This is a genomic window from Pseudomonas sp. MF08875, assembly GCF_059862525.1.
Genome location: NZ_JCBCUW010000009.1, coordinates 1 through 115343 on the forward strand (window position 1 = coordinate 1; position 115343 = coordinate 115343).

At 63.3% G+C, this 115343-nt stretch carries 98 protein-coding genes and 3 pseudogenes (1 of these 101 running past the window's edge); 49 read left to right on the forward strand and 52 right to left on the reverse strand.

Annotated features, from left to right (window positions below; translation table 11 throughout):
- The 4 genes from AC19YT_RS07010 to AC19YT_RS07025 all read right to left on the reverse strand — a co-directional run.
- On the reverse strand, positions 1-202 hold a 202-nt coding region (locus AC19YT_RS07010; RefSeq protein WP_500610004.1), incomplete at its 3' end, for a toxin VasX.
- Positions 203-639: 437 nt separating this feature from the next.
- Complete coding sequence (nadE, locus tag AC19YT_RS07015) at positions 640-1467, reverse strand: NAD(+) synthase (RefSeq protein ID WP_095109376.1); 828 nt, start codon at positions 1465-1467, stop codon at positions 640-642.
- Between the two features lie 24 nt (positions 1468-1491).
- Positions 1492-2694 (reverse strand): nicotinate phosphoribosyltransferase, encoded by a 1203-nt coding sequence (gene pncB / locus AC19YT_RS07020; protein WP_095109377.1) that lies wholly within the window; start codon positions 2692-2694, stop codon positions 1492-1494.
- Between the two features lie 103 nt (positions 2695-2797).
- Positions 2798-3703 (reverse strand): LysR family transcriptional regulator, encoded by a 906-nt coding sequence (locus AC19YT_RS07025; protein ID WP_500597665.1) that lies wholly within the window; start codon positions 3701-3703, stop codon positions 2798-2800.
- A 174-nt stretch (positions 3704-3877) separates the two neighbouring features.
- On the opposite strand from AC19YT_RS07025, the gene amaB reads away from it, so the two are divergent.
- From amaB to AC19YT_RS07070, 9 genes are all read left to right on the forward strand, one after another.
- Positions 3878-5368: an L-piperidine-6-carboxylate dehydrogenase gene (gene amaB, locus AC19YT_RS07030; protein WP_500597667.1), complete on the forward strand. Its 1491-nt coding sequence runs from the start codon at positions 3878-3880 to the stop codon at positions 5366-5368.
- 155 nt (positions 5369-5523) lie between these two features.
- A complete protein-coding gene (amaA, locus tag AC19YT_RS07035) occupies positions 5524-6807 on the forward strand; it encodes an L-pipecolate oxidase (RefSeq protein ID WP_095109380.1) in 1284 nt (427 codons plus the stop codon).
- 452 nt (positions 6808-7259) lie between these two features.
- Positions 7260-8396, forward strand: coding sequence for a branched-chain amino acid ABC transporter substrate-binding protein (locus tag AC19YT_RS07040; protein ID WP_500610005.1), 1137 nt, complete (start codon positions 7260-7262; stop codon positions 8394-8396).
- A gap of 202 nt (positions 8397-8598) precedes the next feature.
- Positions 8599-9513, forward strand: coding sequence for an ABC transporter permease subunit (locus tag AC19YT_RS07045; protein WP_095109382.1), 915 nt, complete (start codon positions 8599-8601; stop codon positions 9511-9513).
- A 2-nt stretch (positions 9514-9515) separates the two neighbouring features.
- Positions 9516-10814 (forward strand): high-affinity branched-chain amino acid ABC transporter permease LivM, encoded by a 1299-nt coding sequence (gene livM, locus AC19YT_RS07050; protein ID WP_095109383.1) that lies wholly within the window; start codon positions 9516-9518, stop codon positions 10812-10814.
- On the forward strand, positions 10811-11683 hold the full coding sequence (locus AC19YT_RS07055; RefSeq protein ID WP_095109384.1) for an ATP-binding cassette domain-containing protein: 873 nt from the start codon (positions 10811-10813) through the stop codon (positions 11681-11683). Before livM ends, AC19YT_RS07055 begins: the two co-directional genes overlap by 4 nt.
- On the forward strand, positions 11680-12396 hold the full coding sequence (locus AC19YT_RS07060) for an ABC transporter ATP-binding protein (RefSeq protein WP_095109385.1): 717 nt from the start codon (positions 11680-11682) through the stop codon (positions 12394-12396). Before AC19YT_RS07055 ends, AC19YT_RS07060 begins: the two co-directional genes overlap by 4 nt.
- 814 nt (positions 12397-13210) lie before the next feature.
- Positions 13211-13978 carry an SDR family oxidoreductase gene (locus AC19YT_RS07065; protein ID WP_095109387.1) on the forward strand — a complete coding sequence of 256 codons (768 nt, stop codon included), beginning with the start codon at positions 13211-13213 and terminating at the stop codon, positions 13976-13978.
- Between the two features lie 92 nt (positions 13979-14070).
- A complete protein-coding gene (locus AC19YT_RS07070; protein ID WP_500610006.1) occupies positions 14071-14976 on the forward strand; it encodes a cation diffusion facilitator family transporter in 906 nt (301 codons plus the stop codon).
- Positions 14977-15030: 54 nt separating this feature from the next.
- Here AC19YT_RS07070 and AC19YT_RS07075 read toward each other — a convergent pair whose 3' ends face one another.
- The 8 genes from AC19YT_RS07075 to AC19YT_RS07110 all read right to left on the reverse strand — a co-directional run bounded on the left by AC19YT_RS07075 (position 15031) and on the right by AC19YT_RS07110 (position 21420).
- Positions 15031-16164 carry an AGE family epimerase/isomerase gene (locus tag AC19YT_RS07075; protein WP_500610007.1) on the reverse strand — a complete coding sequence of 378 codons (1134 nt, stop codon included), beginning with the start codon at positions 16162-16164 and terminating at the stop codon, positions 15031-15033.
- Positions 16165-16332: 168 nt separating this feature from the next.
- A complete protein-coding gene (locus AC19YT_RS07080; protein ID WP_500597673.1) occupies positions 16333-16905 on the reverse strand; it encodes a HupE/UreJ family protein in 573 nt (190 codons plus the stop codon).
- A 32-nt stretch (positions 16906-16937) separates the two neighbouring features.
- On the reverse strand, positions 16938-17555 hold the full coding sequence (gene ureG / locus AC19YT_RS07085; protein WP_095109391.1) for an urease accessory protein UreG: 618 nt from the start codon (positions 17553-17555) through the stop codon (positions 16938-16940).
- A 9-nt stretch (positions 17556-17564) separates the two neighbouring features.
- On the reverse strand, positions 17565-18239 hold the full coding sequence (locus AC19YT_RS07090; protein ID WP_095109392.1) for an urease accessory protein UreF: 675 nt from the start codon (positions 18237-18239) through the stop codon (positions 17565-17567).
- Positions 18236-18736 carry an urease accessory protein UreE gene (gene ureE, locus AC19YT_RS07095; protein ID WP_500610008.1) on the reverse strand — a complete coding sequence of 167 codons (501 nt, stop codon included), beginning with the start codon at positions 18734-18736 and terminating at the stop codon, positions 18236-18238. Before ureE ends, AC19YT_RS07090 begins: the two co-directional genes overlap by 4 nt.
- 479 nt (positions 18737-19215) lie before the next feature.
- Positions 19216-19848 (reverse strand): TetR family transcriptional regulator, encoded by a 633-nt coding sequence (locus tag AC19YT_RS07100; protein WP_500610009.1) that lies wholly within the window; start codon positions 19846-19848, stop codon positions 19216-19218.
- 155 nt (positions 19849-20003) lie between these two features.
- On the reverse strand, positions 20004-20513 hold the full coding sequence (locus AC19YT_RS07105) for a hypothetical protein (protein ID WP_500610010.1): 510 nt from the start codon (positions 20511-20513) through the stop codon (positions 20004-20006).
- A gap of 454 nt (positions 20514-20967) precedes the next feature.
- Positions 20968-21420 (reverse strand): Lrp/AsnC family transcriptional regulator, encoded by a 453-nt coding sequence (locus tag AC19YT_RS07110; RefSeq protein WP_095109396.1) that lies wholly within the window; start codon positions 21418-21420, stop codon positions 20968-20970.
- Positions 21421-21581: 161 nt separating this feature from the next.
- Here AC19YT_RS07110 and yedA point away from each other — a divergent pair, with 161 nt between their 5' ends.
- Together yedA and rhlE1 are read left to right on the forward strand one after the other, a co-directional pair.
- Positions 21582-22472, forward strand: coding sequence for a drug/metabolite exporter YedA (yedA, locus tag AC19YT_RS07115; protein ID WP_095109397.1), 891 nt, complete (start codon positions 21582-21584; stop codon positions 22470-22472).
- A 59-nt stretch (positions 22473-22531) separates the two neighbouring features.
- Positions 22532-23866: an RNA helicase RhlE1 gene (gene rhlE1, locus AC19YT_RS07120; RefSeq protein WP_095109398.1), complete on the forward strand. Its 1335-nt coding sequence runs from the start codon at positions 22532-22534 to the stop codon at positions 23864-23866.
- Between the two features lie 128 nt (positions 23867-23994).
- On the opposite strand, the gene AC19YT_RS07125 is transcribed toward rhlE1, so the two are convergent.
- Both AC19YT_RS07125 and AC19YT_RS07130 read right to left on the reverse strand, forming a co-directional pair.
- On the reverse strand, positions 23995-25260 hold the full coding sequence (locus AC19YT_RS07125; protein ID WP_500610043.1) for a TIGR03862 family flavoprotein: 1266 nt from the start codon (positions 25258-25260) through the stop codon (positions 23995-23997).
- 212 nt (positions 25261-25472) lie between these two features.
- Positions 25473-26393 carry a histone deacetylase family protein gene (locus tag AC19YT_RS07130; protein ID WP_500610011.1) on the reverse strand — a complete coding sequence of 307 codons (921 nt, stop codon included), beginning with the start codon at positions 26391-26393 and terminating at the stop codon, positions 25473-25475.
- A gap of 76 nt (positions 26394-26469) precedes the next feature.
- On the opposite strand from AC19YT_RS07130, the gene AC19YT_RS07135 reads away from it, so the two are divergent.
- The 3 genes from AC19YT_RS07135 to AC19YT_RS07145 all read left to right on the forward strand — a co-directional run bounded on the left by AC19YT_RS07135 (position 26470) and on the right by AC19YT_RS07145 (position 28598).
- Positions 26470-27039: a GNAT family N-acetyltransferase gene (locus AC19YT_RS07135; RefSeq protein WP_095109401.1), complete on the forward strand. Its 570-nt coding sequence runs from the start codon at positions 26470-26472 to the stop codon at positions 27037-27039.
- Between the two features lie 105 nt (positions 27040-27144).
- The gene (gene tesB / locus AC19YT_RS07140; protein ID WP_500610012.1) at positions 27145-28014 is read left to right on the forward strand and encodes an acyl-CoA thioesterase II; all 870 of its coding nucleotides are present in this window, start codon (positions 27145-27147) and stop codon (positions 28012-28014) included.
- On the forward strand, positions 28011-28598 hold the full coding sequence (locus AC19YT_RS07145) for an HAD family hydrolase (RefSeq protein ID WP_095109403.1): 588 nt from the start codon (positions 28011-28013) through the stop codon (positions 28596-28598). Before tesB ends, AC19YT_RS07145 begins: the two co-directional genes overlap by 4 nt.
- Before the next feature lie 141 nt (positions 28599-28739).
- On the opposite strand, the gene ypfJ is transcribed toward AC19YT_RS07145, so the two are convergent.
- Complete coding sequence (ypfJ, locus tag AC19YT_RS07150) at positions 28740-29624, reverse strand: KPN_02809 family neutral zinc metallopeptidase (protein WP_095109404.1); 885 nt, start codon at positions 29622-29624, stop codon at positions 28740-28742.
- Positions 29625-29898: 274 nt separating this feature from the next.
- Here ypfJ and AC19YT_RS07155 point away from each other — a divergent pair, with 274 nt between their 5' ends.
- Positions 29899-30576: a TetR/AcrR family transcriptional regulator gene (locus tag AC19YT_RS07155; protein WP_095109405.1), complete on the forward strand. Its 678-nt coding sequence runs from the start codon at positions 29899-29901 to the stop codon at positions 30574-30576.
- Positions 30577-30896: 320 nt separating this feature from the next.
- Here AC19YT_RS07155 and trmA read toward each other — a convergent pair whose 3' ends face one another.
- The 4 genes from trmA to AC19YT_RS07175 form a co-directional block, all read right to left on the reverse strand.
- Entirely contained in the window at positions 30897-31976 is a 1080-nt protein-coding gene (gene trmA / locus AC19YT_RS07160) for a tRNA (uridine(54)-C5)-methyltransferase TrmA (RefSeq protein ID WP_500610013.1), read from the reverse strand.
- Positions 31973-33268 (reverse strand): NCS2 family permease, encoded by a 1296-nt coding sequence (locus AC19YT_RS07165; RefSeq protein WP_500610014.1) that lies wholly within the window; start codon positions 33266-33268, stop codon positions 31973-31975. The genes trmA and AC19YT_RS07165 overlap by 4 nt, the downstream gene beginning before the upstream one ends.
- 395 nt (positions 33269-33663) lie before the next feature.
- Positions 33664-33951, reverse strand: coding sequence for a hypothetical protein (locus tag AC19YT_RS07170; RefSeq protein ID WP_500610015.1), 288 nt, complete (start codon positions 33949-33951; stop codon positions 33664-33666).
- 68 nt (positions 33952-34019) lie between these two features.
- Positions 34020-34196 carry a hypothetical protein gene (locus tag AC19YT_RS07175; protein WP_500610016.1) on the reverse strand — a complete coding sequence of 59 codons (177 nt, stop codon included), beginning with the start codon at positions 34194-34196 and terminating at the stop codon, positions 34020-34022.
- 89 nt (positions 34197-34285) lie between these two features.
- Between AC19YT_RS07175 and AC19YT_RS07180 the strand changes: the two genes are divergently transcribed.
- Entirely contained in the window at positions 34286-34738 is a 453-nt protein-coding gene (locus AC19YT_RS07180; RefSeq protein ID WP_500597689.1) for a DUF4879 domain-containing protein, read from the forward strand.
- Here AC19YT_RS07180 and AC19YT_RS07185 read toward each other — a convergent pair.
- On the reverse strand, positions 34735-35967 hold the full coding sequence (locus AC19YT_RS07185) for an MFS transporter (RefSeq protein ID WP_095109410.1): 1233 nt from the start codon (positions 35965-35967) through the stop codon (positions 34735-34737). The genes AC19YT_RS07180 and AC19YT_RS07185 overlap by 4 nt on opposite strands.
- A gap of 353 nt (positions 35968-36320) precedes the next feature.
- Between AC19YT_RS07185 and AC19YT_RS07190 the strand changes: the two genes are divergently transcribed.
- The gene (locus tag AC19YT_RS07190; RefSeq protein ID WP_095109411.1) at positions 36321-37331 is read left to right on the forward strand and encodes an AI-2E family transporter; all 1011 of its coding nucleotides are present in this window, start codon (positions 36321-36323) and stop codon (positions 37329-37331) included.
- 87 nt (positions 37332-37418) lie between these two features.
- Here AC19YT_RS07190 and AC19YT_RS07195 read toward each other — a convergent pair whose 3' ends face one another.
- Positions 37419-38684: an Hsp70 family protein gene (locus AC19YT_RS07195; protein WP_500597691.1), complete on the reverse strand. Its 1266-nt coding sequence runs from the start codon at positions 38682-38684 to the stop codon at positions 37419-37421.
- A 272-nt stretch (positions 38685-38956) separates the two neighbouring features.
- Here AC19YT_RS07195 and AC19YT_RS07200 point away from each other — a divergent pair, with 272 nt between their 5' ends.
- Together AC19YT_RS07200 and AC19YT_RS07205 are read left to right on the forward strand one after the other, a co-directional pair.
- Positions 38957-39904, forward strand: a complete 948-nt coding sequence (locus tag AC19YT_RS07200) for a DnaJ C-terminal domain-containing protein (protein ID WP_095109518.1) — start codon at positions 38957-38959, stop codon at positions 39902-39904.
- 361 nt (positions 39905-40265) lie between these two features.
- Positions 40266-45326 carry a dermonecrotic toxin domain-containing protein gene (locus tag AC19YT_RS07205; RefSeq protein ID WP_500610017.1) on the forward strand — a complete coding sequence of 1687 codons (5061 nt, stop codon included), beginning with the start codon at positions 40266-40268 and terminating at the stop codon, positions 45324-45326.
- Positions 45327-45378: 52 nt separating this feature from the next.
- Here the strand turns inward: AC19YT_RS07205 and ureC are convergent, their stop codons facing one another.
- The 11 genes from ureC to urtA form a co-directional block, all read right to left on the reverse strand.
- Positions 45379-47079, reverse strand: a complete 1701-nt coding sequence (gene ureC, locus AC19YT_RS07210; protein WP_500610018.1) for an urease subunit alpha — start codon at positions 47077-47079, stop codon at positions 45379-45381.
- Between the two features lie 161 nt (positions 47080-47240).
- Positions 47241-47546 (reverse strand): urease subunit beta, encoded by a 306-nt coding sequence (locus AC19YT_RS07215; RefSeq protein WP_095109415.1) that lies wholly within the window; start codon positions 47544-47546, stop codon positions 47241-47243.
- On the reverse strand, positions 47543-48073 hold the full coding sequence (locus AC19YT_RS07220; protein WP_500610019.1) for a GNAT family N-acetyltransferase: 531 nt from the start codon (positions 48071-48073) through the stop codon (positions 47543-47545). The genes AC19YT_RS07215 and AC19YT_RS07220 overlap by 4 nt, the downstream gene beginning before the upstream one ends.
- On the reverse strand, positions 48070-48612 hold the full coding sequence (locus AC19YT_RS07225; RefSeq protein WP_500610020.1) for a GNAT family N-acetyltransferase: 543 nt from the start codon (positions 48610-48612) through the stop codon (positions 48070-48072). Before AC19YT_RS07225 ends, AC19YT_RS07220 begins: the two co-directional genes overlap by 4 nt.
- Before the next feature lie 8 nt (positions 48613-48620).
- Complete coding sequence (ureA, locus tag AC19YT_RS07230; RefSeq protein WP_095109418.1) at positions 48621-48923, reverse strand: urease subunit gamma; 303 nt, start codon at positions 48921-48923, stop codon at positions 48621-48623.
- An 86-nt stretch (positions 48924-49009) separates the two neighbouring features.
- Complete coding sequence (locus AC19YT_RS07235) at positions 49010-49849, reverse strand: urease accessory protein UreD (RefSeq protein WP_500597700.1); 840 nt, start codon at positions 49847-49849, stop codon at positions 49010-49012.
- A 29-nt stretch (positions 49850-49878) separates the two neighbouring features.
- Positions 49879-50577: an urea ABC transporter ATP-binding subunit UrtE gene (urtE, locus tag AC19YT_RS07240; protein ID WP_095109420.1), complete on the reverse strand. Its 699-nt coding sequence runs from the start codon at positions 50575-50577 to the stop codon at positions 49879-49881.
- Between the two features lie 78 nt (positions 50578-50655).
- Positions 50656-51516, reverse strand: coding sequence for an urea ABC transporter ATP-binding protein UrtD (urtD, locus tag AC19YT_RS07245; RefSeq protein WP_500610021.1), 861 nt, complete (start codon positions 51514-51516; stop codon positions 50656-50658).
- Positions 51513-52592, reverse strand: coding sequence for an urea ABC transporter permease subunit UrtC (gene urtC / locus AC19YT_RS07250; protein ID WP_095109422.1), 1080 nt, complete (start codon positions 52590-52592; stop codon positions 51513-51515). The genes urtD and urtC overlap by 4 nt, the downstream gene beginning before the upstream one ends.
- Positions 52592-54094 (reverse strand): urea ABC transporter permease subunit UrtB, encoded by a 1503-nt coding sequence (urtB, locus tag AC19YT_RS07255; RefSeq protein ID WP_500597704.1) that lies wholly within the window; start codon positions 54092-54094, stop codon positions 52592-52594. Before urtB ends, urtC begins: the two co-directional genes overlap by 1 nt.
- Before the next feature lie 136 nt (positions 54095-54230).
- Complete coding sequence (urtA, locus tag AC19YT_RS07260) at positions 54231-55496, reverse strand: urea ABC transporter substrate-binding protein (protein WP_095109424.1); 1266 nt, start codon at positions 55494-55496, stop codon at positions 54231-54233.
- 276 nt (positions 55497-55772) lie between these two features.
- Between urtA and AC19YT_RS07265 the strand changes: the two genes are divergently transcribed.
- Both AC19YT_RS07265 and AC19YT_RS07270 read left to right on the forward strand, forming a co-directional pair.
- Positions 55773-61682, forward strand: a complete 5910-nt coding sequence (locus tag AC19YT_RS07265; RefSeq protein WP_500610022.1) for a DUF4329 domain-containing protein — start codon at positions 55773-55775, stop codon at positions 61680-61682.
- Between the two features lie 139 nt (positions 61683-61821).
- Positions 61822-66441 carry a DUF4329 domain-containing protein gene (locus AC19YT_RS07270; RefSeq protein ID WP_500610023.1) on the forward strand — a complete coding sequence of 1540 codons (4620 nt, stop codon included), beginning with the start codon at positions 61822-61824 and terminating at the stop codon, positions 66439-66441.
- Positions 66442-66482: 41 nt separating this feature from the next.
- Here AC19YT_RS07270 and AC19YT_RS07275 read toward each other — a convergent pair whose 3' ends face one another.
- The 6 genes from AC19YT_RS07275 to AC19YT_RS07300 form a co-directional block, all read right to left on the reverse strand.
- The gene (locus AC19YT_RS07275; RefSeq protein WP_500597708.1) at positions 66483-67847 is read right to left on the reverse strand and encodes a PepSY-associated TM helix domain-containing protein; all 1365 of its coding nucleotides are present in this window, start codon (positions 67845-67847) and stop codon (positions 66483-66485) included.
- A gap of 123 nt (positions 67848-67970) precedes the next feature.
- Positions 67971-70082, reverse strand: coding sequence for a TonB-dependent copper receptor (locus tag AC19YT_RS07280; RefSeq protein WP_500610024.1), 2112 nt, complete (start codon positions 70080-70082; stop codon positions 67971-67973).
- 93 nt (positions 70083-70175) lie between these two features.
- Positions 70176-70622 (reverse strand): DUF2946 domain-containing protein, encoded by a 447-nt coding sequence (locus AC19YT_RS07285; RefSeq protein WP_500610025.1) that lies wholly within the window; start codon positions 70620-70622, stop codon positions 70176-70178.
- An 18-nt stretch (positions 70623-70640) separates the two neighbouring features.
- A complete protein-coding gene (locus AC19YT_RS07290) occupies positions 70641-71120 on the reverse strand; it encodes a copper chaperone PCu(A)C (RefSeq protein WP_095109429.1) in 480 nt (159 codons plus the stop codon).
- 48 nt (positions 71121-71168) lie between these two features.
- The gene (locus AC19YT_RS07295; RefSeq protein ID WP_095109430.1) at positions 71169-71570 is read right to left on the reverse strand and encodes a DUF2946 domain-containing protein; all 402 of its coding nucleotides are present in this window, start codon (positions 71568-71570) and stop codon (positions 71169-71171) included.
- A 97-nt stretch (positions 71571-71667) separates the two neighbouring features.
- A complete protein-coding gene (locus AC19YT_RS07300) occupies positions 71668-72039 on the reverse strand; it encodes a PilZ domain-containing protein (RefSeq protein WP_095109431.1) in 372 nt (123 codons plus the stop codon).
- A 161-nt stretch (positions 72040-72200) separates the two neighbouring features.
- On the opposite strand from AC19YT_RS07300, the gene AC19YT_RS07305 reads away from it, so the two are divergent.
- The 3 genes from AC19YT_RS07305 to yjiA all read left to right on the forward strand — a co-directional run bounded on the left by AC19YT_RS07305 (position 72201) and on the right by yjiA (position 75595).
- On the forward strand, positions 72201-74267 hold the full coding sequence (locus tag AC19YT_RS07305) for a carbon starvation CstA family protein (RefSeq protein ID WP_095109432.1): 2067 nt from the start codon (positions 72201-72203) through the stop codon (positions 74265-74267).
- A 14-nt stretch (positions 74268-74281) separates the two neighbouring features.
- A complete protein-coding gene (locus tag AC19YT_RS07310; RefSeq protein WP_003182142.1) occupies positions 74282-74479 on the forward strand; it encodes a YbdD/YjiX family protein in 198 nt (65 codons plus the stop codon).
- Between the two features lie 153 nt (positions 74480-74632).
- Positions 74633-75595: a GTPase gene (gene yjiA, locus AC19YT_RS07315; RefSeq protein ID WP_095109433.1), complete on the forward strand. Its 963-nt coding sequence runs from the start codon at positions 74633-74635 to the stop codon at positions 75593-75595.
- 38 nt (positions 75596-75633) lie between these two features.
- Here yjiA and AC19YT_RS07320 read toward each other — a convergent pair whose 3' ends face one another.
- The 3 genes and pseudogenes from AC19YT_RS07320 to AC19YT_RS07330 all read right to left on the reverse strand — a co-directional run.
- Positions 75634-76191 (reverse strand): hypothetical protein, encoded by a 558-nt coding sequence (locus AC19YT_RS07320; RefSeq protein ID WP_095109434.1) that lies wholly within the window; start codon positions 76189-76191, stop codon positions 75634-75636.
- 182 nt (positions 76192-76373) lie between these two features.
- A complete protein-coding gene (gene glyA, locus AC19YT_RS07325) occupies positions 76374-77627 on the reverse strand; it encodes a serine hydroxymethyltransferase (RefSeq protein ID WP_095109435.1) in 1254 nt (417 codons plus the stop codon).
- Between the two features lie 183 nt (positions 77628-77810).
- Positions 77811-80978: pseudogene (locus AC19YT_RS07330) on the reverse strand (sensor domain-containing protein); the annotation flags it as partial.
- Positions 80979-81945: 967 nt separating this feature from the next.
- On the opposite strand from AC19YT_RS07330, the gene ettA reads away from it, so the two are divergent.
- Entirely contained in the window at positions 81946-83610 is a 1665-nt protein-coding gene (gene ettA, locus AC19YT_RS07335) for an energy-dependent translational throttle protein EttA (RefSeq protein ID WP_095109437.1), read from the forward strand.
- A gap of 352 nt (positions 83611-83962) precedes the next feature.
- Positions 83963-85300, forward strand: a complete 1338-nt coding sequence (gdhA, locus tag AC19YT_RS07340) for an NADP-specific glutamate dehydrogenase (RefSeq protein ID WP_095109438.1) — start codon at positions 83963-83965, stop codon at positions 85298-85300.
- Here gdhA and AC19YT_RS07345 read toward each other — a convergent pair.
- From AC19YT_RS07345 to AC19YT_RS07355, 3 genes are all read right to left on the reverse strand, one after another.
- The gene (locus tag AC19YT_RS07345) at positions 85297-85794 is read right to left on the reverse strand and encodes a GreA/GreB family elongation factor (protein ID WP_500610026.1); all 498 of its coding nucleotides are present in this window, start codon (positions 85792-85794) and stop codon (positions 85297-85299) included. The two genes, gdhA and AC19YT_RS07345, sit on opposite strands and share 4 nt — an antisense overlap.
- A gap of 94 nt (positions 85795-85888) precedes the next feature.
- The gene (locus AC19YT_RS07350; RefSeq protein ID WP_500610027.1) at positions 85889-87742 is read right to left on the reverse strand and encodes a DUF7840 domain-containing protein; all 1854 of its coding nucleotides are present in this window, start codon (positions 87740-87742) and stop codon (positions 85889-85891) included.
- A 122-nt stretch (positions 87743-87864) separates the two neighbouring features.
- The gene (locus AC19YT_RS07355) at positions 87865-88353 is read right to left on the reverse strand and encodes a DUF3015 domain-containing protein (protein ID WP_095109441.1); all 489 of its coding nucleotides are present in this window, start codon (positions 88351-88353) and stop codon (positions 87865-87867) included.
- 439 nt (positions 88354-88792) lie between these two features.
- Here AC19YT_RS07355 and AC19YT_RS07360 point away from each other — a divergent pair, with 439 nt between their 5' ends.
- The 4 genes from AC19YT_RS07360 to bamJ all read left to right on the forward strand — a co-directional run bounded on the left by AC19YT_RS07360 (position 88793) and on the right by bamJ (position 93082).
- Positions 88793-91231 carry a Lon protease family protein gene (locus tag AC19YT_RS07360; RefSeq protein WP_500610028.1) on the forward strand — a complete coding sequence of 813 codons (2439 nt, stop codon included), beginning with the start codon at positions 88793-88795 and terminating at the stop codon, positions 91229-91231.
- Between the two features lie 201 nt (positions 91232-91432).
- A complete protein-coding gene (locus AC19YT_RS07365) occupies positions 91433-91753 on the forward strand; it encodes a PA4575 family protein (RefSeq protein WP_500597721.1) in 321 nt (106 codons plus the stop codon).
- Positions 91754-91828: 75 nt separating this feature from the next.
- Complete coding sequence (locus tag AC19YT_RS07370; RefSeq protein WP_095109444.1) at positions 91829-92317, forward strand: TIGR00645 family protein; 489 nt, start codon at positions 91829-91831, stop codon at positions 92315-92317.
- Positions 92318-92464: 147 nt separating this feature from the next.
- On the forward strand, positions 92465-93082 hold the full coding sequence (gene bamJ / locus AC19YT_RS07375; protein WP_095109445.1) for a BamJ family beta-barrel-assembly machinery protein: 618 nt from the start codon (positions 92465-92467) through the stop codon (positions 93080-93082).
- A gap of 129 nt (positions 93083-93211) precedes the next feature.
- Here the strand turns inward: bamJ and AC19YT_RS07380 are convergent, their stop codons facing one another.
- The 3 genes from AC19YT_RS07380 to AC19YT_RS07390 all read right to left on the reverse strand — a co-directional run bounded on the left by AC19YT_RS07380 (position 93212) and on the right by AC19YT_RS07390 (position 95076).
- Positions 93212-93469, reverse strand: coding sequence for a PA4570 family protein (locus AC19YT_RS07380; protein WP_095109446.1), 258 nt, complete (start codon positions 93467-93469; stop codon positions 93212-93214).
- A gap of 180 nt (positions 93470-93649) precedes the next feature.
- On the reverse strand, positions 93650-93991 hold the full coding sequence (locus AC19YT_RS07385; protein ID WP_500597723.1) for a zinc ribbon domain-containing protein YjdM: 342 nt from the start codon (positions 93989-93991) through the stop codon (positions 93650-93652).
- Positions 93992-94107: 116 nt separating this feature from the next.
- Positions 94108-95076, reverse strand: a complete 969-nt coding sequence (locus AC19YT_RS07390) for a polyprenyl synthetase family protein (RefSeq protein ID WP_095109448.1) — start codon at positions 95074-95076, stop codon at positions 94108-94110.
- Positions 95077-95317: 241 nt separating this feature from the next.
- Between AC19YT_RS07390 and rplU the strand changes: the two genes are divergently transcribed.
- The 5 genes from rplU to AC19YT_RS07415 all read left to right on the forward strand — a co-directional run bounded on the left by rplU (position 95318) and on the right by AC19YT_RS07415 (position 99081).
- The gene (gene rplU / locus AC19YT_RS07395; protein WP_003176051.1) at positions 95318-95632 is read left to right on the forward strand and encodes a 50S ribosomal protein L21; all 315 of its coding nucleotides are present in this window, start codon (positions 95318-95320) and stop codon (positions 95630-95632) included.
- 35 nt (positions 95633-95667) lie between these two features.
- Positions 95668-95943, forward strand: a complete 276-nt coding sequence (gene rpmA, locus AC19YT_RS07400) for a 50S ribosomal protein L27 (RefSeq protein ID WP_095109449.1) — start codon at positions 95668-95670, stop codon at positions 95941-95943.
- Positions 95944-96138: 195 nt separating this feature from the next.
- Positions 96139-97362 (forward strand): Obg family GTPase CgtA, encoded by a 1224-nt coding sequence (cgtA, locus tag AC19YT_RS07405; RefSeq protein WP_095109450.1) that lies wholly within the window; start codon positions 96139-96141, stop codon positions 97360-97362.
- 121 nt (positions 97363-97483) lie between these two features.
- Positions 97484-98602, forward strand: a complete 1119-nt coding sequence (gene proB / locus AC19YT_RS07410) for a glutamate 5-kinase (RefSeq protein WP_095109451.1) — start codon at positions 97484-97486, stop codon at positions 98600-98602.
- Positions 98603-98613: 11 nt separating this feature from the next.
- Positions 98614-99081, forward strand: coding sequence for a CreA family protein (locus AC19YT_RS07415; RefSeq protein ID WP_500597728.1), 468 nt, complete (start codon positions 98614-98616; stop codon positions 99079-99081).
- 115 nt (positions 99082-99196) lie between these two features.
- On the opposite strand, the gene rpsT is transcribed toward AC19YT_RS07415, so the two are convergent.
- Positions 99197-99475, reverse strand: coding sequence for a 30S ribosomal protein S20 (rpsT, locus tag AC19YT_RS07420; RefSeq protein WP_095109453.1), 279 nt, complete (start codon positions 99473-99475; stop codon positions 99197-99199).
- Positions 99476-99727: 252 nt separating this feature from the next.
- Between rpsT and murJ the strand changes: the two genes are divergently transcribed.
- From murJ to ispH, 6 genes are all read left to right on the forward strand, one after another.
- Positions 99728-101266 carry a murein biosynthesis integral membrane protein MurJ gene (gene murJ / locus AC19YT_RS07425; RefSeq protein ID WP_500610029.1) on the forward strand — a complete coding sequence of 513 codons (1539 nt, stop codon included), beginning with the start codon at positions 99728-99730 and terminating at the stop codon, positions 101264-101266.
- A 119-nt stretch (positions 101267-101385) separates the two neighbouring features.
- Entirely contained in the window at positions 101386-102324 is a 939-nt protein-coding gene (ribF, locus tag AC19YT_RS07430; protein ID WP_176465111.1) for a bifunctional riboflavin kinase/FAD synthetase, read from the forward strand.
- A gap of 14 nt (positions 102325-102338) precedes the next feature.
- Positions 102339-105170 carry an isoleucine--tRNA ligase gene (ileS, locus tag AC19YT_RS07435; RefSeq protein WP_095109456.1) on the forward strand — a complete coding sequence of 944 codons (2832 nt, stop codon included), beginning with the start codon at positions 102339-102341 and terminating at the stop codon, positions 105168-105170.
- Complete coding sequence (gene lspA / locus AC19YT_RS07440) at positions 105163-105675, forward strand: signal peptidase II (protein ID WP_095109457.1); 513 nt, start codon at positions 105163-105165, stop codon at positions 105673-105675. Before ileS ends, lspA begins: the two co-directional genes overlap by 8 nt.
- Positions 105668-106111 carry an FKBP-type peptidyl-prolyl cis-trans isomerase gene (gene fkpB, locus AC19YT_RS07445; protein WP_095109458.1) on the forward strand — a complete coding sequence of 148 codons (444 nt, stop codon included), beginning with the start codon at positions 105668-105670 and terminating at the stop codon, positions 106109-106111. Before lspA ends, fkpB begins: the two co-directional genes overlap by 8 nt.
- A 148-nt stretch (positions 106112-106259) precedes the next feature.
- Positions 106260-107207, forward strand: a complete 948-nt coding sequence (gene ispH, locus AC19YT_RS07450) for a 4-hydroxy-3-methylbut-2-enyl diphosphate reductase (protein WP_095109459.1) — start codon at positions 106260-106262, stop codon at positions 107205-107207.
- On the opposite strand, the pseudogene AC19YT_RS07455 reads toward ispH, so the two are convergent.
- A pseudogene (locus AC19YT_RS07455) lies at positions 107184-107716 on the reverse strand (GspH/FimT family pseudopilin). The gene ispH and the pseudogene AC19YT_RS07455 sit on opposite strands and share 24 nt — an antisense overlap.
- 224 nt (positions 107717-107940) lie before the next feature.
- On the opposite strand from AC19YT_RS07455, the gene pilV reads away from it, so the two are divergent.
- Genes pilV through thiO form a run of 6 tightly spaced genes read left to right on the forward strand, consistent with a single transcriptional unit; the run spans position 107941 to position 111463 of the window.
- Positions 107941-108387 (forward strand): type IV pilus modification protein PilV, encoded by a 447-nt coding sequence (pilV, locus tag AC19YT_RS07460; protein ID WP_095109461.1) that lies wholly within the window; start codon positions 107941-107943, stop codon positions 108385-108387.
- Positions 108384-109097 (forward strand): PilW family protein, encoded by a 714-nt coding sequence (locus tag AC19YT_RS07465; RefSeq protein WP_500597734.1) that lies wholly within the window; start codon positions 108384-108386, stop codon positions 109095-109097. Before pilV ends, AC19YT_RS07465 begins: the two co-directional genes overlap by 4 nt.
- Before the next feature lie 9 nt (positions 109098-109106).
- Positions 109107-109568 carry a pilus assembly PilX family protein gene (locus AC19YT_RS07470; RefSeq protein ID WP_500610030.1) on the forward strand — a complete coding sequence of 154 codons (462 nt, stop codon included), beginning with the start codon at positions 109107-109109 and terminating at the stop codon, positions 109566-109568.
- A complete protein-coding gene (locus AC19YT_RS07475) occupies positions 109555-109890 on the forward strand; it encodes a hypothetical protein (protein ID WP_500610031.1) in 336 nt (111 codons plus the stop codon). The genes AC19YT_RS07470 and AC19YT_RS07475 overlap by 14 nt, the downstream gene beginning before the upstream one ends.
- Before the next feature lie 15 nt (positions 109891-109905).
- Positions 109906-110307, forward strand: a complete 402-nt coding sequence (locus AC19YT_RS07480) for a type IV pilin protein (protein ID WP_095109465.1) — start codon at positions 109906-109908, stop codon at positions 110305-110307.
- Between the two features lie 55 nt (positions 110308-110362).
- Positions 110363-111463, forward strand: a complete 1101-nt coding sequence (gene thiO, locus AC19YT_RS07485; RefSeq protein ID WP_095109466.1) for a glycine oxidase ThiO — start codon at positions 110363-110365, stop codon at positions 111461-111463.
- Here thiO and AC19YT_RS07490 read toward each other — a convergent pair.
- The 3 genes and pseudogenes from AC19YT_RS07490 to AC19YT_RS07500 form a co-directional block, all read right to left on the reverse strand.
- Positions 111460-112398, reverse strand: a pseudogene (locus tag AC19YT_RS07490) (sigma-54 interaction domain-containing protein); the annotation flags it as partial. The gene thiO and the pseudogene AC19YT_RS07490 overlap by 4 nt on opposite strands.
- A 157-nt stretch (positions 112399-112555) precedes the next feature.
- The gene (locus AC19YT_RS07495) at positions 112556-112783 is read right to left on the reverse strand and encodes a PP0621 family protein (protein ID WP_500597737.1); all 228 of its coding nucleotides are present in this window, start codon (positions 112781-112783) and stop codon (positions 112556-112558) included.
- A 123-nt stretch (positions 112784-112906) separates the two neighbouring features.
- Entirely contained in the window at positions 112907-113929 is a 1023-nt protein-coding gene (locus AC19YT_RS07500; protein ID WP_095109469.1) for an outer membrane protein assembly factor BamD, read from the reverse strand.
- Between the two features lie 151 nt (positions 113930-114080).
- On the opposite strand from AC19YT_RS07500, the gene rluD reads away from it, so the two are divergent.
- Together rluD and pgeF are read left to right on the forward strand one after the other, a co-directional pair.
- Positions 114081-115043 (forward strand): 23S rRNA pseudouridine(1911/1915/1917) synthase RluD, encoded by a 963-nt coding sequence (rluD, locus tag AC19YT_RS07505; RefSeq protein WP_095109470.1) that lies wholly within the window; start codon positions 114081-114083, stop codon positions 115041-115043.
- Positions 115040-115343, forward strand: partial view of a peptidoglycan editing factor PgeF gene (gene pgeF / locus AC19YT_RS07510; RefSeq protein ID WP_500610032.1) — the beginning only. 422 nt of this gene lie beyond the right edge of the window; only the first 304 of its 726 coding nucleotides appear in the window; the start codon lies at positions 115040-115042; the stop codon falls past the right edge of the window. Before rluD ends, pgeF begins: the two co-directional genes overlap by 4 nt.

A 115343-nucleotide genomic window follows, 5' to 3' on the forward strand; every position in this document is an offset into this window, starting at 1 on the left:
GGTAACCGCCGCGTAGGTGGCGCAGGGTGTAGTGGGCGCTGTCGCCGGGCAACGGCACCTGCTCCAGGCCCTGACCGAAAGGCGCCTGCAAGGGCGGAGCACTGAGTTGGGCGGGACGGGCCACGGCGTAGCGCAGCGGCAAGAGCGCCAAGCCTTTTTGGTCACAGATGGAGCAGATTTTCGAGGGGGCGCATTGGCTCACAGGGCCTCCTTGGGCGCTGTGCTGGCCCAGTGCTCGTCAGCGCCGGGGTTGGCGCGCACGCGAGCGCAGAGGGTAAGGACTGGGCCTCCCGAGCCGATGTCGGACAAATCCTTTTTTCAGGACGGCTGCTTCTTGATTCTTGGGTGGGGTTGGGTGGGGCCTAAACCGGATAAGGGCAGGCTTTTGGGCGAATCAGCATAGGAATGAATGCTAAAAGCCCATTGGATTGACGGTTTCGTCGGAGCGAGACGAAAAAAAATCCGATGCCAGTGCAGGCATCGGATTTTTATTTTTTGCGGCCAACGGTCAAGCGGGAGGGCTTAACTGACGGGCATTACCCCGAGGGGCGTTTTTTTGTGGGCGGTGTTCTTGCGGATGGAGCCCTGTGGAGTGGGAGCAAGCTCGCTGCCACTCCACAGGTGCGGTTGCCGCTCAGTTCAAGGCGCGAACGGCATGACGCGTTTGTGGTGGGTCTTGCGGTAGGTGTCGCAGATGATCTTGAACGCCTCTTCGCGCACCGGTTGGCCATGCAGGAAGGCGTCGATTTCGCTGTAGGTCACGCCGTGGGAGGCTTCGTCCGGTTTGCCGGGGGAGAGGTCTTCAAGGTCGGCGGTGGGGATTTTTTCTACCAGTGACTCCGGCGCGCCGAACTGCCGGGCGATGGCCCGCACCTGGTTTTTCACCAGGCCGCTCAAGGGCGCGAGGTCGCACGCGCCGTCGCCGAACTTGGTGAAGAAGCCCATCACCGCCTCGGCCGCGTGGTCGGTGCCGATTACCAGGCCTTGGGCGGCGCCGGCGATGGTGTATTGGGCGACCATGCGCATACGGGCCTTGGTGTTGCCCAGCACGAAGTCCACCGACACCGCGTGCTTACCCTCGAAGGCGCTCACTTCTTTGGCCAGGGCCTTGACCGCCGGGCCGATGTTGACGGTGTGGCGCTCGTCGGGGGCGATGAAGTCCACCGCAGCCTGGGCGTCGTGTTCGTCGAACTGGGTTTCGTAGGGCAGGCGCACCGCGATGAAGCGGTAGTTCAGGTCGCCCGTCTGCTCGCGCAGTTGCTCGACTGCGCGCTGGGCCAGCAGGCCGGCGGTCAGCGAATCGACACCGCCGCTGATGCCCAGCACCAGGGTCTTGAGCCCGGCATTGGTCAGGCAGCTCTGGATAAAGGCGATGCGCCGCGCGATCTCCGCCTCCAGGGCGGCGTGGTCGGCAAACGGCGGCTGGACGTTGAGCTGTTCAGCAATGTCGCGCTGTACGGCTTGCATGATGGACTCCTTGCGAAGGGGTGCTTATTGGGCAGGTACTTTGAACACGTGGCGCAAGTAAGCGACGAAGTTGGGGTCGGTGCAATGGGTCTTGCCCGCTTCATCGGAGATCTTGGCGACGGGCTGGCCATTACAGGCGGTCATTTTAAGCACGATGCTCATCGGTTCGACACCCGGGATGTCACAGGTCAGGTGGGTGCCGATGCCGAAGCTGACGTTGATCCGCCCGTGCAACGCGCGAAAAATCTCCAGGGCCTTGGGCAGCGTCAGGCTGTCGGAGAACACCAGGGTTTTGCTCAGTGGGTCGATGCCCAGCGTGTGGTAGTGGGCGATGGCCTTTTCGCCCCAGCGCACCGGGTCGCCGGAGTCGTGGCGCAAACCGTCGAAGAGCTTGGCGAAGAACAGGTCGAAATCCCCCAGGAAGGCATCGGTGGTGATGCAGTCGGTCAGGGCGATACCCAGCAGGCCGCGGTACTCGCGCACCCAACAATCGAGGGCGGCGATCTGGCTGTCGATCAGCCGTGGGCCCAGTTGCTGGTGGGCCATGATCCATTCGTGGGCCATGGTACCCAAGGGCTTCATGTCCAGTTCGCGGGACAGGTGCACGTTGCTGGTGCCGACAAAACGCCCAGGGAAGTCGTGCTTGAGCACGTTCACCACTTCCTCTTGCACACGGTACGAAAAGCGCCGGCGCGTGCCGAAATCCGCCACCTGCAATTGCGCCAGCTCTTCGCTGGAGGCGTTGGCGGTGAGCCAGTCGAACTTGCGGTAGAGCTGCTCGCGCACCTGCTCCAGCTCGATGCCGGGGTAGCGATGGCGGTTGCGCACCTCGCTGACCATCGCCAGCAACGGCACCTCGAACAGAATCACATGCAGCCACGGGCCGCGCAGGCGGATGAACAACTCGCCGTTCTCGATGCCGGTGTGCACGTAGCGCAGGTTGAAGCGGAACAGGCCCAGAAAGCGCAGGAAATCCGGCTTGAGGAAGCGGATGTGCTCCAGAAACGACAGTTGATCGGCGCTCAGGCTCAGCTCGGCCAGGCGTTCGATCTGCACGCGGATCTCGGCCAGGTACGGGCGCAGGTCCTCGCTGTTGCGGCAGCGGAACTCCCACTCCACCTCGACATTGGGGTAGTTGTGCAGCACCGCCTGCATCATGGTCAGTTTGTAGAAGTCGGTGTCGAGCAGGTTCTGCACGATGCGATCGGCAAAGACACTCTCACCCATAACGTGGTTCTCCCTACACAGCGCGGTGGCTAAAAACGCTTAGTGGCGCACAGAGCCAGGGGCCTTTGCCAGCGTTATTTGGTCGTTGTAGCACGCGGGCTTGCTACAACAGCGGCAGCGCCGGGAGTTGTTCGTGCATCCATTGCACGAACTCGCGCACCTTGGGCACTTGCGCGGCGTGTTCCGGGTAGGCCAGGTAGTAGGCGTCGCGGCTGGGCATGGCGTGGGGCCAGGCGATTACCAGTTTGCCTTCGGCCAGCTCTTCTTCCACCAGGAACCGTGGCAGCAGGGCCACGCCGCACCCGACCTGGGCGGCGCGGATGCACATATAGAACGTCTCGAAACGCGGGCCGTGGTAGCTGTGCTCGGTGTGATGGCCCTGGCTGTCGAACCAGTCGTGCCAGGCCTGGGGCCGCGAGGCGTTTTGCAGCAGCACCAGTTCGCTCAGTTGGGTGGGGTCGGTGTAGGGCACGGCCGGCAGGCTGCCTGGGGCGCACACCGGCACCAGTTCTTCGCCGAACAGCTTCAGGCATTCGCTGCCGGGCCGCGAGCCCTGGCCAAAGTAGAACGCCAGGTCGCTGCGCCCTTGCAGCAGATCGTCGGCCTCCTGCTCGTTGCACAGGTCCAGGTGGATATGCGGGTGGCGCAGGCGCCAGCCCTTGAGGCGCGGCACCAGCCAGCGGGCGCCGAAGGTCGAGGGTGTGGACACCCGCAGCACCTCGGTTTCGCCGCCGTAGGAGCGCAGGTAATGGGTCGACATCTCGACCTGGGCGAGGATCTTGCGCACTTCCACCAGGTACAGGTCGCCTGCCGGGGTCATTTGCAGGCGCCGCCGCACCCGCAGAAACAGCAGGTGCTGCAACAGCTCTTCGAGTTGCGCCACCTGTTTGCTGACGGCGCTCTGGGTCAGGTTCAGCTCTTCGGCAGCGCGGGTGAAGCTCAGGTGGCGGGTCACGGCCTCGAAGCACTGCAACGCGGTGATCGAGGGCAGGTAGCGTTTGTTGAGCATGGCCGGGTCCTTGTTCTTGTTATCTGCCGCGAGCCAACCGCAGCATGAATAAACGGAATGATATCTCGCCTAAAGGTCGTTTGTTGGCAACTCTCGGGCCAGCTACAACTACAGGCCTGAGGCGCCGTTGCGTAAGGGCGCGAACCCATTGTCTTTTTGCTCGAGGAATACCCCATGGTTGCCGCATTGCTTGATCGTCTAGGTGTGGACCCGGCCCTGTACCGGCACGGCAAACAGGTGGTGCATTCGCCCATCGACGGCAGCGCCATCGGTGCCGTGGACTGGCAGGGCGCCGCGCAGGTCGAGCAGCAGGTCAGTCGCGCCGAGCATGCTTTCGAGTTGTGGCGCAACGTGCCGGCGCCCCGGCGCGGCGAATTGGTGCGCCAACTGGGCGACATCCTGCGTGAGTACAAGGCCGACCTCGGCGAGTTGGTGTCGTGGGAGGCGGGCAAGATCACCCAGGAAGGCCTGGGGGAAGTGCAGGAAATGATCGACATCTGCGACTTCGCCGTGGGCCTGTCGCGCCAGTTGTACGGTTTGACCATCGCCTCCGAACGCCCCGGCCACCACATGCGTGAAACCTGGCACCCGCTGGGGGTGATCGGGGTTATCAGCGCCTTTAACTTCCCGGTCGCGGTCTGGGCCTGGAACGCCACGCTGGCGCTGGTGTGCGGCAACCCGGTGATCTGGAAACCCTCGGAAAAAACCCCGCTTACCGCCCTGGCCTGCCAGGCGTTGTTCGAGCGGGTGTTGAAGAACTTCAGCGATGCGCCGCCGTACCTGAGCCAAGTGATTATCGGTAGCCGCGATGCCGGCCAAGCCCTGGTGGACGACCCGCGCGTGGCCCTGATTAGCGCCACCGGCAGCACCCGCATGGGCCGCGAAGTGGCGCCGAAAGTCGCCGCGCGTTTTGCCCGCAGCATCCTTGAACTGGGCGGCAACAACGCCATGATCCTGGCCCCCAGCGCCGACCTCGACATGGCCGTGCGCGCCATCTTGTTCAGCGCCGTGGGCACCGCCGGGCAGCGCTGTACCACATTGCGCCGCTTGATCGCCCACGAGTCGGTGAAGGCCGAGATCGTCAGCCGCCTCAAGGCCGCCTACGCCAAGGTGCGCATCGGCCACCCGCTGGAGGGCAACCTGGTGGGGCCGCTGATCGACAAGCACAGTTTCGACACCATGCAGGACGCCCTCGAACAGGCCTTGAGCGAAGGCGGCCGGGTGACCGGCGGCGAGCGCCAGTTGCAGGCGCAGTTCCCCGATGCCTATTACGTGTCGCCGGCCATCGTCGAGATGCCCGAGCAAAGCGACGTGGTGTGCAACGAGACCTTCGCGCCGATCCTCTATGTGGTCGGCTACAGCGAGTTTGCCGAGGCGCTGCGCCTGAACAACGCCGTGCCCCAGGGCCTGTCGTCGTGCATTTTCACCACCGATGTGCGCGAGGCCGAGCAGTTCATGTCGGCGGTGGGCAGCGACTGCGGCATCGCCAACGTCAACATCGGCCCCAGCGGCGCGGAAATCGGCGGCGCCTTTGGCGGCGAGAAGGAAACCGGCGGCGGCCGCGAATCGGGCTCCGACGCCTGGCGCGGCTACATGCGCCGCCAGACCAACACGGTGAACTACTCCCTGGAACTGCCGCTGGCGCAGGGGATTACCTTCGATTGAGTTGGGTCGGCACCTTTTCCCCTGTGGGAGCGAGCCTGCTCGCGATTGCGGTGATTGAGTCGCCCAATCCGTCAACGGGCAGGCAGCTATCGCGAGCAGGCTCGCTCCCACAGTGAAAGGGTGTGCGGGTTGGGTTTCATTTTCGGAGTCCGGCAATGCCTTTACGCGAAGAATGCCTGTGGGAAACCCTGACCCCGCAACGCCCCGACCGGGCGGCGCTGGCAGGTGAAGTGACGGTGGATGTCTGCGTGATCGGCGCAGGCTTTACCGGGTTGTCGGCGGCGGTGCACTTGCTGGAGCAGGGCAAGCGCGTCTGCGTGCTGGAGGCCCATCGCGCCGGGCATGGTGGCTCGGGGCGCAATGTGGGGCTGGTTAACGCCGGCATGTGGATTGCCCCGGACGAAATCGAGGCCGGGTTTGGCGAGGCGGTGGGCAGCCAACTCAACCGCATGCTCGGCGCTGCGCCGGCGCTGGTGTTCAGCCTGATCGACAAGTACGCCATCGACTGCCAGTTGCGCCGCGAAGGCACCCTGCACATGGCCCACAACGCCCGGGGCGAAGCCGACCTGCGCAGCCGCCAAGCCCAGTGGCAACGCCGCGGCGCCCCGGTGGAGTTGCTCACCGGCGCCGCGTGCGCCGAGGCCACCGGCACCGAGCGCATCGCCGCCGCGCTGCTCGACCGCCGCGCCGGCACCCTCAACCCCATGGCCTACACCAGTGGTTTGGCCCAGGCCGCGACCGACCTGGGCGGCCAGTTGTTCGACCATTCGCCGGTCATCGGCCTGGAGCGCCAGGGCCAGCGCTGGGCGGTGCAGACCGCCCACGGTGCGGTGCTGGCCGAGCAGGTGGTGATCGCGTCCAACGCCTACACCGAGGGCGACTGGACCGAACTGCGGCGCAATTTCTTCCCCGGTTACTACTACCAGGTCGCTTCCAAGCCCCTGACCGAAGCCGCCGCCCAGCGGATCCTGCCGGGCGGGCAGGGCTCCTGGGACACCCGCCAAGTGCTCAGCAGCATCCGCCGCGACCGCGACGGGCGGTTGTTGCTCGGCAGCCTGGGCAACGGCAACCAGAAACCGGCGTGGTTCCTCAAGGCCTGGGCCGACCGGGTGCAGCAGCACTACTTCCCCTACCTGAAAAAAGTTGAGTGGGAATGCACCTGGACGGGCTGCATCTCGTTCACCCCCGACCACCTCATGCGCCTGTTCGAGCCCGCGCCGGGCCTGGTGGCCGTCACCGGCTACAACGGCCGCGGCGTGACCACCGGCACTGTGGTCGGCAAGGCCTTTGCCGACTACCTGTGCCACGGCGATGCCAAGGCCCTGCCCATTCCCTTCGTGCCGATGAAACCCCTGGTGGGCCCGGGCTTGCGCAGTTGCCTGTACGAGGCCGGGTTCTCGCTGTACCACGCCGGGCAGTGCCTGCGGGTGGTGATCTGACCCCGCTGTGGCGCTAGCAAGCGGGCTCGCCCGCTTGCGACGGCTTCACTGCCGAGCGGGATAGGCCTCGTTTCCTACAGTAAAAAGAGGCGATTAACCCGTAAGTGCGGCGCTTTTCAGCGCAGCGACTAGCCTGTAGTGGTGCGCGTTGTAGCACTACTGCACCAGCAGTGTGCACTTCGGTGACGCAGGCTGTTACAGGCGGGTTGCACGTTGTTTAACGTCGCGGTTGCAATGATGGCGCGTTGCGGTTGCGCCTTCTGAAAAAAATGGTTTTACCTTCCGCGTTCCAGACGGTTGCACGTCCAATGAAATTGGGCCCGAATCCGTCGATAAAACAACGGTGCAGCGACTTTTCCAAGAATAAAAAACCGATGGCACGGCGCTTGCTCTGCGCAATGAGTGAAGAAGTAAAGTCGCAGTGCCAACTTAAAACCATGGAGCACCACCTCATGTCCCAGACGTTTTACAAGAAAGGCTTTTTGGCCCTCGCAGTCGCTGCTGCGTTGGGCGTTTCTGCGTTTGCTCAGGCCGACCTCAAGATCGGTGTAGCGGGACCCATGACCGGCGCCAACGCGGCCTTTGGCGAGCAATACATGAAAGGCGCCCAAGCGGCGGCCGATGCCATCAACGCGGCGGGCGGCGTCAACGGCGAGAAGATCGTCCTGGTCAAGGGCGATGACGCGTGCGAACCCAAGCAGGCCGTGGCCGTGGCCAACCGCTTGGCCGACCAGGACAAGGTCGCGGGCGTGGTCGGGCACTTCTGCTCTTCTTCCACCATCCCGGCCTCTGAGGTGTACGACGAGGCGGGCATCATCGCCATCACCCCCGGCTCCACCAACCCGCAGGTTACCGAGCGCGGCCTGGGTGCAATGTTCCGCATGTGCGGGCGCGACGACCAGCAGGGCATCGTGGCTGGCGACTACATCGTCGACGTGCTCAAGGGCAAGAAAGTTGTGGTACTGCACGACAAGGACACCTACGGCCAAGGCCTGGCCGACGCCACCAAGGCCCAGTTGATGAAACGCGGCGTCGAGCCCGTGCTGTACGAAGGCCTGACCCGTGGCGAGAAAGACTTCAGCGCCGTGGTCACCAAGATCCGCGCCGCCGGTGCCGATATCGTCTACTTCGGCGGCCTGCACCCCGAGGCCGGCCCGCTGGTACGGCAGATGCGCGAGCAGGGCCTCAAGGACGTCAAGTTCATGTCCGATGACGGCATCGTCACCGACGAGTTGGTCACCACCGCCGGCGGCCCGCAGTACGTCGATGGCGTGTACATGACCTTTGGCGCCGACCCACGCATGCTGCCCGACAGCAAGGCCGTGGTAGAGGCTTTCCGCAAGGGCGGCACCGAGCCTGAGGGCTACACCCTGTACGCCTACGCCTCGATCCAGGCCCTGGCCGCCGGCTTCAACGGCGCCAAGTCGAACAAAGGCGAAGACGCCGCCAAATGGCTCAAGGCCAACCCGGTCAAGACCGTCATGGGCGAGAAGACCTGGGACGCCAAGGGCGACCTGAAAGTCTCCGACTATGTGGTCTACCAGTGGGACAAGGACGGCAAATACCACCAGTTGGAAAAACAGAAGTAAGGGCCTACCGGCCGTAAGGCTGGAACCTGAACCTGTGGGAGCGAGCCTGCTCGCGATGACAGATCAACCTTCAGCGGGTCTGTTGGCTGTTGCGCCGCCATCGCGAGCAGGGCTCGCTCCCACGGGGCTGTGTACCTGTATTTTCCTTAAGAAGAACCGCACACCCATCGGTGTGCAGGTTCTCACTGCGTGAGATTGCGTTATGGATGGTATTTTCCTGCAGCAACTGATTAATGGTCTGACCCTCGGGTCCGTCTATGGTCTGATCGCCATCGGCTACACAATGGTCTACGGCATCATTGGCATGATTAACTTCGCCCACGGCGAGGTTTATATGATCTCCGCGTACCTCGCGGCGATCAGTCTGGCTCTGCTGGCTTATTTCGGTATCGAATCCTTCCCGCTGATGATTCTCGGCACCCTGGTGTTCACGGTCGTGGTCACCGGTGTATACGGCTGGGTCATCGAACGCGTCGCCTACAAACCCCTGCGCAACTCCACTCGCCTGGCGCCGCTCATCAGCGCCATCGGCATTTCGCTGATCCTGCAAAACTATGCGCAAATCAGCCAGGGCGCCCGCCAACAGGGCGTGCCGACACTGCTCGAAGGCGCCATGCGCGTCGATATCGGCACCGGTTTTGTGCAACTGACCTATACCAAGATCTTCATCCTCGTGGCGGCTTTCGCCGGCATGGCGCTGCTGACCTACATCATCAAGTACACGCGCCTGGGCCGTATGTGCCGGGCCACCCAGCAAGACCGCAAGATGGCCTCGATCCTGGGCATCAACACCGACCGGGTGATTTCCTACGTGTTCGTCATCGGCGCCGCCATGGCCGCGCTGGCCGGGGTGCTGATTACCATGAACTACGGCACGTTCGACTTCTATGCCGGGTTCATCATCGGCATCAAGGCGTTCACCGCCGCAGTGCTCGGCGGCATCGGCTCGCTGCCGGGGGCGATGCTGGGCGGCATCATCCTTGGCATCTCTGAGTCGCTGTTCTCCGGGCTCATCAACTCCGACTACAAAGACGTGTTCAGCTTCTCGCTGCTGGTGCTGATCCTGATCTTCCGTCCCCAAGGCCTGCTGGGTCGCCCACTCGTGGCGAAGGTGTAAGTATGTCTGCTGCCAATAAACCAATGGATGTGAAAAAGAGCGTCATCGACGCTGTGCTCGCGGGACTGATCTCGCTGATCGTATTCGGGCCGATAGTCGGGGTGGTACTCGACGGCTACACCTTCAACCTGCAACCGGCCCGCGTCGGCTGGTTGGTGGCAATCGTGATGGTAGGGCGTTTCGCCCTGAGCCTGTTCCTCCAGACCCCGCGTGGCCTGAAGGTGCTCGACGGCTTTGAAAGCACCGGCTCCGGGGTGCACGTGCTGGCGCCGGACTACAAGTCACGCCTGCGCTGGATCATCCCGGCGCTGATCGTGATCGCCATCGTGTTCCCCTTTTTCGCCAACAAATACGTGCTCACCGTGGTCATCCTCGGCCTGATCTACGTGCTGCTGGGCCTGGGCTTGAACATAGTGGTGGGCCTGGCTGGGCTGCTGGACCTGGGTTACGTGGCCTTCTACGCCATCGGTGCCTATGGCCTGGCGTTGGGCTATCAATACTTGGGCCTGGGCTTCTGGACGGTGCTGCCGCTGGCGGCCATCGCCGCGGCGATGGCCGGGTGCATCCTCGGGTTCCCGGTGTTGCGCATGCACGGCGACTACCTGGCCATCGTGACCCTGGGTTTTGGCGAAATCATTCGCCTGGTGCTCAACAACTGGCTGTCGTTCACCGGCGGGCCCAATGGCATGCCGGTGCCTTCGCCGACCTTCTTCGGCCTGGAGTTCGGGCGCCGGGCCAAGGACGGCGGGGTGCCGTTCCATGAGTTTTTCGGCACGGCCTACAACCCCAACCTGAAGTTCCTGTTCATCTACATCGTGCTGTTCATCACCGTGCTGCTGGTGCTCTACATCAAGCATCGGCTGACCCGCATGCCGGTGGGCCGCGCCTGGGAAGCCCTGCGCGAAGATGAAATCGCCTGCCGCTCCATGGGCCTGAACCACGTGCTGGTCAAGCTCTCGGCCTTCACCATCGGCGCATCCACGGCGGGCCTGGCCGGGGTGTTCTTTGCCAGCTACCAGGGCTTCGTCAACCCGTCCTCGTTCACCTTCTTCGAGTCGGCGCTGATCCTCGCCATCGTGGTGCTGGGCGGCATGGGCTCGACGGTGGGCGTGGTGATCGCCGCGTTCGTCCTCACCGTGGCACCGGAGCTGTTGCGCAGCTTCTCCGAATACCGGGTGCTGCTGTTCGGCGTGCTGATGGTGTTGATGATGATCTGGCGCCCCAGGGGCCTGATCCGCATCAGCCGCACCGGGGTCAAGCCGCGCAAGGGTGCCATTCACTATGAGAGGGCTGCGCCATGAGTGAAGTCGTCCTTTGTGTGGAAAAACTGATGATGCATTTCGGCGGCATCAAGGCGCTGAGCGACGTCAGCCTGCAAGTCAAACGCAACTCGATCTTCGCCCTGATCGGCCCCAACGGCGCGGGCAAGACCACGGTGTTCAACTGCCTCACCGGGTTCTACAAGGCCTCGGGCGGCAAGATCGAACTCAACGTGCGCGGCCAGCGCACCAACGTCATCCAGTTGCTGGGCGAATCGTTCAAGGCGCGGGATTTCATTTCGCCCGCGTCCTTCGCCAGCCGTCTCTACTACAAAATGTTCGGCGGCACCCACCTGGTGAACCGCGCCGGCCTGGCCCGTACTTTCCAGAACATTCGCTTGTTCAAGGAAATGTCGGTGCTGGAAAACCTCCTGGTGGCCCAGCACATGTGGGTCAACCGCAGCCTGCTGGCGGGCATCCTCAACACCAAGGGCTACCGCAAGGCTGAGAGCGATGCGCTGGATTGCGCGTTCTACTGGCTGGAAGTGGTGGACCTGGTGGACTGCGCCAACCGCTTGGCCGGCGAGCTGTCCTACGGCCAGCAGCGGCGTTTGGAGATCGCCCGGGCCATGTGCACGCGCCCGCAGATCATCTGCCTCGACGAACCGGCCGCTGGCCTCAACCCCCAGGAAACCGAAGCACTGAGCGCGATGATCCGGCTGCTGCGCGACGAGCATGATCTGACCGTGGTGCTGATCGAACACGACATGGGCATGGTGATGAGCATCAGCGACCACATCGTGGTGCTGGACCACGGCAACGTCATCGCCGAGGGCGGCCCTGACGCTATCCGCAACGACCCGAAAGTGATCGCCGCCTACCTGGGCGCGGATGAAGAGGAACTGGTATGAGCCAACCGATCCTCGAACTCAAGGACCTGGACGTGTTCTACGGGCCGATCCAGGCCTTGAAGAAAGTCTCGATGCACATCAACGAAGGGGAAACCGTGAGCCTGATCGGCTCCAACGGCGCGGGCAAATCCACGCTGCTGATGTCGATCTTCGGCCAGCCGCGCGCGGCGAGCGGGCAGATCATCTATGGCGGCGTGGACATTACCCACAAGTCTTCCCACTACATCGCCTCCCACGGCATCGCCCAATCGCCGGAAGGGCGGCGGGTGTTCCCCGACATGACCGTGGAAGAGAACCTGCTGATGGGCACCATCCCCATCGGCGACAAGCACGCCAGCGAAGACATGCAGCGCATGTTCGAGCTGTTCCCCAGGCTCAAGGAGCGCCGCACCCAGCGCGCCATGACCATGTCCGGCGGGGAGCAGCAAATGCTCGCCATTGCCCGGGCGTTGATGAGTCGGCCCAAGCTGTTGCTGCTGGACGAACCGAGCCTGGGGCTGGCGCCCATTGTGGTCAAACAGATCTTCGCCACCCTGCGGGAACTGGCGGCCACCGGCATGACGATCTTCCTCGTCGAGCAAAACGCCAACCACGCCCTCAAGCTCTCGGACCGGGCCTATGTGATGGTCAACGGTGAAATCCGCCTGACCGGCACGGGCCAGGAACTGCTGGTCAACGAAGAAGTGCGCAACGCCTACCTGGGCGGCCACTGATACACCCGCCGCACAACCCGTGGGCGCGAGCCTGCTCGCGATGGCGATCTAAAAACCGCCATCGCCCTGTAGGAGCCTGGCTTGCCAGCGATAGCGATTTCAAGACCGCCATCGCGGGTAAGCCAAGCCCCTACAACCCCCCTCAAAGCCCTCCCCCCGAAATTGTGGAAAACAAATTCCACCACCTGCCAAAGCGCGGCATAAAGCCGCCGTAATCAGTTGTTTTGTCACAGTTTTGACTTGTCCCCGTTTGCTGTGGAGCGGGCTGTGGGTAACGTGGGAGTAGCTGGCTGCAGGCCACGTTCTGCGTGGCTTTCAGGCGGTTGGTTGTTTTTTGCGCAGCGGTTTTTGCTCGGCCGTGTGGGCGAGTTGTCAACCGTTTTATTGTCGCGGCCAAGGCGCTCTGCGGGGCTGGGCAAGCCTGTGGATAAGTCTGTGGTTAAACTCTGGAAAGACCTCGCCAAGCGGCGTAAATGCTGGCCTGGCGCAATGACGTGGTGGGCTGCTTGGCGGCCGCACGTCAGGGGTGGCGGCAGGTGAGGTTTCCCAGGTCAAGTAAAAAAACTCTATTTTTCGACGCAAAGCCTTGTACACAGCGGCTTTGCTGGTTGTGCACTTGCCCCCAAAGACTGTGGACCGGCCTGTGGATAACATGCGCGTACCTGGCTACAGGCCCCGCCGTTACAGGCTTACGAACGATTGATCGTTATTTGTACAGTTCGCGCGTGCCGGGTTGCCGCCAAAGGCCTCGGCGGGCATGCTGCGGGGCGACTTTTTATTCATACACGCCTGACAGGCCCGCGAGGAACACACAATGACCAACACCCTGTTTATTACCGGCGCCACGTCCGGTTTCGGTGAAGCCTGCGCCCGTCGTTTTGCCGAGGCCGGTTGGTCGCTGGTGCTCACCGGGCGCCGCGAAGAGCGCCTCAATGCCCTGTGCGCCGAGTTGTCGGCGCACACCCAGGTGCATGGCCTGGTGCTCGATGTGCGTGACCGTAAAGCCATGGAGGTGGCCATCGCCAGCCTGCCGCCGGCCTTCGCCAAGCTGCGCGCACTTATCAACAACGCCGGCCTGGCCCTGGGCGTGGACCCGGCACCCACGTGCGACCTGGACGACTGGGACACCATGGTCGACACCAACATCAAAGGCCTGATGTACGCCACCCGTTTGCTGCTGCCCAACCTCATCGCCCACGGCCGTGGCGCCGGGATCATCAACCTGGGCTCGGTGGCCGGCAATTACCCGTACCCCGGCAGCCACGTCTATGGCGCCAGCAAGGCGTTCGTCAAACAGTTCTCCCTCAACCTGCGCTGCGACCTGCAAGGCACGGGCGTGCGGGTCACCAACATTGAGCCGGGCCTGTGCGAGAGCGAGTTCTCCCTGGTGCGCTTTGCCGGCGACCAGGCGCGCTACGACGCCACCTACGCGGGCGCCGAGCCGATCCAGCCGCAGGACATCGCCGAGACGATTTTCTGGGTGCTCAACACCCCGGCTCACATCAACATCAACAGCCTGGAACTGATGCCGGTGAGCCAGAGCTGGAGCGGTTTTGCCATCGACCGTAGCGCCAAGGCCTGAGGCGGCAAATCGGCCAAAACATGGCATAAGGTACACTCGCGCCTCTGAACCCCGCCGCGCCCTGCGGTTTCAAGGTTCCAACAGGAGGCTATGTGAGTAACCGAGGTGAGCAGGCCCTGCTCAAACAATCCACCGTACTGATGTTTGCCGTGGCGATCGCCGGGATCGCCACGGGTTTTATTTCTGGCTCCCAATCCATCCTCTTCGATGGGTTTTTCTCCCTGATCGCCACCTTCATCAAAGTCCTGATGCTGATTACCGCGCGCCTGATCGCCAAGCAAAGCAACGCGCGGTTCCAGTTCGGCTACTGGCACCTGGAGCCCATGGTGCTGCTGATCGAGGGTAGCTTCCTGCTGCTGATCGCCATCTACGCCTTTCTCAACGGGGTGTTCGGCATTATCAATGGCGGGCGCGACATCGAGCTGGGGCTGGTGATCGTCTACGCGGCGGTGTTTAGCCTGGTCGAGTTCGCCTACTTCTTCTACGTGCGCTACCGCAACCGCCGGCTCAAGTCGTCGCTGATCCAGTTCGACAACATCAGTTGGCTGGTGGACGCCATGCTCTCGGTGGGCTTGCTGGTGAGCTTTCTCGCCGCACTGCTGCTCAAGAGCCAGGGCTATGGCCAATGGGCGTTGTACGTTGACCCGGCGATCCTGATCCTGCTGGCCCTGAGCATGCTGGCGCCGGCCTGGAAGATCCTCAAACCGGCCATGCGCGACGTGTTGGGGATCGTCCCCGACCAACTCGACAGCCAGGTGCGCCAGGTGATGGACCAGGCCAAGGCTGCCCATGGCTTCGACGACTATGTGTCTTACGTGCAAAAGCACGGGCGGGCGCGGTTTATCGAGATTCATGTGGTGCTGCCGGCCAACTACCCGATCGCCGCCGTCGCCACCCTCGATGCCTTGCGCGAAGAGATATCCACAGCCCTGGGCAAACCGGATGCGGCGCGCTGGTTGACCATCAGCTTTACCGGCGAGCGTAAGTGGATTGCATGAGGGCTGTGGCGATAAGCAACGGTGGGAGCGGGCGGCTGCCACAGCGCCAATGGCTCAGCCCAAATATTGCGCCAAGCCGCGATAACAGGTGGCCAGGTGATACGGGGTGGTGGAGGGCATGTCACGGCGGCTGACGCTGGCGTTGGCATCGAGGCACTCGTACCAGCCGCCGGGGTGCAGGAAGTGTTGCTGCAACGCCTCTAGCTGGCGTTGCAGGCGCGGTTCGCTGGCGGGGCGCAGGGTCAGGGCGCGCAGGTATTCGGCCTGGGCCCAGATGCGCTGGGTGGCGTCGCGCACGCCGCCCTCCAGGTCGAGCATGCCGCTGACGCTGGCGGTGCGGTCATCCACGCCGATCTGCTCGGCGTAGGCGAACGCCCGTTCCAGGGAGGCATGCAGCGGCGTGCCCTTGAGCAGCGGCGAGGAACCGAGCAAAAACAGCCACTCGAACTGATGCCCCGGCTCGAACCAGTTATCCACAGCCCCCAGCGGTTTCTCCATCATCACCCCGTGGCGCGGCTCGACGAACCGCCGCTGCATACCCGCGCACAGTTGCTCCAGGGCCGCTTGCGCCTTGGCATCGGGGCGCGCGGCGAGGGTGGCGAGCAAGGCTTCGGCCAGGTGCATCAACGGGTTTTGCAAGGGGCCAGCGGCCAGCGCCGACCAATCGCGTTCGAGTACCGCTTCATACAAGCCGCCGTCGATGGCGAAACGCTCGGCGACCACTTGCAGCGCCGCGTTGAGCACCGATTCCACCAACGGCTCGCGCACCCGGGCCCAGTAATGGGCGCAGGCGAAAATGATGAAGGCGTGGGTGTAGAGGTCTTTGCGCGTGTCCAGCGGCGCGCCTTGGGCATCGATGCTGTAGAACCAGCCACCGTGCTCGGCGTCGTGGAAGTGGCGCTGCAACGAGCGGAACAGCGCCTCGGCCCGTTCCTCGGCGCCGCTGATGCCGGGTTCGCCGATCAGGCTGGCAAACAGGTACAACTGCCGCGCACACGCCATGGCCCGATAGCGCTGGGGCGGCAGGGGCTGGTGCTGGGCGTCCAGCGCTTCATAAGGCAGGGCCAATTGCGCGTTCCAGCCCGGGCCTTGCCACAGCGGCACGATCACCCCGCGAAAGTGCTGTTGCACCGTGGCGAACAGGGCGGTCAATTCAGGCAGGCTGGCAGAGCGGGAAGCGTGGGGCATTGGCGGGCGTCGTCACGGCAGGGGTGTTTGCGCGACATGGTAGCAGAGAGCCTTGGCTTGGGAGAGGTGGCCCGGCATCACAGGCAAGGCCCACCTCCCTTGGCAAACACCGCAAGACAACTGTGGGAGCGAGCCTGAACGCGATAGCACCCTCCAAACCATTGAACATCACCCCGCCAACAACCACACCCCAGTCGCCGCCGACACCGCCCCCGCCAACCGCACCAGCGGCGCGGCCGCCCGTGGCAGCACGCGCACCAGGGCAAACCCGGCGCCATGCAGGGCGGCGGTGGCGGCGACAAAACCGGCGGCATAGCTCCAGGGGCTGGCCATGGCCGGCAGTTCCAGGCCATGGGCCACGCCGTGGAACAGGGCAAACAGCGCCGTGGCCGCCAGCGCCAGGCTCAGGGGCGGGCGCACCGCCAGGGCCACCGCCAGGCCCAGGGCCAGCACCGAGGCGGCGATGCCGCTTTCCAGGGCCGGCAGGTGCAGCCCTGCAAAACCCAGCACGCCGCCCAGCAACATCGTGGCGACAAAGCTGCACGGCAGCGCCCAACGCGCCGCACCCTGTTGCTGCGCCGCCCACAGGCCAACGGCGAGCATGGCCAGCAAGTGGTCGAGGCCGCCGATGGGGTGGCTGATACCGGCGATCAAACCGTTGTCGCCGTGGCCGGGGTGGGCCAGGGCCAGGGCGGGGGTGAGCAGCAGCGCGAGGGCGGCGAGGGTACGGGGCAATGTCATGGATAAGCGTCCTTGTTGGTGTGAATAAGGGTTCAGGCCGCCGTGGTCAGCAGGCCCTGGCGTTCGATAAAGGCAATGATCTCGGGCAGGCCCTGGCCGGTTTTCTGGTTGCTGAACACGAACGGCTTGCCGGCACGCATGCGCTGGGTGTCGCTGTTCATCAGCTCCAGGGAAGCGCCCACCAGCGGCGCCAGGTCGATCTTGTTGATAACCAGCAGGTCGGATTTGCAGATCCCCGGCCCGCCCTTGCGCGGCAATTTGTCGCCGGCCGATACGTCGATCACGTAGATCGTCAGGTCCGACAGCTCCGGGCTGAAGGTGGCGGACAAGTTGTCGCCGCCGGATTCCACCAGAATCAGGTCCAGCCCTGGGAAGCGCCGGTTGAGCTGATCGACGGCTTCAAGGTTGATCGAGGCGTCTTCGCGGATCGCCGTGTGCGGGCAGCCGCCGGTTTCCACGCCAATGATGCGTTCTGGCGCCAGGGCCTGGTTGCGCACCAGGAAATCGGCGTCTTCGCGGGTGTAGATGTCGTTGGTGACCACCGCCAGGTTGTAGCGCTCGCGCAGGGCCAGGCACAGGGCCAGGGTCAGGGCGGTCTTGCCCGAGCCGACCGGGCCACCGATGCCAACGCGCAGGGGTTGTGAGTTCATGGGCTTCTCCTAGGAACGAAACAGACGGCTGTACTGGCGCTCATGGGCCATGCACGCCAAGGACAGGCCAAACGCGGCGCTGCCGTAATGGTGAGGGTCGAGGCGGGCGGCGTGCTCGCGGGCCTGTTGCAGCACCGGCAGCAGTTCGCTGGTCAGGCGCTGGGCGGCTTGCTGGCCCAGGGGCAGGGTTTTCATCAGCACGGCCAATTGGTTTTCCAGCCAACTCCACAGCCAGGCGTCGAGGGCGTCGGCCGGGGTGATGCGCCAGGCCCGCGCCGCCAGCGCCCAGCCCAGGGCCAAGTGCGGCTCGTCCTGCTGCTGGAGAAAGGCCCGGGCCGGGGCGTCCAGCTCCGGCAAGCCGTTGAGCAACTGCTGCAACGAGTAGCCCATCTGCCGGCTCTCCTGATGCAATTCGCGGGTTTCGCGGCTGGCCCGGTGCTGTTCGCAGTGGCTGTGCAGCGCGGGCCAGTCGTCGTTGGCGGCGGCGCTGCAATGGGCGAGCAGCAGCGGCGCCTCGAAACGGCTGAGGTTGAGCCGCAACTGATCGCTGAGCCAGCGCTTGGCGCTAGCGGCGTCGTGCACGCGGGCGTTATCCACCGCCATTTCCAGGCCCTGGGAATAGCTGTAGCCACCAATCGGCAACTGCGGGCTGGCCAGGCGCAGCAGGGCCCAGGCCGGGCTCACTGGCGCACGCCGAACTGGTGCAACTTGGGCGCGTAGTTGAAGGCTTCTTCGCCGTGGCGCGAATGATGATGGCCACCGCCATAGGCGCCGTGTTCCGGTGCGAAGGGTGCCTCCAGGGCCTGCACGGTGGCGCCCAGTTGTTCGAGCATGGCCTTGAGCACGTAGTCGTCGAGCAGGCGCAACCAGCCGTCGCCCACTTGCAGGGCCACGTGGCGGTTGCCCAGGTGATAGGCGGCGCGGGTCAGCTCAAACGCGCTGGCGCAGGTGACGTGCAGCAACTGCTCAGGCCGCGCGCGCACCCGCACCACACGGCCGTCCTCGGCGCGCAGGTATTCGCCGTCATACAGCGGCGGCTGGCCGCGCTCCAGGAACAACCCCACGTCCTCACCCTCGGCACTGAAACAGCGCAAGCGGCTTTTGCTGCGCGCCTCGAAGGTGAGGTGCAACTCGGCGGCCCATTCAGGTTGGGCGGCGATCCGTTGGTGAATGACCAGCATCGGCAGGCTTCCGGCTAAAGGCGATGCAGGGGCTAGAGCAAGGGGCTTGCCAATTGCGCTGGGGCGTAGGAAAAGCCTGTCGGGCTTGGGCGGCGCTAGAAAATGGGGCGCAGGGAAGGGTGGAGATTGGTGCGCTGGGCGAAGGCGCGCCCCGTTTTGGGGCATGCATGATGGGGCCGCGAGCTTTTGTGGGAGTAACGGTCTTACCCCTACCCTTCGTCACCGCCACTGCGTGCCGCCACCGCGAGCAGCGGAAAACAGATCACGCCCACACTGTGGGAGCGGGCCTTGCCCGCGATGAGGCCGGGACAGGCGACGCACTTCTGGCACTTGGAATGCTGTCATCGCGAGCGGGCTCGCTCCCACAGAGGAAAATGAAAATCCCACCCGCACTACAGTTCAACTGTGGGGCTTGCCCGCGAGAGCGGTCTAACAGCTTCTAAGTCGGCTGGCCCTCATCGCGAGCAAGCTCGCCCGGGTTATTCCGTGCTGCCCAACCCTTGCCAATGCTTGAGGCCGATAAAGATGAAGCGCAGTTGCTGGGTGATTTTCGCCTGGGGCGTGAGGTGCTCGGGCAGGGCCTGGGCGGGCGGGTCGATGATGTCGGGGAGGGTGGCGAACACGCTTTTGACGATCAGGTCGGCCATCACCGACAACGCGGCGAGGTCCAGGTGTTGCAGCTTGGGCATCAGCACCAGGTCGGCGGCCAGGTCGGCGCTGATGTTCTCGCGCAGGGCCGCGATGGCCTGGCGCACCGGCAGCGAGCCGCCGTATTGCTCGCGGGCGAGGAACAAAAACTGCGAACGGTTGGCGGTGACCACGTCGAGAAAGATGCGCACCGAGGCATCGATGATGCCGCCCATCACGAATTCGTTGTGGCGTACCAGGCGGATGGTGGCGCGGAAGGTCTGGCCGACTTCGCTGACCAGCTCCAGGCCCAATTGGTCCATGTCGGTGAAATGCCGGTAGAACCCGGTGGGCACGATGCCCGCGGTCTTGGCCACTTCACGCAGGCTCAGGCTGCCGAATCCGCGGCCGCACTCCATCAAATGGCGGGCTGCGTCCATCAGGGCGTTGCGGGTCTGTTGCTTCTGTTCGGCGCGGGGCAGCATCGGGGCTGACTTCTATCAAGGACAGCGGCGCACTCTAGCAAATCGACTTTGCTGGCGTCGAACGACAAAACGGTTAGGGGCGCAGACAGGCGTGGGGATTACACACAGTCAAAGCCCGATCCGGGGATCGGGCTTTTTTCGGGGCCGCCATGGGCTCAGCTCACAGCGCTGTTGCGTTCGGCGAGGCGATCAGCACCGCCCTCGACCAGCAGTTGACCTTGTGGGGTGCGCTCGTAGCCACCTTCAACCAGGCCTTTTTCTTCCAGGCGATCGCGGCCACCTTCGGCAACGGTCTGGCCTTGTGGCGTGCGGGCGGAACCGTCAGCGGCGAGGGTCTGGCCCTGTGGGGTACGTTCGGTGCCGTCAGCGGCGAGGGTTTGGCCCTGTGGGGTACGTTCGGTGCCGTCAGCGGCGAGGGTTTGGCCCTGTGGGGTGCGTTCGTTACCGTCAGCGGCCAGGGTTTGGCCTTGTTGGGTACGTTCGTTACCGTCGGCTGCCAGGGTTTGGCCCTGTGGCGTGCGTTCGCTGCCATCGGCGGCGAGGGTCTGGGTGAAGACGGTGTGGCTGGTCTTGATCTGCGGAACGCTCTGTTCCGAGGCTGGCAGGGCAAAGGCGTTGGCGGCCAGGATCGAGAGGGTCAGGCTGAGCAGTAATTGGCGTTTCATGATGGCGGCTCCTTGAGAGGGCGACTAAGTGGGTACGGAGCCAATGTTACTCGCGCAAAATCGATATAAAAGTTCATAAACACAATGGTAATAATCAACAGAATTGATTGTTCTGCGGGGAGGCTCTAGATCGCGCCTTTGCGGCGGGTGGTTTTGCACCGGGGTGGGTATTTTCGACTCACCGCTGCCTCGAAAAAGGGCGAGGGCGGTAACGCCAGGGGCGCGCCGTCCTCCCGTAATAGCCGGGTTGGCCAGCGATGGCGGCTTTACGGGCGCTATCGCGGGCAGGCCCGCTCCCACAGTTGAACTGGGGTGTGGGTGGGATTTCTTCTTTCCTCTGTGGGAGCGAGCCTGCTCGCGATGGCGGCACTGAGTGACGCTGGCGAATGGTAGGGGTAAGACAGTCGCTCCCACCGAGGCAAGCCATGCTCTACGAGGAAAGGGGCAGTGCGGCTCAGGTGGGCTTGCTTTCCAATTGCTCCAGCGGCACCCGGGTTTCCAGAGCGCTGGAGAGGATGATGGAGGTCTTGCTGACCCCGAAGCGTGCCACGCGGTTTATCAGGGCTTCGAGCTCCGGCATCGTGCCCACGGCCCCTTGCATGATGACGCAGGGGTCGCCGGTAACGCGGTGGCATTCGGTCAACTGGGGGATCTTGGCCAGTTCGTCGTACACGCTCTGCTTGCCGTTCTGGTTCAGGCGCAATTCGATCACGCAGCGGATCGGCAGGCCGATTTTGGCCATATCAACTTGCGCCTTATAGCCGGTAATGACCCCCGAAGTTTCCAGTTTGGCCACCCGTTCGGCCACCGCCGGTGCCGACAGGCTGACCTTGCGCGCCAGTTCTGCGTAACTGGCGCGGCCGTTTTCCAGCAGGGCGGCGAGGAGCATGCGGTCGTATTTGTCCATGGTCGGGCTCGTGCAAGGGGTGAGTTTTGAAAGCGTGGCCAATGGCCGGGATTTCATTCTTTTAAAAAGTGTATGGCCACTATAAACAGGTTTTGTAGCTTATTTTTGCCCGGGGGCCTTTCTAGAATAGTTCTCCCGCCCACCTTGCCTTTGAGCCCCGCATGCCTGGACCTCGCCGTTTCCCCTTGCCCTTGATTGCCGCGTTTTTTGCCTTGTATGTGATTTGGGGGTCTACCTACCTGGTGATCCGCATCGGCATTGAATCCTGGCCGCCGCTGATGCTCGCCGGGATCCGCTTTATCACCGCCGGCGTGTTGATGTACGCCTACCTGCGCTGGCGCGGGGCCCCGGCGCCGACCTGGCCGCAATGGCGTTCGGCGGGGCTGATCGGCATTTTGCTGCTGACCTTCGGCAACGGCGCGGTCAGCGTGGCCGAGCACACGGGCGTGGCCTCGGGTGTGGCGGCGCTGGCGGTGGCGACGGTGCCGCTGTTCACCTTGCTGTGCGGCTATTTCTGGGGCCAGCGCAACACCCGCTTGGAGTGGGCCGGCATCGTGCTGGGGCTGATCGGTATCGCCATGCTCAACCTGGGCTCCAACTTGCAATCGAGCCCGCTGGGCGCGGCGCTGCTGATTTTCGCGGCGGCGGCCTGGGCCTTTGGTTCGGTGTGGAGCAAGCACTTGCCGCTGCCCCAGGGCGCAATGGCCAGTGCCGCGCAAATGTTGGTGGGCGGCGTGGTGCTGATGGTGGGCAGTGTGCTCAGCGGCGAACGCCTGGAGGCAATGCCGCCGCTCAAGGGCTGGTTTGCGCTGTTCTACCTGATCGGTTTCGGTTCGATCATCGCCTTCAACGCTTATATGTACCTGCTCAAGAACGTTCGCCCGGCGGCGGCCACCAGCTACGCCTACGTCAACCCGGCCGTGGCGGTGCTGTTGGGGATCGTCTTTGCCGGCGAAACCATCGGCATCGAAGAAGCCCTGGCGATGTTGGTGATTATCAGCGCCGTGGTGTTGATCGGCCTGCCGCAGTGGCGGCGGCAGAAACCGCAGTGAATTAGGGTAAACTGCCGCGCATTGCACTCCTTGCGCTGACTTTTCCTACGGTATCCCCCATGACTTTCGCCACCCTTGGCCTGATCGAACCCTTGCTGCGCGCCCTTGAGACGCTCGGTTACCAGACTCCGACGCCGGTGCAGGCGCAAGCCATTCCGGCGGTGCTGGCCGGGCGCGACCTGATGGCGGCGGCCCAGACCGGCACCGGCAAGACCGCCGGTTTCGCCGTGCCGCTGTTGCAACTGCTGGCCATGGAAGGGCCGAAAGTCACGGCCAACTCGGTGCGTGCGCTGATCCTGGTGCCGACCCGCGAGTTGGCCGAGCAAGTTCACGAAAGCGTGCGCCAGTACGCCGAACACCTGCCCCTGAGCACCTACGCGGTGTACGGCGGCGTCAGCATCAACCCGCAAATGATGAAGCTGCGCAAAGGCGTGGACCTGTTGGTGGCCACCCCCGGGCGCCTGCTCGACCTGTTCCGCCAGAACGCCCTCAAGTTCAACCAGTTGCAAACCTTGGTGCTGGACGAAGCCGACCGCATGCTTGACCTGGGCTTTAGCGAAGAGCTGTCGAACATCTACCGCGTGCTGCCGAAAAAGCGCCAAACGTTGCTGTTTTCCGCGACCTTCTCCGATGCCATTCGCCTGCTGGCCGGGCAGATGCTCAACGACCCGCTGAGCATTGAGGTCAGCCCGCGCAACGTCGCCGCCAACACCGTCAAGCAGTGGGTGGTGCCGGTGGACAAGAAGCGCAAACCGGAACTGTTTGTGCACCTGCTGCGCAAAAACCACTGGAAGCAGGTGCTGGTGTTCGCCAAAACCCGCAACGGCGTGGATGCGCTGGTGGAAAAACTCCAGGGCCTGGGCGTGAACGCCGACGGTATCCATGGCGACAAGCCGCAAGCCACCCGGCAACGGGCGCTGGACCGCTTCAAGGCCAGCGAAGTACAGATCCTGGTCGCCACCGACGTCGCGGCCCGTGGCCTGGACATCGAGGACTTGCCGCTGGTGGTCAACTTCGACCTGCCGATCGTCGCCGAAGACTACATCCACCGCATCGGCCGCACGGGCCGCGCGGGCGCCACGGGCGAAGCGATTTCCCTGGTGTGCGCCGATGAAGTGAACCTGCTGTCGGCCATCGAAATGCTCACCCGCCAGACCCTGAACCGCCATATGGAGCAGGATTTTGAGCCGGAACACCGGGTGCCCGACACCGACGCCAGCGGCCAGGTTGTGAAAAAACCGAAAAAGCCGAAAAAACCCAAGGCTTCCGGTGGCGGCAAACGCAACCTGGGCAAATGGGTGGACAGCGGCGAAGTGGCGGCGGACGTCCCGGCGATCAAGCCTGTGCGCAAGGTGCCGGTATTCAACACCGGGCCGCGCAAGCGCAAGCCTTGAAGGTGTGAGTGCAGGCGCGGCGACGTTTTTTGTGGGTGTGGGCCTGCTCGCGATGGCTGCGTAACAGTCAAATCCTGCTGGGCTGGCCCACTGCTATCGCGGGCAGGCTCGCTCCCCAGCGGTTTGCTCTACAGAGTGGTCGCCTCCACACCGCTTTGGAGCCCTTGGTTCAGCCACCCCAGCAGCCCCAACCCCGCCGCCCGACCGCTGGCGAAGCAGGCCGTGAGCAGGTAGCCGCCGGTGGGGGCTTCCCAGTCGAGCATCTCGCCGGCGCAGAACACCCCCGGCAGCGCCGTGAGCATCAGGCTTGGGTCCATCGCCTCGAACGGCACGCCTCCGGCGCTGCTGATGGCCTCGTCCAGGGGCCGGGTTTTCACCAGCCTTAAAGGCAACGCCTTGATCGCCGCGGCCAGCCGCGCGGGGTCATCGAAGGCTTCTTTGGGCGCCAGTTCGCGCAGCAACGCGGCCTTGACCCCATCTATCCCCACTTGGCTGTGCAGGTGCTTGCTCATCGAGCGCGAGCCCCGGGGCCTGGCCAATGCCGCTTCGACCTGGCCCAGGGCTTTGCCGGGCAACAAGTCGAGGTGGACGGTGGCGGCGCCATCACGGTTGATGGCTTCGCGGATCGGCGCCGAGAGGGCATAGACCAGGCTGCCTTCGATGCCGCTGGCGGTGAGCACGCATTCGCCCAGGCGCGGTAAGTCGTCGTTAAGGCCCATGGCGATGTTTTTCAGCGGCGCCCCGGCGAATTTACTCACGAGTAATTCGCTCCAGGCCTGCACGTCAAAGCCGCAATTGCTCGGCTGCAACGGCGCCAGCGCTACACCGCGTGCCGCCAGCAGGGGCACCCAGGCGCCATCGGAGCCCAACCGCGCCCAACTGCCGCCGCCCAGGGCCAGCAACAGGGCATCGCTGTGCAGGCGTGTTTCGCCGTCGGGGCCCTGCAGGCGCAGGCTGGCGTCGGCATTCCAGCCGAGCCAGCGCTGGCGGGTGTGGATCGTCACGCCTTGCTCGCGCAGGCGCTTGAGCCAGGCGCGCAGCAGCGGCGCGGCTTTCATGTCGGTGGGGAACACGCGGCCGGAGGTGCCGACGAAGGTTTCTATGCCCAGGTCGTGGATCCACTGGCGCAAGGCGTCGGCGCCGAACTCGCGCAGCAGCGGCGCGATCTGCGGTGCGCGCTCGGCATAGCGCGACAAAAACGCCGGGTAGGCTTCGCTGTGGGTGATGTTCATGCCGCCGACGCCGGCCAGCAGGAACTTGCGCCCCACCGAGGGCATGGCGTCGTACAGGTCCACCCGCACCCCGGCCTGGCTCAGGACTTCGGCCGCCATCAACCCGGCGGGGCCGCCACCGATGATGATGGCGTGGCGAGAAGCGGAGGCGGCGTGGGTCATGGCGTGGGCTGCGGTTTGGCAAAAGAGGGCGGCCATTCTACCTGAGCCCTTGGGTAAAAATCGGCGGGGCGCCAGATTGGTTGGGGGGCTGCTACAGGGGTGGTTGAAAAATGTACAGAGGGTTGTGAGGCGTGCTGGCTGTGGGGTGTAGAAGCTTTCGCTCAGGTTATCCACAGGCCGCTCCACAGGCATTGTGGGTAACCGCCCACAGCTCAGTGACAACCTGATGACGTCCACACCCGTTGGGCGCTGTGGTGCAGGATGCCGTGGCGCCGGGCCAGGGCCTGGCGGTCTTTGCTGTAGCCGCCGCCGATCACCCCGACCACTGGGATGTCGCGGCCCAGGCAATGGCGCAGTACGGCTTCGTCGCGGGCGGCGACTCCGGCGTCGGTGAGTTTCAGGTAGCCCAGGGCGTCGTCCTGGTGCACGTCCACGCCGGCGTCGTACAGCACCAGGTCGGGCTGGTAGAGGGGCAGCAGGTAGCTGAGGGCATCGTCCACCACTTGCAGGTAGGCGGCGTCGCCCATGCCCATGGGCAGGGGGATGTCCCAATCGCTGCTGGCCTTGCGTGCGGGAAAATTCTTTTCGCAGTGCAGGGAAACCGTCACCGCATCCGGGGTGTCTTCCAGAATGCGCGCCGTGCCATCGCCTTGGTGCACGTCGCAGTCGAAGATCAATACCCGCCCAACCCGGCCACTTTCCAGGAAATAGCGGCTGATGATCGCCAGGTCGTTGAAGATGCAGAACCCCGCCGGGTGGTCGTAGTGGGCGTGGTGGGTGCCGCCGGCCAGGTGACAGGCCATGCCGTGTTCCAGGGCCTGTTCGGCGGCCAGGAGGGAACCGCCCACCGCGCGCACGGTGCGCCGGGCCAGGGCTTCGGTCCAGGGCAGGCCGAGGCGTCGTTGGTCTTCGCGGGACAATTCGCCGCCCATGTACCGTTCGATGTAGGCCGGGTCGTGGGCCAAGGCCAGAATATCCGCTGGGCATAGCGTCGGGCGCAGCAGGTCGGCGTCCCGGGTCAGCCCGGACTCGACCAGGTGATCGCGCAGCAGGCGGAATTTGTCCATGGGGAAGCGGTGCTCCGCCGGGAATTCAGGGCTGTAGTCGTCGTGGTAGATCAGCGGCAGGGGCATGGCTATTTCATGGCGTGAAAGAGTGAAGGATCCTACCAGCGATGTAGACTCGCAGCATGCAAACGGAGGGGGCACGATGGAGCCGATACTGCAACTTGAGAGCGCCCGCTTGGTGATGCGCCAGTTTCGTGACGAGGATTTGGCCGATTTTGCGGCAATGAGCGCCGATCCCCAGGTGATGCGTTACTTTCCGGCGCCGTTGTCGCGCCTGGAAAGCGCGGCGTTGATCGGCCGGGTGCGCGGTCATTTCGCCGAGCACGGTTATGGCCTGTGGGCCCTGGAGCGCAAGGACAACGGCGCGTTTATCGGTTTTACCGGGTTGGGCGTGGTGGGGTTCGATGCGCCGTTCACCCCAGCGGTCGAAATCGGCTGGCGCCTGGCCCGCGAGCATTGGGGCCTGGGCTATGCCAGCGAAGCGGCGTGGACCGCTCTGCGTTGCGGCTTTGACCGTTTGGGGCTGAAGCAGGTCGTGGCCTTCGCGACCCGTGCCAACGAGCCGTCGCAAAAAGTCATGCAGGCCATTGGCATGCACCACGACCCGGACGGCGACTTCGCCCACCCGCGCCTGGCCAGCGATGACCCGCTGCGTGACCACGTGCTGTACCGCATCACCCGTGAACAATGGCTGCAAACCTTGCATGGCTAAGCCCGGCGGGATGTTTACAATGTGCCATCAATTGGCCCGAGCCAAGAACCGTGTCGGCCGCCGCAGCCAAGACTGCGCGGTAATGCCTGTGTGAGGAGTGTTTGAATGAGCCATGTGTTGGAAGATCTGGTGGACTTGCTGACCCTGGAACCCATCGAGGAAAACCTGTTCCGTGGCCGTAGCCAGGATTTGGGCTTCCGCCAGTTGTTCGGTGGCCAGGTGCTGGGCCAGTCCCTGTCGGCGGCCAGCCAGACCGTAGAAGAAGCGCGCCATGTGCATTCGATGCACGGCTATTTTTTGCGCCCGGGCGACGCCGCGTTGCCGGTGGTGTACCAGGTTGACCGGGTGCGCGACGGCGGCAGCTTCAGCACCCGCCGCGTCACCGCGATCCAGAAGGGCCACCCGATTTTCACTTGCAGCGCTTCGTTCCAGTACGACGAAGAGGGCTTCGCGCACCAGTTGCCGATGCCCACGGTGGTCGGCCCGGAAAACCTGCCCTCGGAGCTGGAAATCACCCAGCAGCGCGCGCACCTGATCCCCGAGCACATGCGCGAAAAATTCCTCTGCCCCAAACCCATCGAAGTGCGCCCGGTGTCCGAGGCCGACCCGTACAACCCCAAACCGGGCGACCCGATCAAGTACGTGTGGTTCCGCGCCGACGGCGCCCTGGACGACCTGCCGGCCCTGCACAAATACCTGCTGGCCTACGCCTCGGATTTCGGCTTGCTGACCACCTCGCTGCTGCCCCACGGCAAATCGGTGTGGCAAAAAGACATGCAAGTGGCCAGCCTCGACCATGCGCTGTGGTTCCACGCCGACCTGCGTGCCGATGACTGGTTGCTGTACGCCATGGACAGCCCCTGGGCCGGCAACTCGCGCGGGTTTTCCCGGGGCAGCGTATTCAACCGCGCCGGGCAACTGGTGGCGTCGGTAACCCAGGAAGGCCTGATCCGCCACCGCAAGGACTGGGCATGAGCCTGGCCGGGGTGCGCCACTGGGTGTTCGACATGGACGGCACCCTGACCATCGCTGTGCATGATTTCCCGGCGATACGCGTGGCCCTGGGCATCCCGGCGCAAGACGACATCCTCACCCACCTCGCCGCGTTGCCCGCCGCCGAGGCTGCGGCCAAGCACGCCTGGTTGCTGGAACACGAGCGTGAACTGGCCCTGGGCTCGCGCGCCGCGCCCGGCGCGGTGGCGCTGGTGCGGGAACTGGCCGGGCGCGGCTGCCGCCTCGGCATCCTCACCCGCAACGCCCGTGAGTTGGCCCACCTCACCCTGCAAGCCATCGGCCTGGCCGACTGTTTTGACCCCGCCGACGTATTGGGCCGCGAAGACGCAAGGCCCAAGCCCGACCCAGAGGGATTGCTGAAACTGTCCCAGGCCTGGGACGTGGCGCCTGCGGCGATGGTGATGGTTGGCGACTACCGCTTCGACCTCGACTGCGGCCGCGCCGCCGGCACCCGCACCGTGCTGGTCAACCTGCCCGACAACCCCTGGCCAGAACAGACCGACTGGCATGCGCGCGATTGCGCGGCGTTGCAGCGGATGCTCTAAACCCTGGGGCCGCAACCCTGTGGGAGCTGGCCTGCCATTCCCCTGTGGGAGCGGGCTCTGCCCGCGATGGTGCTTTCAAGACCGCCATCGCGGGCAGGCCAGGCCCCCATTGGGGCCGGGTACAGAGGCCTGCTTTACCGGCTACAAACTCTTGGCGGCAAAGGTATCGCACTGGCTGATCTGGCCCTGGGCGAAGCCGGTTTTGAACCAGCGCACGCGCTGGGCCGAGGTGCCGTGGGTGAAGGAGTCGGGCACCACGCGGCCCTGGCCTTGTTGCTGGAGGCGGTCGTCGCCGATGGCGTTGGCGGCGTTGAGGGCTTCTTCGATGTCCCCTGGTTCCAGCCAGTTCAGGCGTTTTTGCGCACTGAAGGCCCATACCCCGGCCAGGCAGTCGGCCTGCAACTCCTGGCGCACCAGCAACCCGCCATCGCCTTGTAGGTTGCGGCCCTGTTGCCGCGCGGCCTGGATCTTGGCCGAGACGCCGAGCAGGGTCTGCACGTGGTGGCCGACTTCGTGGGCGATCACATAGGCCTGGGCAAAATCGCCGGCAGCGGCGAAGCGCTGGGACATTTCGCGGAAGAAACTCAAGTCCAGGTACACCTTCTGGTCCGCCGGGCAGTAAAACGGGCCGGTGGCCGAATTGGCGAAACCGCACGCCGAGTTCACGCCATTGCTGAACAGCACCAGGGTGGGGTGCTGATACTGGCGCCCGGCCTGCTGGAAGATCTGGTCCCAGGTGTCCTCGGTGTCGCCCAGGATCGAGCGCACGAATTCGGCCTGTTCATCGTTGGCCGGCGGGGCCTGGCGGGTCTGGGAGGTGGCGGGGGCCGACTGGTCCATTTGCCCGGCCAGTTGACCGAGGATCTGCATCGGGTCCTGGCCGGTGATCCAGCCGATGCCGACGATCAGCACGATGGCCGTCAGGCTCAGGCCCTTGCCGCCGCCAAAGCGCATCCCGCCCCCGCCGCCCCCTTCGCCACGGGCATCGACCACGTTGTCGCTGCGGCGGCCTTTTTTCCAGAGCATGGGGCGATCCTCTTGTTTTGATGTGGGATGAGTGTTGCTGGTGAGTAGGATAGTTGCCAGTCCGGTCGTCCGGCATTTCCGCGCACGTTACCATTCCCGCCGCGAATGTCACGGGCCCCGAGAAATATTCAAACTCCATGGCTGGCGCACCCAGCGGCCGCAGTTGTATGAGATTCGTAACCGCGAAGGTAAAGGTGCCGCCCGGCGCCTTCCTTCGCCGCCGCCTCCCGGCCCATAATCGCCGCCCTGTGCAGTGATGACCGGGAGCCTAAGAATGACAACAACCTCAGAACTCTCCGCAGTGGCCCAGGCAACTGACGTGCAGCCACGCAAACCCCGCAAGAACAACCCCGAAAAAACCCGCGAGAACATTCTCCAGGAAGCCATTGTCGAGTTTGTTCAGCAGGGGCTTTCGGGGGCGCGGGTGGACGCCATCGCCGAGCGCATCCACACCTCCAAGCGCATGATCTATTACTACTTCGGCAGTAAGGAGCAGCTCTACATCGAGGTGTTGGAGAAGGTCTACGGCGATATCCGCAACACCGAGGGCGCGCTCAACCTGTCGCAATTGGGGCCGCTGGAGGCAATCCGGCGCTTGGTGGAATTCACCTTCGACCACCACGACCACCACACCGATTTCGTGCGCATCGTCAGCGTGGAGAACATCCACCACGCCGAGTACGTAAAGCAGTCCGACGCCATCAAAGCGATGAACCATTCGATGCTCACGGCCCTGGGCGAAGTGCTGGCCAGGGGCGTGGAACAGGGTGTGTTCCGCGCCGGGCTGACGGCGCTGGACGTGCACCTGCTGATTAACTCGTTCTGTTTTTTCCGCGTGTCGAACCGCTACACCGTGGGCGAGATCTTCCAGCTCGACCTGGCCGCCGAGGCCATCAAACAGCGCCACCGCGAGATGATCTGCGAGTCGGTGTCGCGCTATTTGCTGGCGTAGTTTTGTGTAGCGGTTCTAGGCAGTAGCCGGGTGGGGGGCTGGAAGTCTTTGGGGCGCTCGTTGTGGGAGCAACTGTCTTACCCCCTACCGCTCGTCAACGCCATTGCGTGCCGCCATCGCGAGCAGGCTCGCTCCCACAGAGGAAAAATGAAAATCCCACCCGCATCACAGTTCAACTGTGGGAGCGGGCCTGCCCGCGATGGCGATGTACCTACCCACATAGATGTTGTGTGTGCTGCCGCTATCGCGGGCGAGCGGAGCGCCGCCCGGCCCGTTCCTACACAAACGCCCAAATACCCATGCGCCTTCAGGGGGCGAACTCAGCGCCGCGTTAGCAGGACTCCGGATTCCATGTGATGGGTCCAGGGGAACTGGTCGAACAGGGCGCAGCGGGTGATGCGGTGGGTGTCGTGCAACTGGGCGATGTTGGCCGCCAGGGTGTCGGGGTTGCACGAGATATAAAGGATGTTGTCGAAACGCCGGGTCAGTTCGCAGGTGTCCGGGTCCATGCCCGCGCGCGGCGGGTCGACGAACACACTGCCAAATTCGTAGCCCTTGAGGTCCACGCCGTGCAAGCGGCGGAACGGGCGCACCTCGTTCAGCGCCTGGGTCAGTTCCTCGGCGGATAAACGCACCAGGGTCACGTTATCCACCGCGTTGTCGCGCAGGTTGTTGAGCGCGGCGTTGACCGAGGTCTTGCTGATCTCGGTGGCCAGCACGTTGCGCACCCGCGTGGCCAGCGGCAGGGTGAAATTGCCGTTGCCGCAATACAGCTCCAGCAGGTCGTCGCTGCGCTCGCCCAGGGCCTCGAAGGCCCAGTTAAGCATCTTCTGGTTCACGGTGCCGTTGGGCTGGGTGAATGCGCCTTCGGGTTGTTGATAACTGAAGGTGCGGCCGCCGACGTCCAGTTGCTCGACCACAAAGTCGCGGCCGATCACTTCGCGCTTGCCCTTGGAACGGCCGATCACGCTGACCTCCAAATCCGCCGCCAGTTGTTGGGCGGCCACTTGCCAGTGCTCGTCCAGGGGGCGGTGATAGCACAGCGTAATCATCGCGTCGCCCGCCAGGGTGGTCAGGAACTCCACCTGGAACAGCTTGTGGCTCAGGGCGTGGCTGGCTTGCCACGCGGCCTTGAGCTTGGGCATCAGTTCATTGATGCGCAGGCTGGCGATGGGGAAGTCTTCGATCAGGATCGGCGTGCGCTTGTCTTCCTGGGAAAACATCGCGTAGTGGCGCTGGCCGTCCTCGCGCCACAGGCGAAACTCGGCGCGCAGGCGAAAGTGTGCCAGCGGCGAGTCGAACACCAGCGGCTCGGGCGCCTGGAACGGGGCCAATAGGTCACGCAGGCGCGTGACCTTGGCTTCGAGTTGAGCGGCGTAGTGGGCGGTGTCGACAGTCATGCGTTAAACCAACCCAGCTTGACCACGAACAGGATCGACAGGATCACCAACGCCGGGTTCAGCTCGCGGCCACGGCCGGACAGCAGTTTGATCGCCGTCCAGGCAATGAAGCCGAACGCGATGCCGTTGGCGATGGAGTAGGTGAACGGCATCGCCAGGGCAGTGATGACCACCGGGGCGGCGACGGTGATGTCGTCCCAGTCGATTTCCGCCAGGCCCGAGGTCATCAGCACGGCGACGAACAGCAGCGCTGGCGCGGTGGCGAAGGCGGGCACGCTGCTGGCCAGTGGCGAGAAGAACAGCGCCAGCAAAAACAGGATGGCCACGACGATCGCGGTCAGGCCGGTACGGCCACCGGCGCTCACGCCCGCCGCCGACTCGATGTAGCTGGTGGTGGTCGAGGTGCCCAGCAGGGAGCCGGCCATGGCCGCGGTGCTGTCGGCGATCAGGGCGCGGCCCATTTTCGGCATGTGGCCGTCCTTGCCCATCAACCCGGCGCGCTTGGCGACGCCGATCAGGGTGCCGGAGTTGTCGAACAGGTCAACGAACAGGAAGGCGAAAATCACGCTGACCAGGCCAATGTCCAGCGCGCCTTTGATGTCCAGTTGCAGGAAGGTCGGCGCCAGGGACGGCGGCATCGACATCACGCCGCCGAACGGGGTGAAGCCCAGGGCGATGGAAGTGAGGGTCACCGCGAGGATGCCGATCAGCACCGCGCCGCGCACTTTCAGCGCCTCCAGGGCCACGATCAGGACAAAGCCCAGGGTGGCGAGGATCGGCGCCGGTTGCTTGAGGTCGCCCAGGCCCACCATGGTGGCCTGGTTGCTGACCACGATCCCGGCGTTGTGCAGGGCGATCAGCGCGAGGAACAGGCCGATACCGGCGGCAATCGCCGAACGCAGCGGCAGCGGAATGCTGTTGATGATCCATTCACGGATGCGAAAGATCGACAGCAGGAAAAACAGCACCGCCGAAATAAACACCGCCCCCAGCGCCACTTGCCAGGTGTGGCCCATGTGCAGCACCACGGTGTAGGTGAAGAAGGCGTTCAGGCCCATGCCCGGCGCGAGCGCGATCGGGTAGTTGGCGATCAGGCCCATCACGGTGGAACCGATGGCCGCCGCCAGGCAGGTAGCGACGAACAACGCGCCCTTGTCCATGCCGGTCTCGCCGAGAATGCTCGGGTTGACGAACAGAATGTAAGCCATGGCCAGGAAGGTGGTGAGGCCCGCCAGAATCTCGGTCCGCACGTTGGTGTTGTGTGCCTTGAGTTGAAACAGCCGTTCCAGCATGTCCGCTCCCCGTGGCGCGCCTTGCGCCGTGAATGTATCGACCTCAACAGCAAAGCACAGACTGCTTGAAACGCCTGTGGATTTTATGTGGGCCGGAAAAAGCCGCGCATCATACCAGCCCGATAGCGAGATGGCTGCTGGTAGTTGCCAAGGGCTGTGGGCGGGAAAAGTCGATTGTCCGACAGGAATATTCGTAGGGGGAGTGTTTTTGTGGCGGTAAAAAGTCAAAAAAGATGCGGCCCGGCGTAAAGGTCTAGTTCATTAGTTGAATAAGCCTGAATGGGTCGCGAAAGCAGATGAGTTCGCGGGGTTAATGATGTGTTGGGTAAATAAGCGAGTAACGATCGGTTGACCGCTTATTGAACATGTATTAACGGGTCGCTGGAATGGCTGGCTCAAACTTTGGGCGACTTATGCAAATGCTCGAATGGTTTTTCCGTGGTTTCATACTGTTTCTTCGATGCCAGGTACTCCGGCGTTTGCTGTGTGGCAAGCAGGGGCGAGGGTGCGTTGACTGCCTTTGGTGTGGCTTTGTTGTGCTCGGCCTTGAGCGGTGGTGAGGTGGACAGTTGGGTTTGCAGGATTTTCTTGAACTCGCTGGCGGTTTCTTTGCTGGGCCTTTTGTAGTGGGCGCCGTTGGACGCAAGTGCATTTAAAAAAAGATTAACGCCGGATGGGCACATGGCTTTACTCCTTTTATTGGGTTAACTGCATGTTGGCCGGTATGGCAACAGCAGAGGTAGAGTAATGGCTATGCCAGGCGGTTAATGAAGTTGTATTTTTGGCTTTTAAGTTGAAAGTTATTTAATTCAATTGACGGTTTGCCGATGTTTTTGTGGTCCGCTTCTTTGACGGTTGTAGTCGCCGTATGGGGCGTTTGTCGGTTGTGTTTAAGGGCGGTGGGCAGCGGCAAGCGGTCGCCGGGCACCAGGCAAACCCCTGTCGCCGAGTAGCAAGCGGGTTTGGTTTGCCGGGGAGGGGCGGGCATACTGCCATGATGTTTTCTGGGGGCAGTTGATGAACAGCATCAGGCAGTGTTTAGGCGCGATGGCCCTGGCAGCCACGGGGTTATGGGTGTCGGTGGCGGCGGCTGCCCCGGCGGCGCCGTTGAGCCATCTACAGATTTTACGGGTCGAGTCGCCCGCTTGTGGCTTCGAGGACGTTTCCGATGGCCGCGGGCAAACCCGCTGTGACCATGGTGGGGGCTATATCCGGGTGTACGTGATCGAGCAGGGCTACGGCCGTGGCGCCGTGGTGACATTGGACGGCGCCGAGGTGGATGGCACCCGTTCGCCGGTGTGTGCCGACGCCCGGGACAAGCTCGGCGAATGCCCGGTCTCGGGCGCCAAAGTGGTGGGTTACTTGTACGTCATGGACCTGTCGGGCGCACGCGGGGGCAGTTTCAGCTTCAGCAATACGTCTATCAATGTGCCGGGTAATACCCTGTCGGCCGAGCTGTATATCCGCTAACCGTTATGCTCTTCGTGCATGCGGTCGCGGTTGGCCAGGCCCGGGAACAGCTTGATCCACACCCCGGTCACCACCAACGTGCCGACCCCGCCCAATACCACGGCGGGCACGGTGCCCAGCCAATGGGCGGTGACGCCGGACTCGAATTCGCCCAACTGATTCGACGCGCCAATAAACAACCCGTTGACCGCGCTGACCCGCCCGCGCATTTCGTCCGGGGTTTGCAATTGCACGAATGAGGCGCGGATCACCATGCTAATCATGTCCGCCGCCCCCAACACCACCAGCACCGCCAGGGAAAACCAGAACGAGGTAGAAAGGCCGAACGCGATAGTGGCCACGCCGAACACGCCAACGGCGGTGAACATGATGCGCCCCACCTTGCGCTCCACGGCAAAGCGCGCCAGCCACAGCGACATCAGCAGCGCGCCCACCGCCGGCGCCGAGCGCAACAGGCCCAGGCCCCAGGGGCCGGTGAGCAAAATGTCCTTGGCGAACACCGGCAGCAGCGCGGTGGCGCCGCCCAGCAGCACGGCGAACAGGTCCAGGGAGATCGCCCCGAGCACATCCGGGCGGCTGCGGATAAAGCGGATCCCGGCCAGCAGCGAATCGAGGGTGGCTTTGCCCGTGTGCAGCGCCGCTTGGCGTGCGGGCAGGTTGAGCATCAGCAGGCAGGCAATCAGGTACAGCAGCACGGTTGGCCCGTACACCCAGACACTGCCCAGGGCATAGAGCAAACCGCCCACGGCCGGGGCGACGATGGTCGCCGATTGCTGCGCCGACTGCGCCGCCGCCACCGCCCGGGGGAACAGCGCCGCTGGCACGATGCTCGGCAGCAATGCCTGGGTGGCGGGCATTTCAAAGGAGCGCGCGGCGCCGAGGGCGAAGGCCAGGAGGAAGATCATTTCCCGGGTGACGCTGTCGGTGAGGCTGCCCACTGCCAGCGTCAGGGCGATCAACGCCTGCAACGACTGGCACAGCGCGGCGATCTTGCGCCGGTCATAGCGGTCGGCCACATGCCCGGTGTGGAGCATGAACAGCACCCGCGGCGCGAACTCCACCAAACCGACCCAGCCCAGGTCCATCACGTTGCCGGTCAGTTGGTAGAGGTTCCAGCCAATGGCCACGGTGAGCATCTGGAAACCGCTGGCGGTAAACACCCGGGCCAGCCAGAACGCGAGAAACGGGCGATGGTGACGCAGCAACAAGACAGGGGCGTGGGAGGACATCGACGGGCCGGCCTGGACGAGGGGAGGGGCAGATTATCATCAACCTGTAACAAATAGTTGCTGCGCCGGGGCCTGCACAAATCGGTGGGGCGAAGCGCTTTGGCCTCTTTGGCGCACGCAAAGTACCCAGCCATCAGGGCGGAACCTTCAGCCGCCACACTTTAAAAACCTATATCGCCCCCGAAACCACCCAAAACCGCACACCCAGTTAGGTCGATACCCATGCTCATCGTGGGCGAGCCCGCTTCCACAAAAGCCGCGTAGGTGGGGGGTGGCATCGGCAACGGCCCTGTTCCTGATGCCAGAACGCTGGCAGACTGCCAATCCTTTCACGCCGTTTGTTCTGGGGCTTTATGCCAGTGTTTTCGCAGCGTCATCTGTTGTTTATCAGTTGGGTGATTATTTTCGGTGGGTTGTTGCTGGTGCTGCCGTTGCGGCTGCTACCCAGCCTGTTGGCCGGGTTGTTGGTGTTCGAACTGGTCAACATGCTCACCCCGCAGCTGCAACGCCTGATCGAAGGGCGTCGCGCCCGTTGGTTGGCGGTGGCATTGTTGGGCACCCTGGTGGTGAGTGCGCTGAGCTTGATCTTCGCTGGCGCCATCAGCTTTTTGCTCCACGAAGCGGAAAACCCCGGTGCCTCCCTGGACAAGTTCATGGGCGTGGTGAGCAAGGCCCGCGGCCAGTTGCCGCCGTTTATCGACGTTTACCTGCCGGCCAGCGCCGCGGAGTTTCGCGTGGCCATCGGCGATTGGCTGGGCAAGCACCTGAGCGACCTGCAACTGGTGGGCAAAGACGCCGCGCACATGTTTGTCACTCTGCTGATCGGCATGGTGCTGGGCGCGATCATCGCCTTGCAGCGCATTCCCGACCTGACCAAACGCAAGCCCCTGGCCGCGGCCCTGTTCGATCGCCTGCACCTGCTGGTCCAGGCGTTTCGCAACATCGTGTTCGCGCAGATCAAGATTTCCCTGCTCAACACCTTCTTCACCGGGATCTTCCTGGCGGTGGTGCTGCCGATGTTCGGCGTCAAGCTACCGCTGACCAAAACCCTGATTGTGCTGACCTTCCTGCTGGGCCTGTTGCCGGTGATCGGCAACTTGATCTCCAACACCCTGATAACCATCGTCGGCCTGTCGCTGTCGATTTGGGTGGCGGTAGCGGCGCTGGGCTACCTGATCGTGATCCACAAGCTCGAATACTTCCTCAACGCCCGCATCGTCGGCGGGCAGATCAGCGCCAAATCCTGGGAGTTGCTCCTGGCGATGCTGGTGTTTGAGGCCGCATTCGGCCTACCGGGGGTGGTGGCGGGGCCGATCTATTACGCCTATCTGAAAAGTGAACTCAAATTGGCAGGGCTTGTTTAGCCGCGTAGCGGCGGGCTTGTAGCTGCAAGTTTTAGCTGCAAGCGGCAAGTAAGCGCGGTGCGCGCAGCTTGCCACTCAACGCTGCCCCTATCCGTAACGCTTGCTCGCCTCGATCGCCAAGCCGCTGCCAATGCTGCCAAAGATGTTGCCTTCCACATGGCGGGCGTTGGGCAGCATGGCCGCCACGCTTTGGCGCAGGGCGGGGATGCCGCTGGAGCCGCCGGTGAAGAACACGGTGTCGACCTGTGCCACGCCCACGTTGGCGTCGGCCAGCAATTGGCTGACGCTGTTGCGGATGCGTTCGAGTTGGTTGTCGATGGCCGCTTCGAACATCGCCCGGCTCAGTTCCACGCTCAGGCCCGGTTCGATGCGGTCCAGGGGCAGGTGGCGGTGGTCGTCGTGGGTCAGCAAGATCTTGGTTTCTTCCACTTCCATGGCCAGCCAGTGCCCGGCGCGTTGTTCGATCAACTTGAATAAACGGTCGATGCCGCCGGTGTCTTCGATGTCGTAGCGCATGCTGCCCAGGGCCAACTGGGATTTTTGCGCGTACACCGCGTTGATGGTGTGCCACGTCGCCAGGTTCATGTGTTGGCTGGTGGGCATGTAGGCGCCGCTTTTCATCCGGCTGCCGTAGCCGAACAGGGGCATCACGCCGCCCAGGGAAAGCTGCTTGTCGAAATCCGTGCCGCCCACGTGTACGCCGCCGGTGGCGAGGATGTCTTCGTGGCGGTGGTCGTGCTGGCGGCGTTCGGGGGACAGGCGCACCAGGGAGAAGTCCGACGTACCGCCGCCGATGTCGACGATCAGCACCAGCTCTTCGCGCTCAATGGTGGACTCGTAGTCGAACGCCGCGGCGATCGGCTCGTACTGGAACGAAATGTCCTTGAAGCCGATGGCGCGGGCCACGTCCACCAGGGTGTTTTCCGCTTCCTGGTCGGCCATGGGGTCGTCATCGACGAAAAACACCGGGCGGCCCAGCACCACTTCCTCGAACTCGCGCCCGGCGGTGGCCTCGGCGCGCAGCTTGAGCTGGCCGATGAACAGGCCCAGCAGGTCTTTGAACGGCATCGCGGTGCCCAACACGCTGGTGTCGTGCTTAATCAGCTTGGAGCCCAAGAGGCTCTTGAGCGAGCGCATCAGGCGCCCCTCGTAGCCTTCCAGGTACTCGTGCAGGGCGAGGCGGCCGTACACCGGGCGGCGTTCTTCAAAGTTGAAGAACACCACCGAGGGCAGGGTGATCTTGTCGTCCTCCAGCGCGATCAGCGTTTCCATGCCGGGGCGTAGCCAGCCGACAGTGGAGTTGGACGTGCCAAAGTCGATACCGCAGGCACGGGCTGGAGATTCGTTTTTCATGTCTTTCGGGTTCCGGGCAAAAAACGGCCGCGCAGTGTATGCCAGAGCGCCGCGGATGCGTAGGCCGGTTATCTGCTAAATCACGGGATTAAGCGGCCTTGAAAGACTACTCTGTGCCCCAACCTTGCTGTCATGGCTTGGCAGTGGTGCCGCGTTCAGTAGAAACGCCGTGCGCTGCCGATAACTTTTCAAGCGTTGCGCGGCGCCGCCCCGACGGGGTGTGAGCACGACCGCCGCGCCCGCGATATTGATAACGGATGGTGATTCCCGCGATGGACTTCAAAGACTACTACAAGATTCTTGGCGTCGAGCCGACGGCGGACGACAAGACGATCAAAGCCGCGTACCGCAAGTTGGCGCGCAAGTATCACCCTGACGTGAGCAAGGAAAAGGACGCCGAAAGCAAGTTCAAGGACGCCTCCGAGGCCTATGAAGCGCTCAAAAGCGCCGACAAGCGCGCCGAGTACGACGACCTGCGCAAATATGGCCAGCATGGCCAGCCGTTCCAGGGCCCGCCAGGTTGGCAGAGCCGTGGCGGCGCCGGCGGTTTCGGCGGCCAGGACACCGGTGATTTCTCGGACTTTTTCAGTTCGATCTTCGGCTCGCGCGGCGGTGGCTTCAACGCCGGCCAGTCGGGCCGCAGCGCTGGGCGCCGGGGCCAGGACGTAGAGATGGAACTGCCGGTGTTCCTGGAAGAAACCCTGTCGGGGGAGTCGAAGAAGATCAGCTTCCAGATCCCCCAGCACAACGCGGCGGGGCAGCACGTCAGCAACACCAGCAAGAGCCTGAGCGTGAAGATCCCCGTCGGGGTAAGCGATGGCGAACGCATCCGCCTCAAGGGCCAGGGCGCGCCCGGCAGCGGCGGGGCGCCCAATGGCGACCTGTACCTGACCATCCGTTTTGCGCCCCACCCTAAATTTGAGGTCGAGGGCGAAAACCTGGTCATCACCCTGCCGCTGGCGCCGTGGGAACTGGCGTTGGGCGCGGAAGTGGCGGTACCCACCCTGACCGGCAAGATCAACCTTAAGGTCCCGGCCGGCAGCCAGAACGGTCAGCGCATGCGCGCCAAGGGCCACGGTTTGATGAACAAGTCCGGGCAGCGCGGTTATCTGTTCGTGCAGCTCAAGGCCGTGATGCCCAAGCAGGCCAGTGACGAGGTCAAGGCGCTGTGGCAGCAATTGGCCGATAAGGCCGCGTTCAACCCACGCGAGCATTTCTAAGTTCGCGCCACGGCCGCCGATACACAGCCAGCCCCGAACGCCTAGCGCTCGGGGCTTTTTATTGGGTAAGCGAACTAACGGTGTTTTTTTCAACGCCGATCAAAAGCGGTAATTAGTTGTTTTTCTAACTTTAAATATCGAAGGGAAGTTGTGCATTACCCAAGTGCATGAGCAGTTTTTTTCGCGTTTTTTTTGCCAGGGTTATGGCTAGGGTGAAGTTCGACTTTTTTGCTTGGACACTCAGTTAATGTCAGCCCCAATCGATATCAATGTCACCTCTGCAACGTCTTCCGTGCCGGCCTCGTACAAGGGGAGACATTATGGATTCATCGAAAAACAGATCCCTGCCTGGTACAAAAAAATGCGCCCTGGACGCCAACAGGAGCTGCACACCGCGCCCTGGCAGGTAGGGCAGTGGTACACCGGTGCGGCGCCTGCCCTGCGCTCGCGCCTGCATAACCGCCACGAAGTGTTCCGCACGGCCTTGGATGATCTCGAAGCCACCCTGGCAAACCTTCAGGATGTACGGGCGTTTTGTGCGCCGTTGCTGGCTCAGGCGATAACGGAGCACTTCGGCCAGACCCTGGATGTGAACCAGGTGAGCTTCGCCCGCAAATTTCGTCGAGGTGTGGCGGGTGAGAGCTCATTGGGCGGGTTGTTGGTGTTTCAGACGGGCAATGAGTGGCAGGCGGATGACTTTTATATAGGCACCAGCTTGTTGCAAGCCGCACTGGGTAATTTCGAGGCCGTCGATGCTCGGCGCAGTGAATGTGAAGATTGCCGGGTGATTACCCGCTTCAACTTCAATCAGGGTGATATTCAACCGGATCGGGCGGCGGTTCTCGGCCAGCGGGTGGCGATCGAGCCCCACGCCTTCGCCCAACTGTGCCGGGAGTTGGATCTGGGCCGGCGGTATCAGGAACACCTGAAGGCGGTGCTCGCCCCGGCCGATCCGGCCCAGGCGATACGTCTGCGCGACCAAGTGCGGGACAGCCAGCAGCAGATGCTGGCGGTGTACACCCAGGTGGGCTACATGCAGCGTGCCGTGGCCCCGGGCAGCGAAGGGGGGCTGGGCGACGATACCTATCGCATGCTCCAGGAAACCCTGAGCGGCAACACACAGGTGCGCATCAAGGATCGGCCCGTGGTTTACAGCGAGTTGAAGGTGCTGGGGGTGCCGATGAGCGGCATCCTGTTGATCGGCCCCGAGCGCGACGACAGCACGCGAGTGGAGCCGTTGCTGGTGTACATCCCCGGCGACCCGCTGCAACCGTTGCGCGAGTACGACTCCTCCAGCGCCTTTATGGTGGACCTGAGGGAGCGCCTGCATGGGTTCCAATACCGGCGTTTTTTCAGCCGCTTCGTGCCGCTTGGCCAGCAAGGCGAGTTTTTTGCCGCCCTCCAGCGGCAACTGGACCCTCAGTTGCATCACGACAAAGGCGATGACTTCACACCGCTGCCCAAGCGGTTGCCGCTGCATATCGAGGATGTGCCCATCCAGGGGCCGCTATGGAGTTATCTGGCCCAGGCGCAGCTCAACAAGATGCTCACAGATGCCCGGGCCGTGGCGGTGGCGACGGCGGATGCCGACACCCTAGCCCTGATAAAACACCTTGAAGGCTTCGCCAATACCGTCATGGACGTGCTCAACCTGGCTGCGTTCTGGGTGCCCGGCTTGGGCGCGTTGATGATGGCGGTGGGCGCGGGCCAGTTGGCGTCGACGGTTTTCGAGGGCATTGAGGATTGGGAGGACGGCCAGACCCGGCAGATGTGGGCGCACTTCTCCAGCGTGCTGCTCAACCTGGGGGCGGTGGCGACGGGGGCGGTGGTCCTCCCGGCGGTGCGCACCACGCCTTTTGTCGAGGGCATGCAGGTGGTGGAAACCGCCGAAGGCCAGAGCCGTCTGTGGAACCCGAGCATCGATGCCTACGAGCATCCGATAGACCTGCCGCCGACTTCCTACCCCAACGCCGAAGGTTTACATGAGCATTCGGGCAAGACGCTGCTCAAGCTTGAGGGACGTACCCTGGCCTTGAAAAAAGACTCCGTGCCAGGCAGCTACCGCCTCCAACACCCCACCCGGGCCCATGCCTATCAGCCGCGGATCCGCACCAACGGCCACGGCGCCTGGGTGCACGAGGCCGAGCGGCCCCTGGCCTGGCGCCAGCCGCTGTTGATGCGCCGCCTTGGGTTGCCGGGGGGCGAAACCCTGAGTGACGAACAGCTTGAGCAGGTGCGTGTCGTCAGCGGCGTGAGTGAGGACGAGTTACGTCGGGTGCATGTGGAAAGCGAGCCCACTCCAGCCATCGTGCTCGATACCGCTCGCCAGTTTCGCGCCTACGCCGATGCCGTGAAGGTGGGCGAGCAGGTGCGCGGGGCGAAGATGTCCAGCGCCCTTTGCACCTATGCCGCGCAGATGATGACGCAGTTGCCGGGCTGGCCGGCCGGCAAGGCGATTGAAGTGTTCGAGCAGGTGGGCCAGGCGCGCAATGTCATCCGCTATGGCAGCGCCACGGTGCTGCCCGCCGATATCGTGCCCATCAGTCGCCTGGACCTGATGCAGGGGCAATTATCACCGCGGGTGCTGGCCAGCCTGAACGAGGAACAGATCAAGTCGGTCCTGGGTCAGTACGTGCCCCGTGATGCGCTGCAACGCAGTAAAACATTGGACACGCGCCTGGCCGACCACATCGACCAGCACCGCTCGCGCCTGTTCATGGGGCTGTACCTGGCCCAGCAACCCGTCGCCGACCCGCTGGTCCAGAGCTGGCAGCGCTCATTCCCCAGCCTGTCCACTCATCAGGTGCAAGAGTTACTCGCCCAGGCGCTGCCCAGTGAGCTGGCGCAGATTGCCGACACTGGGAAGATCCCCCTGCGCCTGGGCGAGCAAGCGCACCGGATGTTGCGCCAGATGCGTGAAGTGCAGGCCTACGAAGGGTTGTACCTGGATGCCCTGGCCGGCCCGGATACCGAGCGCCTGGTGCTGCACACCCTGGAGGCGTTACCCGGTTGGATCGATAACCTGCGCATTGAAGTGCGCGAAGGCGGCCTGACGGGCGAGTTGCGGGCCGCTTTCGGTTCGCCCAGTGCCGAGAACCGAAAGGTGTTGGTGCGCCTCGCTGATGGTTGCTACCAGGCTTACGACGGCCAGGGAAACCAGTTGCACGGCGTCGATGACCTGTATGCCAGCTTGCAGCACGCCTTGCCGGACAAGCAGCGAACGGCGCTCGGCTCGCCCCATGTGGGGCAAGGCGAGCAACTGCGGGCGTTGATCCAGAAACACGCGCTGCCCCGGGACAAATTGCGCGTGGTACTCAATATGCGTAGTGAGGGGCGCCGCTTCTTCAATGCACCGCAGCGCCTGCCCGGCGGGCGATTGGGCTACCCGCTGGCGGGAGGCGGGGGGACCGATTGGGAAGAGGTCCTCCACTCAAGAGTGCAGACCCTCTACCCGCGAATGACCGAGGAACAGCGTCGAGCGTTTATCCTGCACCGCGGTGTGACCAGCGATGAGTGGCTTGTGGGCCTGGAGCAAGACTACAAGCGCTTGGTGCATAGGCTAGGTGTCTGGGCCCATCAAGACATTGAAGGGGTGGGCGCCAAGGGCAGTGAAGAATATACGCAGGCACGACAAGCCAGGCGAAGAGTCGCCAAGGCCATCAAGGACGCCTGGCAGATGATTGGACCGCAGTATTACAGCCCCACCGAGGGCCTGATTGGCATGGAGCTCTCGCTGTCGCAGGAGAGCCTCGCAGGCCAGCTCTCGACCCTGCCGGTGCTGGACGTCAACTTGGACCATGTACTGAGCGTCGATCTGTCGCAGACCGGGATCAGCGATGCGGACATCGGGACCTTCCTGCACAACTTCCCCAAGCTGCGCGATCTCAACCTGGAGGGCAACGAGTTGACCGCCTTGCCCCAGGCGCTGGCCGGCATGCGCCAGTTACGGGTCTTGAGCCTGTCGGATAACGACATCACCCTCACCCTCGATTCCCAGGCCATGCTCAAGCAACTCGGCTACCTGTTCATCCTCGAACTGGGGGGCAACCCCCTTGAGCTGTCGCCAGACATCAGCCGCATGCCAGGCCTGGAGCTGCTGTCCCTGCCCGATACGGGCCTCGACACCTGGCCCACCGGCATATTCGCGCAACCGCGGGCGCGAACGTTTCAGCTGGACCTGAGCTACAACCCCATCGAGCGTATCCCCGAGGTTGCCCCCGGCTCCGACCGGGCTCAGGTCCTGGCCCGCAGCCAACTGAGCCGGGAAAACCTGTCGCCTGCCAATGAGCGGCAGATGCGCCTCTACATCGAGTCGGTAGGGCTCGATCCGAACCGGCGTTTCTCACCCCGAGGGCAACTGGACAGTGGCCATTGGCGCTATGGCCTGAGCGCGGATCAATGGCTGGACAAGCAGCCGATCTGGAATGCGGTGGAAGAGTCGCTGGGCAGCGAGCACTTTTTTGATGAGCTGCGCAAACTCTCCCAACTGATTGACGGTGTACCCAGCCTTAGGCCCGACCTGACGACCAAGGTCTGGCGCATGCTGGAGGCGATGCAAGGTAATACGCAACTGCGTGAAAAACTGTTTCTCATGGCGGCGTTCCCTACCAATTGCGTAGACGCCGGGGCGCAGTTGTTCAATGCCATGGGGGTGGAAGTGATGCTGCACGAAGCCTATGCAATCCCCAGCAAGTCCTTCGCCACCCTGGAAGTTTTCGAGCTGGCCAAGGGTAAGTCGCGCCTTGACGAACTGGGGCGCATCGCCCATCGCAGGGTGAGCGAGTTGCAAGACGAGGGGCGCCACTTCCCCGAATACGACGATGAGGGCGCCTTGGTCCAGCGTTACGACGCCCAGGGGCGCGGGGTCAAATCCATCGACGAAGTGGAAATCCACCTGGCCTACGCTACCGCCCTGGCCGACCCCTTGGACCTGCCCTGGCAAACCCGGGAAATGCAGTTCAATGAGCCGGATGTGACACCGGCCATGATCGAATCGGCGCGGACCCGGGTGCTGGCCCTGGAGGAGGGTGACCAACTGCGCGACAGCGTGATCGAGCAGCAGTTCTGGTGCGAGTACCTAGAAGGCCTCTACCCCGATTCGTACAAAGACCTGGGCGGCAAGAGCCATGCGCTGAGCGACTTGCAAGTGGCGCGCGCGACGTTGGCCGACGACGGCAACCTGGCAGACGCGGAAAAGGCCCGCCTGCGCCAAACCATCGAGTCATCGGCCAAGGTGCTGGGCAAGACCGTGGACCGCCGATGGTTCGAGCACCCCATGAGCGCGCAGGAGTACGAAGAAGCATTCAGGAGCCTGGGCGTGCAATTCATGCAAGTGCACAGAGCCCTGACCGACAAAATCATGGGCCGCAGCGCCGCCAGCCACGACGAGCCCCCTTTGGTACATCCCATCATCGTCCCTTGAGGCCAAGGCCTGGGCGCCGACTTTCGGGGCAGCGCCCATAGGGGAGATGCCCTCAAAACAGAAAATAGCGCTGGGCCATGGGCAGCACATCCGCCGGTTCGCACCACAGCAGCACGCCGTCGGCCTTGACCTGGTAGGTCTGCGGGTCGACGTCGATGTGGGGCAGGTAGTCGTTGTGGATCAGGTCGGTTTTGCGCACGTTGCGGCAGCCCCGAACCACGGCGATTTTCTTTTGCAGCCCCAGGGCTTCGGGCAACCCGGCGTCCAGCGCTGCCTGGCTGATGAAGGTCAGGCAGGTGGCGTGCCGCGAGCTGCCGTAGCTGGCGAACATCGGCCGGTAGTGCACCGGTTGCGGCGTGGGGATCGAGGCGTTGGCGTCGCCCATCAGGCTGGCGGCGATGGCGCCGCCCTTGAGGATCAGCGTCGGCTTGACCCCGAAAAACGCCGGGCGCCAGAGCACCAGGTCGGCCCATTTGCCCACTTCCACCGAGCCCACTTCATGGCTGATGCCGTGGGTGATCGCCGGGTTGATGGTGTACTTGGCGATGTAGCGCTTGGCCCGGAAATTGTCGTTGCCCGCGCCGTCGCCCGGCAGCGGGCCACGCTGTTTTTTCATCTTGTCGGCGGTTTGCCAGGTGCGCGTGATGACCTCGCCGACCCGGCCCATGGCTTGGCTGTCGGAGCTAATCATGGAGAACGCGCCGAGGTCGTGGAGGATGTCTTCGGCGGCGATGGTTTCGCGGCGGATGCGGCTTTCGGCAAAGGCCACGTCTTCGGCGATGCTCGGGTCCAAATGGTGGCAAACCATGAGCATGTCCAAGTGCTCGTCGATGGTGTTGCGGGTGAACGGCCGCGTCGGGTTGGTGGAGCTGGGCAGCACATTGGCCAGGCCACAGGCCTTGATGATGTCCGGCGCGTGGCCGCCGCCGGCGCCTTCGGTGTGGTAGGTGTGGATGGTGCGGCCCTTGAACGCGGCGAGGGTGGTTTCCACGAAGCCCGACTCATTGAGGGTGTCGGTGTGGATCGCCACCTGCACATCGAACTGGTCGGCCACGCTCAGGCAGTTGTCGATGCTCGCCGGCGTGGTGCCCCAGTCTTCGTGGAGCTTGAGGCCGATGGCGCCGGCGCGGACTTGCTCGATCAGCGGCTCGGGCAGGCTGGCGTTGCCCTTGCCGGTGAGGCCGATGTTCATGGGGAAGGCGTCGGCGGCCTGGAGCATGCGCGCCAGGTGCCACGGCCCCGGCGTGCAAGTGGTGGCGTTGGTGCCGGTGGCCGGCCCCGTGCCGCCGCCGATCATGGTGGTCACGCCGCTCATCAGCGCCTCTTCGATCTGCTGCGGGCAGATGAAGTGGATGTGGGTATCGACGCCACCGGCGGTGAGGATCATGCCCTCACCGGCAATCACCTCGGTGCTGGCGCCGACGGCGATGGTCACATTGGGCTGGATGTCCGGGTTGCCGGCCTTGCCGATGGCGGCGATGCGCCCGTCCTTGAGGCCGACGTCGGCTTTGACGATGCCCCAGTGGTCGATAATCAGCGCATTGGTGATAAGGGTGTCCACCACCTCGGCGGCCAGCAACTGGCTCTGGCCCTGGCCGTCACGGATCACCTTGCCACCGCCGAATTTCACTTCCTCGCCATAGGTGGTGAAGTCCTGCTCCACCTCCACCCACAACTCGGTGTCGGCCAGGCGCACCTTATCGCCCACGGTGGGGCCGTACATATCGGCGTAGGCTTGGCGGGAAATTTTCATAGATAAATTCCTGGGGTTAGCTGCAAGTTTTTAGCTGCAAGCGGCAAGTAAAAGCGGAGCGTCGCGGCAAGTTTTCAGCGGCCAGCTTCAAATAAAAAGCAACGTGAGAGCGCCGCGTACTGCGCTTTCTTGCCGCTTGAAGCTTGCCGCTGAAAGCTGCCCTACAGGGGCCCCATTACCCGCCCGGCAAACCCGAACACTCGCCGCGCGCCGCCCAGCTCGACCAGTTCGACGCTGCGGCGTTGCCCCGGCTCGAAACGCACGGCAGTGCCTGCCGGGATGTTCAGGCGCATGCCACGGCTGGCGGCGCGGTCGAAGGTGAGGGCGTCGTTGGTTTCGAAAAAATGGTAGTGCGAGCCGACCTGGATCGGCCGGTCGCCGCTGTTGGCCACGGTCAGGGTCAGGGTGCGGCGCCCGGCGTTGAGTTCGATATCGCCGGGTTGGATCAGGTATTGGCCAGGAATCATGCCGCAGGCCCCAGGGTCTTGAAGTAAATGGCGGTCGGGCTGTAGCGCCCGTCCGGGCTTTGGCAGTAGTCGGGCAACTCGCCCACCTTGGTGTAATGCAACGCCTGGTAGAAGGCTTCGGCCGGTGAGCCGGCCTCGGTGTCCAGGTACAGCAGGCCACGCCGCTGCTGGTGCGCGGCCTGCTCCAGGGTGCGCATCAGTTGCTGGCCCAGGCCATGGCGGCGGGCGTGGCTGTGCACCAGCAGTTTTTGCACCTCGGCGCGGTGGCGGCCGTTGGCTTTCTGGCACAGGGCCAACTGCACGCTGGCGACCACCCGCTCATCGCGCAACACCACCCACAGCAGCAGGCTGGCGTCTTCGATGCTGGCCTGCACACTGGCGAAGTAATCGCGGGCCTGGGCCTCGTCCAGGTCAGCCATGAAGCCGACCGATGCGCCATGGGCGACGGCGTCGAGCAGCAGTTCCACCAGGCCCTGGCGGTAGTAGGCGAAGCTTTCGGCGTTGACTTGGCGTACCTGGGCGGTCATGGCGCGGCCTCCTGGGCGTTGGCCGGCGGCGGGGCGCCGGGGTTGAGGATCAGTTGCATAAAGGTCAGGTCCAGCCAGCGGCCGAACTTGACCCCCACTTGCGGCATCTGCCCGGTGGTGACGAAGCCCTGGCGTTCATGCAGGCGGATCGAGGCGGCGTTGCCGCTTTCGATGGCGGCGACCAGCACGTGTTTGCCGCAGCTTCTGGCGCGTTCGATCAGCGCCGCCATCAACTGTGGGCCGAGGCCGTTGCCGCGTTGGTCGCTGCGCACGTACACCGAATGCTCGACGCTGTGGCGAAAGCCCTCGAACGGCCGCCAGTCGCCGAAGGAGGCGTAGCCCAGCACGCTGTCGTCGGCGTCGGCGATCACCAGGATCGGGTAGCCCTGGGCCTGGCGCGCGCTGAACCAGGCCTGGCGGTTGCCCAGGTCCACCGGCTGGTCGTTCCAGATCGCCGTGGTGTTGAGCACGGCGTCGTTGTAGATGTCGCGCAGCGCCGGCAGGTCGGCGTGCACCGCGTCGCGGATGCGGTAGGTCATGGTGCGCCTCAGGCGATGGGTTGGTGGACGGTGACCAGTTTGGTGCCGTCGGGGAACGTGGCTTCGACCTGGATCTCGGGGATCATTTCGGCGATGCCGGGCATCACCTGGTCGCGGCCGAGCAGGGTGGTGCCGTAGTGCATCAACTCGGCCACGGTCTGCCCGTCACGGGCGCCTTCGAGCAGCGCCGCCGAGATGTAGGCGATGGCTTCCGGGTAGTTGAGTTTCACCCCCCGGGCCAGGCGCCGCTCGGCCACCAGGCCGGCGGTGAAAATCAGCAGTTTGTCTTTTTCGCGTGGGGTCAGGTCCATGGCGGTTCCGTCAAAAAGTGTTCAGTTGGCTGCGCAGCGGTGTGGGCGTTCGGCTCCCACAGCACCCACCCTGATAAAACCCTTGTTCATGTGGCCCAGATCCTCGGGGCCACGGCTTCGCGGCCCAGCAGGGCGGGGCGCAGCAGTTTCCATAAATCGATCAGCCAGTTGCGCGCCAGCAGTGCTTCGCCGGCCAGGCAGCGGGCCACCAGCAGGCCGGGCAATTGGGTCAGGTCGCCGCGCACGGCGTTGGGCAATGAGCGGCAGGCGTGCAGCAGGTCGCTGTCGATCTCGCCGGTGGCCAGCAGGGTGGCGAACACCGGTTGCCCGTCCAGGCCGATGGGCGAGTCGAGCAAACCGTCGTCGCCCTCGATGCGCAGGCGTTCGTGCCACAGCAACCGGCCGTCGCGGCGGATATCCAGGTGGGCCTGCAAGTGCCCCAGGTCGAAACGTTCGCCACTGGCCGGGCGCCCCAGCGCCACCACGTCCCAGTAGAACAACCGGGCGTCGCCGTGCAGTTCGATGCGGGTGTGCAGTTCGGCTTGGGCGGCGCTGAACACGATGGTTTCCTGGGGCAGCCATTCCAGGGTGGCGCCCGTCTCGACCTGCAAATGCAGGCTCTGGTAGGCCGGGCTCGCTGCGCGATACCACTTGGCCGCGCCGGGGCTGGTGAGCTGGGCCCAGGCGTGGGCGCCGACGTGGGCGCGGATGGCCAGGCGATCACCGCCGGCAATCCCGCCGGGCGGGTGCACGATGATGTGTTGGCACACCTGGGGGCCTTCGGCGTACAGGTGTTTTTGCACCCGCAGCGGGCCGAGGTGGCGGCGCAGGGTCGGGCGCGTGCTGTCGCCAAAACGCGCGTAGCCCAGCTCCAGTTCGGCGTGCCAACTGGGGGTGAACAGGGCGGTGGGGGCGGGCAGGTTCATGGTCTGGGCTTGGCTCGGTTGGCAGCAGGTTAGATGGTAACCAGGCCGCGTACACCCTCGGCTTGCATATTTTCGCCACGGCCCTGCTGCACGATCTCGCCCCGGGACATCACCAGGTACTGGTCGGCCAGTTCGGCGGCGAAGTCGTAGAACTGTTCCACCAGCAGGATCGCCATGTCGCCCCGGGCTGCCAGTTGCGCGATGACGGCGCCGATTTCCTTGATGACCGAGGGCTGGATGCCTTCGGTGGGCTCGTCGAGGATCAGCAAGCGCGGGCGGCTGGCCAGCGCCCGGCCAATGGCCAGTTGTTGTTGCTGCCCGCCCGAGAGGTCGCCGCCGCGGCGTTGTTTCATTTGCAGCAGCACCGGGAACAGTTCGTAGATAAAGGCCGGCACCTCTTTGGCCTCGCTGGCGGGAAAGCGCGAAAGGCCCATCAGCAGGTTTTCTTCCACGCTCAGCCGGCCGAAAATCTCCCGGCCCTGGGGCACATAGGCGATGCCTGCGTGTACCCGTTGGTGCGGCTTGAGCCCGGTGATCGGCTGGCCCTCCCACCGCACCGCCCCTTCCTTGGCGGGCAACAGGCCCATCAGGCACTTGAGCAGGGTGGTCTTGCCCACGCCGTTGCGCCCCAGCAGGCACGTGACCTCACCGACCTTCGCCTCAAAAGACAGCCCCCGCAGGATATGGCTGCCGCCGTAGAACTGATGCAACTGATCGACTTGCAACATATAGGCGTTCCTAGTGATTGAGCTGTAAGTAAGAGCAAACGCAAAAAAAACAGCCCCGCCCCTAACTTGCCGCTGCTCTCATCTTCCTAAATAAACTTCGATGACCCTGTCGTCGGCCTGTACCTGCGCCAGCGAGCCCTCGGCCAACACCGCGCCCTGGTGCAGCACGGTGACGTGGTCGGCAATCGCGCCGACAAAGCCCATGTCGTGTTCCACCACCATCAGCGAGTGTTTGCCCGCCAGGCGTTTGAACAGCTCGGCGGTGAATTCGGTTTCGGCGTCGGTCATGCCCGCCACCGGTTCGTCGAGCAGCAGCAGTTGCGGGTCTTGCATCAGCAGCATGCCGATTTCCAGGAACTGTTTCTGGCCGTGGGATAAAAGCCCCGCCGGGCGATGCACCGAGGTGCTGAGGCCGATGGTGTCGAGCACTTCGCCGATGCGCTCGCGTTGTTCGCCACTGAGGCGCGCGCGCAGGCTGGCCCATACGGATTTATCGGTTTTCTGTGCCAGTTCCAGGTTCTCGAACACGCTCAAGGCCTCGAACACCGTGGGTTTCTGGAACTTGCGCCCGATGCCGGCCTGGGCGATCTGCACTTCGTTCATGTGGGTCAGGTCCAGGGTTTCGCCGAACCAGGCCTGGCCGTGGCTGGGGCGGGTCTTGCCGGTGATGACGTCCATCAGGGTGGTTTTGCCGGCGCCGTTGGGGCCGATGATGCAGCGCAGTTCGCCGACGCCGATGTACAGGCTCAGGGCATTGAGGGCCTTGAAGCCGTCGAAGCTGACGCTGATGTCTTCCAGGGTCAGGATCGTGCCGTGGCGGGTGTTCAGGCCCTTGCCCGCCGCTTGGCCCAGGCCGATGGCGTCGCGGCTGCTGCCGGCGTCCTTGTTCGCGTCGAGGATAGGTTCAAGCATGAATTGCGCGGTGGCCGTGACGCTCATTGTTCGCCCCTTTTTTTCAGCAGCCCGATCACACCCCGGGGCAGGTACAGGGTGACGAGGATGAACAGCGCCCCAAGGAAGAACAGCCAGTATTCGGGGAAGGCCACGGTGAACCAGCTCTTCATGCCGTTGACCAGCCCGGCGCCCAGCAGCGGGCCGATCAGGCTGCCACGCCCGCCGAGGGCCACCCACACGGCGGCTTCGATGGAGTTGGTGGGCGACATTTCGCCGGGGTTGATGATGCCCACTTGCGGCACGTACAGCGCCCCGGCCAGGCCACACAACACCGCGCTCAACACCCAGACGAACAGCTTGAAGCCGCGCGGGTCGTAGCCGCAGAACATCAGGCGGTTTTCCGCGTCGCGCAGGGCCGTCAGCACACGGCCGAACTTGCTCTGCGCCAGGCGCCAGCCGAGCCACAGGCTGGCCACCAGCAACAGCACGGTGGCGCCGAACAGGGCCGCCCGGGTGCCGGGCTCGGTAATGCCAAAACCCAGGATCGTGCGGAAGTTGGTGAAGCCGTTGTTGCCGCCAAACCCGGTTTCGTTGCGAAAAAACAGGAGCATGCCGGCGAAGGTCAGGGCCTGGGTCATGATCGAGAAGTACACGCCCTTGATCCGCGAGCGGAACGCGAAAAAGCCGAACACCAGCGCCAGCAGCCCCGGCGCCAATACCACCAGGCACAAGGCCCAGAGGAAGTGGTCGGTGCCGGCCCAGTACCAGGGCAGTTCGTTCCACGACAAAAAGGTCATGAACGCCGGCAAGCCGTCGCCCGAGGCCTGGCGCATCAGGTACATGCCCATGGCGTAGCCGCCCAGGGCGAAGAACAGGCCGTGGCCCAGGGACAGCATGCCGGCATAGCCCCACACGAGGTCCAGGGCCAGGGCGACGATGGCGTAGCAGAGGATTTTGCCCACCAGGGTCAGGGTGTACGCCGAGACATGCAGGGCATGCTCCGGCGCCAACAGCGACAGCACAGGCAGGGCCAGCAGCGCCAGCAACACCACGGTGCCCACCAGGGCAGTGACCTTGGGGCCGGCCTTTTGGCTGGCGGTCAGTAATAAAGGCTGGTTCATCAGTCGATCACCCGTCCTTTGAGCGCGAAGAGGCCTTGCGGACGTTTCTGGATAAACAGAATTATCAGCGCGAGGATCAGGATCTTGCCCAGCACCGCGCCGATCTGCGGTTCCAGGATTTTATTGGCGATGCCCAGGCCGAACGCGGCCATGACGCTGCCGGCCAACTGGCCGACGCCACCGAGCACCACCACCAGAAAGGAGTCGATGATGTAGCTCTGGCCCAGGTCCGGGCCGACATTGCCGACCTGGCTCAGGGCCACGCCGCCGAGGCCAGCGATGCCCGAGCCCAGGCCAAAGGCGAGCATGTCCACACGCCCGGTGGGCACGCCGCAGCAGGCAGCCATGCTGCGGTTCTGGGTGACGGCGCGCACGTTCAGGCCCAGGCGCGTTTTGTTGAGCAGCAGCCAGGTGAGCGCCACCACGCACAGGGCGAAGGCGATGATGACGAGGCGGTTGTAGGGCAGCACCAGGTTGGGCAGCACCTGCACGCCGCCGGAGAGCCACGCCGGGTTGGCCACTTCGACGTTCTGCGCGCCGAACAGCAGGCGCACCAGTTGGATCAGCATCAGGCTGATGCCCCAGGTGGCGAGCAGGGTTTCCAGGGGCCGGCCGTAGAGGTGGCGGATCACCGTGCGTTCCAGGGCCATGCCGATGGCGGCGGTGACGAAAAACGCCACGGGCAGCGCGAGCAACGGGTAGAACGCTATGGCTTCGGGCGCCCAGCGCTGCATCAGCCATTGCACGCCGTAGGTGGCGTAGGCGCCGAGCATCAGCATCTCGCCGTGGGCCATGTTGATGACCCCCAGCAGGCCGAAGGTGATCGCCAGCCCCAGGGCCGCCAGCAGCAGGATCGAGCCCAGGGACAAACCGCTGAAGGCCTGGCCGAGCACTTCGCCCAGCAGCAGTTTGCGCTTGACCTGGGCCAGGCTGGTTTCGGCGGCGGTGCGCACCGCGGCGTCGTTTTCTACGCCGGGTTCCAACAACGTTTCAAGGCGCGTGCGGGCCAAGGGGTCGCCGGTTTCCCCCAGCAGGCGCACGGCGGCCAGGCGCACCGCCGGGTTGGCGTCCACCAGTTGCAGGTTGGCCAGGGCCAGGCTCAGGGCGGCGTGGACGTCGTCATCCTGCTCGGCGGCCAGTTGCCGGTCGAGCCAGGCCAGTTGCGCGGGCGTGGCGCTTTTTTGCAGTTGCCGGGCGGCGGCCAGACGCAGCGTGGCGTCGTTGGTGAGCAGTTGATGGCTGGCGCGGGCGGTGTCGATCAGGCCGCGCAGGCGATTGTTCAGGCGCAGGGTTTTGGGCTGGCCGTCCACGGTCAGCGTGCCCTGCTGGAGGCTGTCGAGCAGGGGCCCGCGTGCAGGCTCAGGCTGCGCCGCCCAGGCTTGCAGCAAGCGGGCCTGTTGCGCCGGGTTGGCGCCGGCAAAGTCCTCGGCCTCGCCGGCGTGCGCGGCCAGGGGCAGCAGCAGGGCGAGGGCGAGCAGAACGCGGTAAAGGGCAGTGGGCATAGTCAACAACCTTGCAGGGAACCGGGTGGGAATAAGCCTGAGAGCAAGGGCCAGCGGGACTGCGTGGGAGCGGGCAGGCCCGCTCCCACATAAGCCCTTCCCACACAACCTTTGCCTCGCCAATCAGCGGCTGCACTCAGTTGCTCTTGACCGCATAGTCCGGCTTCTTGTCGTTGCCCGGGATGTACGGGCTCCACGGTTGGGCGCGGATCGGGCCTTCGGTTTGCCACACCACGGAGAACTGCCCGTCGTTCTGGATCTCGCCGATCATCACGGGTTTGTGCAGGTGATGGTTGCTCTTGTCCATGGTCAGGGTGTAGCCCGACGGGGCGGCGAAGGTTTGCCCGCCGAGGGCTTCGCGGACTTTGTCGACGTCGGTGGACTTGGCTTTTTCCGCGGCCTGGGCCCACATGTGGATGCCCACATAGGTGGCTTCCATCGGGTCGTTGGTCACGGCTTTGTCGGCGCCCGGCAGGTTCTTGGCCTTGGCGTAGGCTTTCCACGCGGCGACGAATTTTTCGTTGGCCGGGTTTTCTACCGACTGGAAGTAGTTCCACGCCGCGAGGTTGCCCACCAGCGGTTGGGTGTCAATGCCGCGCAGTTCTTCTTCGCCCACCGAGAAAGCCACCACCGGCACCTCTGTGGCCTTGAGGCCCTGGTTGGCCAGTTCCTTGTAGAACGGCACGTTGGAGTCGCCATTGACGGTGGAGATCACGGCGGTCTTGCCGCCGGCAGAGAACTTTTTGATGTTGGCGACGATGGTTTGGTAGTCGCTGTGGCCGAATGGCGTGTAGACCTCTTCGATGTCCTTGGCGGCCACGCCTTTGGCCTGCAGGAAGGCGCGCAGGATCTTGTTGGTGGTGCGCGGGTAGACGTAGTCGGTGCCCAGCAGGAAGTAGCGCTTGGCGCCACCGCCTTCTTCGCTCATCAGGTATTCCACCGCCGGGATCGCTTGCTGGTTGGGCGCGGCACCGGTGTAGAAGACGTTGGGTGACATCTCTTCGCCCTCGTACTGCACCGGGTAGAACAGCAGGCCATTGAGTTCCTCGAACACCGGCAACACGGATTTGCGCGACACCGAGGTCCAGCAGCCGAACACCACGGCGACCTTGTCCTGGGTCAGCAATTGGCGGCCCTTTTCCGCGAATAGCGGCCAATTGGAGGCCGGGTCCACCACCACCGCTTCGAGCATCTTGCCGTTCACTCCGCCCTTGGCGTTGATCTCGTCGATGGTCATCAGGGCCATGTCTTTGAGGGAGGTTTCGGAGATCGCCATGGTGCCGGACAACGAATGCAGGATCCCGACCTTGATGGTCTCGGCGGCCTGGACGGTCCAGGTCATGCCCATGGCGGCAATCGATGCCGACAGGGTGAAAGCCTTGAGCAAGCTACGACGCTTCATTGTGCGATCTCCGTGATCTCGAATTTTTTAAAGGGGCGGACAGCAACGCTGCAAGGCCTTTTGCAAGGGCTGTGCCTGAATGGCCGGGGGCGGTGTTTGACGGGGTTTGGCCCGTGGTGTGGCGCGGGCATGCACCAATTGGGGGCCTTTGGCGAGGCGGGGTGCGTGGCGGCGCGCCGCGATGGTGCCGGCGCACTAACTATGTAAAGTCATGGCCGGCGGCAAACGCCTGAAGATGGGGGCTGGCGTCATCCCTCATATTTTTCAGGTGCACTTATGGATAAGGATTTTTCACCCCAGCAACAGGCCACTGCCGCCTATCGAGCCGTATTGCCCCCGCTCAGCCCGGCGTTTGCCAACGCCGACGATGCGGCGCGTTACGCCCATGAACAGGTGGGTGACAGGCGCGATGTCGAATATGGCAGCGTCATCTTGCAACGGCTTTCGGACAAGTTTTTTTTTGCCAGCGAACCCTTTGCCGGGAGCGACACGGGGTTTCACTTTCTCTCGATCCTGGAACAAGAGCCCAATGGTTTTTATGCGCACCCGGCGGGTTATCGCATCGTTGGCAGTTTCCACTCCCACCCCAATATCGAACACGTACCGGGCCTGGAGCCGACGTGGCCGGCGCAGCGTAAAGCGGCTTTTGTCAGCTTTTTTTCTGAGGCAGATGTGGTGGTCAACTATGAGGAGCGCGCGCTGTTTTTGGCCGCCTATCTCAGCGGGCCGGATGGGGCTCTGCTCAAGTACGTGCCCAGTGGTTCGGGCAAAGAACGCCTGCTCGTCGAGTGGCTCAAAACCGGCAATCGGCTCTTGGCGCAGCATGGGCACGATGGCTCCTTCGAGGGCTATTACGGCTTTGCGAGGAAAGTCGCTTCGGTGGGCACCTTGACGTTCCTGGCCTCCAGCCAGGCCTGGGGCGGCAGCGTGGGTGAGGTGCCCAGCGATTGGGAGCCGATGAAGCCGTTTGAAGCGCCAGTGTTGCAACCGGCATTTGGCCCCGTGTTCGACACGCTCGCTCGGGTGCGCGACCACGCCCAGGCCGGCATGGCCCGCGGGCCCGGTGGCCGGCAAGTGGTGTTCGTGCTCAGGGCCGTGGACCAGGAGGCGTATATCGCGACCGTGCCCTTTGTGCTGCCCTCGGCGCAGTTTTCCCTGCAAGGGCTGTTTCCCAGCCGCCCCGACGGCAGGCCCAGGCTGCCCTCAGGTTATCGCCTGGAGGCTATCTACTATCGTCCCGATGCGGCCGCGGCGCCCAAACCGGCCACCTGGGCGTGGCTACTGGACAACTTCTTTACGCCCCAGGAGTTGGCGGCTGCCATCACCCAGTCGCGCACCGACACTTACCTGCAAGACCAGGCCCGTGGGTTGAGCCTGTATGTGCAGGCACCGGGGCATGCGTTGCTGCACTACCGGTTTTGCGGCTCGCCGGCGGAAACCGCGCTCATGGCCGGTGAGGGCCAGCCCTTGCAGCAAGCCTTGGAGGACGGCAGCCTGAGCCCGGTGGATTTTGTCCGCCAGGTTGCCGCTGCCGGTGAACTGGTCGTGGTGGAAACGGGGGACGTCTGGGAACGTCCCGGCGCGGTGAGCCAGGACTGGCAGCCCTTCGAGCGCCTGCATGAAGCCCTCAGCCCCGCGTTCTTGAGTGCCGACGATGCAGCGCGCCACGCCCACTATCAGTTGGCGGGCAAGCGCGGCCAGAACCATTTCAGCTATGTGCTGCAACACACCGATGGCACTTTTTGCGTCACGCGGCCCGTACCGCTGACCCAGGACAACGACTTCTGGGGCGCGCCATTCAGGGAGGGTATTTCGCAAGCCATCATGGAGCAGTTGGGCTATCGCTATGCCGCTTACTTCTACGGCTCGCGCGACCATTACAAAGAGATCCAGGCCAAATACCCCACCTGGTCGAATGAGCGCATCCACCTGAACATGAGCATGCTCAGGTTTGGCGATGCCCAAGCGGTGATCGAGGCCAGGGCCGGTATCACTGGGGTCTATCATTCGGCCCCGGATGGCTCGCTGGTCAAATACCTGCGCACGGGCAGCGAGCCGGAGCAGGTGTTCGGCCGCTGGTTGGCCCGCACCTTGGCCGGTGATGCCACGGCCCATCTGGCCTTGGGGGCGATCGATCTGTCGGTCGAGTCGTTCGTCGCGAAAATGGCGGGGTTGGGCGCGCTGACGGTGGTGCTGTCCAGTGTGGCGTGGAAGGATTCGGTGGGCAGGCTGCCTACCACATGGGCGGCTTATGCACCTTTTGTCTCCGCTGCCGCCCGCGAGCCGATACTGAGCTGGCTGTTCCAGGATCGAGAAACCGCCGCCCGCTATGCCCATGACCAGATGCTCGAAAATCCCGGCGCCAGGCAGGTGGCGTTTGTGCTCAAGCAGGCGCAGGCCGAGGCGTATGTGGTCAGTGATCCGTTGGTGATCGCTGCCACGCCCGCGACGCTGCCCCTGTTCAGCCCCGCCCGGGCCTTTGCCACCGATGATCGCGGCCAGCCGGAATTACCCCGTGGGTTTGGGTTGGAGGCGGTCTGTCATTTACTGCTGCCTGACGATGAGGCCTGCACCCGGGAGAAGTGGCTGTACCGCCAGTTTGTCTCGCCCCTGGAATTTGCCCAGGCCATCGCCCAGGCCAGGGCCGGCCTGCCCGAAACCTTCGCCCACTACATCAGTACCCGCGACGGCGCGCAGTTGCGCTATGTGTTTGGCGCGACGCCCCTGGAAGACCAGATGCATGCGCTTTCGCCCGAAGGCGTGGTCAGTGACGGCGGGGATGCCGACGCGTTGCAGGCTGGCACCCTGAGCCCTACCGAGTTCGTCCGGCGCGTGGCGGCGGCGGGGCATTTGCAGGTAATGCGCAGCAGCACCCTGTGGGATGTGGAGGGCCGGGTGACCCTCGACTGGCAGCCTTTTGCCCGGTATCGAAGGCCGGTGCTGGGGCCGGTGTTTATCACCGCCGACGACGCCGCGCGCTACGCCCACCAGCAAATCGGCGCCCGCCGCGACGAGGGGTTTGCCGGCGCGATTCTCAACCTTGGCGCCGAGCGCTATGCCGCCACCGAGCCAACCCCCAGCACCAAGCCGCGCTTTAGCCTGGATGCCATTTACCCTCTCGACGAGCAGGGCGTGCCCATCGTGCTCAACGAGGGCGCGCACCTGCACGCCTTGTACGCCTCGCGCTGGCCAGGTGATATCTCGGGGGCTTTTTGGGCGCCCGAGCAGAACCAGGTGGCCGCGCAAATGTTCAATGACGGCGATATCTACCAGGCGACGTTGATTCGAGAGCTGGTGCCACGGGTGTACCTGTCTGGCGACCCGCAGGTGCTGCTGGCTTACCAGGGGTTTGGCACCGCCCCGCAACGGGCGTTGTTCGCCCGGGTCAAACCGACCCCGGGCGATAGCCTGCTGTACCAGGACCTGGTGGCCGGCCGGATGGTGCCCAGTGACGTGGTCTCGCTGTTGGCCACCAGTGGGGAGTTGACCGTGGTGCAGGGCAACCGCCTGTGGGGCGCACCGGGTAAGGTGCAGTCGGACTGGATACCCTTTTTGGGCATTGACCTGGCCACCGTGGCCGAGCCGCCGGCCATGGGCCCGGTGTTCGCCAGCGCCCAGGCGGCCCTCGAACATGCTTGTGCGCGCCAGCGCACCCGTTATGGTGGCGCGGCGACGGGGTTGGGGGTAATCCTCAGGGCCGTCGACAAAGAAGAGTACGTGGCCACGGCCATGTTCCCCGCCGCGCAGGCTGACGCGCTCTATCGGGCCTGCGACAGTAGTTCGCGGCAACTGCGCGATGACTTCCTGATCCATGGCCTGTATTGCGCAACGCACTGGCTGCCTAATGCCAGCGGGGTGTTGCAGACGCTAATGGGCCGCCATTTTGCGTCGGCGGCGGATATGTTCGCCGGGTTGTTCAGCGCCAACGGTATGCAGCGTAACCGCGATATTTCAGGGTTGCGCTTGTATGTGGCGCCCCTGGATGGCGCCCTGCTGATGTACCAGCCCCAGGCGCGCCTGGCGCTATTCAATGAGGAAAGCGGCGACGCTGGCCCGAAGGGGCTCCAGGCTCGCTTGGACGGTGGCGCGCTGTCGTTCGAGGGCTACATCGCCCAGTTCGCTGCGGCCGGCCAACTGACGGTGCTGACCACCAGCGACTACTGGGACGAAGAGGGCCGGGTAGGGGTGGATTGGCAACCGTACCTGAGCCTGCAACGCCGCCACCTGGGGCCGGCATTTGTCTGGCAGGACGATGCGGCGCGCTATGCACACGCCCGTTGGGCCCAGCGTACCGACAAGGTGTATGGCGGGTTGATCCTGCGGCGCAACGATGGTTTGTTCGTGGCCACCGAGCCGTTGGTGATGGCGGTGGAAAATTTCGACCCCGGTTGGGTACGGCTGAACAAACTGGTGGCCAGCGGGCAGTTTCTGGGGGGGAGCCAGATCGTCGCGCGCTATCACTCGGCGGCGGTGCTGGAGCCGGATTTCCCTCTGTCACACCACGAGTGCGCGGTTTACCAGGGGATGTTCCCTACCGAGTTCCTGCACGGCGCGTTGACCCGCGAAGACTTGCCCCTGGCGCCGATCCCGCGCACCGAATATCGCTTTTGCGCCGACGGTGCCCTGCTGGCGTTCTTCACCAGTGACAACACCCGGGAAACGGCCCTGTTGTATCTGCTCTCGGCGGCTGGCGAACCTACCCTGCACCTCAAGAACAACCAGGCCGAAGCGCAGATGCGTGCCGGCACCCTTGCCCCCAGCGAGTTTGTGCGGCGCCTGGGGCGGGCGGGCCACCTGCGGGTACTGGCAGGCAGCCCGCTATGGGGCGTGCCGCGCATCCCGGCCGACTGGGCGCCCTTTGCACCCGCGAGCGACGGCCCGGCGACACTCGACTCACCCTTGAGCCCGGTGTTCACGCAAATGGAAGACGCGGTGCGCCACGCCCATCGCGTGGCGCCACGGGCGGGCTTGAGCTTTGGCTTCGTTCTTAAGTCGGCCAAAGCCGAGCAGTACCTGGCGTCCCTGCCGCTGGCGGCGGGCAACGCCGCTGCCTTGAGCCTGGAACGGGTGTTCATCGAAGGACGGCTGCCCCAGGGCTATGGCGTCAAGGGTGTTTACCTGTGCACTGGCAAAGTGCAGAAGGACACGGCGCAGGAAGTGGCCGAACACTTCTTCTCCCCTCAGGCCCTCAACCTCGGCCTGGTGGCCAGTAAGGTTTACGGCAACGGTAACGGCGAGGCCGAGAGCCCCGCCCAGCCCAGCCATTTGCCTTTGTATTTATCCTGCGCCGACAACGCCCTGTTGAAGTACGAGCCGGTGGCGCCCCAGGTGCTGTGGAACGGCCCCCAGGGTGCCTTGCAGTACCAGCAACTGCTGACGCTGGGAGGCTTTACCCCCCTCGACTATGTGCGCAAGGTGGCCGCAGCCGGCAAGTTGCAGGTACTGGGCGGCAGTGATTTCTGGTTTCACACCACGGTGGTGTCCCAGCACTGGAACCCCTACATCGGCTCGGGTGAGTGGTTTGCCAGTGACCATCGCTTCGCCCTCAGCCCGGTGTTCTCCCACCTCGACGACGCCGCCCGCTATGCCCAGCGCCTGGTCGGGCCGTTCCAGGGCGAGGAATACACCGGCGCGGCCCTGGAGCGTCGGCAGGGGCAATCGATCGTCTATGTGGCAGTGGACCCGTTGGAGGTGCGCGAGGGGGATGCACGCTACACCGAGCTGTTCTACTCCGGGGCCGGTGGGGCAATCGCGCCGGTTAACGTCCCGGGTGCCGACCCGTTGCCGCTGCCGGTGTTTCCCGAGGGCTACCTGTTGGCCGCCGTGCATCATTTCTACAAAACCATGAATAGCCTCGAACAGGACGTGGACGCGCTGGACCGCCGATTGATGAACAACCTGCCGCTGGCCGACATTCCCTTTAGTGCTCAGGTGCTGGAAAAGAGCGCGGTCGCCGGTGCCAGTGTGTATTTCTCCTGCCGTGGTGGTGGGCTGCTCAAGCTCATGCCCGGCTTCACTGCCAAGGAAAAGGCCCTGTTCTTGGAGCCCTGGGGGCCCCGGCCGGCGGGCATGCTCACCCGGCTGGTCGCCGTCAGCCCGTTGTGGGTGCTGGATGCCGATGCCTTCTGGCTGCGCCCGGGCAAGCTGACCACCGGTTGGCGTAACCAGGTGCAAAGGCCTCGTTGAGTGGCTCGGCGTGGCCCCGGGGAAAAATAGATAAGTATCCCTGGGCCACGCCTGGGGTCTTTGAGAATGGCGGGACGCTCCCGATGGCCTGAGTCGGTTCAGGCACATCGGCCCTCCACCCTTGGACCCGAGGTCATGTATGCAAGACCATCTACCGCGAGAAAAACGCGCCGCCGTGGCGGCTCCTGTCACGTTGCCGCCCTTGAGCCCGCCATTCATTCGAGAGGAAGACGCCGCCTACTGGGCGCACCGCCAGATTGGCGCCAAGCGCGAAAAGGAATATGGCGGCGTCATCCTCAGTGCGGACAACCGCTTTTACGCCACCACCCCGATTGTCGGCAAAGAGCTCACCTTCAGTTTGAGAACGGTGCTTAACGTGGACGCGCAGCACCGCTTGCTGGCGCCACCGGGCTATGCCTTGGTGGCCTTTTACCATTCCCATCCCGCGTCCCATGAATTGGTGCAACAGACCAACCCCGGGTTACCCAGCCAGTACATCAAGCCGCATATCAACTTCTTCTCGGGTTATGACTTTGTGTTCATTGTCCAGAACAGGTTGCAGTTCCCCCATGCGTATCTGTCCGGCCCCGATGATTCGCTCATCAGCTACGCCCCCAGCGGCTCGCAGGCTGAGCATCAGTTGGCGCAATGGATAGACGCCGGTCGCCCGCCCAACGACCCTGCGGGCATCTACGAGCCGCCCGATAAAGTGATTGAAAAAATGGCCTCCCTGGGCACCTTGAAATTCCTTATTCCTTGCCCTGTATGGGGCGGTTGGGTGGGCCAGGCGACGGCGGATTGGCGGGTATTTGAAACGCCCGAGGCGCCGGTTACCAGCGATTTGCCTCTGTTCACCCACACCTGCCCGCGCCCCGGCGACGCGGTGACGGCGGCGCTGGCGAATGCGGGCGAAGGCCTGCAATGGGGTTATGTGCTCAAGTACCTCAAAAGTGACCAGTACATCGCCACCCAGCCCATTGCCGCGGGCAGTGAGACATTTGCCCCTGCCAACCTGTTTCCGGCCAGGGCCGACGGCGGCCTTCGATTGGCGTCGCAGTTTCGCCTGCACGGCATCTACTACCGCTCGCGGCCCGAACCGCGGGACTTCCCACCTATCGAAGCATGGTTGTACATCAGCTTTTTCGCCCCGGCCCAACTGACCGCGGCCATGACTCAAAGGGTCGCCACCCAGGCACTGCAAGTGCCGGACGAGGCGCTGACGCTGTACGTGGCGCCTTCGGACGGTTCGCTGCTGAGCTTCAAACTGCCGCCGGCCGGTGCCGCGCAGCCTTTGTTTGACCGGGACGCACAGGGTCATTTCACCGACAACGGTGCCCAGGCTGCGATGCAGGCTGGCCAGTTGACGCCCCGCGACTATGTGCGCCGCTTGATGGGCGTGGGCCAGTTGCAGGTGGAGCAACGCGGTGCGTTGTGGCGCGAGGAAGGAATGATGACGGACGGCCAAGCGATACTGGCCGGTACCCTGGCGCCTGTGTTGCAAGGCCCCTTCCTATCGGCCGACGATGCGGCGATGCATGCCCATGAATCGGTGGGCAGGTACCGCGACCGCTTTTATGGCGGCTACATCCTGCGCAATGGCGACAACCAGTATTTCGCCACCCAATTGTTGGCCAGTGACAGCGACCCGTTCGCCTCGCCCCTGTTCTTCCCGGTGGGGGGCAAAGGGCCGCTGGTGCCTCCCCAGGGCTATGGCATTTATGCCCGCGTGGGCGTGCACCCCCTCCCCGCAGCGGCCAACCCGGACCGGATAGCGCGCTGGCAATGGTCGCAGGAGGATGCCGTGCTCGACCCGCAGCTGTTTTCCGAGGCCCAGGTGCTGTCGATCATCGGCGGCCAGGCAACGGCGTACTTGAGTGGGGCCCACGACAGCCTGATTCGCTTCACGCGCAGCCCCGACGCCAGCACCCTTAACGCGTTGCACCGCCGTTTGCTCAAGGCCAACGGTGGCAACGCTCAGCTCCCGGTGCGCGGCTTCAAGCCCCAGGAGTTGGTGCGCCAATTGGTGCGCGTCGGCGAGTTATGGGTGATCCGCGGCAACCCCGTGTGGGGTGAACGCGGCCGGGTGGAGGAGGATTGGCGCGCAGGTCGCCCGGTCCCGGGCCGAGAGCTGTTGCGCCCGGCTATCCTGGGGCGGGTGTGCGAGAGTGCCGAGGCCGCCGCCAGCGAAGCCCTCGTGCGTCTTGAAGGTTGGCGCCCGAGCGCCGGCCGGTATTTTGCCTTTGTTCTGAAGCACCGCCGCGAAGAGGGGCGGTACGTGGCCACCGAGTGGGTCACGGTGACCGGGCGCAACCATATGTTTTCGCTGCAAAGCCTGTTCGATGTGCAAGGCCCAGGTACCCACCGCAGCGGGGACTACCGTTTTCCGGGTGAGTATCAGCTCCACGGGTTGTGCTACTTCCAGCCCGGTACCGCCTCCGGGCTGAGGGACCCTGAAACCTGGTTGCAGAACTTTTTCCTGCGGCCTTCGGTGTTGCTGGATGTACTGTACGAAGCTCGGCGTAGGGCGGCGGGGCAGTCCCCCAGCGGTTTGCCGGTATTTGTCGCGACCCAGGACGGTGCATTGTTGCGCTTTGACCAGAACTTGGCCGCCTCGACGCAGGTCATCAGCCTGGCCGAAGTCACGGTGAAGCTCAAAAGCGGCGAGCTGACCGCTGCCGGTTTTGTGCGCGAGGTGGCGAGCAAGCTGGCCCTCAAGGTGCTGGTCAAGGGCCAGTGCTGGGATCGCGAGGGCGACGTCACCGTGCACTGGACACCCTATGCCGACTACCTGCGGCGCTGGCTCGGCCCGGGTTTCAAGCACGTCGACGACGCGGCACGGCATGCCGGGCGCATGATCGGGCGGGAACGCTCGCGGATCTATGGCGGCTACATCCTGCAGCGCCAGAGCGACGGCCTGTTCTTTGCCACCGAACCGCTGGCCAGCAATTGCGAGCTCTTTGACGAGACCTGGGTGTTTCCCATCAAAGAGGGGGGCGAGACCTTCCCGGAAAACTTCAAGATTGCCGCGCGCTACTGCTCCCGGCTGCGGCCCGTGCCAGCGGTGAACCTGCCCGAGGTGGAGCGTGAGCTGTACATCAACCTGTTCTCGGCGCAGCGTGTGGCGAGCCTGTTTCACCAGGACGCCCGTGACCGGCGTAGCGAGTACCTGTTTTGCCCCGATGGCAGCCTCTTGAACCTCACGCTCGACGGGCGGGCCGAGGAGGCCTTGCTCAAAGCGCGGCTATCACCCACCGCCGGGGCAGGGCACGGCCCCTGGGGCAATCGGGTCGCGCAGCAGTTGGACAGCGGCATGCTCAAACCGGCCGACTGGGTCCGCGAATTGGCTGGCGCTGCCCAGCTCCAGGTGTTGCGAGCCAGCCCGGTGTGGGGCCCGCCGCGCATCGTTGACAAAAACTTCGTGCCTCGGGCGAGCATCCCCCTGCCGCTGGATATCGTTCAGGCCAGCCAGGAGCCGGTGTTCAGCCCGCTGTTCATGCAGGCCGATGATGCGGTGCGCTATGCCCTGGAGTCTCTGGGCGAACGCGAGTGGTTGCAGGGCGGCTATCTCCTGCGGGTCACCGCCAGCGACCAGTACATGGTGACGCTGCCCCTGGCGCGACAGAACTTCACCCACTTGCATCAGGTGTTCCCCCAGGGCGCGGTGCCGCATGGCTGCGAACTGGCGGGGTTCTATTTCGCCGCGCCGGACCAGAGCATCACGGGCGTCGATGACCCGCTGCACAACAGCTTTGTGCGGCCCGTCAGGGTCGTCCAGGGCCTGCGCATTTGCGCGCCTGCGGCCGCTGGCCCATACCTGCCGCTGTACCTGTCCTTTGCCGACGGTGCCTTGCTCAAGTACCGTTTCGACGGTGACTCCACGGTATTGGCCGGAATCGGTGCGCTGGAAGAGCGGTTGCAGCAGAGCCGCCTGCAGCTGTTGGAGCTGGTCCACCTGCTGGGGATTAAGGGCCAGTTGCAGATCCTGCTGCCCAGCGCCGCCTGGGACGGCTATGGCCTGGTGACGGCCGATTGGCTGCCGGGCGAGCGGCGCAGTGTCAAGGCACTGCCCAGGACCGACTTTGTCATGGGGCCGGTGTTCAATGACGCGGATGATGCGGTGCTGTATTGCTCGCGCATCTTCAAGGGCAGCCCCCAGGGCCAGTACCTGAGTGCCATCCGCCTGCGGCGCTACCGCGTGGGCGAGGAGTTTTACTCCTATACCGCGCCGATGGTGGAAGTGGAGTTTCGCGCCAGTGCTTCCTCGATACTCGGGTTCTTCCTGCGCAAGCAGTCCGGGCTGGAACGTATTTACCCGCAGGGCACCCAGATGGTGGCGGCGTATCAGTTGTTCCGCTCCGCCGAGGAGTACCCGCCAGCGCCGGGCGAAGAGGGGCTGCGCCGCAACTTTGCGTCTTGGCGCAACGTTGACCTGTACACCCACGGCCGTGATCGGGAGGAGGGTGGTCAGCTCGATATGTATTACTTGTCCACCCTTGATGGGGCGCTTATCAAGTTCACCCCCGACTACACCCGTGCCGAGGATCAGGTGCTGATGGAACATCGGCAGTGGACGCCAGGCAGCAACCCGGCCAAAGTCCCGCGTATTTCAGAGGTGCTGTCGCTGCTGGCTGGCCGCCAGCAACTGCGGGTGCTCCGGGCCGGGTCGTTCTGGAGTCGGCGCGGGCTGATATCCCAGGACCTCAAGCTAAAACTGTCCCAGCCCTGGGACGAGCCCATCCGCGACCGCGATGAACTCTAACCTGTAGCAAGCGGGGCTGCCCGCTTGCTACGACGGCGGCGTCAGGACTGGGCGCGGTTCCAGCGTGAGAGCAGGAGGCGGTCCAGCACCCAGAGGGCGATCAGCGAGGCGCCCACCAGCGGGAAGATCAGCGCCAGGGCCAGCATGATGGCCATGGCGCTTTTCCATTTCGGCAAGTCGTGGCGCAGTGGCGGCACACCCAGGCGCCCTTGGGGCCGGCGCTTCCACCAGATCACCACGCCGCTCACCGCGCTGAGCAGGATCATCAGGCAAATCAGCAGCACGATGATCTGGTTGAGCGCACCGAACATCTTGCCTTCATGCAGCATCACCCCCAGCTCCGTGGCGCGGGCGACGGGGCCGTAGTCGTGCCAGCGCACATCGGCCAGGACCCGGCCGGTGTATTGGTCCACATGCAAGGTGGCGTCGTTGCGCGGGTCATCGGCGAACACGGCAAGGGTGAACACGCCGCTGGCGGTGGTGGGGAAGGTGATGCTGTAGCCCGGCTCCACGCGGCGCGCGGTGGCGATGTCCTGCACCTGTTGCAGGCTCACGGTGGGCGCGGCCGGGGCGGTTTCGCCGGCGCCGTGGGCCCTGTGTTCGGCGTGGTCGCCGGACATCGGCATCGGCGTGTTTTCCATGGCCCAGGGCACGGTTTGGCGGGTGGCGGTGTTGAGTTCGCGGGCCTGTTGGTCGGAGGTGGGCACGTCGGTCCACATCGCCACCGGGAAGCGGTTCCACAGCTCGGCGTACTGCTTGCCCCAGAACCCGGTCCAGGTCATGCCGCTGAGCAGCATCACCAGCAGCAGGGACGCGCCCCAGAACCCGGTGACTGCGTGCAGGTCGCGCCACAGTAGGCGGCCACGGCTGTTCAGGCGTGGCCACAACACCCCCGCCGAAGACTGGCCGCGCGGCCACCACAGGTACAGGCCCGACACCACGAGCACGATGCCCCAACCGGCGGCCAGTTCCACCAGGCGATCGCCCAGGGTGCCGATCATCAGCTCGCCATGGATCGCCCGTGCCACGGCTTGCAGGTTGTACTTGGCGTCCTGCTCGCCCAGCACTTGGGCGCGATAGGGGTCGACGAACACGTTCAATTCGCGGCCAGCGTCGTGCACCACGAACTGCCCGCTGCGCTCGGCGTTAATGGGCGGCAGGTACTGGCTGACGTGGCCCTGGGGGTAGGCGCTGCGCACGGCGCGCAGTTGTTCGTCGGCGCTGGCCAGGTGCTGCCCGGGCTGGACCTTGAGCAGGTCGGCGTACAGCAGCGGGTCGAGCTGGGGCTTGAACAGGTAGATGATCCCGGTCAGGGCCAGCATCACCATGAACGGGGCGACAAACAGCCCGGCGTAGAAATGCCAGCGCCAGGCCAGGTTGTAGAAGGAAATCTTGGGTTGACTCATCAGGGTGCTCCGCAAGGGCATGGATCTTTTTTTAATCGGTGGTGGGGCTGTCGCGGGCGAGCCCGCTCCCACCGTTGGGGTGCATTGCCCCTGTGGGAGCGGGCTTGCCCGCGATGCTTTTGCCTAGAAACTCATATCCACCTTGGTCCAGAAGGTACGGCCCGGTTCGTTGAGGGCCTGTGGGTCGTTGGCCGGGTAGCCGAACCCGGCGTTGCCCGCCAGGTTCAGGTGCTCGGCGTAGGCCTGGCCGAAGAGGTTGTCCACCCCGGTGCTGACCTTGAACTGCTTGTTGATGCGGTAGGCGCCGTTGAGGGAGAACACGCCAAAGCCTGAGCTTTTATCGTAATCCTTGCCCACCACGTTGCCTTTGTTCTGGTCGATGCGGTTTTGCGCCGCGACCACGCGCCACAAGGCCCCGGCGCTCCAGGTGTCCTGGCTGTAGGTCAGGCCGAAGCGGGCATCGAGCGGCGGCATCTGTGGCAGGGCCGAGCCGTCACTGCTGTTTTTGCCCCAGGCGTAGGCCAGGGTGGCGTCGGCTTTCCAGTTGGGCGTCAGCTTGTAGGCCGCGCCCAGTTCACCGCCCATGATCCGCGCGTCGATGTTCTCGGCCCGCGAGGTCATGCCCATCATGCCGCGGGTGTAGTCGAACAGGATGTAGTCGCGCACCTGGCCGATGTAGCCCGAGGCCCAGGCTTCGAGGTCGGCGCTTTTGTATTGCAGGCCGAAGTCGAGCTGGGTGGTTTTTTCCGGCTTGACCGCATCGAACGCGTTCACCGAACCGGCCGGGCCTTTGTTGGGCGAGAACAGCTCCCAGTAGTCGGGGAAGCGCTGGGCGTGGCCGAGGCCTGCGTAGAGGGTAGTGGGGCTGTCCTCCAGGTCGTGCTCAAAGCGCACGAAGCCGCTGGGCAGCGTGTCGGCGCGGGTTTCGTCGGCGGTGGGGTTGGGTCGGGTCATCCCTTCGGACTTTAGGGTCTGGCGGAAATCCTTGGCGCTGGCGCGGTCCAGGCGTGCGCCGCTGATGAGGCGGTCACGGTCGGCGGCGTACCAGGTCAGTTCGCCGAACACGCCGTAGTTGTGGAAGTCGGCGTCTTTGTCGCGGGGCAGGTTCTTGTAGGTGTCGATGCCGCTGGCGGCGCGCTTGCGGTGTTCGTTGGTCTGGGCGTCGAGGCCGCCGATCAACTGCACGTCGGCCCAGCGCCAGGTGGCTTTGATGCGTGCGCCGAGGGTGCGGCGGTCGACGTTGGAGGCCATGGGCCCGGCCATCATGCCGGTGCCGGACGGGGTGCGCAGGCTGTAGTTGTCCATCACGTGGTCAGCGTAGTTGTAGTAGACCTGGGCTTCGACCTTGTCCAGCACCTCACCGAGGTTGGACTTCTCGAAACGCAGGCCCAGGCTTTCGCGCAGGAACTGCGAGCCGTCCATGCCGCGCCCGGCGTAGCGTGCCTCGCCGTCACCGCGCCCGGCGGTGAGCTCCAGCAGGGTGTCGGCGTCGGGGGTCCAGCCCAGGGCGACGTCGCCGTTCCATTTGTCGTAGCGCGATTCGACGGTGTCGTTGTTGCCGTCCTTGTAGTCGTCGGAGTGGGCTTGGTTGCCGACCACCCGCACGTAGCCCAAAGGCCCGCCGGCAGCGGCATCGACCACTTTGTCGAAGCGCCCGTTGGAGCCGGCAAGGATGCTGGCGTTCACCCGCGTGCCCAGTTCGCCGAAGCTTTCGGGCTGGCGGTCGAACAGCACGGTGCCGGCCGAGGCGCCGGGGCCCCAGAGCACGGTTTGCGGGCCTTTAATCACGGTCAATTGGTCGTAGGTTTCCGGGGAAATGTACGAGGTCGGCGCGTCCATGCGCCCCGGGCAGGCACCGAGCATCATGCTGCCGTTGGTGAGGATGTTCAGGCGCGAGCCGAACATGCCGCGCAGCACCGGGTCGCCGTTGGTGCCGCCGTTGCGCACCAGGGCAAAGCCGGGGATGGTCTTGAGGTAGTCGCCGCCATCGCTGGCCGGCACCGGTTGGCGCGGGTCTTTGGGGTTGGTGACCACGGTCAGGGGCGAGCTTTGGGCGATGGCGGTAATCACCGTGGGGCTCAGTTCGGTGGCCGGGTGCAGGTGCTCATCGTGTTCGCCGGCCAGGGCCCAGGGCGCCAGCAGGGTGCCGCAGAACAGCGCAATGGCCTGGGTCAAGCGCAGGCGCGGGTGATTGAGGGCGAAGCGGTTGCGTGTGTCAGCAGAAAACCTGGACATAGAGGTTCCATCGAGTCAGTCGTAAACAACACACGGCCAGCAGCCTGCGGCTGTCTTTTCTACAGTCGGCCGGGTGATAAGTGGGTTTTGGGTTTACGCGACGATGGGTGGGGCGCGGCTGCGGGCGCCGGGAAACACGGCCTGCCGGGCATGGCCCAGGCGCGGTGCGGGGGTGGTGACAGCCAGGGGGGGAGGGCTGTCGAAAAGGTTGAAGGCGATGCTGCCGGGTAGCGCGGGGCAGTTGTAGAGCAGGCCACAGTAGCCGCACTTCTCCCACAACATCTGCGGCTGGGCGGGGGATTTGGCGGGGGCGTGGTGCGTGGCGGTGGCGTCGTGGCAGGCCGGGTCTTGCGCGGCCATATCCATGCCCTGATGCGCGGGCATGGGCATGGCGTGATTCATCGGCATCGCTTGGGAAATCAGCGGCCCGATGAAAATCATCAGCATGGCGAACAGGCTGATCCAACTGCCGCGCCGGACCCTCAGGGAGTCGTGGCGCGCAGGGGATCGCCCGGCACGAGGCGTGCGCACGGTGTTCATGCGGCTATCGGCGTTGGCTTACTGGGCGTGGACGTGTTCGCCGCTGCCGGCGGGCGCCTGCTTCTGCACGGCGACATCGACCGTGACCTCGCCGGCCTTCTCGAAGCGCAGGGTCAGCGGGAAACGCTTGCCGTCGGCCAGCAGGCTGCGGTCCTTCAATTCCAACAGCATCACGTGGTAGGCCATGGGGGCGAAGGTCACCTCGCCGCCGGCGGGGATCACCACGTTGGGCACCTGCTGCATTTTCATCAGGTCGCCCTGCTTCACGTGTTCGTGCAGTTCAGCCTTGGCGGAAATGGGCGAGGTCACGCTTAGGAGGCGGTCGGCGTTCTTGCCGTTGTTGTGGATGACGAAATAGGCCGCCACGGTGGGGGCGTTGGGCGGCAGCTCCTGGGACCACGGGTGGGCGATGTGCAGTTCGCCGCTGGTGTACTCGTGGGCATGGGCAAAGCAGGCAGGCAGCAACAGGGCGGCCATCAACAGGGTTTTCTTCAACATGTCGGTACTCCGGGACGATTCAGGACGCAGGATGGTTGCGAGGTTGAATCAGGCCAGCGGAGAGGCGCGCGGATTGAGGCTGGGCCATTGCTGGCGCGGCGTGGGGCTGGAAAGCAGGGTGGGCGCCGGGCCCTGGGCGGGCTCCAAACGGGTGACGTGCAATTGCGGCACATGCCCGGGCAGAGCCACCAGCGGCGGCGATCCGGAGCAGCACCAGCAGTGCTGCATGTTGGAGTGGTCGTCGTTCTGTGGGGCCTTTTGCTCCAGGCTGCCCAACGACATCGCCACCATTTTGGTGCCACTGGAGGAGCAGAAGCTGCCCCACATCACTTGCTCGCTGGCCGCGCCGCTGGCGCTTTGCGCCATGGCCCCGGAAATCGGCATGGCGAGCAGGTTGAACAGCACTGCTAGGCAGGCGATCCAGGCAAGTGCTAGCCGTTGTCGGGGCATGGGTGGGATCCAGTGAGGTGGACGTTCAAGCGCGCTATTTAGCCTGATCGGCCCGGATAAGTAAAAAGCCCGCCTGCGGTGTGGTGTCGCAGCGCGCTCAGGGGATATCGATCAACGCACCCAGCTCGCGCTCCAACTCCTGCGGGTCGCCCAGGTTCAGCTCGACGAGGCGGCGCAGGTGGCTGATGGACGCAAGGTCGATGTGCTCGCACACAAAACCCAATTGCCCGTGGTCGTCGTGGGCCAGGCGTACGCGCATGTGCACGGGGGTGTCGGGGGCGAGGTGGATATCGACGTCGAAGGCTTCGCCAGGGTCGCCCTGCCAGGGTTGCGGGCGCTGGATCAACAGGCCTTTGAGGGATAGGTCGAGCAATTGCACGCTCCAGGTGCGAGCCTGCTGGCGCAGTTCGGTCCTGGCATTAAAGGCGATACGCTTGAAGCGGCGGCGATCTGCGGCATTTTCGCTCATGGCCCAACCCTCTGGATGTGGGAAGACTATAGACCAGCCGCTTATTTGTGGTTTTTTCCCACAAATGAAGGCTCAAGACCAAAGCAGGGGGCTGGCCTTTAAGGCCGGCCGCGCTAAACTCCGAGGGCTGTCTTTCTGTCCACCCTGGCTGGAATAAAAAAATGAAAAACAATAATAGCCTGCTACGCCACATACCCTGGCTGCTGCTGGCAATCGTCGGAGCGTGCGCCCTTGGCGTCGTGGCCTTGCGCCGAGGCGAGGCGATCAACGCCTTGTGGATCGTGGTCGCGGCAGTGGCCATCTACTTGGTCGCCTATCGTTACTACAGCCTGTTCATCGCCAACAACGTGATGCAACTGGACCCCCGGCGGGCTACCCCCGCAGTGCTCAACAATGACGGTCTGGACTATGTGCCGACCAACAAACACATTCTTTTCGGGCACCACTTCGCTGCCATCGCTGGCGCGGGGCCGCTGGTGGGCCCGGTACTGGCCGCGCAAATGGGCTACCTGCCCGGCACGCTGTGGCTGATCGCCGGCGTGGTGCTGGCCGGTGCAGTGCAGGATTTCATGATCCTGTTCCTCTCCACCCGCCGTAACGGCCGTTCCCTGGGGGATATGGTGCGTGAGGAAATGGGCCGCATCCCGGGCACCATTGCCCTGTTTGGCTGCTTCCTCATCATGATTATCATCCTCGCGGTGCTGGCGCTGATCGTGGTCAAGGCCCTGGCCGAGAGCCCGTGGGGCATCTTCACGGTGATGGCGACCATCCCGATCGCGATGTTCATGGGCATCTACATGCGCTACATCCGCCCGGGCCGCATCGGCGAAATCTCGATCATCGGCGTGCTGTTGCTGCTGGGTTCTATCTGGCTGGGCGGGCAGATCGCCGCTGATCCGGTGTGGGCCAAGGCCTTCACCTTCACTGGCATCCAGATCACCTGGATGCTGATCGGCTACGGTTTCGTCGCCGCAGTATTACCGGTGTGGCTGATCCTGGCCCCGCGTGACTACCTCTCCACCTTCCTCAAGATCGGCACCATCATCGCCCTGGCCATCGGCATCCTGGTGACCATGCCCGACCTGAAAATGCCGGCATTGACCCAGTTCATCGACGGCACCGGGCCGGTATGGAAGGGCGGGCTGTTCCCGTTCCTGTTCATCACCATCGCCTGTGGCGCGGTGTCGGGCTTCCACGCGTTGATCTCTTCGGGCACCACGCCCAAGCTGTTGGCCAACGAAGCGCACTCGCGCTACATCGGCTATGGCGGCATGTTGATGGAGTCCTTCGTGGCCATCATGGCCATGGTTGCCGCGTCGGTGATCGAGCCGGGCGTGTACTTCGCCATGAACAGCCCGGCCGCGATTGTCGGCTCGGACGTGGTCAGCGTGGCGCAAACCGTCAGCAGTTGGGGCTTTGCCATTACCCCCGAAGCGCTGCAAGCGGTGGCCAATGACATCGGTGAAACCACCATCCTGGCCCGTGCCGGTGGCGCGCCAACCCTGGCGGTCGGTATCGCGCAGATCCTGCACAGTGTCCTGCCGGGTGAAAACACCATGGCATTCTGGTACCACTTTGCGATTCTGTTCGAGGCACTGTTCATCCTGACCGCCGTGGACGCAGGCACCCGTGCCGGGCGTTTCATGCTCCAGGACTTGCTCGGCTCCTTTGTGCCAGCGCTCAAACGCACCGAATCCTGGACCGCCAACCTGATCGCCACCGCCGGTTGTGTGGCGATGTGGGGCTACCTGCTGTACCAAGGCGTGATCGACCCTCTGGGCGGGATCAATACCTTGTGGCCGCTGTTCGGCATCTCCAATCAGATGCTGGCGGGTATCGCGCTGATGCTGGCCACGGTTGTGCTGATTAAGATGAAACGCCAACGCTACATCTGGGTGACCATGCTGCCGGCTGTGTGGCTGCTGATCTGCACCACCACCGCAGGCTTCATCAAGCTGTTCGACGCCAACCCGGCGATCGGCTTCCTGTCGCTGGCCAAGAAGTACAGCGATGCCCTTGCCAACGGCCAGATCCTGGCCCCGGCCAAGAGCATCGACCAGATGCAGCACGTGATCTACAACGCCTACACCAACGCCACGCTCACGGCGCTGTTTTTGGCGGTGGTCTTCAGCATCCTGTTCTATGCGCTCAAGGTCGGCATTGCTGCCTGGGGCAACAAGGAGCGCACGGATAAAGAGTCGCCGTTCCAGGCCGTGCCGGATGCGTAAGCGAGGAATGCGCCATGTTCAATGACCTGAGTCGCCTCGGTAAGTACCTCGGTCAGGCCGCGCGCCTGATGGTCGGCATGCCCGACTACGACAACTACGTCGAGCATATGCAGACCAAACACCCGGACAAACCGATGATGGACTACGAGGCGTTCTTTCGCGAACGCCAGGAAGCCCGTTACGGGGGCAAGGGTGGGCCCAAGTGCTGCTGACCCGCTAGCCGGGTCGATGTAACCCCTTGTGGGAGCGTGCCTGCCGCGATGGCGGACTGTCAGCCAACAGCGATGTTGAATCTGGCACCACCATTGCGGGCAGGCCCGCTCCCACATTTGTTTTGTTCCTTGCGTTATTCAGGAGAACTGCTTTTGTCCTCTCCCATCCCCGTTACCGTCCTCAGCGGCTTTCTCGGCGCCGGCAAAACTACGTTGTTGCGCCACCTACTCAAGGCCGAGCACGGCTTGAAAATCGCCGTGATCGAAAACGAATTCAGTGACGCCGGCATTGATACTCAGTTGTTGGGTGATGAGCCGGTACAAGTCATGACCCTGTCCAATGGTTGCGTGTGCTGCACCATCCACACCGACCTGACCAAAGCCCTGTTCCTGCTGCTCGAGCGCCTGGACAGTGGCGAGATCGCCTTCGATCGCCTGGTGATCGAATGCACCGGGCTGGCCGACCCGGCGCCCGTGGCCCAGACGTTTTTCATCGATGAAGAACTGCGCGAGCGCTACATCCTCGACGGCATCATCACCCTGGTGGACGCCGCGCATGCCGAATTCCACCTGACCCAGACCATCGCCCAGGCGCAGGTCGGCTTTGCCGACCGGTTGTTGGTGAGCAAGCGCGACCTGGTGGACGAGCAGGCCTTCACCGCCCTGAGCGAGCGCCTGACCCGGATCAACCGCCGGGCGCCGATCCGGGTGGTCGAGCATGGCCGGATCGACCTGGCCGAGTTGCTGGACGTGCGCGGGTTCAACCTCAACGCTGACCTGGGCGGTGGCCTGAACCTGCGGCCAGTGGCTAAGGCCGCGGCCACCGACCGGATCTGCAGCCTGGTGCTGCGCACCGACAAACCGCTGGATATCGACCGGCTCAGCGAATTCATGAACCAACTGCTGGAAGACCACGGCAAACAACTGCTGCGTTACAAAGGCGTGCTGAACATTGGCGGTGAGGCGCGGCGCCTGGTGTTCCAAGGCGTATTGAAACTCTACGGCTTCGATTGGGATACCGAGTGGGCCGAAGATGCAGTGCGCGAAAGTGTCATTGTGTTCATCGGCGACGATTTGCCCCACGAAAAAATAAAGAAAGCTTTCGAGCAACTCTGAAAAACTCGCCTGCCCACAGCAGGCGGCTTTTATATCGATCAAACTTCGTCCGGGTCGCTGATATACGGGGTATTGCGCTCAAGTATCTTCATGCGCCAAGTCAGTTGGGTGCCGTATTCGCCAATGAAGTGATGCACTCTATTTATTTTCGAGAACTTGTTGTTAAGCCCCAAGGGGGCGCCTGCACGGGTTTGGATACGCACGTCCACTTGGTCGGACTGAATGTCGTCCAACGTAATAATGTTGCCGTCCAAGTCCAGAAAGTTAAACGTTGTGGTGTCTCTACCCGCCGCAGGCAGGGCGGCGAACTTGTCATGCTGGTTCTTGCTGATGACCTTGCCGTAGTAAGGGCCTGGAGTGCGGTTGTAGAAGGTGTAGTAGTCGTCTTCATTGCGGCAGTAGAACACCAGGGGCGGGTTCACGTTGACCGCGATCATGGTCAGCACATTGGAGACATCGCGGACTTCCGTGGCGATGGAAGGCGTATCGTAGTGCAGGACGGTGACTTTTTCGTTGAAGGTCTGACCTGGAAAGTGCAGCCAGGAGCCGTTGACGGTGAACGTTGCGAGGAATGATTTGTTTCGGCTGGTACTCATGGTTCTCAAATCCTTTTGAGAGTGTTTAGGAGAAGTGCACTTTTGAGGTTAGTCGAAGGGGTGACGGTGTTTGCACAAGTCTGTTTTTGGATGTTTCCCCTTACATTCGCCACTCAACGTTCAGACGAAAAAAAGCCCGGTCATAAGACCGGGCTTTTTAGTGCCGCGTAGTAACGGGGCGATTAAGCGCCGTATACCGGCAGCTTGGCGCAGATGGCTTTGACCTTCTCACGTACCGCGTCGATCACGGTTTCGTTGTTCAGGTCGGCCAGGATGTCGCAGATCCAGCCAGCCAGCTCCTTGCACTCGGTTTCCTTGAAGCCGCGAGTGGTCACGGCGGGTGTGCCGAAGCGCAGGCCCGAGGTGACGAACGGCGAGCGTGGGTCGTTAGGCACCGAGTTTTTGTTCACGGTGATGAACGCCTTGCCCAGTGCGGCATCGGCGTCTTTGCCGGAGATGTCCTGCTTGATGAGCGACAGCAGGAACAGGTGGTTTTCAGTACCGCCGGAAACTACGTCGAAACCGCGCTCGATGAACACGCTGGCCATGGCCTGGGCGTTCTTGATGACCTGTTGTTGGTAGGCCTTGAACTCAGGCTGCAGTGCTTCCTTGAAGCAGATGGCCTTGGCGGCGATCACGTGCTCCAGTGGGCCGCCCTGGGAACCAGGGAACACCGCGGAGTTGAGCTTTTTCTCGATGTCGGCGTTGGCGCGCGCCAGGATCAGGCCGCCACGTGGGCCGCGCAGGGTCTTGTGGGTGGTGGTGGTGACCACGTCGGCGAACGGTACCGGGTTCGGGTACACGCCAGCGGCGACCAGGCCGGCCACGTGGGCCATGTCGACGAACAGGTAGGCGCCTACCTTGTCGGCGATTTCACGGAAGCGTGGGAAATCGAGGATCTGGGAGTAGGCGGAGAAACCAGCCACGATCATTTTTGGCTTGTGTTCCAGGGCCAGGCGCTCGACTTCGTCGTAGTCGATCAGGCCATCGGCGTTGATGCCGTACTGGATGGCGTTGTACAGCTTGCCCGAGGAAGAAACGCTGGCACCGTGGGTCAGGTGACCGCCGTGGGCCAGGCTCATGCCCAGAATGGTGTCGCCGGCCGAGAGCAGGGCCAGGTACACGGCGCTGTTGGCTTGGGAACCGGCGTGTGGCTGGACGTTGGCGTAATCGGCGCCGAACAGCTCCTTGGCACGGTCGATGGCCAGTTGCTCAACCACGTCGACGTACTCGCAACCACCGTAGTAGCGCTTGCCCGGATAACCTTCGGCGTACTTGTTGGTCAGGGCCGAGCCTTGAGCTTCCATCACCGCTGGGCTGGCATAGTTTTCCGAAGCGATCAGCTCGATGTGTTCTTCCTGGCGCTGAGCTTCTTGCTCCATGGCGGCAAAAAGATCGGCGTCGAACTTGGCAATAGTCAAATCACGGCTGAACATGGCGGTCCTCAAGGATCGGGGGCAGAAAAGAGGGGCATTCTAACCCATGCGCTTTTAGAAGGGATATGAAACGCGATCAGGTTGTGGGAGAGCGAGCTTCAAGTGGGGAGCTACAAGCGGCAAGTTAAAGCCAACGCGCTACTGCTTGCCGCTTGTCGCTTTAAGCTTGCCGCGCTCTTGCTGTCAGTCGAACAGGAAGAGCGCATCGTTGCTGAATTGGGCTTCGAAACGGTTGGCCGGCATCGGGCGGCCGAACAGGTAGCCCTGCACTTCGTCGCAGCCGTGTTCGCGCAGGAAGTCCAGTTGCTCGTGGGTCTCCACGCCTTCGGCGATCACCGCCAGGTTCAGGCTGTGGGCCATGGCGATAATGGCGCGGGCGATCTGGGCGTCCTGTTCGCCGCAGGGCAGGCCATCGACGAAGGTGCGGTCGATTTTCAGCACGTCGATGGGGAACTGCTTCAGGTAGTTGAGCGAGGAGTAGCCCGTGCCGAAGTCGTCCACCGCGATGCTCAGGCCCAGGTTCTTCAGGCTGGCGAGGATTTGCAGGGCTTCGCTGACTTCGCGCATCAGGATGCTTTCGGTCAGTTCCAGCTCCAGGCACGCCGGCGGTAGGCCGGTGTCCCTGAGGATGTTGGCGATGCGGGTGCCCAGTTGGCCGTCGGAGAACTGCCGTGCCGAGATGTTCACCGAGACTTTCGGCACGCGCACCTTCGCCTGGTGCCAGGCTTTGAGCTGGCGGCAGGCTTCGGCGATGACCCAGTCGCCCACATCCACCACTAGGCCCAGCTCTTCGAGCACCGGGATGAAGTCCCCCGGCGGTACCAGCCCACGCCGTGGATGGCGCCAGCGCAGCAGGGCTTCGGCGCGGGTCAGGCGTTTGCCGTCGCCGCTGAACTGGGGTTGGTAATAAAGGACGAATTCGTTCTGGTCCAGGGCGTGGCGCAGGTCGCTTTCCAGCTCCAGGCGTTCCAGGGCGCTGGCGTTCATGTCGGCCTGGTAGAACTGGAAGTTGTTCTTGCCGCGTTCCTTGGCGTGGTACATGGCGGTGTCGGCGTTCTTCATCAACTGGCTCAGCTCGTTGCCGTCCTGGGGGCTCAGGGCGATGCCGATACTGGCGGTGACGAAGAACTCGCGGCCTTCAAGGACGAAGGGTTTGACCAGGCTGGCGAGGATTTGCTCGGCGACGTGGATGGCGCGGTTGAGGGCCATTTCGCGGCTGGCACGCGGTTGCAGGAGCAGGGTGAATTCGTCGCCGCCCATGCGCGCCACGGTGTCGTCATCGTCAACGCAGCCGAGCAGGCGCGTGGCCATTTCCTTGAGCATACGGTCGCCGGCCGCGTGGCCGAGGGAATCGTTGATTGGCTTGAAGCGGTCCAGGTCGAGGAACATCAGCACCACCCACGACTTCTGCCGCTCGGCCGATTGCAGCGCGGTGTGCAGGCGATCCTGGAACAGCGTGCGGTTGGGCAGGTGGGTCAGGGCGTCGTAGTAGGCCAGGCGATGGATGCGCTGCTCGCTGGCCTTGCGCTCGCTGATGTCGCTGAAAAAACACACATAGCTGGCCAGGTCGCCTTCGTCGTCCAGTACCGCGGTGATGCCGACCCAGGCCGGGTAGTGCTCGCCGTTGCGGCGCTTGAGCCAGACCTCGCCTTCCCAGGTGCTGTGCTGGTGCAGTTGCTTGAGCACATAGCGCAGGTGGGCTTCCTGTTGGTCGTCGACGGTGAGCATGTTGGGCAACTGGTCGAGCACTTGCGCCACCGCATAACCGCTGACGCGGCTGAAGGCCTCGTTGGCCTGCACGATATAGCCGGCCGGGTCGGTGATGAGGATCGCCGAGGTGGAATGCTCGAACACCGTGGCCGCCATGCGCAGGTCTTTTTCCGCGCGGCGCTGCTGGCTGATGTCGCGGCCCACCCCCAACACCCCCTCGAACGCACCGTGTTCGTCCCACACCAGCACCAGGCGCAACTCGATGGGGATCTTGCGCCCGTCGGCGCGCAGGCAGTCGAACAGGAACAACTGGGTCTGCACCTGGTCGCGCAGTTGGGCCAGTTGCTCGGGTTTGTCCAGGGCTTTGCTGACGCGATCCATCAGGCTGTAGATGCCGCTCAGTTGCTGGGGGTTGGCGATGGTCGATTGCCAGCCATTCTGGAAGATCCAGTCCACGGCAAAGCCCAGTACGGCTTGCACCGAAGGGCTGACGTAGTTAAGCGAGAGTTTGTTGTCGGTGGAGAAAATCACGTCGCTGATGCTCTCGGCGAGCATGCGATAGCGCTGCTCGCTGTCGCGCAGTGACTCGCTGGCTTCGATCTGGTCGGTGATGTCCTTGGCCACGCCAATGATGCGCGTGACCTGGTTGTGACGGTCGCGGGCCAGGGCCTGCTCGCGGACCTCGAAGCGCCGCCATTGGTTGTTGCGGTGGCGAAAACGCAACTGGCATTGCAGCAATTGCGCGTAGCCGCTGCGGCGCTGTTCCTGGCGGGCGAGGTGGTAGAGGTCGGCGTCTTCGGGGTGCAGCAGGATCTCCCAGAAGTACTCGCCCATCTGCTGCAACTCGGTCTTGTTGTAGCCCAAGGTCTGGCCCAGGTGATGGTTGCTGAAAATCATCCGCTGGCTGACGACGTCCTGCACGTAGAGGTGATCGGGCACGGTGCGCACCACGTCGGACCAGAAGCCTTCGCGTTCCACCAGCGACAACTCGATCAGCTTGCGGCTGGTGATGTCGCTGATGCTCAGGATCACCGCTTGGTAGTCGCTGCGCTCGCGGGGCAGGCGCAGCACCAGCCACAGATGCTGGTCGTTGCCCTGGGCGTCCTTGAGCTTGATTTCCAGCTCCAGTTGCTGCTGTTGCTCCAGCACCGCTTCAAGCAATTGATTGCCGATGGCATTGCCCACCTGCGGGTCGCCGGCAATCAACAGGCTCCAGGCGTCTTCGCAGGAACTGACGTTGAGCAATTGCAGGGCGACCTGGTTGACCTCGGTGATGCGCAGCTCTTGCAGCAAATACTGGCGCTGGCCCGGTTGGCCTTGCAGCCATTGGCGCAGTTCGTCGCCGGTTTGCAGGTGGCTGTTATTAAAGAAAGCCTTGAGCCCGGACAGGTCCAGCACGCACAAAGCCACGCCCGTGCCTTCAAAAATGTCCTGGTAGCGGCGCCGGCCCTCATGCAACTGGCGCTGGCGGCGGCGCATGTTGAGCAGGGCGACAAGCGGTAGTAGAGAGAACGCCAGCCCTAGCAGGCATTTGCCGATAAACGCCGGCAGTAGTTGCTCGACCACCGCTTGCTCATCAAACAACCCGCGCAGTTGCCAGTCGCTTTTACCCAGGGGTACCACCAGCACGCTGTCTTCGAGGGCTTCGGGGGGCAGGACCTGGTTGTGCGCCGCCGCCAGGTTGGGGCTTTGCCCGATGATCTGTTGGGTCAGTTGGTTTTCCAGCGCCCATTGGGCCGAGGCCGGGTGTTCGCCGCTCTTGCCCAGGCCTTGCACGAAGCGAGGGGCCAAACGCAGCGCCCAGTAGCCTTTGCTGTCGCCGCTGGGTTGGTGCAACAGCAGGTACGCCACCGAGCCATCCGCCGCGCTGCCGTAGAAGTAGCGTTGGGCGCGGCTGCGTTGGGTCATCTGCGCCAGCCATGGGTGGTCGCCGCTGGCGGCGGCGCTGTCGCTGCGCACTTGGCCTTCGCTGTCGAGCAGGGCCAGGCTGCGCAGGTCGGGCAGCGAGCGCTGGAGTTTGGCCAGCAGCGCCTGCAGTTCATCGGATGAGCGGGGTTGTTCGACGATCGGTAGCAGATTCAGGGCGATCTGCGCGTTCAGCGCCATGTTCAGGCTGATGTGGTCGGCCTGATCTGCGCTGTAGTCGATGGTGTACTGGCGTTCGTGTTGCTGGGTTTGCTTGAGCTGGTCGAGCAGTTGCCAGAACAGCAGGGCCAACAGCAACAAGACCATGGTTGCCAGTGCGCCCTTGATGGTGCCGCGCAGAGGCAAGCCGGGCGCAGAGTTTGGCGCGCGCGCGGACGAAGGCGAAGTGACATTGGGCAAGCTGTGACCCTGCGATTTGGCTGGACTGGCGCGACGTGCACTATAAGCCGGACGCCCAAAGGGCGGATAGCATGCCCTGAGTTGTGGCAAAGTGCCAGCCCCTGCTGGCTGGACTCATATGATCCGTTGAGGTAGCTTTGCCGGTTACGCGAAGGCGCTCCAGCCTCAGACAATCAGGCATTTTCCGCACGCAGGCATTGATCGCGATCAACGGCCCGCGCCGCGCATAGCCTGGCCCGGGCTTCGCCCGCTTTATTCACCCGTCACTGACCCTAGGTTCTCCATGGCTCAATACGTCTTCACCATGCATCGGCTGAGCAAAGTTGTTCCGCCGAAGCGGGAAATCCTGAAAAACATTTCGCTGTCCTTCTTCCCCGGCGCCAAGATCGGCGTGCTGGGCCTCAACGGTTCGGGTAAATCCACCCTGTTGAAAATCATGGCTGGCGTCGACACCGAGTTCGACGGCGAAGCACGCCCGATGCCTGAGCTGAACATCGGCTACCTGCCGCAAGAGCCGCAACTGGACCCGACCAAGACCGTGCGTGAAGTGGTCGAGGAAGCAGTCAGCGTCATCAAGGACGCCCAGGCGCGCCTGGATCAGGTCTACGCCGAATACGCCGACCCGGATGCCGACTTCGACAAACTGGCCGCCGAACAGGCCAAGCTCGAAGCCATCCTGCAAGCCGGCGACGGCCACAACCTGGATCGTCAACTGGAAGTGGCCGCCGATGCGCTGCGCCTGCCAGCCTGGGACGCCAAGATCGAGCACCTGTCCGGTGGCGAAAAACGCCGTGTGGCTCTGTGCCGCTTGCTGTTGTCGGCTCCCGATATGCTGCTGCTCGACGAACCGACCAACCACTTGGACGCTGACTCGGTGGCTTGGCTGGAGCACTTCCTGCACGATTTCCCGGGCACCGTGGTCGCGATCACGCACGACCGGTACTTCCTCGACAACGTCGCCGGTTGGATCCTGGAACTGGACCGCGGCGCGGGCATTCCGTACGAGGGCAACTATTCGGGTTGGCTGGAAGCCAAGTCCGATCGTCTGGCCCAGGAATCCAAGCAGCAATCGGCCCATGAAAAGGCCATGAAGGACGAACTGGAATGGGTGCGCAAAGGCGCCAAGGCCCGCCAGTCCAAGTCCAAGGCGCGCCTGGCGCGCTTTGAGGAAATGCAGTCGCAGGAATTCCAGAAGCGCAGCGAAACCAACGAGATCTACATCCCGGCTGGTCCGCGCCTGGGTGACAAGGTCATCGAATTCAAAAACGTCTCCAAGGGCTATGGCGACCGCGTGTTGATCGACAACCTGTCGTTCTCCATGCCAAAGGGCGCGATCGTCGGTGTTATCGGCGGTAACGGCGCGGGTAAATCCACGCTGTTCCGCATGCTGATGGGCAAGGAACAACCGGATTCGGGCAGCATCGAAATCGGCGAAACCGTGCAACTGGCCTGCGTGGACCAAAGCCGTGATGACCTGGACGGCAGCAAGACCGTGTTCCAGCAGATCTCCGACGGCTCGGACCAGATCCGCATCGGCAACTACGAAATCCCGTCGCGTACTTACGTCGGGCGTTTCAACTTCAAGGGCGGCGACCAGCAGAAGTTCGTCAAGGACCTCTCTGGTGGTGAGCGCGGCCGCTTGCACCTGGCCCTGACCCTGAAAGAGGGCGGCAACGTCCTGCTGCTCGACGAACCGTCCAACGACCTGGACGTTGAAACCCTGCGTTCCCTGGAAGAAGCCCTGCTGGACTTCCCGGGCGCCGCCATTGTGATCTCCCACGATCGGTGGTTCCTCGACCGTGTGGCGACCCACATCCTGGCGTACGAAGACGACTCGCAAGCGGTGTTCTTCGAGGGCAACTACACCGAGTACGAAGCCGACCGCAAAAAACGCCTCGGCGACGCAGCGGCCCAGCCGCACCGCGTACGGCACAAGAAACTGGCCTGATCCGCGCCGGTGGTTTGAACAATGGAGCCCTTGGGGGCTCCGTTTTTTTTTTGCGTGTGAATCTGCTGGAGTGGATGTAGGACTATTGCGAGCAGGTTCGCTCCTACAGGTGGAGTAAACATCGCTCCAGGTGGGAGCGAGCCTGCTCGCGATAGTGCTAAACCTGATGGTGCAAGCCTTGGGCTGGCAATCCCTGTTTAGGTGCAAAACAGCCGAGAAAACCCTGCCGATTTACATCCAATGCACCATTTAATTTCATAACTGCGACATTTTGCGCTGTCGCGGTGCGAAATGAATTGATAAAGTCCCGGGCAAATCTCCTTTAACGACAATAAATTTGCCGAGACTTCCCATGATCGAATCCGTCGAAGACTTCCTTGCCCGCCTGAAAAAGCGCGACCCTGAGCAACCGGAATTCCACCAGGCTGTAGAAGAAGTCCTACGCAGCCTGTGGCCATTTCTGGAGGCTAATCCGCATTACCTGACCTCGGGCATTCTCGAACGGATTTGCGAACCCGAGCGCGCGGTGGTGTTCCGCGTTTCCTGGGTTGACGATCAGGGCAAGGTGCAGGTCAACCGCGGTTTCCGCATCCAGATGAACAGCGCCATCGGCCCGTACAAGGGCGGCCTGCGGTTCCACCCGTCGGTGAACATGGGCGTGCTGAAATTCCTCGCCTTCGAGCAAACCTTCAAGAACTCCCTGACGTCCCTGCCCATGGGCGGCGGCAAGGGCGGCTCGGACTTCGACCCCAAAGGCAAGAGCGACGCCGAAGTGATGCGTTTCTGCCAGGCGTTCATGAGCGAGCTGTACCGCCATATCGGCGCAGACGTGGACGTGCCGGCCGGCGATATCGGCGTCGGTGCCCGCGAAATCGGCTTCCTGTTCGGCCAGTACAAGCGCCTGAGCAACCAGTTCACTAGCGTCCTGACCGGCAAGGGCATGAGCTACGGCGGCAGCCTGATCCGCCCGGAAGCCACCGGTTTTGGCTGCGTGTACTTCGCCGAAGAAATGCTCAAGCGCAGCGGCCAGCGTGTGGAAGGCAAGCGCGTGGCGATCTCCGGTTCCGGCAACGTGGCCCAGTACGCGGCACGTAAGGTCATGGACCTGGGCGGCAAGGTGATTTCCCTGTCTGACTCCGAAGGCACGCTGTACTGCGAGTCGGGCCTGACCGAGGAGCAATGGCTGGCGGTGTTGGAGCTGAAAAACGTCAAGCGCGGGCGCATCAGCGAACTGGCGACGCGTTTTGCCCTGGAGTTCCGTGCCGGCCAGTGCCCGTGGGACCTGGCGTGCGATATCGCGCTGCCTTGCGCGACGCAGAACGAATTGGACGACAACGCCGCGCGCACCCTGCTGCGCAACGGCTGCATCTGCGTGGCCGAAGGCGCGAACATGCCGACCACCCTGGCGGCGGTGGATATCTTTATCGAGGCGGGCATTTTGTTCGCCCCGGGCAAGGCGTCGAACGCTGGCGGCGTGGCGGTGAGTGGCCTGGAGATGTCGCAGAACGCCATGCGCCTGCTGTGGACGGCCGGTGAGGTGGACAGCAAGTTGCACAACATCATGCAGTCGATCCACCACGCGTGTGTGCATTACGGCGAAGAAAACGGCCGCATCAACTACGTCAAAGGCGCGAACATCGCCGGTTTCGTCAAGGTTGCCGACGCGATGCTGGCCCAGGGCGTGGTCTAAACCTCGGGCTCGATGCGGATAATCTCCAGCACCTGATCGCCGGCGGGGCGCTTGCATAGCACTTCGTCGCCGAGCCGGGCGCCCAGCAGGGCCCGGCCCAGGGGCGAGCCCCAGTTGATAAGGCCGCGCGCGGCGTCGGCCTGATCCTCCCCCACCAGTTGTACGCGCTGTTGCGCATCGTCTTCATTGGCAAAGGTCACCCAACTACCGATCTGCACCTGCTCGGTGGAGGTGGCGGGCGCGACGACCTGGGCGCTGCGCAGGCGCTGGTTGAAGTAGCGCAGGTCACGCTCGATCTCGGCCTGGCGCTGTTTGTCGGCCATTTCGCCTCGGGCGCTTTCTTCGCTGTGCAATTGCTGCAGTTCGGCGACTTTCGCCTGCAATTGCGCCAGCCCGCGGGCGGTGAGGTGGTTGGGCTGGGTGCTGACCTGGCGCTCCACCGGGGTGTCGGCCTGGGCAGCGGCCTGGTCTTCGTTGACGAATGCGCGACTCATGGCATTTCTCCTGTCATGCAGGGTTGGGCCATGGTCGCAGCCTTTTGGTTTCATCGGTTGTTGCAAAGCGACCTGTGGGGCGCTGTTTTGCGCTTCAGTAGTGATACCACTTCAATTCCAGCATCACTTCGTTCTCGGCCGAGGCCAGGTGGCTGAATTCGCGCTGGGCACTCAGGCGCAGGCCCAGGTTGCGCGACAACTCCCATTGCTGGTTGAGGCTCAGGCTACGGCGCACTTCGCCGTTGGTGAAGTAGTCGCCGCGCGCCTCCAGGCTCAGGTTGCCCAGGGGGGTTTTCCACAGCAGGCCGGTATTGAACCCGGCGGCTGGGGAGATGAATTCGGCGAAGTCGTTGTTGTGCTCCACGCGCACGGCCCCCAGGGCAAAGCCGAGCAGGTCGTCGCCCAGTTGCCAGGTGCCGCCGGCGCCACCATTGACGTGGCTGACCAGGGTTTCGTCGTCGTGCTTGCCCGGCACCCGTTCCAGGCCCCCGGTGACTTGCCACGACAGTGGTTGCAGCAGCTCGTTGCGCGGGGTCAGGGAGCGGATGGTGGCCAGGTCCAGTTGCTGCAACTGCCAGCGATTGCCCTCGTACTGGCGCACTTTCATTTGCAGGATTTCGATCTGCGCGCCCAGGGGGAAGCCTTCGGCGTTGTCGTTGAGGTCGTGATAGGCCATGCGCAGGCCGTATTCGGCGAAGGCATCGTCGCCCCGGGTGCCGATGCCGGCCTGCCAGGTGCGCGATTCGTGGCCGTCCTCGGGCAGGCCGGGGCGGGGGATGTCCAGCTCCGGCGCGGGGTTCTGGTTGATGGCGCGCAACAGCTCGAAGCTGCGCTGGGCCCGTTGCGGGTCGCGTTCCTGGCCGTTGGCGCGGTAGCGCTCCAGGCGATAGGCGGCGTCGATAATCAACGCCTGGCGCGCGCGGGGCAGGGCCTTGAAGGCCGGGGCCTGGAGCTGTTGTTGGTCGGCGCTGACCTTGAGCACCCATTGCTGTTCGTCACCGTTCAGCGGCTCGGCGCGGCTGAGCAATTCGCGCTCGCGGGAGGGGCGATAGTCGATCTTCTCCACCAGGCCCGCGTCCTTGACCGCTTTCACCGTGTCGGTGGGGATGGCGGTAAGGGGGAATTGCTCGGTCAGCTTCAGGCCCGGGCGGGCCACTTGCAGCAGCTCGAGTAGGCGATAGGAGCAGTTTTCGTCGAAGAAAAAGTAGTCGAACTTGATCTGCTTGAGTTCCCAGACGTGCTCGACCATGCGCTCGGTCTCGGCTTGCGTCAGGTTCAGCCGATATTCCCACAGGTCGCGGTTTTCCAGGCTGCGGTACTCGGAGAGCTTTTCCTGGTAGGGCACCAGGGCAAAGAGGCCGGGGTAGCCGCCCATCAGGCCTTTCCAGGCGTAGAGGATGCTGTTGTCGGAGCCTTCGATGTAGGCGCCGAAGTTGATCGCGTAGCTGAGCAGGGCGGTCTGGTCGCTTTGCACATCGGCCTGGTCGATGCGCAGCAGGGTATGGCCGAACATCGACGACGGGCTATTGAGGTAAGCCGCCGGGAAAATCATCACCGCGCTGTGGGGCGAAACGTCCTTGAACCACTGGGTGAATTCGGCGCACGCCACCGTGGGCAGGTCGGTGAGGTTCAGTTGCGCCTTGAGCCAACGGGTGCGCGCCGGGTACACGCACTGGGCGTGTTGCTCGCCGGCGCTGGCAGGCGCGTAGAGCGCTTGCAGGGTGGCTTGCAGCTCGGCATCGGGGCGTTCGGCGCCGTTGGCGGCGAGGAAGAACTTGGGGTCGCTGACATAGCTGCGCCAGCCGCCGAGCTTGGCGGTTTCGTAGTGGCCCAGGGAAATCCAGAAGGGGTCGTTGGCCAGTTGCTGCAAACGCGGGTTGTCGATCTGTGGTGCGGCGGACAACGGGGCGCAGACACAGAGCGCCAGGTAGGCAAGGCGTTTGAGCATGGTGGCAACTTAATAAAAAAGAGACCCGAGTCGGGGTGGGGCGACCGGTAAGCCTGGGGCAGGCTTGAGCGGCCAGGTCCAAAAAACAAAACCCGCCCCATGAAGGGGCGGGTGGGCCGAGCTTATGCCGGAGTGGCGTATTTAGCCAGGCGAGCGTCGCCCTTGAGGATGGCCAGGGTGTTGGTATGCACGTCTTCAGCGGTGGCGTCTGCCTTGGTGAAGATCTGTTGGAAGTGTTCGTGGGTGACTGCGGCGAAGTGCGCGCGGTCTTCAGGTGCCACGCCGAGTACCACGGCATAGGTGGTCAGCGCTTCGCCCTGACCCTTGGCCATGTCTTCGGAGAGTTCGTTCATCATGCCGTTCATGGCGAACCAGGATTTGCCGCCGTAGGTCAGCGAAGCGTTGGTGGCGCAGCCGTTGGTGCCGGAAGTCATGCCGAACGTGGCGTTGCCGGAAGTGCCGTTGGTGGTGGATGCCAGGAAGTGAGCCGGGGTGCCACGCTGACCTTCGAACAGCATGTTGCCCCAACCGCAATCCGGGCCGCCTGGCGCCTGAGCCATAGCGTTGATGGATACAGCGGCGAAGAGAGTACCGAGAAGAATCCGTTTCATAGCTTTGTTCTCTTTATGTGCATACCAATGGACAGGAGTCTGGCCCGTATCAGCGCCAGTCGGGCCGGTTATTTGCCCAGCCGCGCAGCTTGGAGTTTAGGCACGATCCCAGGGTTCCGTGATTTTTTGTAAAACAATCGTCGAGGCTCCGGTTTATCGGGGCTTGACCGGGGTTTTGGGTGGTGTTCCTGGCTGGAGGGGGCCGACTGCATGCCATGAGCTGCACGTGTGTGGAGCGGGGCGGCGCTCCGCTCACCCGCGATGGCGTCGGCCTATCCAACGCTGATACAGGCTGATACGCCGCCATCGCGGGCAAGCCCGCTCCCACAGGTGTCTTCATTGCGCCCGGGTGACGGCTACAGTTACCGCGTGCCTTGCCAGCCAGGCATACCCGGCGCCAGAATGCCGCCATCCGCCCCGCCTGATGTAAGGAAGTCCGATGCCTGATCCTGTTGCTGCCAGCTTGCGTCTCGCGCCTGAAGCGCTGACCCGTCCGTTTTCCGCTGAACAGTTCAGCTTCTCGACCACCAATGATTTGGAGCCCTTTCGCGGTGTGCTTGGCCAGGAACGTGCCGTCGAGGCCTTGCAGTTCGGTGTGGCGATGCCACGCCCCGGCTACAACGTATTTGTCATGGGCGAGCCGGGCACCGGCCGTTTTTCTTTCGTCAAACGCTACCTCAAGGCCGAGGGCAAGCGCCTGCAGACCCCGGCGGACTGGGTCTACGTCAACAACTTCGATGACCCCCGCGAACCCCGGGCCCTGGAGCTTCCCTCTGGCGAAGCGGGCGCTTTCATCGCCGATATCAATGGCTTGATCGACAACCTGCTGGCGACTTTTCCGGCGGTGTTCGAGCACCCGTCCTACCAGCAGAAGAAAAGCGCCATCGACCGCGCCTTCAACCAGCGCTACGACCGCGCGCTGGATGTGATCGAACGCCTGGCCCTGGAAAAAGACGTCGCCCTGTACCGCGACAGCAGCAATATCGCGTTCACCCCGATGGCCGAAGGCAAGGCGCTGGACGAGGCGGAGTTCGCCCAATTGCCGGAGGCTGAGCGTGAGCGCTTCCACGTCGATATCTCCGAACTGGAAGAGCGCCTGAACGAAGAGCTGGCGAGCCTGCCGCAGTGGAAGCGTGAGTCGAGCAACCAGATGCGCCAGCTCAACGAAGAGACCATCACCCTGGCCTTGCAGCCGCTGTTGGCGCCGTTGTCGCAGAAGTACGCGGAAAACGCCGCCGTGTGCGGCTATCTGCAAGCGATGCAGGTGTATTTGCTCAAGACCGTGGTCGAGCAACTGGTGGACGACAGCAAGACCGACGCCGTGGCGCGCAAACTGCTCGAAGAGCAGTACTGCCCCAGCCTGGTGGTCGGCCACCCCGCCAGTGGCGGCGCGCCGGTGGTGTTCGAGCCCCATCCGACCTACGACAACCTGTTCGGCCGCATCGAGTATAGCACCGACCAGGGCGCGCTCTACACCACCTATCGGCAGTTGCGCCCCGGTGCGCTGCACCGCGCCAATGGCGGCTTCTTGATCCTGGAAGCGGAAAAAATGCTCAGCGAACCGTTCGTGTGGGACGCGCTCAAGCGCGCCCTGCAATCGCGCAAGCTGAAAATGGAGTCGCCGTTGGGCGAACTGGGGCGCCTGGCCACGGTGACCCTGACGCCGCAGCACATTCCGTTGCAGGTCAAGGTCATCATTATCGGCGCGCGCCAGTTGTACTACACGCTGCAGGACCTGGACCCGGACTTCCAGGAGATGTTCCGGGTGCTGGTGGACTTCGACGAAGACATCCCGATGGTCGACGAAAGCCTGGAACAGTTCGCCCAGTTACTCAAAACCCGCACCAGCGAAGAAGGCATGGCGCCGCTGACTGCCGACGCGGTGGCGCGCCTGGCCACCTACAGCGCACGCCTGGCCGAGCATCAGGGGCGCTTGTCGGCGCGTATCGGCGATCTATTCCAGTTGGTCAGCGAGGCGGATTTCATTCGCCACCTGGCCGGCGATGAAATGACCGATGCCGGGCATATCGAACGCGCCCTCAAGGCCAAGGCCACCCGCACTGGCCGGGTGTCGGCACGGATTCTCGACGACATGCTGGCGGGGATCATCCTGATCGACACCGACGGCGCCGCAGTCGGCAAGTGCAACGGCCTGACGGTGCTGGAAGTGGGCGATTCGGCCTTCGGTGTGCCGGCGCGGATCTCGGCCACGGTGTACCCGGGCGGCAGCGGTATCGTGGACATCGAGCGCGAGGTCAACCTCGGGCAACCGATTCACTCCAAGGGCGTGATGATCCTCACCGGTTACCTGGGCAGCCGCTATGCCCAGGAATTCCCCTTGGCGATTTCCGCAAGCATTGCCCTGGAGCAGTCCTACGGCTACGTCGATGGCGACAGCGCCTCCCTGGGCGAGGCGTGCACGCTGATTTCGGCATTGTCCAAAACGCCGCTCAAGCAGTGTTTTGCCATTACCGGCTCGATCAACCAGTTCGGTGAAGTGCAAGCGGTGGGCGGGGTCAACGAGAAGATCGAAGGCTTCTTCCGCCTCTGCGAGGCCCGTGGGCTGACGGGGGAGCAGGGGGCGATCATTCCCCAGGCTAACGTCGCCACCTTGATGCTCGACGAGAAAGTCCTGGCGGCGGTGCGGGCCGGACAGTTCCACGTGTATGCCGTGCGTCAGGCGGACGAAGCCCTGAGCCTGTTGGTCGGTGAGCCGGCCGGCGAGCCGGATGAGGAGGGGCAGTTCCCCGAAGGCAGCGTCAATGCGCGGGTGGTGGAGCGCTTGCGGGTGATCGCGGAAATGATTAGCGAAGACGACCTCAAGGACGCCGAGAAGGAGTTGGCGCAGCAGGCGTTGGCCGAAGCCAAGCCCGCCTGAGGCCTGTGGCAAGCGGGTCGGCCCCGCTTGCCATTTCGATGCGTCAAAAAGTCGACAATGACCATTCGGCGCCTGGTTAGGCCCGCCAACTTGCTGACTTGGCTTTTCTTCTATGCTCAGGACAGGGAATCGACAGTCATCACTGGATCGAGCCGGCCCCCTCGTGGGGGCTGAACACCGGATCTACCGAGGGTCGCCGCCATGCCGCGCAACCTCTGCCTCACCCGCCAGTGTCTGGGCCTGGTCACCCGCATCGAATGCAGCATTCGCCCGCTCGCCGGGGAAACCGGTATGTGGACGCTGTTATTCGCCGCCGGTATGGCCGGCGAGCAGCCCACGGCGATCAAGGCGCAGGGCCCGTTCCATGGGCCGTTCGTCGCCGAGTCCATTCTGGAAACCATCGTTGAAAGCCTGACGTCCCACGGCTATGAGTTGGCCGACGACCCGCAGATCTGGTGCCTGCACTTGCAGGCGCAACTGCGCGAGATCAATGGCGGGCGTTGCCACCCCACGGCGTTCTAGGCGCGGCACCGCGGTTTATGGGTGTTTGAGCGGCTGCTATACTCGCCGCCATTTTCTGCCCTTGTGTGAGATTCAATGGAACGTTTTATCGAAAATGCTATGTACGCCTCGCGTTGGCTGCTGGCGCCGATCTACTTTGGCCTGTCCCTGGGCTTGCTGGCGTTAGCGCTGAAGTTCTTCCAGGAAGTGCTGCACGTTTTCCCCAACATTTTCGCGATGGCCGAGTCCGAGTTGATCCTGGTGTTGTTGTCGCTGATCGACATGGCGCTGGTGGGCGGCCTGTTGGTGATGGTGATGATTTCCGGCTACGAGAATTTCGTCTCCCAACTCGACATCGATGACCACAAAGAGAAGCTCAACTGGCTGGGTACCATGGATTCGTCTTCCCTGAAGATGAAAGTGGCCGCCTCGATCGTCGCGATCTCGTCGATCCACCTGCTGCGCATCTTCATGGATGCCAAGAACGTCGATCCCGAGCACTTGATGTGGTACGTCATCATCCACATGACGTTCGTGGTCTCGGCATTCGCCATGGGTTACCTGGACAAGCTGACCAAACACTGATTCCCCGGCGCCAGTAGGCGCGCACTTTGCGCCTACTGATCTCGATCGCGGCAGTGTGCTAGTCTGCTCGCCCTTTTTATCAAGGGTTTTCCGGGAGCCGGCCTTATACCAAGCGGCTTCCAGGGTGCCCCACAGCGGAGCCGTGTTATGTCCGAAGTCAATCTGTCCACCGACGAAACCCGCGTCAGCTACGGCATTGGCCGTCAGTTGGGCGACCAACTGCGCGACAACCCGCCGCCGGGCGTCAGCCTGGACGCGATCCTGGCAGGCCTGACCGACGCCTTCGCCGGCAAGGAAAGCCGTGTTGGCCAGGAAGAAATGTCCGCCAGCTTCAAGGTTATCCGCGAAGTCATGCAAGCCGAAGCCGCTGCCAAGGCTGAAGCCGCTGCCGGCGCTGGCCTGGCATTCCTGGCCGACAACGCCAAGCGCGAAGGCATCACTACTCTGGCCTCCGGCCTGCAATTCGAAGTGCTGACCGCGGGTGAAGGCGCCAAGCCATCGCGTGAAGACACCGTGCGCACGCACTACCACGGCACGCTGATCGACGGCACGGTATTCGACAGCTCCTACGATCGTGGGCAGCCAGCGGAATTCCCGGTGGGTGGCGTGATCGCTGGCTGGACCGAAGCCCTGCAACTGATGAATGCCGGCAGCAAATGGCGCTTGTACGTGCCGAGCGAACTGGCCTACGGCGCTCAGGGCGTGGGTAGCATCCCGCCGCACAGCGTTTTGGTGTTCGACGTCGAACTGCTCGACGTTCTGTAAGGTTGGTTGAAGCGGTGTGGGCCTGCATTGCGATGCAGGCAACTCGATTTCAGGTTTGCGCCGCGGTGAAACAGCCGCGGGCAAGTCGGGTCGCCGCACCGTTTGCTTCTATAGGTTCTGCGGGGTGGTTCATGGGTGGAACTTACCGTTGAGCTCCGTCACCGGGCGCAAGGCTCGGGCATAGCAGAACAGAAACAGGTTGCGCACCAACTCCTTAAGCACCACCGGCTCGCTGGAGTTCAGGCCATGGAGATCCAGGTCGCCCTGGTCTTGCAGCTCATTGAGCGCTTCTTCTTCCAATACGGCACAGACTTCCCCGGTTTCCCTGTGAAGGATCCTGAGGTAGGGGTGTGGGCGGTCCAGCCAGGCGTCGATCAAATAAGTCATGGTTCTCATCTCCGTTGAAGGGTTCGATGAGAATAATTCTTATTCAAGTAATAGCAAGCGCCTATTGGCGATTTCTGCATTTTTTTGTGTGGGCATTGCGTGGGCTGACAGAGCTATGGCTTTTTGCTATTGCTGGCCGCGGTGCCGTCCCGCATTGCGCGGGATGGCAGCCAGCATGGTTCAGACCTTTCTGACGAACTCGGACTTGAGCTTCATCGGGCCGATGCCGTCGATCTTGCAGTCAATGTCGTGGTCGCCGTCACATAGGCGGATGTTCTTGACCTTGGTGCCGACCTTGACCACCAGGGAAGTGCCCTTGACCTTGAGGTCTTTGATGACGGTGATGGTGTCGCCGTCTTGCAGGACATTACCGACCGAATCCTTCTTCACGGTTTCGTCGCTGGCTGTCTCGGCCTCGTCAGAGGCGGACCACTCGTGGGCGCACTCCGGGCAGATCAGCTGTGCGCCGTCTTCATAGGTGTATTCGCAATTGCATTTTGGGCAGGGTGGCAACGTGCTCACTAAGGCTCCTTGGATTCAGGATCGCTAAAAAGCGCACATTGTATAGGGTTTTAGCCGGGGCAGGGGTGCAACGCAAAAGCAAGTGGGAGCAGGCGTGCTCCCACCGGGTGTGGCGGTCAGTGAGTACGGGCGACCGCGAACTCGCTCAATTCGATCAGGGCGTCGCGGTACTCGCTGGCCGGGATGGCTTCCAGGCACTGGATGGCGCGAGCCACGTAATCGCGTGCCAGTTGAGCGGTGTATTCCAGCGAGCCGGACGCTTCCACGGCGGTGCGGATGCTTTCCAGGTCTTCGATGCCGCCCTTTTGGATTGCCTGGCGCACCAGCGCAGCTTGCTCGGCGGTGCCTTCGCGCATGGTGTAGATCAGCGGCAGGGTCGGCTTGCCTTCGGCCAGGTCATCGCCGACGTTTTTGCCCAGGGTGTCGGCGTCGCCACGGTAGTCGAGCAGGTCGTCAACCAGTTGGAACGCCACGCCCAGGTGATCGCCAAAGGTGCGCAACGCCTCTGCCTGTTCGGCGGTGGCGCCGGCCAGGACGGCGGCACTGTGGGTAGAAGCCTCGAAGAGCATGGCGGTCTTGCCACGAATGACTTCCATGTAGGTTTCTTCGCTGGTGCTGGCGTCGCGCACTTTGGACAGTTGCAGCACCTCGCCTTCGGCGATGATGCGCGTGGCCTGGGAGAGGATCTTCATCACTGGCATGGAGCCCAGCTCGACCATCATCTCGAACGAGCGCGAGTACAGGAAGTCGCCCACCAGCACGCTCGGGGCGTTGCCCCACATGGCGTTGGCGGTGGAGCGGCCACGGCGCATGCCGGACATATCGACCACATCGTCATGCAGCAGGGTGGCGGTGTGCAGGAACTCGATGGTTGCGGCGAGCAGGCGCATGTCGTCGCCCTCGCGGCCCAGCGCCTTGCCGCACAGCAGCACCAATAGAGGACGCAGGCGCTTGCCCCCGGCCGAGGTAATGTAGTCGCCGATTTTCGATACCAGCGGTACTCGGGAAGTCAGCTGTTTCTTGATGATACCGTCGACGGCGCTAAAATCGTCCGCCACCGCGCGGTAGAAAGCTTGGGGTTGCATCAGCGACAGGTGCTCCAGAAGGGTTGCGCGGCATGCTAGGACCCGTGCCCCTGGGTGTCAAGGCGCGTTGGACGCCCCCTTGCAAGGTGCGGGTGCCTTGCGTACAATCGCGCACCCTGAACTTCCTGGGCAGCACCTGCCTTACGCAATTGCATCTGGGCCGTTCCAGCCTCATGCAGCCATGCCAGCCAATACCTCTTCTTATAAAGAGCTGGGTGAGCAGGATTATCGGAGAAATACCATGTCTTACGCAGTAATCGTTACAGGCGGCAAGCAGTATAAAGTCGCTCCAGGTGAATACCTGAAGATCGAAAAGCTGGAAATCGCTACCGGCGAATCCGTCACTTTTGATCGCGTTCTGTTGGTTGCCAATGGCGACGACGTAAATATCGGTGCCCCAGTTGTTGCTGGCGCTACCGTTGTGGCTGAAGTGATCTCCCAAGGTCGTCACGATAAAGTCCGCATCATCAAGTTCCGTCGTCGTAAGCACCACATGAAGCGTATGGGCCACCGCCAGTGGTACACCGAGATCAAAATCACCGGTATTCAGGCTTAATTTCAGCCTAATTCCTCACTAGGAGAATTGAACTCATGGCACACAAAAAAGCTGGTGGTAGTACCCGTAACGGTCGCGACTCAGAAGCCAAACGCCTTGGCGTGAAGATGTATGGCGGCCAGGTCATCGTTCCAGGCAACATCATCGTGCGTCAGCGCGGCACCCAATTCCACGCCGGTTACGGTGTTGGCATGGGTAAGGATCACACCCTCTTCGCTAAAATCGAAGGCGTGATCAAGTTCCAGGTTAAAGGCGCCTTCGGTCGTCGTTACGTAAGCGTTGTCCCGAAGACTGAAGTCGTCGCGGCATAATTACGTAGTTGCTGGAAAAGCCCTGTCTTGCGACGGGGCTTTTTCGTTTGTGGGGTGAGTCTCTTGCAAAACTGTTTGTATGGGCTGCCAGCGCTGGATTGTGCGGTCGTTGATTGAGGTCGCTGCGCTCATTTTTGCAAGAGTCTTATGTCTTGGTGATTTTTGGCTCGTCCATGCGGCGAGAGGCGTTTTGTTATGAAGTTTGTTGATGAAGTTTCGATTCGAGTAAAGGCCGGCGACGGCGGTAACGGTTGCATGAGTTTCCGTCGGGAAAAATTCATCGAAAACGGTGGCCCCAACGGCGGTGACGGCGGTGACGGCGGTTCGGTGTTCATGGTCGCCGACGAAAACCTCAATACCCTGGTGGACTACCGCTACACCCGGCATTTTGATGCCGAGCGCGGTTCCAACGGCGGCAGTACCGATTGCACCGGCAAAAAAGGTGAGGAGTTGGTGCTGCGCGTACCGGTGGGCACCACGGTGATCGACTCCGCCACCCAGGAAGTGATTGGCGACCTGACCAAGGCCGGCCAGCGTCTGCTGGTGGCTCACGGTGGTTGGCACGGTCTGGGCAATACCCGTTTCAAATCCAGCACCAACCGCGCGCCGCGTCAGACAACCCCTGGCAAGCCGGGCGAGCAGCGTGACCTCAAGCTGGAAATGAAGGTTCTGGCTGACGTGGGCCTGTTGGGTTTGCCGAATGCGGGCAAAAGTACCTTTATCCGTTCGGTTTCGGCCGCCAAGCCGAAGGTGGCGGATTATCCGTTCACCACCCTGGTGCCGAACCTGGGTGTGGTCAGTGTCGATCGCTGGAAGAGCTTTGTAGTTGCGGACATCCCGGGCCTGATCGAAGGGGCTTCCGACGGTGCGGGCCTGGGAATTCGCTTCCTCAAGCACTTGTCTCGCACTCGTCTGTTGCTGCACCTCGTCGATATGGCGCCGCTGGATGAAAGCAGTGCGCCAGACGCGGCTGAGGTGATTGTCAGTGAGCTGACCAAGTTCAGCCCGTCCCTGGCTGAGCGCGATCGCTGGTTGGTGCTGAACAAGTGCGACCAGATCCTTGAGGAAGAGCACGAAGAGCGCGTCAAGGAGATCGTTGATCGTCTGGAGTGGACTGGCCCGGTCTACGTGATCTCGGCCATTGCCAAAGAAGGCACTGAGCGTCTGACCCGCGACATCATGCGTTACCTGGAAGATCGTGCCGATCGCTTGGCTAACGACCCGGTCTACAAGGCAGAGTTGGCGGACCTCGATCAGCGTATCGAAGACGAGGCGCGTGCCCAATTGCAAGCCCTGGATGACCAGCGCGCACTGCGCCGCAGCGGCGTCAAGTCGGTTCACGATATTGGTGATGACGACTGGGACGAGGAAGATGTGGATGACGAAGATGGTCCGGAAATCATTTACGTCCGCGACTGATTCGTTGCAGTAAACTACAAGCGCCGCTCACTGAGCGGCGTTTTAGTATCTGTAAAAACTCCTACTAATAATCGCGCGGGTGGTGCTGGGTCGCGCCGCTCGCAAGCTAAGGTTGAAGATGATGCGGAGCAAGGTGACAGGTGCGCAGCGTTGGGTCGTGAAGATCGGCAGTGCGTTGCTGACGGCGGATGGCAAGGGGCTGGATCGTGCGGCCATGGGTGTCTGGGTCGAGCAGATGGTGGCCCTGCATGAGGCGGGTGTGGAGTTGGTGCTGGTGTCCTCCGGGGCCGTGGCTGCCGGCATGAGCCGCTTGGGCTGGACGGCGCGACCCAGCGCGATGCACGAGCTCCAGGCTGCTGCTGCTATCGGTCAGATGGGCTTGGTGCAGGCCTGGGAGTCGAGCTTTGCCGAGCATGGTCGCCATACTGCGCAAATCCTGTTGACCCATGATGACCTGTCTGATCGCAAGCGTTACCTCAATGCCCGCAGCACGCTGCGTGCCCTGGTCGAACTCAAGGTGATTCCGGTCATCAACGAGAACGACACGGTGGTCACCGATGAAATCCGCTTTGGCGACAACGATACCCTGGCGGCGCTGGTGGCTAACTTGGTGGAGGCGGATCTGCTGGTGATTCTCACGGATCGCGACGGGATGTTCGATGCCGACCCGCGCAACAACCCCGATGCCCAGATGATTTACGAGGCGCGCGCGGACGACCCGGCGCTGGATGCGGTGGCGGGCGGCACGGGTGGCGCTCTGGGGCGCGGCGGTATGCAGACCAAGCTGCGTGCGGCGCGCCTGGCGGCGCGCTCCGGCGCTCATACCATCATCGTTGGTGGGCGCTTGGAGCGGGTACTGGACCGGCTCAAGGCTGGCGAGCGCATCGGCACGTTGCTGTCGCCGGAGCGCGGCATGCTCGCGGCGCGCAAGCAATGGCTGGCGGGGCATCTGCAGACGCGCGGTACCTTGGTGCTGGATGAAGGGGCGGTTTCTGCCTTGTCTCGGGGCAACAAGAGCCTGCTGCCGGTGGGTGTGAAACTGGTGCAGGGTAGCTTCCGTCGCGGTGAAATGGTGGTGTGCGTCGCGCCGGATGGTCGTGAGATCGCGCGCGGGCTGGCCAATTACAGCGCCCTTGAGGCGCAAAAAATCATCGGGCAGTCGTCTGAGGCGATTGTCGGTCTCTTGGGTTACATGGCGGAGCCGGAACTGGTTCACCGCGATAACCTGATTCTGGTTTAAGGGAAACCTGTATGCGCATGGCTAAAGGGTGGTTGGGGCTGTTGCTGGCGATGCCGTTGCTGGCATCGGCCGAAGAGATTGGTCGGGTGTCGACGGTGTTCAAGTTTGTCGGGCCGAACGACCGGATTGTGGTCGAGGCCTTCGATGATCCGAAGGTCGAAGGTGTGACCTGCTACCTGTCCCGCGCCAAGACGGGCGGTGTAAAGGGTGGTCTGGGGTTGGCCGAGGATCGTGCTGAGGCGTCGATTGCTTGTCGCCAGGTCGGGCCGATCAGCTTCAAGGGCGAGCTCAAGGATGGTGATGAAGTGTTCAAGGAGCGCACGTCGCTGGTGTTCAAGACCATGCAGGTGGTGCGTTTCCTCGATAAGAAGCGCAATACCCTGGTGTACCTGGTGTACAGCGACCGCTTGATCGAAGGCAGCCCGCAGAATGCGGTGACGGCCATCCCGATCCTGCCGTGGGCCAATAGCGCGCAGTAAGTGGGTGTGATTTATGGGGATGGGAGTGGCGTTGCCGGCTCCCATTTTTTATGCCGGTATAAATCCTAGGCAATAAAAAACCGACCCTGGGTCGGTTTTTTAACAAGCGTGTCGCTTAGGCTGCTACAGCAAGGTTCAATGCCTTGATGTGGCCATTCAGGCGGCCTTTATGGCGAGCAGCTTTGTTTTTGTGAATGATGCCTTTGTCAGCCATGCGGTCGATGACTGGCACGGCCAGAACGTAAGCGGCTTGTGCTTTTTCAGCGTCTTTTGCGTCGATGGCTTTGACTACATTCTTGATGTAGGTGCGAACCATGGAACGCAGGCTGGCGTTGTGGCTGCGACGCTTCTCAGCCTGTTTTGCACGTTTTTTGGCGGAAGGTGAGTTGGCCACCGTCGAGCTCCTCGAAAGACTTTTTAGGGAATAGCAAACAAAATAGGCCGCGAATCATGCCGATGAGTTGAAGTCTTGTCAAGGGCGGTTGATGCGTTCCGCTAAGTGGTAGGTGTGGGGCACCCGGATATTTCTTTCCGGCGCCTGACCTGTAAACTCGCGAGCTTTGGCTCTGTGCTGCTGCGGCGCGGAGTATCGCATAAGTGGGCGCGTTGTTCGCCTGCTGTTTATCGACAGGCGAAAACTCTTTCCATGAATCTGCTTAAATCCTTGGCCGCCGTCAGCTCTATCACGATGATTTCCCGGGTCCTGGGGTTTGTCCGTGACACCCTTATTGCGCGCATATTCGGTGCCGGTATGGCCACGGATGCGTTCTTTATCGCGTTCAAGTTGCCCAATCTTTTACGCCGCATCTTTGCCGAAGGGGCGTTTTCCCAAGCGTTCGTGCCGATCCTGGCGGAATACAAAAGCCAGCAGGGCGACGAAGCGACCCGCACTTTCATTGCCTACGTCTCGGGCCTGCTGACGCTCGTACTGGCGCTGGTCACGGTGTTGGGCATGGTAGCGGCGCCCTGGGTGATCTGGGCGACGGCACCGGGTTTTACCGATGAACCGGCAAAATTCACCCTGACCGCCGACCTGCTGCGAGTGACCTTCCCTTATATATTGCTGATCTCCCTGTCGTCCCTGGCAGGCGCGATCCTCAACACCTGGAACCGGTTCTCCGTACCGGCCTTCGTGCCGACGCTGCTCAATGTCAGCATGATCCTGTTCACGTTGTTCCTGACCCCTTACTTCGACCCGCCCATCATGGCGCTGGGGTGGGCGGTGCTGGCCGGTGGCCTGGCGCAGTTGCTCTATCAACTGCCGCACCTGAAAAAAATCGGCATGCTGGTGTTGCCGCGCCTGAACCTGCGCGACTCCGGCGTATGGCGGGTGATGAAGCAGATGCTGCCGGCGATCCTAGGTGTGTCGGTGAGCCAGATTTCCTTGATTATCAACACGATTTTCGCTTCGTTCCTGGTGGCGGGCTCGGTGTCCTGGATGTACTACGCCGACCGTTTGATGGAGTTGCCCTCCGGCGTCCTCGGGGTGGCGTTGGGCACGATCCTGTTGCCCACGTTGGCCAAGACTTACGCGAGCAAGGACCGCCACGAGTATTCGCGCATTCTCGATTGGGGTCTGCGCCTGTGCTTCATACTGGTGCTGCCCTGCGCTCTGGCCTTGGGCATCCTGGCTGAGCCTCTGACGGTTTCGCTGTTCCAGTACGGTGAATTCGGCGCCCATGACGCCGCCATGACTCAGCAGGCGTTGGTCGCCTATTCGGTCGGGTTGCTTGGGATTATCGTCATCAAGGTGCTGGCGCCGGGCTTCTACGCCCAGCAAAACATCCGCACGCCGGTGAAAATCGCCATCTTCACCCTCGTGGTCACGCAACTGTTCAACCTGCTGCTGATCGGGCCGCTGGCCCATGCGGGCCTGGCGCTGGCCATCAGTGCCGGCGCCTGCCTCAATGCGGGGCTGCTGTTCTATCAGTTGCGCAAGCAGCAGATGTATCAGCCTCAGCCAGGTTGGGGGCGCTTTGGCCTGAAGTTGCTGGTGGCGGTGGCGATGATGTCGGCGGTGCTGTTGGTGGCGTTGCACTTTATGCCGGCCTGGAGTGAGGGTCACATGCTGGAGCGGTTCCTGCGCCTCGGTGCGTTGGTGCTGGCGGGGGTGGTGACCTATTTCGGCATGCTCGCAGCGATGGGCTTTCGCCTGAGTGATTTCAATCGCAAGGCCCTGAACTGACGGGTTTTTGCGCTTAAGTGCGCGTCAGGCATCAGTTCGAGGCATTTGGCGGCGAGCTTGCCTGTCGTCAGCCGCCGGGTGTGGTTATAATCGACCACTTTATGAGCAAGAAGCGCGTTATGCAGCTGGTTCGAGGCCTCCACAACTTGCGCCCCCAGCATCGGGGCTGCGTCGCCACTATTGGCAACTTTGACGGTGTTCACCGTGGTCACCAGGCGATCCTGGGTCGGCTGCGTGAACGTGCGCTTGAGTTGGGCGTACCCAGCTGCGTGGTGATATTCGAGCCACAACCGCGGGAGTTCTTTGCGCCGGACACCGCCCCGGCACGCCTGGCGCGTTTGCGCGACAAACTGCAATTGCTGGCCGAAGAAGGCGTCGACCGGGTGCTGTGCCTGGCCTTCAACCAGCGCTTGAGCAAACTCAGCGCCACCGAGTTTGTCGATACCATCCTGGTCGATGGCCTGGGCGTACAGCACCTGGAGGTCGGCGACGACTTCCGCTTCGGTTGCGACCGGGTGGGGGATTTCGACTTCCTGCAGCAGGCCGGTGGTGCCCGGGGCTTTACCGTTGAAGCCGCACAGACCGTCGAACTCGATGGTTTGCGCGTGAGCAGCACCCAGGTCCGTAACGCCCTGGCCGCGGCGGATTTCCCCCTGGCCGAGCGTTTGCTCGGTCGCCCGTTCCGCATCGCCGGGCGGGTGCTGCATGGGCAAAAACTGGCGCGCCAACTGGGTACGCCCACCGCCAACGTGCAACTCAAGCGCCGCCGCGTGCCGCTGACCGGGGTTTACCTGGTGAGCGTCGATATCGATGGCCAGCCGTGGCCCGGCGTTGCCAATATCGGCGTGCGGCCAACGGTGGCCGGCGATGGCAAGGCCCACTTGGAAGTTCATCTTTTAGATTTTGCCGGCGATCTGTATGACCGGCGTTTGACGGTGGTTTTCCACCAAAAGCTGCGTGAAGAGCAGCGTTTCGCCTCTCTGGAGGCGCTGAAAACGGCGATCAATGCGGATGTCGCCGCCGCCCGTGCCCTAGCCGCACCTAGCGCCAATCGCTAACTGAAGAGCCATAAATGACCGACTATAAAGCCACGCTAAACCTTCCGGACACCGCCTTCCCAATGAAGGCCGGCCTGCCACAGCGCGAACCACAGATTCTGCAGCGCTGGGACAGCATTGGCCTGTACGGGAAGTTGCGCGAGATTGGCAAGGATCGTCCGAAGTTCGTTCTTCACGACGGTCCTCCCTACGCCAACGGCACGATCCACATCGGTCATGCGCTGAACAAGATTCTCAAGGACATGATTATCCGCTCCAAGACCCTGGCCGGTTTTGATGCGCCTTATGTTCCGGGCTGGGACTGCCATGGCCTGCCGATCGAGCATAAGGTCGAAGTGACCCACGGCAAGAACCTGGGCGCGGACAAGACCCGCGAACTGTGCCGTGCCTACGCCACCGAGCAGATCGAAGGGCAAAAGTCCGAGTTCATCCGCCTCGGCGTGCTGGGCGATTGGGCCAACCCCTACAAGACCATGAACTTCAAGAACGAGGCTGGCGAAATCCGTGCCTTGGCTGAAATCGTCAAGGGTGGTTTCGTGTTCAAGGGCCTCAAGCCTGTGAACTGGTGCTTTGACTGCGGCTCGGCCCTGGCCGAAGCGGAAGTCGAGTACGAGAACAAGAAATCCTCCACCATCGACGTCGCCTTCCCGATCGCTGACGAAGCCAAACTGGCCGCAGCCTTTGGCCTGCCCAGCCTGGGCAAGCCTGCGTCCATCGTGATCTGGACCACCACCCCGTGGACCATCCCCGCCAACCAGGCCCTGAACGTCCACCCGGAGTTCACCTACGCCCTGGTGGATGTCGGCGACAGGCTGTTGGTGTTGGCCGAAGAGTTGGTAGAAGCCTGCCTGGCCCGCTACGAGCTGCAAGGCTCGGTTATCGCCACGGCGACCGGCAGCGCGCTGGAGCTGATTAATTTCCGCCACCCGTTCTACGATCGCCTCTCGCCGGTGTACCTGGCCGAGTACGTCGAACTGGGCGCCGGCACTGGCGTGGTGCACTCTGCGCCAGCCTATGGCGTGGACGACTTTGTGACCTGCAAAGCCTACGGCATGGTCAACGACGACATCATCAACCCCGTGCAGAGCAACGGCGTGTACGTGCCGTCCCTGGAGTTCTTCGGCGGCCAGTTCATCTGGAAGGCCAACCCGGCCATCGTCGATAAACTGAGCGAAGTCGGTGCGTTGCTGCACACCGCCGTCATCGAACACAGCTATATGCACTGCTGGCGCCACAAGACCCCGCTGATCTACCGCGCCACCGCGCAGTGGTTCATCGGCATGGACAAACAGCCAGCCACCGGCGACACCCTACGCCAACGGGCCATCAAGGCCATCGAAGACACCCAGTTCGTTCCGGCCTGGGGCCAGGCGCGCCTGCACTCGATGATCGCCAACCGCCCGGACTGGTGCATCTCCCGCCAGCGCAACTGGGGCGTGCCGATCCCGTTCTTCCTGAACAAGGAAAGCGGCGAGCTGCACCCACGCACCGTTGAACTGATGGAAGAAGTCGCCAAACGTGTCGAAGTCGAAGGCATCGAAGCCTGGTTCAAGCTCGACGCCGCCGAACTGATCGGCGAAGACGCACCGCTCTACGACAAGATCAGCGACACCCTGGACGTGTGGTTCGACTCCGGCACCACCCACTGGCACGTGCTGCGCGGCTCGCACCTGATGGGCCACGACAGCGGCCCGCGCGCCGACCTGTACCTGGAAGGTTCCGACCAGCACCGCGGCTGGTTCCATTCCTCGCTGCTGACCGGTTGCGCCATCGACAACCACGCGCCGTACCGCGAACTGCTGACCCACGGTTTCACCGTTGACGAAGCGGGTCGCAAAATGTCCAAGTCCCTGGGCAACGTGATCGCACCGCAAAAGGTCAACGACACCCTGGGCGCCGACATCATGCGCCTGTGGGTCGCGTCCACCGACTATTCGGGCGAGATCGCGGTTTCCGACCAGATCCTGCAACGCAGCGCGGACGCCTACCGGCGTATCCGCAACACCGCGCGCTTCATGCTCTCGAACCTGACCGGTTTCAACCCGGCCACCGACCTGATGCCTGCGCAAGACATGCTGGCCCTGGACCGCTGGGCCGTGGACCGCGCCCTGCTGCTGCAACGCGAGTTGCAAGAGCACTACGGCGAGTATCGCTTCTGGAACGTCTACTCCAAGGTGCACAACTTCTGCGTGCAAGAGCTGGGCGGTTTCTACCTGGACATCATCAAGGACCGCCAGTACACCACCGGCGCCAACAGCCAGGCCCGGCGTTCCTGCCAGACTGCACTCTTCCACATCAGCGAGGCGCTGGTGCGCTGGATCGCGCCGATCCTGGCGTTCACCGCCGATGAGTTGTGGGAATACCTGCCGGGCGAGCGCAACGAATCGGTGATGCTCAACACCTGGTACGAAGGCCTGACTGAGTTGCCCGAAGGCGTCGAGCTGGACCGCGCCTACTGGGAGCGGATCATGGCGGTCAAGGCGGCTGTCAACAAAGAGCTGGAAAACCAACGCGCGGCCAAGGCCGTCGGTGGCAACCTGCAAGCCGAAGTCACGCTGTTCGCCGAAGAGGCGCTGAGCGCCGACCTGGCCAAGCTGAGCAACGAACTGCGCTTTGTTCTCATCACCTCCACCGCCACCCTCGCACCGTTCGTGCAGGCCCCGGCTGACGCGGTAGAGACCGAAGTCAGCGGCCTCAAGCTCAAAGTGGTCAAGTCTGCTTTCGCCAAGTGCGCCCGTTGCTGGCACTGCCGCGAAGACGTTGGCGTGAACCCAGAGCACCCGGAAATCTGCGGCCGTTGCGTCGATAACATCAGCGGTGCCGGCGAGGTACGTCACTATGCCTGAGGCCACTAGCCGTTTCGGGCGCTCGGGCTGGCTGTGGTTGAGCCTGCTGGTCCTGGTCATCGACCAGGCCAGCAAGCATTACTTCGAAGGTTCGCTGACCATGTACCAGCAGATCGTGGTCATTCCCGACTACTTCAGCTGGACCCTGGCCTACAACACCGGCGCCGCTTTCAGCTTCCTCGCCGACAGCTCTGGCTGGCAGCGCTGGCTGTTTGCGCTGATCGCCATCGTGGTCAGCGTGGTGCTGGTGGTCTGGCTCAAGCGGCTGGGCCGCAACGACACCTGGCTGGCGATTGCCTTGGCCCTGGTGTTGGGCGGCGCGCTGGGCAACCTATACGACCGCATCGCCCTGGGCCATGTGATCGATTTCATCCTGGTGCATTGGCAGAACCGCTGGTACTTCCCGGCGTTCAACTTTGCCGACAGCGCCATCTGCGTGGGCGCAGTAATGCTGGCCCTGGACATGTTTAAAAGTAAGAAAACCGGAGAAACCGTTCATGACTGAAGCCTCGCAACGCATCGGCCAGAACACGGAAGTCACCCTGCACTTTGCCCTGCGCCTGGACAATGGCGACACCGTCGACAGCACGTTCGACAAGGCCCCAGCGACTTTCAAGGTTGGGGATGGCAACCTGCTGCCAGGCTTTGAGGCAGCTTTGTTCGGCTTCAAGGCGGGCGACAAGCGCAACCTGAAAATCGAGCCGGAGAACGCCTTCGGCCAGCCCAACCCACAGAACGTGCAGGTTATTGCGCGTTCGCAGTTCCAGGACATGGACCTGTCGCCCGGCCTGCTGGTGATCTTCAACGATGCGGCCAACACCGAATTGCCCGGTGTGGTGAAGGCGTTCGACGACACCCAAGTGACCATCGACTTCAACCACCCGCTGGCAGGCAAGACCCTGACCTTTGATGTCGAGATCATCGGCGTCAAAGCGCTGTAAATAAGTGTGGGAGCGGGCTTGCCCGTGATGAGTGCCTGACATTCAGCATCGATGTTGACTGACACGGCGCTATCGCGAGCAAGCTGGCTCCCACAGATGGTTTTCTACGGTTTTCGCTATTTCTTGCGCGCAAGACACGAGGCACAGCATGCAAATCAAACTCGCCAACCCCCGTGGCTTCTGCGCCGGTGTGGACCGGGCGATCGAAATCGTCAATCGCGCCCTGGAAGTCTTCGGGCCGCCGATTTACGTGCGCCACGAAGTGGTTCACAACAAGTTCGTGGTCGAAGACCTGCGCGCGCGCGGGGCGATTTTCGTCGAGGAACTGGACCAGGTGCCCGACGACGTCATCGTGATCTTCAGCGCCCACGGCGTTTCCCAAGCCGTGCGTACCGAGGCGGCGGGCCGTGGCCTGAAGGTGTTCGACGCCACTTGCCCGTTGGTAACCAAGGTCCATATCGAAGTGGCGCGCTATAGCCGCGACGGCCGCGAATGCATCCTGATCGGCCACGCCGGCCACCCGGAAGTCGAAGGCACCATGGGCCAGTACGACGCCAGCAACGGCGGCTCGATTTATCTGGTGGAAGATGAAAAAGACGTCGCCGCGTTGCAGGTGCGCAACCCGGAGAAAATCTCCTTCGTGACCCAGACCACCCTGTCGATGGACGACACCAGCCGTGTCATCGATGCCCTGCGCAGCCGTTTCCCGGCCATCGGCGGGCCGCGTAAGGACGACATCTGCTACGCCACGCAAAACCGCCAGGACGCGGTCAAGCAACTGGCAGACGAATGCGATGTGGTGTTGGTAGTCGGCAGCCCCAACAGCTCCAACTCCAATCGCCTGCGTGAGCTGGCCGAGCGCATGGCGACCCCGGCCTATCTGATCGACGGCGCCGAAGACCTGCAACAGAGCTGGTTCGAGGGCGTCGAGCGCATTGGCATCACTGCGGGTGCGTCGGCGCCGGAAGTGCTGGTACGGGGCGTGATCCAGCAACTGCACGCTTGGGGCGCCACCGGTGCTGATGAACTGGCCGGCCGCGAAGAAAATGTCACCTTCTCCATGCCCAAAGAGCTACGCGTTCGCTCCCTGCTGTGAACACAGCGCCTGTTCGGCCTTATCGCTGCGCAGGCTGACCCGGCCGCTGCGTGAGAGCACCACTTGATGGTGGCTCACGCCTCCCTCCCTGGCGCAGATGTGCAGCGTCCCGGCCTGGAACGCCCCGCCCGGTAGTAGCGGCTCGCCCAGGCTACTGAAGCGTACGTACTGGCGCACCGGGCGATTACCCACAATCGACACCCGCCCATCCTGATACCGCTCGGACAGCACCGGGTTGTTTTTGTCCTCGTGGCCTGCGCCGCTGATATCCAGAATCACGTTCCAGCCTGGCTCCAGTCACCCTCCACACCGTGGATAACCACGGTCTGGTTGCGCAGGATGGCCTGGGTGCGGGCGTGGCCCATGGCGCCGGCCAGTTGCCGGGCGGTGTTTTCTCGGCTAACGGACTCAATCAGCCCCGTGACTGGCGGTACGGCCACGTTCACGGCAATGGCCGCGATGGCCATGCCGGTCAACAGCTCAATCAGGCTGAATCCTTTCTGACTCATGCTTCTTCCTCCTTGGGCGGGGGCTTGCGGTAGGACTAGTTATAGACCCTGTCTTGCGCCTCTCCGGGACCGAGGCGCGGGGATTATGTTGCCGCGTGTTCCGCTGCCGGGCGTGCCGCAAATCTTGCCGCTACCCTTGTGCCTGGCCCGCTATTGATCTCGCTGGTTCCAGGAAGGGAGCCGACGATGGTGGCAATTGGCGCCCCCTCAAGGACGATCGACGCATGACTCAAACAACGGGTGTTCCACTCAAGGCGCAGCAGGGGATGACCCTGATCGAAGTATTGGTGTCGCTGGTGATTCTCGGCGTAGGGCTGCTGGGGGCGGCGGCGATCCAGCTCAATGCGCTGAAGTACACCGACAGTTCGCGCATCAGCAGCCAGGCCAGTTTTGTCGCCTACGACATGCTCGACCGCATTCGTGCCAATCCCTTGGCCGACTACAGCGCCCCGTCTGGCGTCGGCGCCATGAGCGGCATTGCTCAACAGGACTTGGACGACTTCAGGCGCAATATCCTCGACTTCGGCGGCCCCACCGCGACCGGCAGCATCGCCATGAACGGGCCCCACGTCACCATCAACCTCAAGTGGGATGACGCCCGGGCCAGCCATCCGGGCACCGCGCCGCTACGCAGTTTCGTGCTGACCAGCCGCGTCGCGGAGGCTCCGTGAGGCGCCGCGTTTATGGGGGCTTTGGCCTCATTGAGCTTTTGCTGGCCATGGCGTTGAGCCTGGTGGTAGTGCTGGGAGTGGTGCAGGTGTTTATCGCGGCCAAAAGCACTTACCTCAGCCAAAGCGCATCGGCTGCGCTGCAGGAAGACGCCCGTTACGTGCTGAGCAAAATGCTCCAGGAAATCCGCATGGTGGGCCTTTCGGGTTGCCTGGCCAGCATCGAAGACCTGAGTGCGGCGGGGGACTTTTCCTGGCATATCCGCCGGCCCATCGAATGGGACGCCGCCGCGCGGCGCCTGACGCTGATCGCTGCGGATGTGGGGCAGGGTGGCGGGTTGCCGACCTGGACCGTGCTGACCGATTGCATGACCGCCGCCCGGGCCTACACCGGTAGCCGCCGGCCCCCGCCCGGCCAGTGGGCCTTGCCCATCCGACGGCTGACTTACACCGTTCAGGATGGCCAGTTGTATACCGGCACCGGAACCGGCCCTAACCAAGCCGTACTGGTGAGCAATGTCGAAGGTTTTGACGTGAGTTTCGGCGTGGCCAACGCTCCGGCCGATCTGGCGGCGGCCTACTACACCGACACGCCGGGCGACCCCTCCCTCATTCGTAGCGTGCGTTTGGGCCTGGTTCTCAAGGACCCGACCGGTCGGGTGCGCAGCCAGGCATTCAATGGGCTGGCCGCACTGCGCAACCGGCTGCCGTAGGGGGTTGCCATGAGGAACCCCGCGCAGCGCGGCATGGCGTTGCTGGCCAGCCTGGTGTTTTTACTGCTGTTGACGCTGATCGGCCTGTCATCGCTGCAAAACGCCACCCTGCAGGAAAAAATGACGGGCAACCTGATGGCCCGCAACCTGTCCTTTCAGATCGCCGAATCGGCACTGCGCACGGGTGAAAGTGCGGTGCGGGTCGAAGGCGCAGGCGTGCCCCTTTGCGTGGCCACGCAGTGCCTACCCCCGGCGGAATCGGCGTTGGTCACCGAGCCTGGGTTCAATGCCGCCTCCGGGGTGATGTGGGTGGCAGCGGCCCAAGGCCTTTACGGGTTACAGAACCTGGGCCCGGTGCCGGGGGCCGTCAACGTGCCCGCCGAGACGCAAGCGAACCTGTTCCGCGTCACGGCAGTGGGCATTGCCGGCCAGTCGCGCAGTGTGGTGGAGAGTGTCTATGCCCTGTATTGAGCTGTACGCCGGGCGGCTGGCGGCTTTTTTTGCCGCCTCGGCCCTTGCATTCACTGATCTGGGTTATGCCGGTGAGCCCGTGCCGGTGGCAAGCTTGGCGCCGCTGGCAGTGGCCGATGAGCGCTCGCAGGCGCGCAAATACAGCGCTAAAACGCCCGCCACCCCGGCGTTCGGCGTTAAGATGCGCAACCCGCGGGCACCGGGCGGCTCGGGCGATGAACTCATCCCCGATGGCCAGGCCCGCTACCCCGCCGCCAGCACCGTGCCCAGCGCGGAACCGAGCGGCACCGGCCGCCGGATCATGTGGCGACAAATCCAGTAAGTGAGAGCTTGAGGCATGCGCAGATCCAACCAAGGTTTGACCCTGATCGAACTCATGATCGTGGTCGCGATCATCGGCATCGTGATTACCATCGGTCTTCCCATCGCGACCGAGTACGTGAAGAAAACCCACCGCACCGAAATCGCGGCGTTGTTGACTGAACAGGCGCAGAACCTTGAGCGCCTGCACTCCAAAACCAATCAATACAGCGGTGCCACCGACCTGAGCCCGGGCAACGACTACTACAACCTCAGCGCGACACTGGCAGAGCAGACCTTTCTGCTGACGGCGGTGCGCAAGCACGAGGCGTTGATGGTCGATGACAAGTGCGGCGATTTCACCCTCAGCCATACAGGCCAGCGCGGCAACATCAATACCGCCGAAGGTGTGAGCGAAAAAGACTGCTGGGGGCGTTGAGCCCGCTGGCCGGGCGCCCTGGGCGCTCGCTGTTTTTTCATTGTGGGAACTGAAAATGGCCAATCAAGAACAAGTGCTGATTGTTGGCGGCGGCGTTATCGGGCTGTTGACCGCGTTTAACCTGGCGAGCGCGGGGCGCAGCGTGCTGTTGCTGGACCGCAGCGGTCTCGGCCAGGAGGCGTCCTGGGCGGGCGGCGGCATCGTCTCGCCCCTGTACCCGTGGCGCTACAGCCCGGCGGTCACGGCGCTGGCGCATTGGTCGCAGGATTTCTATCCGCGGTTGGCCGAGCAACTGTTTGCCACCACCGGGGTCGATCCCCAAGTGCATACCACCGGCCTGTATTGGCTGGACCTGGAAGACGAAGCCGAGGCCTTGGCCTGGGCCGAGCGGGAAAATCGACCGCTGCGCGCCGTGAACCTGTCGGCTGTGCAAGAGGCCGTGCCGGTGCTGGGGGAGGGGTTCGCCCGGGCCATTTACATGGAAAACGTCGCCAACGTGCGTAATCCGCGGCTGATTAAAGCTCTTCGCACGGCGCTGGAAGCCCTGCCGAATGTGGCCATCATGGAGCACTGCGAGGTCAGCGGTTTTGTCCTGGAAGGCCAGCGGATCGTAGGGGTGCAAACCTCCATCGGCGAGGTGCGGGCCTATCAAGTGGTGCTGACGGCCGGGGCCTGGAGCGGCGAATTGCTCAAGACCGTGGGGCTGGAATTGCCGGTCGAACCGGTCAAGGGCCAGATGATCCTCTACAAGTGTGAGGCGGACTTTCTTCCGAGCATGGTCCTGGCCAAGGGGCGTTACGCAATTCCCCGCCGCGACGGCCATATTCTGGTGGGCAGCACCCTGGAGCACGAAGGTTTCGACAAAACGCCCACCCTATCGGCCCTGGAAAGCCTGAAAGCCTCGGCGGTGGAGCTGATTCCAGCGCTGGCGCACGCCGAGGTGGTCGGCCATTGGGCGGGATTGCGCCCCGGTTCGCCCGAAGGCATTCCCTACATCGGCCAGGTGCCGGGTATCGAAGGCTTGTGGCTCAATTGCGGGCATTACCGCAATGGCCTGGTACTAGCGCCGGCCTCCTGCCAGTTGTTCGCGGATTTGCTACTGGGCCGCGAGCCGCTGATCGACCCGGCGCCTTACGCCCCGGCCGGGCGGATTTAGTCCAGGCCGAGTTTTTTCAGGCGATAGCGCATCGAGCGAAAGGACAGGCTCAGGCGTCGGGCCGCCGCGGTACGGTTCCAGCGCGTTTCCTCCAGGGCCTGAAGGAGCAGGCTGCGTTCGATGTGTTCCAGGTGTTCTTCTAGGTTGTTGACGTGCGCCAGGCTGATCCCCTGCAGTTCAACCGGGCCCGGCGACGCTGGCAGATAGAGGTCGCTGGCCTCGATCAAAGGGCCGTCGCACAGCGCATAGGCGCGTTCCAGCAGGTTCTCCAGTTCCCGTACGTTGCCGGGGAACGGATAGTTTTTCAGCACTTCAATGGCTTGCGCATGCAAGCGTGGGCGGGCGGAACCTGGGCGGCGGGGCATTCGCCCGAGGATGTGGTTGGCCAGCAGTTCGATATCCTCGCGCCGTTCGCGCAATGGGGCGACCCGCAGTTCAATCACATTCAAGCGATAGAACAGGTCCTGGCGAAAGCGCTGGGCGTGGACTTCGGCCCGCAAGTCCTTGTGGGTGGCGCAGAGGATGCGCACGTCAACCGGTTCCTCGCGCTGCCCACCCACCGGGCGCACGGCTTTTTCCTGCAGGGCCCGCAGGAGCTTGACCTGCATTGCCAGCGGTAAGTCCGCCACTTCGTCGAGAAACAGTGTGCCGCCGTGTGCGGCCTGGAACAGCCCCGGTTTGTCATCGCCCGCGCCGCTGAAACTGCCTTTGCGGTGGCCGAAGAGCTCGCTTTCCATCAGCTCGGCGGGAATGGCGCCGCAGTTGATCGGCACAAAGCCGTGCCCGGCCCGGTGGCTGCGTTGGTGCAGGGCCCGGGCCACCACCTCCTTGCCGCTGCCGGATTCGCCGCTGATGTAGATCGGCGCATGGCTATTGGCGAGTTTGTCGATGTGTTGGCGCAGGCGTTTGATGGCCGGAGAGTCACCGAGCAGACGCGGGGCGTCTTCGGCGGCGAGGCGCGGGTGTCGGGAATGTGGGTTCAACGCGATGTCCGTCCATGGGCAAACAGCAGCCGCCTCCTTGGCGTGCTTTGCAGTCTAGGCATGCAGGGCCGACTTTACCGGCCCTGGTTGTCGCAAGTTATGTGGCGCCTTAGGGCTGGCGCGGGCCTTGCTCCAGGTGGGGCTGGCTGCAATACCATTGCTGTTCCAGGCTCAGGGCGCGGTCCCTGGGCAGGTGTACGCCGCAATGGGCGCAACGCACCATGGGCGCGGCGCTTTGCTCGGGCGGCGGGGTGGTGGCGGATGTCGAGCGCTTGAATTTGCGCCAGAACCATACCGCAGCGGCAATCAGGGCGATCCAGAACAGTAAACGAAGCATGGCAGTCAGCTTTTCGACGAAAGAGCCGGCAGTTTAGCCAAGGTGCTGGGCAGCGCCCAGCGCAATAAAGCGCGGGCACAAAAAAGGAGGCTCGAAAGCCTCCTTTTTGATATTGCCCTGGCGTCAGTCGAACACGCCAAAGGTCATATAGCTGAACCACGAGCGGTCGCTGTTGTTGCCTTCGGCTTCGTGCTGTTCTTCTTCCATCACGTCGCCATTGGCATCCTTAGGCTTGAGCTCGGCCGGGATCGCGTCCTTGGCGTCCTGGTACTGGCGCATCACGTCCTGGTTGGCGCGGGTTTCGCCCGGCGGCAGCGGTGGACGGGATTCGATCAGGCCCAGGGTGGCCTTGCTCAGCCACGAACGGTTGTCCGCTTCGGCAACGCTTGGCACGAACTGACCGTCCACCAGGGTGCGGTGGTCCGGGTAGTTGAGCTTGAGGGTTTCCAGGCTGGTGTTGGCCAATTCGTCCAGGTGCAGGCGCTGGTAGGACTCGACCATTACCGCCAGGCCGTCGCCGACCGAAGGGGTTTCCTGGAAGTTTTCCACCACGTAGCGACCACGGTTAGCCGCGGCGACGTAGGCCTGACGGGTCAGGTAGTAGTCGGCAACGTGGATCTCGTAGGCCGCCAGCAGGTTGCGCAGGTAGATCATGCGCTGCTTGGCGTCCGGCGCGTAGCGGCTGTTGGGGTAGCGGCTGGTGAGCTGGGCGAACTCGTTGTAGGAGTCGCGCGCGGCACCGGGGTCACGCTTGGTCATGTCCAGCGGCAGGAAGCGCGCCAGCAGGCCCACGTCCTGGTCGAAAGAGGTCAGGCCCTTGAGGTAGTAGGCGTAGTCCACGTTCGGGTGCTGGGGGTGCAGGCGAATGAAGCGCTCGGCGGCCGACTTGGCAGCCTCGGGCTCGGCATTCTTGTAGTTGGCGTAGATGAGCTCGAGTTGAGCCTGATCGGCGTAGCGACCGAACGGGTAGCGCGATTCCAGGGCCTTGAGCTTGGCGGTGGCGCTGGTATAGCTGTTGTTGTCCAGGTCGGCCTGCGCCTGCTGGTACAGCTCGACTTCGCTCAGGTTTTCGTCGACGACTTCCTTCGATGAGCAAGCAGCGGTCAATGCGAGGATGGCGATCAGCAGCAGGTGTTTCACTTGCATGGCGGCTTGCGTCCCTATGACGGCCGCTGTCTTGGGCGGGGCCGTCCTGTTATGATGAGCGCCCCGTTGAAAAGCCTCGGGGCAAAAGACGCCGTATTTAACCACAAGCGCGCAGCCGAAACCAAAGGCTGTGCCGACGCCCAGTCCGAGCATGTCCGATAAAATTGAACTTCGCGCAGAGGTGCCGTCCGAATTGGGCGGCCAACGCCTCGATCAAGTCGCCGCACAATTATTCGCTGAGCACTCGCGCTCGCGCCTTTCCGCCTGGATCAAAGACGGCCGCCTGACTGTGGATGGAGCGGTTATCCGCCCGCGAGACACAGTTCATGGCGGTGCGATTCTTGAGCTGACTGCCGAGCAGGAAGCCCAGGGAGAATGGATCGCTCAGGACATCGAGCTCGATATCGTCTACGAAGACGATGACATCCTGGTCATCAACAAACCCGCAGGCCTGGTGGTTCACCCGGCGGCCGGGCATGCCGATGGCACCTTGCTCAATGCCCTGCTGCACCACGTGCCGGACATCATCAACGTGCCGCGTGCCGGCATCGTGCATCGCCTGGACAAGGACACCACCGGCCTGATGGTGGTGGCCAAGACTATCCAGGCGCAGACCCAGTTGGTGACGCAGCTGCAGAGCCGCAGCGTCAGCCGGATCTACGAATGCATCGTGATCGGTGTCGTGACGGCGGGCGGCAAGATCAACGCGCCCATCGGTCGCCACGGCCAGCAGCGCCAGCGCATGGCGGTAATGGAGGGGGGCAAGCAAGCCGTCAGCCACTACCGCGTGCTGGAGCGTTTCCGCTCTCACACCCACGTGCGGGTCAAGCTGGAAACCGGCCGGACCCACCAGATCCGCGTGCACATGGCCCACATCAACTTCCCATTGGTGGGCGATCCGGCCTACGGCGGCCGCTTCCGCATCCCGCCGGCGGCCAGCGTGACCATGGTCGAGTCCCTTAAAAGCTTTCCGCGTCAGGCGCTGCATGCGCGTTTCCTGGAGCTGGACCATCCGACCACCGGTCAGCGCATGAGCTGGGAGTCGCCGCTGCCGGACGACTTCGTCTGGTTGCTGTCGCTGCTCAAGCAAGACCGCGAGGCGTTCATCGGATGAATGACTGGCTGATCCCCGACTGGCCTGCACCGGCCGGGGTAAAGGCCTGCGTCACCACCCGTACGGGCGGCGTCAGCCTGGCGCCGTTCGACAGCCTCAACCTCGGCGATCACGTTGATGATAGCCCCGCGGCCGTTGCCGAAAACCGCCGGCGCCTCACCGACCATTTCTCCATCGCGCCTGCCTGGTTGCAGCAAGTCCATGGCATAGACGTGGTGCATGCCGACCCTTCGCAGGTCGCGCGGGCAGACGCCAGCTGGACCGCTACCCCAGGCATTGCCTGTACCTCGATGACCGCCG

Coding starts and splice junctions, on each gene's coding strand:
- nadE (WP_095109376.1), bottom strand. CDS start 1,467: ATGCAAGCCGTACAGCGCGACATTGCTGAACAGCTCAACGTCCAGCCG.
- pncB (WP_095109377.1), bottom strand. CDS start 2,694: ATGGGTGAGAGTGTCTTTGCCGATCGCATCGTGCAGAACCTGCTCGAC.
- AC19YT_RS07025 (WP_500597665.1), bottom strand. CDS start 3,703: ATGCTCAACAAACGCTACCTGCCCTCGATCACCGCGTTGCAGTGCTTC.
- amaB (WP_500597667.1), top strand. CDS start 3,878: ATGGTTGCCGCATTGCTTGATCGTCTAGGTGTGGACCCGGCCCTGTAC.
- amaA (WP_095109380.1), top strand. CDS start 5,524: ATGCCTTTACGCGAAGAATGCCTGTGGGAAACCCTGACCCCGCAACGC.
- AC19YT_RS07040 (WP_500610005.1), top strand. CDS start 7,260: ATGTCCCAGACGTTTTACAAGAAAGGCTTTTTGGCCCTCGCAGTCGCT.
- AC19YT_RS07045 (WP_095109382.1), top strand. CDS start 8,599: ATGGATGGTATTTTCCTGCAGCAACTGATTAATGGTCTGACCCTCGGG.
- livM (WP_095109383.1), top strand. CDS start 9,516: ATGTCTGCTGCCAATAAACCAATGGATGTGAAAAAGAGCGTCATCGAC.
- AC19YT_RS07055 (WP_095109384.1), top strand. CDS start 10,811: ATGAGTGAAGTCGTCCTTTGTGTGGAAAAACTGATGATGCATTTCGGC.
- AC19YT_RS07060 (WP_095109385.1), top strand. CDS start 11,680: ATGAGCCAACCGATCCTCGAACTCAAGGACCTGGACGTGTTCTACGGG.
- AC19YT_RS07065 (WP_095109387.1), top strand. CDS start 13,211: ATGACCAACACCCTGTTTATTACCGGCGCCACGTCCGGTTTCGGTGAA.
- AC19YT_RS07075 (WP_500610007.1), bottom strand. CDS start 16,164: ATGCCCCACGCTTCCCGCTCTGCCAGCCTGCCTGAATTGACCGCCCTG.
- AC19YT_RS07080 (WP_500597673.1), bottom strand. CDS start 16,905: ATGACATTGCCCCGTACCCTCGCCGCCCTCGCGCTGCTGCTCACCCCC.
- ureG (WP_095109391.1), bottom strand. CDS start 17,555: ATGAACTCACAACCCCTGCGCGTTGGCATCGGTGGCCCGGTCGGCTCG.
- ureE (WP_500610008.1), bottom strand. CDS start 18,736: ATGCTGGTCATTCACCAACGGATCGCCGCCCAACCTGAATGGGCCGCC.
- AC19YT_RS07100 (WP_500610009.1), bottom strand. CDS start 19,848: ATGCTGCCCCGCGCCGAACAGAAGCAACAGACCCGCAACGCCCTGATG.
- AC19YT_RS07105 (WP_500610010.1), bottom strand. CDS start 20,513: ATGAAACGCCAATTACTGCTCAGCCTGACCCTCTCGATCCTGGCCGCC.
- AC19YT_RS07110 (WP_095109396.1), bottom strand. CDS start 21,420: ATGGACAAATACGACCGCATGCTCCTCGCCGCCCTGCTGGAAAACGGC.
- yedA (WP_095109397.1), top strand. CDS start 21,582: ATGCCTGGACCTCGCCGTTTCCCCTTGCCCTTGATTGCCGCGTTTTTT.
- rhlE1 (WP_095109398.1), top strand. CDS start 22,532: ATGACTTTCGCCACCCTTGGCCTGATCGAACCCTTGCTGCGCGCCCTT.
- AC19YT_RS07125 (WP_500610043.1), bottom strand. CDS start 25,260: ATGACCCACGCCGCCTCCGCTTCTCGCCACGCCATCATCATCGGTGGC.
- AC19YT_RS07130 (WP_500610011.1), bottom strand. CDS start 26,393: ATGCCCCTGCCGCTGATCTACCACGACGACTACAGCCCTGAATTCCCG.
- AC19YT_RS07135 (WP_095109401.1), top strand. CDS start 26,470: ATGGAGCCGATACTGCAACTTGAGAGCGCCCGCTTGGTGATGCGCCAG.
- tesB (WP_500610012.1), top strand. CDS start 27,145: ATGAGCCATGTGTTGGAAGATCTGGTGGACTTGCTGACCCTGGAACCC.
- AC19YT_RS07145 (WP_095109403.1), top strand. CDS start 28,011: ATGAGCCTGGCCGGGGTGCGCCACTGGGTGTTCGACATGGACGGCACC.
- ypfJ (WP_095109404.1), bottom strand. CDS start 29,624: ATGCTCTGGAAAAAAGGCCGCCGCAGCGACAACGTGGTCGATGCCCGT.
- AC19YT_RS07155 (WP_095109405.1), top strand. CDS start 29,899: ATGACAACAACCTCAGAACTCTCCGCAGTGGCCCAGGCAACTGACGTG.
- trmA (WP_500610013.1), bottom strand. CDS start 31,976: ATGACTGTCGACACCGCCCACTACGCCGCTCAACTCGAAGCCAAGGTC.
- AC19YT_RS07165 (WP_500610014.1), bottom strand. CDS start 33,268: ATGCTGGAACGGCTGTTTCAACTCAAGGCACACAACACCAACGTGCGG.
- AC19YT_RS07170 (WP_500610015.1), bottom strand. CDS start 33,951: ATGTGCCCATCCGGCGTTAATCTTTTTTTAAATGCACTTGCGTCCAAC.
- AC19YT_RS07180 (WP_500597689.1), top strand. CDS start 34,286: ATGAACAGCATCAGGCAGTGTTTAGGCGCGATGGCCCTGGCAGCCACG.
- AC19YT_RS07185 (WP_095109410.1), bottom strand. CDS start 35,967: ATGTCCTCCCACGCCCCTGTCTTGTTGCTGCGTCACCATCGCCCGTTT.
- AC19YT_RS07190 (WP_095109411.1), top strand. CDS start 36,321: ATGCCAGTGTTTTCGCAGCGTCATCTGTTGTTTATCAGTTGGGTGATT.
- AC19YT_RS07195 (WP_500597691.1), bottom strand. CDS start 38,684: ATGAAAAACGAATCTCCAGCCCGTGCCTGCGGTATCGACTTTGGCACG.
- AC19YT_RS07200 (WP_095109518.1), top strand. CDS start 38,957: ATGGACTTCAAAGACTACTACAAGATTCTTGGCGTCGAGCCGACGGCG.
- AC19YT_RS07205 (WP_500610017.1), top strand. CDS start 40,266: ATGCGCCCTGGACGCCAACAGGAGCTGCACACCGCGCCCTGGCAGGTA.
- ureC (WP_500610018.1), bottom strand. CDS start 47,079: ATGAAAATTTCCCGCCAAGCCTACGCCGATATGTACGGCCCCACCGTG.
- AC19YT_RS07215 (WP_095109415.1), bottom strand. CDS start 47,546: ATGATTCCTGGCCAATACCTGATCCAACCCGGCGATATCGAACTCAAC.
- AC19YT_RS07220 (WP_500610019.1), bottom strand. CDS start 48,073: ATGACCGCCCAGGTACGCCAAGTCAACGCCGAAAGCTTCGCCTACTAC.
- AC19YT_RS07225 (WP_500610020.1), bottom strand. CDS start 48,612: ATGACCTACCGCATCCGCGACGCGGTGCACGCCGACCTGCCGGCGCTG.
- ureA (WP_095109418.1), bottom strand. CDS start 48,923: ATGGACCTGACCCCACGCGAAAAAGACAAACTGCTGATTTTCACCGCC.
- AC19YT_RS07235 (WP_500597700.1), bottom strand. CDS start 49,849: ATGAACCTGCCCGCCCCCACCGCCCTGTTCACCCCCAGTTGGCACGCC.
- urtE (WP_095109420.1), bottom strand. CDS start 50,577: ATGTTGCAAGTCGATCAGTTGCATCAGTTCTACGGCGGCAGCCATATC.
- urtD (WP_500610021.1), bottom strand. CDS start 51,516: ATGAGCGTCACGGCCACCGCGCAATTCATGCTTGAACCTATCCTCGAC.
- urtC (WP_095109422.1), bottom strand. CDS start 52,592: ATGAACCAGCCTTTATTACTGACCGCCAGCCAAAAGGCCGGCCCCAAG.
- urtB (WP_500597704.1), bottom strand. CDS start 54,094: ATGCCCACTGCCCTTTACCGCGTTCTGCTCGCCCTCGCCCTGCTGCTG.
- urtA (WP_095109424.1), bottom strand. CDS start 55,496: ATGAAGCGTCGTAGCTTGCTCAAGGCTTTCACCCTGTCGGCATCGATT.
- AC19YT_RS07265 (WP_500610022.1), top strand. CDS start 55,773: ATGGATAAGGATTTTTCACCCCAGCAACAGGCCACTGCCGCCTATCGA.
- AC19YT_RS07270 (WP_500610023.1), top strand. CDS start 61,822: ATGCAAGACCATCTACCGCGAGAAAAACGCGCCGCCGTGGCGGCTCCT.
- AC19YT_RS07275 (WP_500597708.1), bottom strand. CDS start 67,847: ATGAGTCAACCCAAGATTTCCTTCTACAACCTGGCCTGGCGCTGGCAT.
- AC19YT_RS07280 (WP_500610024.1), bottom strand. CDS start 70,082: ATGTCCAGGTTTTCTGCTGACACACGCAACCGCTTCGCCCTCAATCAC.
- AC19YT_RS07285 (WP_500610025.1), bottom strand. CDS start 70,622: ATGAACACCGTGCGCACGCCTCGTGCCGGGCGATCCCCTGCGCGCCAC.
- AC19YT_RS07290 (WP_095109429.1), bottom strand. CDS start 71,120: ATGTTGAAGAAAACCCTGTTGATGGCCGCCCTGTTGCTGCCTGCCTGC.
- AC19YT_RS07295 (WP_095109430.1), bottom strand. CDS start 71,570: ATGCCCCGACAACGGCTAGCACTTGCCTGGATCGCCTGCCTAGCAGTG.
- AC19YT_RS07300 (WP_095109431.1), bottom strand. CDS start 72,039: ATGAGCGAAAATGCCGCAGATCGCCGCCGCTTCAAGCGTATCGCCTTT.
- AC19YT_RS07305 (WP_095109432.1), top strand. CDS start 72,201: ATGAAAAACAATAATAGCCTGCTACGCCACATACCCTGGCTGCTGCTG.
- AC19YT_RS07310 (WP_003182142.1), top strand. CDS start 74,282: ATGTTCAATGACCTGAGTCGCCTCGGTAAGTACCTCGGTCAGGCCGCG.
- AC19YT_RS07320 (WP_095109434.1), bottom strand. CDS start 76,191: ATGAGTACCAGCCGAAACAAATCATTCCTCGCAACGTTCACCGTCAAC.
- glyA (WP_095109435.1), bottom strand. CDS start 77,627: ATGTTCAGCCGTGATTTGACTATTGCCAAGTTCGACGCCGATCTTTTT.
- ettA (WP_095109437.1), top strand. CDS start 81,946: ATGGCTCAATACGTCTTCACCATGCATCGGCTGAGCAAAGTTGTTCCG.
- gdhA (WP_095109438.1), top strand. CDS start 83,963: ATGATCGAATCCGTCGAAGACTTCCTTGCCCGCCTGAAAAAGCGCGAC.
- AC19YT_RS07345 (WP_500610026.1), bottom strand. CDS start 85,794: ATGAGTCGCGCATTCGTCAACGAAGACCAGGCCGCTGCCCAGGCCGAC.
- AC19YT_RS07350 (WP_500610027.1), bottom strand. CDS start 87,742: ATGCTCAAACGCCTTGCCTACCTGGCGCTCTGTGTCTGCGCCCCGTTG.
- AC19YT_RS07355 (WP_095109441.1), bottom strand. CDS start 88,353: ATGAAACGGATTCTTCTCGGTACTCTCTTCGCCGCTGTATCCATCAAC.
- AC19YT_RS07360 (WP_500610028.1), top strand. CDS start 88,793: ATGCCTGATCCTGTTGCTGCCAGCTTGCGTCTCGCGCCTGAAGCGCTG.
- AC19YT_RS07365 (WP_500597721.1), top strand. CDS start 91,433: ATGCCGCGCAACCTCTGCCTCACCCGCCAGTGTCTGGGCCTGGTCACC.
- AC19YT_RS07370 (WP_095109444.1), top strand. CDS start 91,829: ATGGAACGTTTTATCGAAAATGCTATGTACGCCTCGCGTTGGCTGCTG.
- bamJ (WP_095109445.1), top strand. CDS start 92,465: ATGTCCGAAGTCAATCTGTCCACCGACGAAACCCGCGTCAGCTACGGC.
- AC19YT_RS07380 (WP_095109446.1), bottom strand. CDS start 93,469: ATGACTTATTTGATCGACGCCTGGCTGGACCGCCCACACCCCTACCTC.
- AC19YT_RS07390 (WP_095109448.1), bottom strand. CDS start 95,076: ATGCAACCCCAAGCTTTCTACCGCGCGGTGGCGGACGATTTTAGCGCC.
- rplU (WP_003176051.1), top strand. CDS start 95,318: ATGTCTTACGCAGTAATCGTTACAGGCGGCAAGCAGTATAAAGTCGCT.
- rpmA (WP_095109449.1), top strand. CDS start 95,668: ATGGCACACAAAAAAGCTGGTGGTAGTACCCGTAACGGTCGCGACTCA.
- cgtA (WP_095109450.1), top strand. CDS start 96,139: ATGAAGTTTGTTGATGAAGTTTCGATTCGAGTAAAGGCCGGCGACGGC.
- proB (WP_095109451.1), top strand. CDS start 97,484: ATGCGGAGCAAGGTGACAGGTGCGCAGCGTTGGGTCGTGAAGATCGGC.
- AC19YT_RS07415 (WP_500597728.1), top strand. CDS start 98,614: ATGCGCATGGCTAAAGGGTGGTTGGGGCTGTTGCTGGCGATGCCGTTG.
- murJ (WP_500610029.1), top strand. CDS start 99,728: ATGAATCTGCTTAAATCCTTGGCCGCCGTCAGCTCTATCACGATGATT.
- ribF (WP_176465111.1), top strand. CDS start 101,386: ATGCAGCTGGTTCGAGGCCTCCACAACTTGCGCCCCCAGCATCGGGGC.
- ileS (WP_095109456.1), top strand. CDS start 102,339: ATGACCGACTATAAAGCCACGCTAAACCTTCCGGACACCGCCTTCCCA.
- lspA (WP_095109457.1), top strand. CDS start 105,163: ATGCCTGAGGCCACTAGCCGTTTCGGGCGCTCGGGCTGGCTGTGGTTG.
- fkpB (WP_095109458.1), top strand. CDS start 105,668: ATGACTGAAGCCTCGCAACGCATCGGCCAGAACACGGAAGTCACCCTG.
- ispH (WP_095109459.1), top strand. CDS start 106,260: ATGCAAATCAAACTCGCCAACCCCCGTGGCTTCTGCGCCGGTGTGGAC.
- pilV (WP_095109461.1), top strand. CDS start 107,941: ATGACTCAAACAACGGGTGTTCCACTCAAGGCGCAGCAGGGGATGACC.
- AC19YT_RS07470 (WP_500610030.1), top strand. CDS start 109,107: ATGAGGAACCCCGCGCAGCGCGGCATGGCGTTGCTGGCCAGCCTGGTG.
- AC19YT_RS07475 (WP_500610031.1), top strand. CDS start 109,555: ATGCCCTGTATTGAGCTGTACGCCGGGCGGCTGGCGGCTTTTTTTGCC.
- AC19YT_RS07480 (WP_095109465.1), top strand. CDS start 109,906: ATGCGCAGATCCAACCAAGGTTTGACCCTGATCGAACTCATGATCGTG.
- thiO (WP_095109466.1), top strand. CDS start 110,363: ATGGCCAATCAAGAACAAGTGCTGATTGTTGGCGGCGGCGTTATCGGG.
- AC19YT_RS07495 (WP_500597737.1), bottom strand. CDS start 112,783: ATGCTTCGTTTACTGTTCTGGATCGCCCTGATTGCCGCTGCGGTATGG.
- AC19YT_RS07500 (WP_095109469.1), bottom strand. CDS start 113,929: ATGCAAGTGAAACACCTGCTGCTGATCGCCATCCTCGCATTGACCGCT.
- rluD (WP_095109470.1), top strand. CDS start 114,081: ATGTCCGATAAAATTGAACTTCGCGCAGAGGTGCCGTCCGAATTGGGC.